This is a genomic window from Pontibacter mangrovi (assembly GCF_006385705.1).
Taxonomy (GTDB): domain Bacteria; phylum Bacteroidota; class Bacteroidia; order Cytophagales; family Hymenobacteraceae; genus Pontibacter; species Pontibacter mangrovi.
Map to the genome: position 1 here is coordinate 1 of NZ_VFRQ01000013.1, position 106,298 is coordinate 106,298.

Annotated in this window: 71 protein-coding genes and 1 pseudogene; 24 read left to right on the plus strand and 48 right to left on the minus strand. The window is 53.8% G+C overall.

Translation table 11 applies throughout. The features are described 5' to 3' along the window. Positions 1-621 precede the first annotated feature (621 nt). The 24 genes from FJM65_RS18210 to FJM65_RS18320 form a co-directional block, all read right to left on the minus strand. On the minus strand, positions 622-822 hold the full coding sequence (locus tag FJM65_RS18210; RefSeq protein ID WP_140623513.1) for a hypothetical protein: 201 nt from the start codon (positions 820-822) through the stop codon (positions 622-624). 38 nt (positions 823-860) lie between these two features. After that, complete coding sequence (locus FJM65_RS18215; protein ID WP_140623368.1) at positions 861-1,775, minus strand: pirin family protein; 915 nt, start codon at positions 1,773-1,775, stop codon at positions 861-863. A gap of 398 nt (positions 1,776-2,173) precedes the next feature. Beyond that, entirely contained in the window at positions 2,174-3,922 is a 1,749-nt protein-coding gene (locus tag FJM65_RS18220; RefSeq protein WP_140623370.1) for an NHL repeat-containing protein, read from the minus strand. 10 nt (positions 3,923-3,932) lie between these two features. Continuing rightward, positions 3,933-6,746 (minus strand): M16 family metallopeptidase, encoded by a 2,814-nt coding sequence (locus FJM65_RS18225; protein ID WP_140623372.1) that lies wholly within the window; start codon positions 6,744-6,746, stop codon positions 3,933-3,935. 7 nt (positions 6,747-6,753) lie between these two features. Further along, a complete protein-coding gene (locus FJM65_RS18230; protein ID WP_140623374.1) occupies positions 6,754-7,218 on the minus strand; it encodes a hypothetical protein in 465 nt (154 codons plus the stop codon). Positions 7,219-7,221: 3 nt separating this feature from the next. Continuing rightward, positions 7,222-8,652 (minus strand): RagB/SusD family nutrient uptake outer membrane protein, encoded by a 1,431-nt coding sequence (locus FJM65_RS18235; protein ID WP_140623376.1) that lies wholly within the window; start codon positions 8,650-8,652, stop codon positions 7,222-7,224. A gap of 4 nt (positions 8,653-8,656) precedes the next feature. After that, complete coding sequence (locus tag FJM65_RS18240) at positions 8,657-11,824, minus strand: SusC/RagA family TonB-linked outer membrane protein (protein WP_181163784.1); 3,168 nt, start codon at positions 11,822-11,824, stop codon at positions 8,657-8,659. A gap of 71 nt (positions 11,825-11,895) precedes the next feature. Further along, the gene (locus FJM65_RS18245) at positions 11,896-12,912 is read right to left on the minus strand and encodes a FecR family protein (RefSeq protein WP_140623380.1); all 1,017 of its coding nucleotides are present in this window, start codon (positions 12,910-12,912) and stop codon (positions 11,896-11,898) included. A gap of 155 nt (positions 12,913-13,067) precedes the next feature. Then, positions 13,068-13,640, minus strand: a complete 573-nt coding sequence (locus tag FJM65_RS18250; RefSeq protein ID WP_140623382.1) for an RNA polymerase sigma-70 factor — start codon at positions 13,638-13,640, stop codon at positions 13,068-13,070. 359 nt (positions 13,641-13,999) lie between these two features. After that, complete coding sequence (locus tag FJM65_RS21385; RefSeq protein WP_181163785.1) at positions 14,000-14,161, minus strand: hypothetical protein; 162 nt, start codon at positions 14,159-14,161, stop codon at positions 14,000-14,002. Between the two features lie 228 nt (positions 14,162-14,389). Then, positions 14,390-16,057 (minus strand): alkaline phosphatase PafA, encoded by a 1,668-nt coding sequence (gene pafA / locus FJM65_RS18255; protein ID WP_140623384.1) that lies wholly within the window; start codon positions 16,055-16,057, stop codon positions 14,390-14,392. A gap of 71 nt (positions 16,058-16,128) precedes the next feature. Further along, the gene (locus FJM65_RS18260) at positions 16,129-17,070 is read right to left on the minus strand and encodes a glycerophosphodiester phosphodiesterase family protein (protein ID WP_239023012.1); all 942 of its coding nucleotides are present in this window, start codon (positions 17,068-17,070) and stop codon (positions 16,129-16,131) included. A 19-nt stretch (positions 17,071-17,089) separates the two neighbouring features. After that, positions 17,090-17,689, minus strand: coding sequence for a histidine phosphatase family protein (locus FJM65_RS18265; protein ID WP_140623386.1), 600 nt, complete (start codon positions 17,687-17,689; stop codon positions 17,090-17,092). Next, the gene (locus FJM65_RS18270; RefSeq protein ID WP_140623390.1) at positions 17,682-19,142 is read right to left on the minus strand and encodes an FGGY-family carbohydrate kinase; all 1,461 of its coding nucleotides are present in this window, start codon (positions 19,140-19,142) and stop codon (positions 17,682-17,684) included. Before FJM65_RS18270 ends, FJM65_RS18265 begins: the two co-directional genes overlap by 8 nt. After that, the gene (locus tag FJM65_RS18275; protein ID WP_140623392.1) at positions 19,139-20,599 is read right to left on the minus strand and encodes an FGGY-family carbohydrate kinase; all 1,461 of its coding nucleotides are present in this window, start codon (positions 20,597-20,599) and stop codon (positions 19,139-19,141) included. The genes FJM65_RS18270 and FJM65_RS18275 overlap by 4 nt, the downstream gene beginning before the upstream one ends. 5 nt (positions 20,600-20,604) lie before the next feature. Beyond that, positions 20,605-21,606: a 2-hydroxyacid dehydrogenase gene (locus FJM65_RS18280; RefSeq protein ID WP_140623394.1), complete on the minus strand. Its 1,002-nt coding sequence runs from the start codon at positions 21,604-21,606 to the stop codon at positions 20,605-20,607. Positions 21,607-21,693: 87 nt separating this feature from the next. After that, positions 21,694-22,989, minus strand: a complete 1,296-nt coding sequence (locus FJM65_RS18285; RefSeq protein ID WP_239023013.1) for an MFS transporter — start codon at positions 22,987-22,989, stop codon at positions 21,694-21,696. Positions 22,990-23,134: 145 nt separating this feature from the next. Further along, on the minus strand, positions 23,135-24,079 hold the full coding sequence (locus FJM65_RS18290) for an endonuclease/exonuclease/phosphatase family protein (RefSeq protein ID WP_140623396.1): 945 nt from the start codon (positions 24,077-24,079) through the stop codon (positions 23,135-23,137). A 14-nt stretch (positions 24,080-24,093) separates the two neighbouring features. Further along, a complete protein-coding gene (locus FJM65_RS18295; protein ID WP_317131348.1) occupies positions 24,094-25,497 on the minus strand; it encodes an FAD-dependent oxidoreductase in 1,404 nt (467 codons plus the stop codon). A gap of 58 nt (positions 25,498-25,555) precedes the next feature. Continuing rightward, entirely contained in the window at positions 25,556-27,322 is a 1,767-nt protein-coding gene (locus FJM65_RS18300; protein ID WP_140623398.1) for a sodium:solute symporter family transporter, read from the minus strand. A gap of 433 nt (positions 27,323-27,755) precedes the next feature. Then, positions 27,756-28,886, minus strand: coding sequence for a metallophosphoesterase (locus tag FJM65_RS18305; RefSeq protein ID WP_140623400.1), 1,131 nt, complete (start codon positions 28,884-28,886; stop codon positions 27,756-27,758). 80 nt (positions 28,887-28,966) lie between these two features. Beyond that, on the minus strand, positions 28,967-29,983 hold the full coding sequence (locus FJM65_RS18310) for a metallophosphoesterase (protein WP_239023014.1): 1,017 nt from the start codon (positions 29,981-29,983) through the stop codon (positions 28,967-28,969). Between the two features lie 110 nt (positions 29,984-30,093). Further along, positions 30,094-31,788, minus strand: coding sequence for a RagB/SusD family nutrient uptake outer membrane protein (locus tag FJM65_RS18315; RefSeq protein WP_140623402.1), 1,695 nt, complete (start codon positions 31,786-31,788; stop codon positions 30,094-30,096). A 10-nt stretch (positions 31,789-31,798) separates the two neighbouring features. Then, complete coding sequence (locus FJM65_RS18320) at positions 31,799-34,852, minus strand: SusC/RagA family TonB-linked outer membrane protein (RefSeq protein ID WP_140623404.1); 3,054 nt, start codon at positions 34,850-34,852, stop codon at positions 31,799-31,801. A gap of 517 nt (positions 34,853-35,369) precedes the next feature. On the opposite strand from FJM65_RS18320, the gene FJM65_RS18325 reads away from it, so the two are divergent. After that, the gene (locus tag FJM65_RS18325) at positions 35,370-36,137 is read left to right on the plus strand and encodes a DeoR/GlpR family DNA-binding transcription regulator (RefSeq protein WP_181163786.1); all 768 of its coding nucleotides are present in this window, start codon (positions 35,370-35,372) and stop codon (positions 36,135-36,137) included. Positions 36,138-36,661: 524 nt separating this feature from the next. After that, positions 36,662-38,488 carry a metallophosphoesterase gene (locus FJM65_RS18330; RefSeq protein ID WP_140623406.1) on the plus strand — a complete coding sequence of 609 codons (1,827 nt, stop codon included), beginning with the start codon at positions 36,662-36,664 and terminating at the stop codon, positions 38,486-38,488. Between the two features lie 454 nt (positions 38,489-38,942). On the opposite strand, the gene FJM65_RS18340 is transcribed toward FJM65_RS18330, so the two are convergent. The 5 genes from FJM65_RS18340 to FJM65_RS18360 form a co-directional block, all read right to left on the minus strand. Further along, entirely contained in the window at positions 38,943-39,476 is a 534-nt protein-coding gene (locus FJM65_RS18340) for a dihydrofolate reductase family protein (protein WP_140623408.1), read from the minus strand. A 71-nt stretch (positions 39,477-39,547) separates the two neighbouring features. Beyond that, positions 39,548-40,282: a helix-turn-helix transcriptional regulator gene (locus tag FJM65_RS18345; protein ID WP_140623410.1), complete on the minus strand. Its 735-nt coding sequence runs from the start codon at positions 40,280-40,282 to the stop codon at positions 39,548-39,550. 211 nt (positions 40,283-40,493) lie between these two features. Next, complete coding sequence (locus FJM65_RS18350) at positions 40,494-41,639, minus strand: porin family protein (RefSeq protein ID WP_140623412.1); 1,146 nt, start codon at positions 41,637-41,639, stop codon at positions 40,494-40,496. 622 nt (positions 41,640-42,261) lie between these two features. Next, positions 42,262-43,785, minus strand: coding sequence for an ArnT family glycosyltransferase (locus FJM65_RS18355; RefSeq protein WP_140623414.1), 1,524 nt, complete (start codon positions 43,783-43,785; stop codon positions 42,262-42,264). Positions 43,786-44,212: 427 nt separating this feature from the next. Continuing rightward, on the minus strand, positions 44,213-45,223 hold the full coding sequence (locus FJM65_RS18360) for a 2-hydroxyacid dehydrogenase (protein WP_140623416.1): 1,011 nt from the start codon (positions 45,221-45,223) through the stop codon (positions 44,213-44,215). A 463-nt stretch (positions 45,224-45,686) separates the two neighbouring features. Here FJM65_RS18360 and FJM65_RS18365 point away from each other — a divergent pair, with 463 nt between their 5' ends. Both FJM65_RS18365 and FJM65_RS18370 read left to right on the plus strand, forming a co-directional pair. Next, positions 45,687-46,763: an RNA-guided endonuclease TnpB family protein gene (locus FJM65_RS18365; protein ID WP_140623418.1), complete on the plus strand. Its 1,077-nt coding sequence runs from the start codon at positions 45,687-45,689 to the stop codon at positions 46,761-46,763. 118 nt (positions 46,764-46,881) lie between these two features. Then, positions 46,882-47,334, plus strand: a complete 453-nt coding sequence (locus FJM65_RS18370; protein ID WP_140623420.1) for a DinB family protein — start codon at positions 46,882-46,884, stop codon at positions 47,332-47,334. A gap of 612 nt (positions 47,335-47,946) precedes the next feature. On the opposite strand, the gene FJM65_RS18375 is transcribed toward FJM65_RS18370, so the two are convergent. The 5 genes from FJM65_RS18375 to FJM65_RS18395 all read right to left on the minus strand — a co-directional run bounded on the left by FJM65_RS18375 (position 47,947) and on the right by FJM65_RS18395 (position 58,238). Further along, entirely contained in the window at positions 47,947-49,137 is a 1,191-nt protein-coding gene (locus tag FJM65_RS18375) for an OmpA family protein (protein WP_140623422.1), read from the minus strand. Between the two features lie 11 nt (positions 49,138-49,148). After that, positions 49,149-50,144: a PorP/SprF family type IX secretion system membrane protein gene (locus FJM65_RS18380; RefSeq protein WP_140623424.1), complete on the minus strand. Its 996-nt coding sequence runs from the start codon at positions 50,142-50,144 to the stop codon at positions 49,149-49,151. Positions 50,145-50,149: 5 nt separating this feature from the next. Next, positions 50,150-56,575, minus strand: a complete 6,426-nt coding sequence (locus FJM65_RS18385) for an Ig-like domain-containing protein (protein ID WP_140623426.1) — start codon at positions 56,573-56,575, stop codon at positions 50,150-50,152. 561 nt (positions 56,576-57,136) lie between these two features. Continuing rightward, complete coding sequence (locus FJM65_RS18390; RefSeq protein WP_140623428.1) at positions 57,137-57,520, minus strand: hypothetical protein; 384 nt, start codon at positions 57,518-57,520, stop codon at positions 57,137-57,139. 292 nt (positions 57,521-57,812) lie between these two features. Then, positions 57,813-58,238 carry a VOC family protein gene (locus FJM65_RS18395; protein WP_140623430.1) on the minus strand — a complete coding sequence of 142 codons (426 nt, stop codon included), beginning with the start codon at positions 58,236-58,238 and terminating at the stop codon, positions 57,813-57,815. Positions 58,239-59,368: 1,130 nt separating this feature from the next. On the opposite strand from FJM65_RS18395, the gene FJM65_RS18400 reads away from it, so the two are divergent. Further along, positions 59,369-62,650 carry an Ig-like domain-containing protein gene (locus tag FJM65_RS18400; RefSeq protein ID WP_181163787.1) on the plus strand — a complete coding sequence of 1,094 codons (3,282 nt, stop codon included), beginning with the start codon at positions 59,369-59,371 and terminating at the stop codon, positions 62,648-62,650. Between the two features lie 440 nt (positions 62,651-63,090). Next, the gene (locus tag FJM65_RS18405; protein ID WP_140623434.1) at positions 63,091-64,368 is read left to right on the plus strand and encodes an exo-beta-N-acetylmuramidase NamZ family protein; all 1,278 of its coding nucleotides are present in this window, start codon (positions 63,091-63,093) and stop codon (positions 64,366-64,368) included. A 92-nt stretch (positions 64,369-64,460) separates the two neighbouring features. Here the strand turns inward: FJM65_RS18405 and FJM65_RS18410 are convergent, their stop codons facing one another. Further along, positions 64,461-65,405 (minus strand): helix-turn-helix domain-containing protein, encoded by a 945-nt coding sequence (locus FJM65_RS18410; protein ID WP_181163788.1) that lies wholly within the window; start codon positions 65,403-65,405, stop codon positions 64,461-64,463. A 180-nt stretch (positions 65,406-65,585) separates the two neighbouring features. On the opposite strand from FJM65_RS18410, the gene FJM65_RS18415 reads away from it, so the two are divergent. From FJM65_RS18415 to FJM65_RS18425, 3 genes are all read left to right on the plus strand, one after another. Further along, positions 65,586-66,953: an alpha/beta fold hydrolase gene (locus tag FJM65_RS18415; protein ID WP_181163789.1), complete on the plus strand. Its 1,368-nt coding sequence runs from the start codon at positions 65,586-65,588 to the stop codon at positions 66,951-66,953. 11 nt (positions 66,954-66,964) lie between these two features. Then, on the plus strand, positions 66,965-68,131 hold the full coding sequence (locus FJM65_RS18420; protein ID WP_140623438.1) for a serine hydrolase domain-containing protein: 1,167 nt from the start codon (positions 66,965-66,967) through the stop codon (positions 68,129-68,131). A 68-nt stretch (positions 68,132-68,199) separates the two neighbouring features. After that, a complete protein-coding gene (locus FJM65_RS18425; RefSeq protein ID WP_140623440.1) occupies positions 68,200-70,614 on the plus strand; it encodes an outer membrane beta-barrel protein in 2,415 nt (804 codons plus the stop codon). Between the two features lie 617 nt (positions 70,615-71,231). Here the strand turns inward: FJM65_RS18425 and FJM65_RS18430 are convergent. Next, positions 71,232-72,386, minus strand: coding sequence for an acyltransferase family protein (locus FJM65_RS18430; RefSeq protein ID WP_140623443.1), 1,155 nt, complete (start codon positions 72,384-72,386; stop codon positions 71,232-71,234). Between the two features lie 16 nt (positions 72,387-72,402). After that, positions 72,403-72,975: an ankyrin repeat domain-containing protein gene (locus tag FJM65_RS18435; protein WP_140623445.1), complete on the minus strand. Its 573-nt coding sequence runs from the start codon at positions 72,973-72,975 to the stop codon at positions 72,403-72,405. Between the two features lie 237 nt (positions 72,976-73,212). Between FJM65_RS18435 and FJM65_RS18440 the strand changes: the two genes are divergently transcribed. From FJM65_RS18440 to FJM65_RS18495, 11 genes are all read left to right on the plus strand, one after another. Beyond that, positions 73,213-75,264, plus strand: a complete 2,052-nt coding sequence (locus tag FJM65_RS18440; RefSeq protein ID WP_140623447.1) for a helix-turn-helix domain-containing protein — start codon at positions 73,213-73,215, stop codon at positions 75,262-75,264. A 94-nt stretch (positions 75,265-75,358) separates the two neighbouring features. Beyond that, on the plus strand, positions 75,359-77,077 hold the full coding sequence (locus tag FJM65_RS18445; RefSeq protein ID WP_140623449.1) for a serine hydrolase domain-containing protein: 1,719 nt from the start codon (positions 75,359-75,361) through the stop codon (positions 77,075-77,077). Further along, positions 77,062-78,063 carry an NAD(P)-dependent alcohol dehydrogenase gene (locus FJM65_RS18450; RefSeq protein WP_239023015.1) on the plus strand — a complete coding sequence of 334 codons (1,002 nt, stop codon included), beginning with the start codon at positions 77,062-77,064 and terminating at the stop codon, positions 78,061-78,063. The genes FJM65_RS18445 and FJM65_RS18450 overlap by 16 nt, the downstream gene beginning before the upstream one ends. Positions 78,064-78,120: 57 nt before the next feature. After that, a complete protein-coding gene (locus FJM65_RS18455) occupies positions 78,121-79,563 on the plus strand; it encodes an amidohydrolase family protein (RefSeq protein ID WP_140623451.1) in 1,443 nt (480 codons plus the stop codon). A gap of 328 nt (positions 79,564-79,891) precedes the next feature. Continuing rightward, a complete protein-coding gene (locus tag FJM65_RS18460; RefSeq protein WP_449421262.1) occupies positions 79,892-80,071 on the plus strand; it encodes an IS66 family transposase in 180 nt (59 codons plus the stop codon). 793 nt (positions 80,072-80,864) lie between these two features. Next, positions 80,865-81,119 (plus strand): DDE-type integrase/transposase/recombinase, encoded by a 255-nt coding sequence (locus FJM65_RS21775; protein WP_140623527.1) that lies wholly within the window; start codon positions 80,865-80,867, stop codon positions 81,117-81,119. Continuing rightward, on the plus strand, positions 81,116-81,244 hold the full coding sequence (locus tag FJM65_RS21665) for a transposase family protein (protein WP_140623473.1): 129 nt from the start codon (positions 81,116-81,118) through the stop codon (positions 81,242-81,244). The genes FJM65_RS21775 and FJM65_RS21665 overlap by 4 nt, the downstream gene beginning before the upstream one ends. A gap of 1,078 nt (positions 81,245-82,322) precedes the next feature. Beyond that, the gene (locus FJM65_RS18480; RefSeq protein WP_140623475.1) at positions 82,323-82,712 is read left to right on the plus strand and encodes a hypothetical protein; all 390 of its coding nucleotides are present in this window, start codon (positions 82,323-82,325) and stop codon (positions 82,710-82,712) included. A gap of 114 nt (positions 82,713-82,826) precedes the next feature. Continuing rightward, entirely contained in the window at positions 82,827-84,149 is a 1,323-nt protein-coding gene (locus FJM65_RS18485) for a TlpA family protein disulfide reductase (protein WP_181163790.1), read from the plus strand. Positions 84,150-84,186: 37 nt separating this feature from the next. After that, on the plus strand, positions 84,187-87,372 hold the full coding sequence (locus FJM65_RS18490; protein WP_140623480.1) for a SusC/RagA family TonB-linked outer membrane protein: 3,186 nt from the start codon (positions 84,187-84,189) through the stop codon (positions 87,370-87,372). A 30-nt stretch (positions 87,373-87,402) separates the two neighbouring features. Then, a complete protein-coding gene (locus FJM65_RS18495) occupies positions 87,403-88,785 on the plus strand; it encodes a RagB/SusD family nutrient uptake outer membrane protein (protein WP_140623482.1) in 1,383 nt (460 codons plus the stop codon). A gap of 61 nt (positions 88,786-88,846) precedes the next feature. Here the strand turns inward: FJM65_RS18495 and FJM65_RS18500 are convergent, their stop codons facing one another. From FJM65_RS18500 to FJM65_RS18510, 3 genes are all read right to left on the minus strand, one after another. Beyond that, on the minus strand, positions 88,847-89,143 hold the full coding sequence (locus FJM65_RS18500; protein ID WP_140623484.1) for a hypothetical protein: 297 nt from the start codon (positions 89,141-89,143) through the stop codon (positions 88,847-88,849). Positions 89,144-89,360: 217 nt separating this feature from the next. Beyond that, complete coding sequence (locus FJM65_RS18505; protein WP_140623486.1) at positions 89,361-89,651, minus strand: MauE/DoxX family redox-associated membrane protein; 291 nt, start codon at positions 89,649-89,651, stop codon at positions 89,361-89,363. A gap of 176 nt (positions 89,652-89,827) precedes the next feature. Next, entirely contained in the window at positions 89,828-90,436 is a 609-nt protein-coding gene (locus tag FJM65_RS18510; RefSeq protein ID WP_140623488.1) for a Crp/Fnr family transcriptional regulator, read from the minus strand. Between the two features lie 333 nt (positions 90,437-90,769). Here FJM65_RS18510 and FJM65_RS18515 point away from each other — a divergent pair, with 333 nt between their 5' ends. Both FJM65_RS18515 and FJM65_RS18520 read left to right on the plus strand, forming a co-directional pair. Then, on the plus strand, positions 90,770-91,837 hold the full coding sequence (locus FJM65_RS18515; RefSeq protein ID WP_140623490.1) for a sensor histidine kinase: 1,068 nt from the start codon (positions 90,770-90,772) through the stop codon (positions 91,835-91,837). Further along, positions 91,834-92,559 (plus strand): LytR/AlgR family response regulator transcription factor, encoded by a 726-nt coding sequence (locus FJM65_RS18520; protein WP_140623493.1) that lies wholly within the window; start codon positions 91,834-91,836, stop codon positions 92,557-92,559. Before FJM65_RS18515 ends, FJM65_RS18520 begins: the two co-directional genes overlap by 4 nt. A 34-nt stretch (positions 92,560-92,593) precedes the next feature. On the opposite strand, the gene FJM65_RS18525 is transcribed toward FJM65_RS18520, so the two are convergent. Continuing rightward, the gene (locus FJM65_RS18525; RefSeq protein ID WP_181163791.1) at positions 92,594-95,665 is read right to left on the minus strand and encodes a lantibiotic dehydratase; all 3,072 of its coding nucleotides are present in this window, start codon (positions 95,663-95,665) and stop codon (positions 92,594-92,596) included. A gap of 634 nt (positions 95,666-96,299) precedes the next feature. Between FJM65_RS18525 and FJM65_RS18530 the strand changes: the two genes are divergently transcribed. Together FJM65_RS18530 and FJM65_RS18535 are read left to right on the plus strand one after the other, a co-directional pair. After that, complete coding sequence (locus FJM65_RS18530; protein WP_140623497.1) at positions 96,300-97,079, plus strand: hypothetical protein; 780 nt, start codon at positions 96,300-96,302, stop codon at positions 97,077-97,079. 187 nt (positions 97,080-97,266) lie between these two features. Then, positions 97,267-97,515: pseudogene (locus FJM65_RS18535) on the plus strand (IS91 family transposase); the annotation flags it as partial. A gap of 319 nt (positions 97,516-97,834) precedes the next feature. Here FJM65_RS18535 and FJM65_RS18540 read toward each other — a convergent pair. The 7 genes from FJM65_RS18540 to FJM65_RS18570 all read right to left on the minus strand — a co-directional run bounded on the left by FJM65_RS18540 (position 97,835) and on the right by FJM65_RS18570 (position 106,116). Continuing rightward, the gene (locus FJM65_RS18540; protein ID WP_140623501.1) at positions 97,835-98,806 is read right to left on the minus strand and encodes a toxin-antitoxin system YwqK family antitoxin; all 972 of its coding nucleotides are present in this window, start codon (positions 98,804-98,806) and stop codon (positions 97,835-97,837) included. A 227-nt stretch (positions 98,807-99,033) separates the two neighbouring features. Then, complete coding sequence (locus FJM65_RS18545; protein WP_140623503.1) at positions 99,034-99,408, minus strand: hypothetical protein; 375 nt, start codon at positions 99,406-99,408, stop codon at positions 99,034-99,036. Between the two features lie 174 nt (positions 99,409-99,582). Beyond that, positions 99,583-100,110 carry a tyrosine-type recombinase/integrase gene (locus FJM65_RS18550; protein ID WP_239023016.1) on the minus strand — a complete coding sequence of 176 codons (528 nt, stop codon included), beginning with the start codon at positions 100,108-100,110 and terminating at the stop codon, positions 99,583-99,585. A 115-nt stretch (positions 100,111-100,225) separates the two neighbouring features. Continuing rightward, the gene (gene ligD / locus FJM65_RS18555; RefSeq protein ID WP_140623507.1) at positions 100,226-102,775 is read right to left on the minus strand and encodes a DNA ligase D; all 2,550 of its coding nucleotides are present in this window, start codon (positions 102,773-102,775) and stop codon (positions 100,226-100,228) included. A 102-nt stretch (positions 102,776-102,877) separates the two neighbouring features. Next, positions 102,878-103,663: a non-homologous end joining protein Ku gene (gene ku / locus FJM65_RS18560; protein ID WP_140623509.1), complete on the minus strand. Its 786-nt coding sequence runs from the start codon at positions 103,661-103,663 to the stop codon at positions 102,878-102,880. A 289-nt stretch (positions 103,664-103,952) separates the two neighbouring features. Beyond that, the gene (locus FJM65_RS18565) at positions 103,953-104,855 is read right to left on the minus strand and encodes a cyanophycinase (protein ID WP_140623511.1); all 903 of its coding nucleotides are present in this window, start codon (positions 104,853-104,855) and stop codon (positions 103,953-103,955) included. Between the two features lie 790 nt (positions 104,856-105,645). Continuing rightward, a complete protein-coding gene (locus tag FJM65_RS18570) occupies positions 105,646-106,116 on the minus strand; it encodes a hypothetical protein (protein ID WP_140623512.1) in 471 nt (156 codons plus the stop codon). Positions 106,117-106,298 lie beyond the last annotated feature (182 nt).

Below are 106,298 nucleotides of genomic sequence, written 5' to 3' on the forward strand. Positions count from 1 at the left end.
CCGCTAGCGTTCATCCTGAGCCAGGATCAAACTCTCCATTGTAAGAATTATTTCCTGTGTTTTAAAAACACAAATGTGTCTGTCCGACCCCGGCTTTCCTAAAATCTCACCCTCTTTGCAGAGGAGTGATTGACGCAGTATAATTCCTGCGTTTGGATTACCTTAAATTTTCTGTCTCAACTAATCTCTCAAAGAACTTACCGAAAGAGCATTTCTCTCCCGCTTGACCGTGTTACCACGAATATTCTTATAATCTAATTTTAAAACCTTTCTGAGGTGTTTCTCTAAGGGGATGCAAAGGTAGGAGTTATATTTCACTATGCAAGGCCAAGCGCAAGTTTTTTCTTTCTCATTCCTCTAGTTCATGGCAACAAGAGCACGATTAACGAGGCTGAAAGTACTGATACTCATATCTTCACAACTATGTAATCGGCTTTTGCCGCTGCCCCATTTTAGGCAAAAAAACTCATTCTAAGCAGCAGGCCTCAAAACTAGTTTAGCTGTTACGACTTATTCAAAGTGGCCTGCCATTGCTTTGCCTGCCCCCGGCATTGTCTGGTTAAACCATTGAATCAACTCGCTTATCTCAACCTCATGTGGGAAGAAGGAGCTGCCTTGAAATCACCTTATCCTTACCAAAGGCGCAAAACACAACCTGCATCGGTTCCTCATGGCTGCCCCTTGCGCCATTTTATCTCTTGTAGCCTCAACGGGATGGTTCATGTCGAAGTTAATGCGGATAGAGGAAACAATATCCTGTCGGCTGAAGAACTCGACTTCAATTTCTGAGGATTTAATAGCCTCTGCTACGGTCATGTTCATCACAGCTTCCGATCGGACTGCCTCAGGCAGACAAAAGGCTAGGAAAGTGCCTGGGGTGCCGGCCCGCCGGCGGGTTTGGAGCGGTCGGCGGGAAGCGGCACGAACTCCAGGTTATCCGTTGGAGGCAACAGGATCCTTCCCTCCTTCCAGTCTGCTTTGGCCTGCTCTATCCGTTCTTTTCTCGATGACACGAAATTCCACCAGATAAACCGCTCCCCCAACGGCTCCCCTCCGAGCAGCATCAGCGTGGCAGGCTCTTTTGCCGTTATCACGGGATCAGCGCCGTTGTTGAACACAAGCATCTGCCCAACAACATATGTTCGGGAGGCGACCTCTATACTTCCTCGTGCCACATATACGCCACGCTCTGCATGCTCTTTGGGCAAGCCGAAGCGGGCGCCTTTTTCCAGCACCACATGCAGGTAAAACAGCGGAGAGAGGGTCTTCACATCACTCCGCAGCCCATAAGCATCTCCGGCAATTAACCGCATCCAAACGCCGGTATCCGTATAAACGGGCAGCCGCTCCGGTTTATAGTTTTCAAAAGAGGGGGCTGTTTCTTCGTCTTTCTCCGGCAGGGCCACCCAGGTCTGTATCATCTCCAGGTTGCCACCGGCCAGGGCAGCCGGGTCCTCGAAACGTTCCGAGTGGGCAATGCCGCTACCGGCCGTCATCCAATTCACCTCGCCGGGACGAATGATCTGCTCTACTCCCAGGCTATCGCGGTGCGTTACCTGGCCACCAAACAAATAACTTACCGTCGATAAGCCGATGTGGGGATGCGGCAGCACATCCAGGGTATGGCTGGGGTCTGGCTTATGGTCTACCGGACCGGCGTGATCCATGAAAATGAAGGGGCCAACCATCCGGCGCAGGCGAAAGGGAAGTATGCGCCGCACGTCCATACCGGGCGCGAGCGCTGCTTTACGGGCTTCAATCACAATGTCCAGCATGTTGGTATATTTTCGGTTTACTTTCTACAACGTATGAGGCAACAGAAAGATAAACTTAGAATTACAAAGCTGCATTTCTGACGCTGCCCCCTGCCCTGGCGAAGTAGTTTGGGAAAGTATGGTACTCGGTACCGAGCGCATCCTCTGAAAACCCTATCATAATGCGAGGAGGAATGTCAGGCCACAAGCATTTTATGTAGCCAAAGAAGAGCGTTTCTTTTTCCTGTCAGCGGCGCAGTAGACTGCAGGTAAACGCAATTTCAGTTCAATAGCTAAGGCTGGGGCAGCCACAGGTGCCACCCCATTCACCTTAACACAAACAACAATTTCACGGTTAGCCTGGCGGCTACTGGTTCAATTGAATGAAGTAAAGCCGGGCTAAACCCGGCTTTACGCAATTAGGGGATATCATACTTCATGACCCTGGTCTGGTCTGAGTCGTCCAAAACGGCGGCTACGTACGGTATGCCCACAGCTGAGATCTGTAAGTCATATTCCCCGACGCCACCACTGATGAGGACCTGACTGGCATTCCAGTTGTTGGTCGCCTCGTTGAAGGTTCTTATATTCAGTCCCGCATCGTCCACGTAGGCAAAAAACAGGCGCCCGTCCGGGTGGACAGCAATGTTAAAGTTGTCGCGCTCGCTGCCTACGTTCACCGGCTCCCCGATCGCGCTCCAGCTCCCGCCGTCATACTTCATTACATAGTTGATGCGCCCGTTGGCGGCATACTCCTGGTAAGCCGCATAGACAGTCCCGTCAGGGGCTACGTCCATGTCTACGCTGATATAGCCATTCTCCCCGTTGGCACTGAACTGCGTTGTCCCTACAGCTGCCCAGGCCCCATTATCCAGTTTGTAAACCGATGGCTTGTTGGCTTCCCCGGTACGCTCCATGATGGCCAGGTACAAGGCTCCGTTCTTGCGCACAAACTTTGTCGCAGAGGTCAGTACGCCGGCAGGCGGATTCGATACCCAGCTTCCGCTGTACCCGTAAATGTTTAGCCCTCTGGAAGGCAGGGTCACCTGTGATCTGTCACTAAAAGCGACATAAGGCGTGTTATCCTCAGCCAGGCCGAGGGAAACATAGTCCGAACGCCCTTCACTGAATTGCGGGCTACCTACTGTCGTCCAGTTACTACCGCTGTAGGCCTGCACCGTCACGGCCTGCTTGCCATCCACATAGTCTTTGTAAGCGACATAGGGCTTGCCGTCCTTGTCGAAGGCCAGGGAAATTTCTTCTGCCTTCTCCTCGGAGAAACCAGTGCTGGCCCCCAGATAGTCCCAGGCAGCGCCGTTAAAAGCCACCACAGCGATTTTTTCATCCTCGCTTGGCACAGACTCCCCGTTGATCGTGCCGTCAATCTGGAAGGCCAGATACGGCAAGTGGGTGGCGGGGTTAATGGCCATCACCAGGCCGTCTGTTCTGGGAACCAGGAAGCCCTCATTGCCGATTACCGACCATACGGGCGCTGTCAGGCGTCCCACCGTTACGGTAAACACATCGGAGTCCTCTCCGTCCACCACCGTATAGGCGACAGGGCTGGTAAAGTCGTTGCTTGCCTCGCCGCTTGTCTGCGCCACGCCATTCACCTGCACCGTAGCGCCTGCAGTGGTTTCATAACGGGCCACCAGCCCGGTGATCTGCGCGTCAGCAGGCACCTCCACGGAAATAGCCGTGCCGTTCACCGTACCCTCGTAATCGTGGAAGAGCACACCCGGGTTATCCGCTGCATAAAACCCATAGGAAATGATGGCTGCCGAACGCACCACCTCGACCGTGTAGTTCTTGGTCGTGTTGTCTTCCGCCGTGATGGTATAGGTAACCGGTGCGGTCAAGTCCACCACGCTTTCGCCACTGACCTGCACTTGGTTGCCAATGGTCACGATGGAACGCTCTGAGCTCGTCTCAAAGGAGGGCACCAATGCCGAAAGTATCGCTGTATTGGGCGCCTTCAGCACGATCTTGTCCCCTGAGATCACGCCTTCCACATCCTCCTCTACACCCTCGTTAAGGCTTGCTGACAGGCTGAAGGAGGCAAATTCCTTCGCCGCATTGGGTTTCACATCCTCTTTGTCTTTACACGAGGAGGCGAGCACTAACAATAGCAGCGCCATCAGGCTGCTTAATTTGAAAAGGTTTTTCATTCGTATTTTTTTAAAGGTTAGATGATTCTTTTGGCATCAGGATCGCTTTGATCTTGGGCTGCTGGACCAGGTATTTTTGCACATCCCGGGCCAGGTCGGCAGCCGTGATTTTGTTGAGCAGCTGCTCATAGTCAGTGAAGTATTCCCAGCCCGCAAGATCATAGTAGAAGTGGCGGCGAAGCTCGCCGCTCCAGAAGGTGTTGCGGTTAATGTCCTTTTTGCGCTCTTCGAGAAGCTGCTTTTTAATCCGCACGAGCTCCTCTTCAAAATAGGCCGGATCCGCGGCGGCCCGGGCGATTTCCTTTTCCACCTGCCCTACGAGAAACTCCACATTCTCCGGGGCGCAGGTGAAGGCTATGCGAACGCGGTAGAGCGGAGCGGGCTTCACAGTCGAGGAGGAGGCCACGCCCACCCCGTATACCCCGCCGTTTTCCTCGCGCAGGTTCACGCGCAGCTTGGCTTTCAGGACTTCCTCAAGCAGCTGCTGGCGCAGCATGTAAGGATAGGTGAACTCAAAGTCATTTCCCTGGTAAAAGATGTTTACCTGGCTTTTTTGGGCCTCGCCGGCATGCTCCACGAGCGAAGCCTCTTCCTGCCTTACCTCCGGGCCCTGGTACACATAATCGGTGCGTACTTCCTTGGCAGGCAAAGAGGCCAGGTACTGCTCGACAAAAGGTTTGATCTGTTCAGGCTTGACATTGCCCAGTATGATAAAGGTAAAGCCCCTGGCTGAGCCAAAGCGCTCCTTGTATACCGCCACCACATCCTCGTAGCGCAGCTGCTGCCGCACCCGCTCCGGCGTGAGCGCAGCTGTCACATAGCTCTCGCCGTTGAGCAGCGTGGTCAGCGCCCGGCCATAGGCATAGGAGGGGCTAAGGAGGGAATTCTCAATCGACTCAATCGCCCGCTGTTTCGTCGTCACAAAGGTGGTGGAATCAGCATTCGGGGCCATCCACTTCAGGTACAGAAGCTGGAACATGGATTCTGTGTCCCGTGTGTCGGCGCTGGCGGCGAGCCCCTCCCGGCTCTGGGCAATCACCATGGTCGCAGAGGCCGTGTTGCCGGCCAGAAAACGGCTCAAGCCACTGCGGCTAAAGGCCCCGGCCCCGCTTAAGCCAATGACAGACTTGGCAAACATGCCTGTTACGTACCTGGCAGAGTCCAGCGCATAGAGCCCCCCTTGCCGGAAACCCGACAAGATGATGCGGTCATGGTCAAAATGAGTTGGTTTAAGCACCACGCGCGCACCATTCGAGAGCTGCCATACCGTTGCGTCTATCGCTTCGATGCGCTGCTCTGCTATGACTTTGCCAGGAGTTGGAAGCGTTGGCAGCAACCGGTCCGGGATGGCCTCGGCGTTTTCCCAGGGCAGCACCCGCTGGGCCCTGGCCTGGCCGATCCAGCTTTTAAGCTCCTGCTCGCCGGGGACCTGGATGCTGTCATTCTTAGGAGCCGTCAGCAGCAGCACCACGTTTTCCTCGCCCTGCAGCGACGCAATGTAGCGCATGACAGCAAGTGAGTCCACCTGGGGCACGGCGGCCCGCGCCAGCGCCAGTTCCGCCTGGCGGCTTACCATGGCATGGCCATCGTAAAAGTTGGACTTGATATCGCTTAAAAAGGTCCCGGCATCGCTTTTATCCTCCCCTTCGGCGGACTGGATCAGCTGCATCATGTAATTTTTACGCACTTTCTCTATTTCGCTGGGTGTAAACCCGTAACGCATGATGCGCTCTTTCTCCACCACATAGCCTTTGATGCCCTCGGCGATCTTTTCCCGGTAAAGGGAAACACCCCCGGCCAGTGCATCGGTGGTGCCCAGCAGGTTGCTGACCGATAGGCTGCCGCTACGGAAGGGCGTATCCCCTTCAGACACTCTTCTGAAGCGCTCAGCGGAAAGACGGTCAAAAAGCACCCGCATTACATAGGCCTGGTAGGTTTGTTCCGTCGTGATGGCCGCCATGCCCTCCATCTTCTTGAAAAAGCTGAACTCCAGGCTGGTCGCCTCTGCATCCGTCACAATGGCCGTTAGGGTATCCCGGTGTCCGGGCACGTCATAATACAGGCGCTTGGGGGCTTGCTTTGGATTCCGGAGCTTTTTAAAGTTCTTGCGGATGAGCTTCTCAACGTTTTTCACATCCACATCCCCCACGACGGCCACCGCCATCAGGTCAGGCCGGTACCAGTCCTGGTAAAAGGAGACGATGCGCTCCCGTGGGAACGTTTTGAGCACCTCCGTCTTGCCGATAGGCAGACGCTCGGCATAGCGGGAGTTATTCAGCAGGACAGGCAGGTATGCCTTTCGCATGCGGTCAGAGGCTCCTTGCCCCTTGCGCCACTCTTCCAGGACAACGCCCCGCTCCTTTTCAATCTCCAGGCTGTCGTTCAACACGCCCCCTGCCCAGTCAGCCATGATGGTCATGGTCTTTTCCAGCACCTGCTCATTTTCCAGCGGTACCTGGAGCTTGTATACCGTTTCGTCAAAGCTGGTGTGGGCGTTCAGGTCAGACCCGAACTTGACGCCCTGTGCCTCAAGAAAAGTAATCAGCTCATTCTTCTCAAAGTGAGTGGTTCCGTTGAAGGCCATGTGCTCAAGGAAGTGCGCCAGCCCCTGCTGGTCCTCTTCTTCCAGAATAGAGCCGGCCTTGAGGTAAAGACGCACAATGGCCTGCTGCTTGGGCTCTGCATGCGGGTAGATATAATAGGTCAAGCCGTTGCGCAGCGTGCCCTTCACCAGGTTGGGATCCTGTGGTAGTTCCTGCGCAGAGGCAATACAGGTCCATAGTACTGCCAGGAGTACTAGTAATTTACTTCGGTATGATGTCATAGGTATGTTATTTCTTCTTGATTAGCACAAGCTGCTGTTGGAGGTGGTCAGGTCCGGGTAAACCGAGGGTATAGCCCTCGGAGTTAGATTCGATCTTGATAGACAGGCTGTTGTCCAGGGCAGGGTCCAGGTCATTTTCCAGCCAGGCCACCTTGACCGGCACCTCAAAAACCCCGGGCCGAAAAAGCAGGGTACTGCCGCTGTTGAGCACCCGGTAGTCCCGCCCCTCCTGCAGCCCGCTGCCCGGGGTGATGGAATAGGTCACCTCTATCGGGTCAAACTGACGCTTGGCACTCAGGTAAATGTGGTAAGACACCGTGTCCCGCCGGTTATAGCGCACCTCCACCGTGTCCTGGTTATCGACATGGATATGAAAGAAAGGGTGATCAAAGGGCTCTACTTCCTCTTTGTTACAGGCCGCTATCAGCAGGGGCAGGAAGGCTACCAGCACGGTCTTCAGCAAATTTCTCATCGGTTAATTGATTACAGGGTTGGGTTGCATGGCCTTGTTGGCATCCAGCTCCAGGGATGGAATCGGTAAAATAAAGCGGACGCTGGGGTATTCCAGAAAACAGACCGCAGCGCCACAGTCCTCGCCTCTGACCAGATCCTCCCGCCGCCTGGTCAGGTCAAAAAGCCTGTGTCCCTCAAAGGCCAGCTCCTTTCGGCGCTCTACCTTAAGGGCCAGGTAGAGCTGCTCGGCTGTCAGCTCCCCCGGCGCGGCGGCCGAAGGCATGGCCCGCTGCCGGATGCGCTGCAGGTCAGCGAGCGCCGCCTCATACTGCCCCAGGTGCCAGGCGGCTTCTGCCCTGTTTAAAAGGACCTCGGAAAGGCGCACCACTTTGGGGTCTACCGGCCACTCATCCTCCTGCAGGTCCTCAGCCTTTCCGTATTTTAAGGAGTAGTGCCTCCCCCCGCTTTCCCCATAGACCGCACGACGCACATCGGTCGTATCATACAAAGCCCACAGCTGGTCTGAGGCATAGGCCCGAAAAGAGGGGGTTGAGTACACCGCTGCAACGGTACTGGCACTGTAGTCTCTGCTATACAACTGCCATATGACCTCGGAAGCCGGCTGCTGCTCCAGGTACATGGCCTTGTAGCCGGCACTGTCCGTAAGGGTGTAGCGGGATGCCTCGATCACCTTGTCTGCGTATACCTGGGCGTTCTGCCAATCTTCCATGTACAGGTAGACGCGTGAAAGCAGGGCCCAGGCACTGTAGTGGGAAGCTTTATACTGGTTTAAAACAGGGCTGCCCTCCAGCAGCGCCGCCCCCTCCTGCAGGTCTTTGATGACCTGCGCGTAGGTATCCTTCATTGTGGCACGCCTGACCTGCACGTCCGGCCCGGGCGTCTTCAACAGGATGGGGACTCCCCAGTGCTGGGCATCGGACGTGAAGGTATAGTGCTGGGCATACACACGGCTGAGGTCATAGTGGCACAGGGCCCGCATGATCAGTGCCTGCCCCTGTATGGACTCGAGTTCCTGCACGTAAGAAGGCTCAAGCGTCTTGAGTTGGGGAATGGCATTGAGCAGGCTGTTCACATTATCCAGGGCCTCAAAGATGTTGAGCCAGATGTGCCCCACGGCCAGCTCATCGTCTTCGGGGTTGCTTTGAAAATTATGTTCGTTAAACAGAATCAGTTGCCCATCGGAGCTGTTGCCCGTCACCTTCAGGCGCACATCATCGCTGGCAATGTCGGGGTACATCAAAAACTCCCGGCTATAATAATAGGCCATTCGGTTGTAGGCTCCGGCCAGGGCGGCCCGGGCACCGTCCATGTCCTGCAGCAGGATCTCTTTGCCGACCCTGCCGATAGGCTCTTTCTCCAGAAATTCTTTGGTGCACCCGGCGCTCAGCAAGAGCAGCAGTCCTGCGCACAGGCTTCTGTATAAGTTCTTCATAAGGTTATATTCCTAAATTGATCCCGACTGATATAACCCGCTCCACAGGGTAAGGCGAGAAGGAGTTTTTATAGGTATTCCGGTCTGACCTGTTCTTATAAGGCGTCCAGAAGCCGGCGTTATCCAGCTGCACAAAGGCACTGGCCTGCTGCATGAAAAACTTCCCGGCAAGGTCCGACGGCAGGCTGTAGGCCAGGCTGATGTTCTGCAGCCGGAGGTTAGTCTTTTCATGGACAAAACGCGTGGAGTTGCGCATCGAGGACTGGCTAACGCCCCAAATGAGTTTTGGGGTAGTGGCCATGTCCCCCGGCCGCTGCCAGCGGTCCAGCTGGTTCTTAGACTGATTGTCATCCATATAGTAGAGCCCATCGGACTCGGCATTGCGCCGCAGGCTGCTGAAAGCATAGCCACCTACCGTGTAATTGAGCAGCACACTGAGCGAAAAATTCTTATAGCTGACCCGGTTGGTAATACCGCCGAAGAAATCCGGGTTGGCAGAGCCCACCGGTACCCGGTTGTTGACATCATACACCCGGGTCAGGTTACCGGCCGCATCGTACCAAAGGGGGGCGCCGTCCCTGGGGTCCACGCCTGCCCAGCGCACCAGGTACAAGGTGCTGGCATCCCGGCCCACCTGGCGGATGCTCGTCCCAAAGGACTTGTCATTCCCGTTGTAGAGCGCCAGGATCTTGTTGCGGTTATGCGCCAGGTTCACATCCGTGGTCCACTGCAGGTCTCTGTAATTGATGTTGACCGTGGAGAGGGTAAACTCCACACCCGCGTTGCGCACCTTTCCAACGTTGCGGTAGATACGGGTCTGCCCTGACGCCCTGGTCACGTCCACCTTGTCAATCAGGTTCTCTGTGACGTTGCTATACACCTCCCCTTCCAGGTATATTCTGTCCCAGAAGCCGATCCGCACGCCGGTATTGAGCATGTAGGTGGTCTCCCAGCTAAAATCAGGATTTTCCCCGGTGGAGATCACAGCCCCCGGGCTGTTGTCATAAGCATAATTGGCTCCAAAGCTATAGAGCCCCTTGGCCGCATAGTTGCCGATGCGCGAATTACCGTTTGTGCCGTAGCTGGCTTTGAGCTTGAGGAAGTTCACCGTTTTGCTTTTCCAGAAGGGCTCATGGTGGAGGTTCCACGAAGCCCCCGCCGAGGCGAAGTTGGCCCAGCGCACGTCATTCCCGAAGCGGGAGTTGCCGTCCCGCCGGAAATTCACCGTCACGTAATACCGGCGGTCCCAGTTGTAGGTCAGGTTGGAGAACATGGAAAGGGCGCTCTCCTCCTCGGCACTGCTGTTGGCCCGCTGCGTCTCATAGGGCGTATAGGTAATTTCCTTGATCTGGTCGTTGGCAAAGTTATAGCCTGAGCCTGACAGGGAGGTGCGCTGGCCGTCCGAGGCCTCCGTGCCCAAGAGTGCATCCACTTGGTGTTTGCCAAAGGACTTGCTGTAGTTGAGCCGGTTAATGCTGATCCACTTCAAAAAAGTCGTCTGCGCCCTGTCGGCGTAGCCCATCGGGTTTCCTTCCAGGTCCCTGCCCGACCAGTTCTTGCGCGAGGCATACTGATCTTCGCGGATACTGTAAAAATCAATCCCGTTACGGGACGTAAAGTCCAGCCCCTCTGCGATGACCAGCACAGCGCCCATGTTGCCGTTCACGGCAAACGTGTGCTGGTTGTGATCGTTCTGGGCCGCCTCAGCCAGCTTGTTAAACAGCTTGTTGCCTGTCACCGCATCACGCAGGGCAAAATCACCGTTGGCCTGATAGGGATTGATATTAGGTCGCGTGGTATAGTAGTAGTCCCCCGGCGTGAACAGCTTGTTCTTGTTATAGGAGCCCCCCATGCGAAAGTTCAGGTTGAGCCGCTTGCCGATCCGCTGGTCCAGGTTAATGCGGGTAGAGAGACGCTGGGTGCTGTTGGCCAGCATCGTTTTATCTTCCTTGTAGTAACCTGAGGAGATAAAGTACTTGGTCCGCTCATTCCCCCCGGTCAGCGAGAGGTTGTAGTCTGAGGTCTGCCCGGTACGGAAAAAGGCATCATACCAGGAAGTGTTCACCGTGTCGACCTCTCCCCCATAGGGATAGGCCGCCGGGTCCAGCCCGCTGTTGGCATAGGCCTCGCGCGCCAGCTCCCGGAACTCATCGCCGGACAGCACCTGAAACTTTGTATCACTGATATGGTTTATGCCCTTGCGCACACGCACACTTAAACGGTCCTCTCCGCTCTTGCCCCGCTTGGTAGTGATCAAGACCACCCCGTTGGCCCCGTTGGCGCCGTAAATGGAGGTGGCCGCGGCGTCTTTCAGCACGGTGACCGACTCAATGTCACTGGGATTCAGGTAAGAAAGGGGGCTCACGCTCGCGCTCACACCGGGAATCAGGTTGGTGCTCCCCCCCGTGTACACCGGCACCCCGTCCACGATCCAAAGCGGCTCGTTGGAGGCGCTAAAGGAGGCTGCCCCCCGAATACGGGTCTGGTAGCGGGGACGGGCACTGCTCGCGTCATCACTCTGGACCTCAAACCGCAGGCCCGGCACCACCCCTTCCAGGAGCTGGTCCACCCGGTCTGCCGGCCGGTATTTAAGCTTCTCGGCTGTCACAAACTCCACGCTGCCCACCAAATCCTCTTTTCGTTGCTGCGTTCCATAGCCGGTCACCACGACGGACTGCAACTGCACCAGATCGTCCCGCAACTGCACATTGATTTCTTTACGGGCCTTTACAGGCACCTGCTGCGGCAGCTTTCCCATGTAGGAGAAGACCAGCACGGCATCCTCTGAGGAGATGGCAAGCCTGTAGCGGCCCTCTTCATCTGTCACCGTTCCCTTACCGGTTCCTTTCACGGCCACGGTCACCCCGATCAGGGGCACGTTGTCCTCCTCGGCGTACACCTGCCCGCTAACCGTTCTTTCTACCTGCTTTTCCTTGGCTGGCTTGGTCAGGATGATGCGGTTCCCTTTTAATTGGTAGGTGATATGGAGCGAGCCGAACAGCTCGTCAAGGATCAGCGCCAGGGGCTGCCCCTGGTATTGCGTGGACACCTGGGTATCAAGCGGCAAAAGGCTTGGGCTATAGGCAAAATCAACCCCATACTGTTCTTCCAGCGCAGCCAGTAGCTCCTCCAGGCTCACGTTGCCCATGTCCAGGTAAATGGGTTGGCTCAAATGGCTTTGTCCCTGCACGGCCGTTACACTCAGGGAACACCCAAGCATCCATGTTAAGAGTAGACGTTTCATCATATGTCTTCATTACATCCGTTACCACTAAGTATATAGCTATCCCCACTTGCCTGCCAGGTCATGCGCAGCGACAGGGCGATCACATCCAGCACATCCGTCAGTTTTTCCTCCTGAAAGGAGGCTGTCAACAGGCATTGGCCGGCTTTGGGGTCCTGCAACACAATTTCCCGCTTATAGTGCTTGCGCAGCACCCGCAGCACCTGGTCTAGCCGCGTCTGCTCAAACACCAGGCGGCCGCTCCAGACGAGCTGATCGTGCGGCATCAGGGCGTTAAGTGTGATTTCTTCAGCTTGTTTTTTAAACGTGATACTGTGCCCGGCCTGCACGATGGCAGGGGCGCCCAGCGGCTCTCCCTCCGGCGAAAGGGGCTGATACTGTACAGTCCCGGTCACGACAGCCAGGCTCTCCTGCCCTTGCCCGGGATAAGCCTGCAGGTCAAAGCTCGTCCCGACCACCTGCGTGACTGCAGCCTTGCTTTCAATCCGAAAAGGAAGCCGCTTGTCGGGGCGGACCTGAAAAAAGCCCTGGCCCTCCAGCGTCACGCTCCGATGCTCCTTGCCAAAGCCTTCCTTATAGGTAAGGGTACTATGCGCGTTGAGCAGCACCTGTGAGCTATCGGGCAACCAAATCGTTTCTTTTCCATCCGCCACCTGCACGCGGTGTACCTTTGGAGCCATCAGCCACCAGCCCACCAGGAGCAGGGCCAACACAGCAGCGGCTGCAAAGGCAGGTACACGCCATGTTATGCGACTGCTTTTTGCCGGCGCTTCCTTTCTTGTCAGTCGCGGAAGGAGCTCTTCCCAGGAGCGGTTGACATCAATCTGCTGCGCCCACACCGGCGGATGCGGCGACAGGGCGCGCTGATACGCTTGAAACAGGCGTTCGTTCGCAGGCGAGGCCTTCCGCCAGGCCTGCAGGGCCGCCAAGGTTTCAGCATCCGCTTCTCCGGAAAACCAGGCTTCCAGGTAAGCAGGCCACCTCTCTTCTTCAGGTATATGAGTGTTTAGGTCCAATGTATAAGGGTTTCACATAATAGACGCGCGCCTACGCAAAGCGGAGTAAAAAAGTTTTGCTTTTTTTTCACCCCCAGGCGTGGGGGAGCTAAATAGACAAAAAAACCAGCTTTCTTAAGAAACCGAGGCGGTTAAGGGGGGAATGTAAACGAAAATTATTTAAGCAACCAGACGAGCAGAAGCAGCTTTTCAACCAGCGGCAAGAGCTCTTCCCGGATCTTCCGGAGCGCGATCACCCGCTGCTTTTTTACTGTCAGGGGAGAAATTTGAAGGTATGCGGCAATGTCCTCCTTGCTGTAGCCCTCCAGGTAACTCATCTCAAAGATCTGGCGGCACTTGGCAGGCAGTTTGGCAGCAGCCTTTTTGACCATCGGGGTTAGCTGCTCGGACAAGGTACGCTCCTCCTCCTCCTGCGCATCGTGCAGCTCGGGTGTGTGCAGCTCCTGCCTGTACTTTCTGATATAGTCCAGTGCCGTGTGACGGACAGTCTGATATAAATAGGCTGAGGGGGCGGTGACATGTAGCAGCGCGTGGCGATTCTCCCAGATTTTGCAAAACGCCTCCTGCACCAACTGCCCGGCCAGGTCTTTGTCCTGCGTGATGCCTTCGCAGAAAATCACCATTTTAACAAAATGCTCCTTGTAAAAGCCTTCAAACCCTTTCAGGTCTTCCCAAGGCAATATTTTCAGCTGCCTTACCTCTTCAGCCCCAGGCATCGCTGTACTCATAGGTATTCTACTCTTAAATGACGTTTGAAGAATTTATAATACAGCAAAAGCCACGCAAATGCAAAGCCACGAGGTAATTAAATCAAAAAAACCTGACCAGGTACATGGCATCACCGTCTGCCATTCATAAAAATAGTTCTATCTACAGCGAAACCCGGCGCCCCTGTTCCCTTGCCCGCTGTTTAAAAGATATAGCGGCTTTCCCCTTAAGCGAGCGTCGCATGTTTACGGCTGCACCCACCACCAAGCAAGGAGGGCTGAACCTAAAGAAGGCGCCGCTGGTACATGCCAGGGCGCCTTCGCAATAGTAGGCTTTCAAAGCATTGGAACCGGGCCGTCCCAACACCATTCTGACTTTATCACGGGTAGTCTTTCGGCGTCTCCACCGCCAGCACACATAAGGTACCGCCGTGCAGGCTGCCAACTTCCAGCACCCTGTCCTGTATGCCGGTCACCGCGTCCTCGGCCGAGGAAAACGTGGTGACGCCGGATATGGCGGTAATTTTGTAGCTCCCGCACATTCTGTGACCGTGTCATGCATGAACTTGGCAGGGGCTCGGCATCTAAACAGTAATCAGGAAGCCTATCCCCCTACAGTGAAATAAGGCGCTGAGGTGAAACCCGAGCACATAGCATCTCTCCGCTGGAGAAGCGCTGTGTTGCCCGAGGCACCGTGCGACTGAGCCGGGATTTGCCCCCAACCTACCGGTACGCTGCTCCCCCTGACGAAAGCTCCATCCCCCATTGTCTCAGGGCAGCACTTCCAGGATCGGCTCCCCGTCAGCTCCGCTGGGCAGCATGATATCGAGCATGAATGAAAGCGTGGGGGCAATGTCGGTGATGCTTTGTTTCCGGGCAGAGGAGCCGGGCTTTATGCGCCACCCGTACCATAGCAGGGGAACATGCGTGTCATAGTTATAGCCCGTGCCGTGGGTAGTGCCTACCTTGCCGCCGTCCAGCCAGCCTGGCTCCAGCACCAGGAAGACATCGCCGGACCTTTTGTAGTGGTACCCCTTCTGCAGCAGGCGAGGGTTTCCCGCAGGGTAGCCCCGCTGCTGCAGCTCCCCGCCTGTGTACACGGCCATCACCCCGTCCATCTCCCGCAGGAAGCCGGCAAGCTTCTGCTGTACCTCGTGTAAATCCAGGCCGTTTTCCCGTACAACAGCACGGTTGAGGTATACCTGCTGGTTCGTTACATATGCCACCAGGCCCTCTACGCCGTAGGCTTTCCGTAGAAAATCCTCCGCAGGCCCCCTCATGCCTTTCTGGCTGAAATAACCTGCCGGCACCTTCCTGTCAGTCAGGTAGCGGGGCACCTCTGCCGCCGCATGGTCAGCCGTCAGGAACACGGCGTAGGCTCCCTGTCCCACCGTGTGGTCCAGGTAGGCGAGCAGGTGCTCCAGGTCGCGGTCCAGCCGCAGGTACATGTCCTGAACCTCCACTGAACGGGGACCGAAGCTATGCCCCAGGATATCAGTGGAGGAGTAGCTCAGCGCCAGGAGGTCCGGCACCTCGTCCTGCCCCATCCCTTCGCCGGCCACGGCGGCCATTGCCAGCTCCGTCACCATGGTGTTGGCGTAGGGAGTGTAGGTCAGCAGGCCATAGCCCCCGTTCGCCTTCCCCAGTTCCCTGAGGTCATAGGGAAAAACAGCGGACTGCTTTCCCTGAAACACCCGCTCATAGGGCGTCTCGTCAGGGCCTTCATAGGCTGTCAGCGGCAACAGCGTATGCCAGGTGCTGTCCATGTACTGCTGGGGCAGCTGGCGCGCATTAAAATGGTTCACCCACTCAGGCAGCGCCTCCATGTAATAGGTGCTGCTGATGAAGCGGCCCTCTTTGCTGTCAAACCAGTAGGCACCGTCTGCCAGATGCCCTGCGGGCATGATGGCGCCGCGGTCTTTGACGGCAACGCCCACCACCTTGCCCTGGCCGTTGGTGGACAGCTTGAGCGCGTCCGAGATATTGGTGGCCAGCAGGTTCCGGGGCGACCTCTTGCCGGCGCCCGTCTCACTTCCCACTGGCTTCACCAGCGTGTCCTCAGCGCAGTACAAGGCCCGGCCCAGCTCCCGGCTGTACCAGGAGTTGGCCACGATGCCGTGCACGGCAGGCGTCGTGCCGGCATACACCGAAGCGTGGCCCGGCCCTGTCACGGTGGGTACGTAGTTGTAGTGGGTGTTGCGGTTGTAATATCCCTTTGTCATCAGCCGCCGGAAGCCTCCCGCGCCGAACTGCGCGTAAAAGCGCTGCAGGTAATCGGGCCGGAACTGGTCAATGATGATCCCTACGACCAGCTTGGGCCTGTCGGTATAGGAAGATTGGTTTTGGGGTGGGGACGGCAGGCCGGCCACTGGCTGCTGTGAACGGCAGGCCGTCAACAGCAATAGCGCCATTCCGGCTGCCTGAAGAGAATTTCTCATGTACTTGTTTGTTAAACGGCCGCTTCTACGGGCACAAAAGCGGCGCTGCAGGCACTATGGTGCCCGCCATATCAATAAAATTTAAAAAACTTATGTTTAGCACTCGTTGCCGGCACGAGCGCCTTGACACTTGCAGCAGCCTCCACTGGTAAATCAGTTTCAAGGATGTCGGCGCCCCCTGTGAAGATTTCCTGATAAGCCTTTCGGCGCTCCACTGGATTGGAAAGCCTATCATAGGTGGAGGCGGCAGAAATCATGCACATGACGCCCCGTGCGTGCAGCAAGTCATACATTTCCTTGTTTTCAGGCTTGTTCTCTGGCCCGATATAAGCAATCATGTGACTCCATGGCACGCCTGCCCGCTCATACTCTTGCAGTGCCTCCTTCGTTTTGACGAAGGCAGAAAACATTAACTCGGGGTTTCGCTGAAAATAGAATTTGGCTTGAGCGGCGTTGTGAACCGTCACCATCACATGTCCCGCTGCCTTGTGTTTCTCAAGAAGGGCCGCTGTCATCTCCAGGGGCACGTCTTTCTTGTCCAGGTTCAGGATAGTCTTTCCCCTGCTCCACGCGATCACCTCCTCTAAGGTGGGGATACGGTGTTCGGTTATATTCCCCTCACGGTCTTTGAGGCGCAGTTGCTGTAATTCAGCCCAGGTATAGTCCGACACCTTCCCGCTGCCTGTCGTTGTACGGTCTAGCGTGGCATCGTGCATCAGCACGATAACGCTGTCTTTTGTTAAACGCGGATCCACTTCAAAAAAGGCAGGTGTATGGCGCAATGTGTTTTTGAAAGTGGCGAGGCTGTTTTCCGGATACCCCTCTGTCCCGCCACGGTGCCCGCTGATCAGAGGCACGCCCTGCCCGGAAAAGTGGAAGAACTCCCGCAGCGCACCACTGCTCTTCACTCGCAGCGTGTTCAGCTGCGGGCTTCTGTCAACTTTAGAAGCAGCGCAGGAAAAAAACGCAAGGCAAATCCCTATCAACAGCCAGGAAGGTCTCAGTTGCATCATCTATCTCCTTTGGGTAGGCCTACAAATAACTATTAAGCCGCTTTAAGGTCAGCTCTCCCAGGCTATCCAAGGTAAAATGCGTCACCGAGGAGTTATCCAGTTCCAGCTTTCTATAGTGCCTTAGCGGCATTCCGAGCTTATGTGCCAGATACAAACGGTTTACGCCATTATGCGCCACTACCAGCACATTCCCATCAGGGTGCCGTTGAACCAGTTCCCTGAAAAACGCATCGACACGGTTTACGACAGCCCAACCGGTTTCACCGCTTCCCCCGGCGCGGCTCTGGCCCGGGTCCTTCATCCACTCGGACCATAGCCGCTCGTTTTCGGCCATAAACGCTTCTTTTGTTTTACCTTCCCAAGTGCCAAAATCCACTTCAATCAAGCGCGCATCTGTCACCACCTCTTTCCCACCGCTGGCCAGGTGCGCCGTTTGGCTGGCTCGCTGCAGCGGGGAGGCATAAACAGCTACAAAAGGGACGGTTTTCAACTGCTGGCTTACGGCTTCTGCCTGGGCCAGGCCTGTGGCTGTCAAGGGTAAATCTGTGCGCCCGCAATACCTGTTGCCATCGGCATTCCAGGCCGTTTGCCCATGGCGCAATAAGTAAACATTAAGCATAATGATTAGCTGTCTTTAAGTATCCTTTTTCCTGCAAAAGCCCCAGAAAGCTTTTGTAACCCGTTTCATAGCGTTCTTTCATTTCCTCGGTAGGGTGTACTTCTTTGTCTACCTGGGTAAGGGCACCGGTAGCCTCCGTAAGGGAAGAGAAATGCGTTTTGGAGGCAGCCAGTATGGCAGCCCCCACAGCGCCGGTGACATGGCGCATCTTATAAATGGGCCTGCCCAGTACATTACAGCGGATTTTTAGCCACACATCACTGTTGCTGGCTCCTCCGGCCGTATACACAGCCTTCACTTTTTCGGAAGATAACCGTTCAATGAGCTCAAAGGCAAGCCGTTCAAGGTAGGCGACACCCTCCAGGTTTGCCGTAAAACGCATCTCCTCGCTCAGCCCCTCCGGCTCAAAGCCCCTGGCTGTTGGTGCCAGAAAGGGAAAACGTTCCCCTGACTGCCGCAGTGGCCAGGAAAGGTGCCCGGACGGTATCAGACCTGCCGCCTTTCGGTTGAGTTCCTCCAGGCGGGAGGAAAACTCAGCCGATACCCAATCGGCACCCGTGTTACTAGCCCCTCCGGGCATCCACCACCCTTCGGGATGGCGGTGGCTGTATAACCGGCCCTCCGGATCTATGACTTCCTCCTTTGTGACGCCTTTCACAACCAAGGTGGTACCGATGGTTGTATTCCAATCACCCAGTTTCACCGCTCCGGAGGCAATTTGCGAGGCGCAGCCGTCGGTCATGCCGGCCACCACCTGCACGTGCTGAGGCAGGCCCAGCTTACGGGCCAGCGCGGGAAGTATAAGGCCAATAGGCGTTCCTGATGGAACTACTTTTTGCAACCACTCCCGTTTCAGCGGCAGCTGCTCGCAAAGGTAGTCCGGCCACTGGTGGTGCTTGACATCATAGCCTGATTTGAGTGCGTTTGTTGCGTCAGTTATATCAAAGCGGCCGCAAAGTTTGCCAATGATGTAGTCAGCCGCATGCACCCATAGCGCCAGCTTTTGTGCCTGCTCAGGATAATGCTGTACGTACCACACCATTTTAGAAAGCCCGCTGGAGGCATTAAAACCAGTATAGCCGTTGGGCATATACTGTAAGGCAAGTTCACGGCAAATCTCTCCCTCCCTGGCAGAGCGCTTGTCACTGTACATGATGGCATTGTGCAGGGGGGCATGGTGGGTGTCGAGCGGAATAACCGTGCCGGAGGTTGAAGTGACCGATACCGCCTTTACGTCTTGTAAGTTTATCGTCTTAGCGGTATGCTCCAGGAGCGCGCGTAAGGAGCGCAAGCAGGAGTCCCACCACATTTGAGGCGATTGCTCCTCTCTGGATTGGCTGCTAAGGGCAAAAGCTTCCTCGCTGCTTCCCAGCATACTACCTTCCACATCCAGAAGCACGACACGGGCCCCCTGCGTCCCGATGTCTATTCCTAAAAAATAAGGTGCTTTCATACCACCTCCTCTTCTAAAACCCCGCGCCTGAAACTACGGCGTGTCTTTCGCCACTCTTCTAGCTGTGGATCATACTCCTGCTGTGCAGGGTATACCGTCTCAGCTACAGCCGTGTGCCCTTCCTTCCTGCCGATGGCCTGGTTGCAGACCAAGGCGCCGCCTACCACAGAGGCCTGCTCAAAGCCTTCGCGCAGCAGCACTTTTTTATTTAACAAGGTGGCCATAAACTGCCGCAGCATCGGACTCTGCATCCCGCCCCCACAGGCCCACACGTAATCCAGTGTATGGTCCGTTACCTGACACAGGGCATCATAGTTGGCTTTGATGCAGCAGGCGATGTCCCAAAGGGCGGCACGCACAAAACAGGCACGTGTCAGCTCATGCGACACGGGAACATTAAAGGAAAACCCGCCACGGATGACCGGCACTTTCTCGTCTGCGATCAATGAACCCAGCGAGGCAACGCATTGGGAAGCAGGTACTGCGGCGAGCTCACGCTCAATCACCTCATAACTCTCGTTGGGGTAAAATATTTCTTTCAGCCGCTGATAGTTCAGTCCGGTTACCCCGGCGTTTGTCTCCAGTATGAAGCGGTCTTTTTCCACATGACGGTTTGTCCAGGTGCGCTCCTGCGCATCCACTCTGTAGGCGGTCATAATTTTGGTGACAGGCGTAGTCGTACCAGAGACGATCACAATGTCATCAACGGAAGGGCGCGTGCTCTTAATGGCCAGCTGTGTGTCTGCCCCCCCGACCACGACGACTGTCTCAGGTGAAATTTGCAGCCTCCGGGCATATGCGGGCAATACTTTACCCAGAATCGTACCCGAAGCGCGCAGCTCGGGCAATATCCGGCTGTCAAGGCCAAAAGCGGTGCAGAGTTCTTCTGACCAGCTCTTACTGGCCACATCATACAACTGGGTCTCTGAGGCCTGTGAGTGCTCATAACTCTTTACGCCGCTCAGCTGGAACTGCGCCCAATCGCTAATGCTCAGCATGGTCTTGCAGGCGTTGAATAATTCCGGCTGCCGCTCCCGAAGGCCCACTACTTTCAGGGCGGAAAAAAGAGAAGAGGGGTAACGGCCCGTCAGCTGATAGATGCGTTCCTTGTCGGTGAGCATGCTTTCCCACTCGCGCCCCCTGTGGTCGTGGTTTGGGAAGCCGATGAGCGCCCCTCCGTCTTCTGCTAATAAAACCACGCCCTCACGCTGGCTGGATGCCGTTATGGCCTTTATAGACCAACCTGGAAGCTGCTGCAACGCGCGTACAGCCAGCGCAAGGATCTGCTCCCACAACATGGCCGGGTCGAACCAAAGTGCATCGGGGTACCGGGTATCTGTCTCGTAGCGAACACTGTCCCGCTCCACACAGAGCACCTTGCCCTGGGGGGTAGCCACCGCCACGCGCACGTTGCCTGTACCGATGTCTAGGATGAGGTATGCTTCTTGTGTTGCCATGTTGCTTAGCTTTGGAGTGTCAGTATAGATCTATTAACTAACTGCCTGAGGTCTTTCTTGCCTTCCACAAACCACTTCTGAAGGGCACCGTTCATGATATCGGCATGGTGATCCTCCACTTCGAAGGTTGCCCCTGCTATGTGCGGTGTGGCCAGCACGTGCGGCATATGAATGATTTTGTAATCCGTCTCATCCGGTGGTTCATGGTCAAACACATCCAGGATGGCGCCCCGGATCCGCTTGTTCTCCAGCGCGTCCAGCAGGTCCTCCCGTTTCACGACGGCCGCGCGCGCCGTATTGACAAAAATGGCTTCCGGCTTCATGCGCGCTATAAGCGAGGCATCTATCATGTGGGTCGTCTGCGCTGTGACAGGCAGGTGAATGGAAACGATATCACTTGTCTCGAAAAGCTCTTCCAAGGTGGTCTTCCTGTAATCCGGATCCGGTGAGTCCAGGTAGGGATCGTAGAATTGGATAGCGCATGGGTAACAGCGCACCATCTCGGCAATGCGCTGCCCGATCGCCCCGAAACCCACCATTCCGATGGTTTTCCCGGCCAGTTCATTCCCTTTGAACTGCAGGTAGGACGTGTGAGCGCCGGCTTCCCAGTTTTCCCCCTCCAGCCATGCACACCCCGCCATGGTATGACGCAAAAAGGTAATCACATTGGCCACGAACATTTCGGCCACGGCCTGTGCGTTACGGGCCGGCGTATTGAAAACGGGAATGTCTAATGCCGTGGCCGTGGCAACCGCTACATTGGAGGGCGTGCCACGGCAGACACCGATAAACTGCAGGTCGGGGTAGGTCGTAATGACCTGTTCTGTGACCTGATCGTGCTCTGTGATGAGTGCCTCGGCTTTGGTTTGCGCCAGCAGGGCCGTGAGCTCCTGCTCATTGTAGGCACGGCCATGCGGCTTCCAGGGTTTATATATAACTTCTCCAAAAGTCTCCTGCAGTTGCTGTAGCGCTTTTTCATGGTAAGGCGCTGTGATTAAAATCCTCATCTTTCTCTTTCGTTAGTAATCTTGTAAAATGCTTTCCTGAAGGTCCCATGCCAGGCACCCATCCTTAAGGCCTGCACTGCATGCCCTTCAATATATTTCTGCCACAGTGCGTATGGACGTGTTCTGAGCAATGGGCTGCGCTGGTTGGGTTTGGGGAAGTGAAATAAAGCGTGTGAGCACAGCACTTAAAAAATACAATCCAGCCAGGACCCATATAAGCCCTTCCCCGCCGATGGTACCGATCAAGAGGCCCACCAGGGCCGGACCTAAAAACACCGGAAGACCCGCCCCCAGGTTCAGGATGGCCATGGCTGCGCCCTTGTCCTTGCTTACAAGCGAAGGTACCAGCGCCGACAGCGGCACATAACCTGCTAGCAAGGCCCCCCACAGCACCCCTGCCGCCAGCACATACCAGTAGTTTCCTCCCCCCCATTGTGGGCTGTAAAAAAAGGCAAGCGTAGCTAAACCACAGCCAACGCCACCAAACCACATGATCGTGTTGCGCCAACCTAGCCGATCCCCCACAAAGCCGAAGATCAGGTTGAACAGGATGTTTGCCGTGAAAATAGTCCCCCATATCTGCAGCCATTCGGTGGTTGAAAAGCCATGGATGGCCATATAAGAGGGAAGAAAAACGGGGAAGGCAAACTGCGCCGTGGTATTGATGACGCGCACGATGCCGCCCAGCAGTACCTTTGGCTCCTGGCCTACGATAGTCAGGCCCTTTACGAGCTCCTTTGCCCTGGCACCGGCACTTTCCCGCACACGCGGCGCAAACTTGTCTTTGTTGAGCCCAAGCGCGAAAAAGGCCCCCACCCCTACCCAAAAAAGGGAGCTCCACATGGTGTTCAGATACCCTAATGTCACAATAGCCCAGCTGGAGTAGTAGGCACCCAGCACGTTTAGCCCGCCGGTAAACACGAACCAGAACCAGCCCACCGCCCTGCCCAATTTCTGTGCTGGGCAGCGATAGGTGATCCATACCAGGAAAGAATAAGCAAACAACGGATAGCCGAAGCCGCGGACAGCATACGTTACTAGCATAACCGGGTAATTTAAACCGGTCATGCCATAACCAATAAAGCCAACCGTACCCACTACATACAGCACCAGGCCTAGGGCCATCGTTCGTTTTGCCCCATACCCCTGCGCCAGCACGCCAGAAAACCAGGAGGAGATGGCGATGGTAACGCCATAGCTGGTAAATAGCAAAGCAGATTGCTGCATCGAAAGCCCGTGCTCCAGTAAGTAAGGACTGAGCCAGCCCTGCTCCAGGCCATCCCCCATCATAAAGATCAGAATACCTACATACCCCCAGCCCAAACGAATAGGGATACCGGCCTTGTCGGCCAACACGTTACACATTTTGAGAAGTCTTGGCATAGCTGATTCCTTTTCTGGTTATGGACCTATGAATGAACATTTGATAGTACTAAACCTGAAGCGGAGCAAGCCTGCAACACGTCCCTTGTGTGCTCCTTTTCATGTAGTCAGCCCAGTGGCTTACCGCTATAGGTAGCGGTCACGACTACTTTTCAGTTTCCAGCATTAAATCCGCTGAAACAAAGTAATGGTCACTGGGATACTGGTCCCCTTTGTGGTCTTTGATGATCTCAGCCGAGCGGGCGGTACCGCCACCACGGAAGAAAATGAAATCTATTTTTTTGCGTTTGTCCTTTTTGGGATGGTTCTCACCCTGAAACGAGTGTACCGTAAAACCGGCTTCTTCCTCCCCATGGACAGCCGCGTACGAGTCTGTCCACCCCTCCTGGCGGATAATCTGGTACACCGGGTTGTCAATCCCCACATTGAAGTCCCCGGCCAGGAGCTGCACATAGCCGGGGCTGTATTGCTTAATCTCTTCCATCACCATCCTGATCTGCATCTCCCGAGCATGCTGGCTCTCATGGTCCAGGTGCAGGTTCACCACCCTGAAGTCGAGGCCGGATCTCCTGTCTTTCAGGCGTACCCAGTTGACATGCCTTGCCCGGGCCGTGTCCCAGGACATGCTGCCGCCGATGTGCGGCGTGTCAGATAACCAGTAATTGCCGGCCGAGACAAGCGCATAACGCTTTTTGGAAAAGAAAATAGGGTTTTTCGCTATACCGTGATAGCCTTCCTGGTGTGCATCCATTTCCGGCCCTTCGAAACCATAGGAAAAGAAGTCAGGAAAAGCCCGCTTTATATCTTCGTTCTGCACCCGGAGGACTTCCTGCAGGCAAATAATGTCGGCCTGCTGCGCGCCAATCACGTGTAAGCATAGTTTTTTGCGCTCACCCCACCCGAAGCCCTTGGCTTCATCGGCAGGCAGCGCCACACGGATGTTACAAGTCAGCACTTTGTGTGCAGCACCCGCCTTTCCTATCGGGGCAGGCGCGTGGGCATAGAGCGCCTGCGGCAGCATGGGAAGAGCGAGCGCCACTCCCATGCTTTTCACAAAGCCTCTTCTCGAGAAAATAGGTTTCGATGACATGGCTCGGCAAGAAGTTATGAAGTCGCGGAGGCTGTCAGCGCCGGGGCATTGAGGTAGGCGCCCGTCTCCAGCAGTTCAGCCCGTAGCTTTTGCACATCCAGTTTGGAAGGGCGCACGCCGTCTCTGACGGCCAGTTTAGCCGCACGGCCCGCTGCCTCGCCCATGGCCATGCAAGGCGCCATAACCCGGATAGCGGACATGGCCTCATGCGTCGTTGAGATGCAGCGCCCTGCCACCAGCAGGTTTTCCACCTGAAGGGGTACCAGGGAGCGGTAAGGGATATCGTAGCAGTCACCGCACCATTCCAGCGTGCAGCCTCCCCCTTCCGGATGGTGCAGATCCAGCGGGTAGCTGGCCACGGCAATGGCGTCTTCAAACCTGCCACAGCCCATGATATCGTCCCGGTTCATCACGTACTGGCCCACAATGCGCCGTGTTTCGCGAATTCCCAGGAAAGGAGCCGTTTTGCTGAAGTACGATTCCTCGAAGCCTGGCACATAATGCATCAAATAACGATGAATTTCCTTGATCTGCTCACGTCCTTTGATCTCGCCGTGAGACAAGCTCTGCGGGTCCACGCCGTTCACGCCCTGTACGCTTGACATGTTCACCCACACTTCCCCCTGTCTGAGCCCGGTGATGACAATGGTGCGTTCCGTGGGAAGCTTATACCCCTCTGCTTTCGCCTGCTGCATCAGGTTGCGCAGTCCCACCACGATAAACTGCTGATTCTGCCCGAAATACTCATTGGGTATAAAGTCTGTCAAGTAGGTTCTTGGCTCCTCGGTGATGCTATGGCGAAGTTTTTCCGTGTCAACGCCACCCAGGCAGAACATCATGGTAGGAGGCTGCATGCCTCCCTTTTCGTTTCCCTGCTCGGTGGGCACGCCGGCGCGATACGCCACGTCGGCATCGCCCGTAGTGTCAATGACAACTTTGGCGAGAATGACCTCCCGGCCGGCTTTGCTCTCAATCACCACGCCACGCAGCGCATCCCCCTCCATGATCACATCTACACAGAAGGCATACAGGAGCACATCCACGCCACTCTCCACCAGTACTTCCAGGGCAACAGCCTTTACGGCCTCCGGCTCTACCAGCGTAATGCTCATATGCAAGGGGCACGGGCGATGCTCACTGGCAGCCTGCTGCGCAGCCAGCCTGTCGATAAACTTCTGCGGAAGGCCTTTTATGATTTGGTTGCCTTTCTGGCCCAGAAACCCGAGTATGGGCAGACCGATGGTCATATTGCCGCCCACAAAGCTCCTGCTCTCAATAAGCGCCACCTTTAGCCCATCTTCCGCCGCCGCCTGTGCCGCCATGATACCCGAAGGTCCACCGCCTACGACCAACACATCCACCTCTTTTCGCACAGACACCTCTCTTGCAGGTATAGAAATCTTATTATTTACCATCATCAATTTTGAGTTAATAAGTCTTTATCAATTATCGTTCTTTTACTTTTCCTTAAACCTATCAGCCGTTGTTGACGAGCTCCCTGTCTTGGGGGGCAGCTACTTGCTTTGCCGCGCTACGCTCCAGTCTTTTCGTCACAAGCAGGATACCTCCCCCGACGATAAGCAGTACCACCGCAAAACCTCCTAAAATCAGGGTGTCCTCCCTGTCAGTGAAGGCCAATAAAAGCATGAGAATGCCTATGATCATGGTGGACCACCCGCACAAACGGGCCGGAAGAGGAGAAGGGCTTACAGGCAAGGCTTTATGGTGCCGGGCACGGCTGGCAAGAATGCGCTCCCAACCAGCATGCGTTTCCTTGATGGTGCCCTCTGCGATGACCAGCAGCAACAGCGGAAAGGCCGTGCCTATCACAATCTCGGTCATGCGTTCATTAAGCTGCGCCAGCTCTGTGACAGAGGCTAAAAAGGGGATCTCCACAAACCACCCCCCTCGCTGCAAGCCTCCCTTCACCAGCAGGCCAACGGCAATGCTCAGCAGGGTCACGGTCCAGGCCGTGCCCAAGCCGATTTTCCGGGAGAAGAGCCCCCAGATCGTGGGCAACACCAACGGGCCGGTCAGAATAGCCACAGAAGCCAGAATATAGCCTGTATAGGTCCCCATGCGCGGGATAATGAGGGCCCCGGCGATCGCAATACCCCCTAACAGCAGCGTAATGACGCGTCCTACCACCACCAATTCTTTCTCATCTGCTTCCGGACGCAACAGTCGCTGGTAAAATTCTGTTGTGAATGCCCCGGCGAACACATTCAGCTGGGTGGTGACCATGCTTGCCGTAGCAGAGCACATCGCCGCGATCATCAGGCCCAGCATGCCGGCTGGCAGCACGACCTGACAGGCCAGAATATAAGCCTGCTCGGGATCGGCAGCAGGATTAATCAGCCGGTAGGCCATGGGCGGCAGCATCCAGATCAGCGGGCTCACCAAATACAGGATGCCGAACAGGTAAGATGATTTACGGGCATCTTTCTGAGAGGGCACGCAAACAAACCGCTGAATATAGGCCCATTCCCCTCCCATTTTGAAGAAGAACACAAGGCTCCACCCGGCCAGAAACCACCAGGTGAATTCTCCGGAAACAAGCGAAAAGAATCCTTCCGGCGCATTGGACACAAAGTCCTCCGGGCCGCCTACCCGCAGCAGGATGAGCGGCACGACCACGAGCACTGAGACGGTGAGAATAATAAACTGAAGCGCATCGGTCATCAATACAGCCCACAGACCGCCACTGGAGGTGATCAAAATAACCAGCACGGAGATCAGCAGGGAGGCGACGGTCACAGAGAAACGGCCCGTCTCAGGATCAGCCAGGAAGTGATCGGCAGGCAATGGAATAAGGGCGGTCACAATAACGGCCAGCGCGTAGATCGCGCCCCCCATGGTGAAGACACCCACGGTACCTTGCAGCCAGGTATAGAACTGCACGATAGAGCGGCCAAAGCGGGCATCCAGGAAAGCAGCAGCGGAGTCATAACCGAAGCTTTTCCAGCGGGCGGCCAGCACCCATCCCACCAGCATAGAGGCAATACCGATCACGGCAAGGATAGACACGCCAACCATGCCATGTTGATAGGCAATCCCCCCCCAAACCACGAAAGTACCCGCAGAGAAGGTGGTCATAAAAGCAGACAGACCGGAAAGCCACCACGGTGACTGCCCGCCGGCAGCAAACATCTCCTGCGTGGTTTTTAGCCGGGAAAAGATACTGCCCATTACCAGCAACCCGGCCAGGTAAATAACTAAAACGACAAGATCGGTACTGTTCATAGCGTGGTAAGCTGTTAATGGTGAATCTACTGAAAGGCTTGCAGGGAAAGACAGCCACTCCTGTTCTCCCCCTGGTGCTGCGCCGCTCTGCTCTACCTACACGCTGCAAAATGAAGAGACGCACGCTTTCGTAGCACTTTTGGCATCCTGCCTTGCCTGCCTTTATTTTACTAATGTAAACAAATTTAAACTTTATTAACAATAACTTAAGCTAAAATTTAATTTAATTAAAGATATTGAAAGCTTTTTAAACTAAATTCGTTCCGATAACACAGAAACCAAATGCTTTTATCACCCATGCCCTCCCTTCAACTGCACCATCAAACGGGAGAGGCCTAAAAGAAGCGTACCAAGGCAGCTGCATACCCTCTTGCTTAAAAGAGGAAGCCTGGCTTTATTACAGAGCCGGACAACCCCCAGGTGAACCTTCGGATTAGTCAAACAGCGGCTCGGTGAATTGGCTATCCCCATCCACCTCTGTCACATGGCTGCCATCTGCGCGTGGGGCGAAGGTGCGAACCTGCAAGGTCTGCTGCGCGGTATTGAATTTCATCACGCGCATCAGGCCATTTCCGCCGTTCCGGTTCGTGCCGTCATAAGGAGGGTTTTCGCGCGACTGGTAATCGGCCAGGTAAGACTTGATGACATGGCCGTTGTAGGTATCACGCCGAAAGGCTTCACCGGATATATGCCCGCTCAACATCAGGAACACATTGCTGTGCAGCTTCATGCGCTCATAGATCACCTCCCCATGATTGGTGAACGCCGGGGTCAGGCTATTATCCCCCTGGCCTGGTTTTACATTACTCGTAGAGCCGCTAGGCCTGTTCAGGATACTGTGACTTACGACAATGGCTTTGCGGTCTGCATAGCTAGTGAGTACCCCGTCTGCCCAGTCCATCACGGCGCTCTCAATCGAGGCACTGTACTCTTCCTGGCCCGGAGAATTAAACTCTATATACAACACAAGGTAGTCCTGGCCGTTTGCCGTAAACAGGTCATAGTGGTTATCACTGTTATTAGACGAGCCATAGGCACCGCCATACCAGGGGAATTGCTGCATGTGGTTTCGGCCAAAGTACACGCCGTAGCCACTGTTGGTGCCGGGTGAGGCTGGATTCCCCAAAGGTGTCTGGTCGTGATTGCCAACAGCCACCCCATACGGTATGGTATCTGTCTCCAGTTTGTACATCTGTGTTTTCGCCCGCTCCCACTCTACCGCATTATCATCATCCCCATGGTCTACTAAGTCACCCAGGTGCACCACATAGGCAATTTTCTCTGTTTCCCTGTTATCGCGTATCCACTGAATCTGCTGTGAAAACATTTCCATCGTGCCGCCGTGCTTCAGGGAAGTGTAGTACTGCGTATCGGGCAGCACGGCAATGGAAAAGAACGCTTCCCCTTCCTGCTCCTGCTCCTCCTGCACTGCCTGCGAATCCGGGGCACCCTCGGTGTCTTTTTTACAGGCTGTCAGGGCAAGGGCGAAACACAGGGGGTAGAACACGATCCTTACACCGGCTTGTATTTTACTTTGGAACGGGAAGCGCGAAAGGTTTTTCATGGTAACATGGTTATAGTAAAAGGAAACTTGCCGCGTGAAACGCAACTGTAACGGGTCTTTGGCTGGAAGCGCCTTGCTGCCTAATCAAATTGAAAGGTAAACGCATCATAGTCGGCGTTCCGCCAGGCTAGGTGCTGTGTGGAGGGGGAGAGGGCAAAGAAAGGGGAAAACGTCTTTACCGCCACTGTCTTTCCATCGGGCAGGAACTCCAGGATGCGCAGCCAGCCGTCGCCGCCGTTGCCATAATGCCCGCCCCCCATCGCCTGTGCGTTAAAGGTCATCTGGTGCACTGTTTTCCCGGCCGCGTTTTTATCGGTGCGGTAGGCGACGTGCTTACGGGCATTGTCCTTCCCCCCAATGTGACCGGATATAACCAACTCGATGTTTTTAGAGCCCTTTACAAGCTTTTCCCACACTGCCTGACCGGGATTAGCATCTTCCAGGTCGTAGGACATGCTTTCGATGTGCTGATTTTTGTAATTCAGGTAAGCATGCGTCAGCAGCACCACGGTATGGCTTTTATAGGCATCCTTTGCCACTACTTCGCCAGCCCAGGACAGGACCGTATCGCGTGGCGCAAATTCCAGCGACAGGAACAGAAACTTCTTCCCGGTGGGGGCCACCCATTCGTAAGCCGCGTTTTCAAGGCTATGCTCACCATACACATTGGTAAACACCTCGCGCAGCAGCTTCTTGTTCTCCCTGTTTTTCTCGGCGTAAAAGTAGTCGGGGAAGTGCGTGGTTTTAGGCTTATGGGTATAACTAAAAATGTTATAGTCATGATTCCCGGTCGCCGTCACGTAGGGCAGCACGCCATCCAGCTTCTGGAAGGCGCCTGACACATACTCCCACTGCTGTCTGCCCGTCTGATCCATCTTTCTGCCGTCCGGGTTGATAATATCGTCATGCTCCACCAAATCACCAGTGCATAGCACCATCCCAATATGGAGGCTGTCCTTGCGTGCCACCACCCAGTTCATCATCACGTCCAATAGGGGCTGATTGCGCTCAAACTTCACATAGTTCTGCAAATCCGGCAAAATAACCATCGTATAGGATGCCTCTGAGGCCAAGGCTGGCTGGCGGAACGCTTCCACTCCCTGGGCAAAGCCTGAAAAAGCGAGAAGCAGGAGCAGGAATGCACTTCCAACTCCCCTCCTCAGGTTCTGACGACACTGATGATAAGTTAGGAGAAAACTGCGCATGCTTAATAGTTCGGGTTCTGCTTTAGGTTCTCATTGATGATAATCTCTTTCGAAGGGATCGGGAACAGGTACTGCCGGTCTTTGTCGAAATTGCGCTCTACCAGCACCTTTACTGTACCCGCACTGTGCAAGGCGGAAAAGTCCGGCAGCCAGTTCTCATCTACTTCAGGGGCCTGTGAATAGAACCAAAGGTCCTGGTCCACTACCCTGTCCTTTAGATCATTCGGATCCAATACCCCGTAAATGGGGCGTGTCAGGGCCTTCTCTGCCAGGCGCCATCGCAGCAGGTCATCAAACCTCCTGTTCTCCCAGGCAAACTCAATCCGCCTTTCATTGCGCAGCTCCTTTCTCAGCTGCTCTGGGCTAGTCGTGGTCAGTGCCGGATAAGCCGCCGTATTGGTCACGTCCACTTCATATGCCCTGGCCCTTACCGCATTGATGGCATCCAGCACAGAGCCATCGATTTCATCAAGCTCAATCTTGGCCTCGGCATACATCAACAGCACATCCGCATAACGCATGATCCTGATATCGAAGTCGGTCTCGTTGTTATCAGACCAGTCTTTGTCCACTCCCTTCTTCAGTGTCAGCCCGTTATAGGAGGCATAGGTATCCACGCTTCTGGTATCTTTGTTTGTCACCTTCTTGCCCGTCTCCACATTCAGCACTTTTGTAGCGTAGGGGTTTGGATCATAGATTACCCCCAGGTGCTCGGTGCCAAACTCCACAATGGTCATGGCACAGCGGGGGTCCCGGTTTTTAAATGGCTCCCGCGGGTCAAACAGCGGCGATTCATCTATCGGCAAGCCATCGGTGCAGGGGTATGCACAGAAAAGATCCCAGGAAGGCTGCGCCACAGAACTACCGCCCGGGGTACGGGTGTAGAAGTTTTTAGCTGTCCAGGAGGAACCCAGCTCAAAGGAGCGCGGCAGCGCGAAGATGGTCTCCGGGGAGTTTCTTGTTTTGGAGAGGAAGTACTCATCGTACTTCGGGTGAAGCGTATACACCTGCAGGTCCATACAGGCCTTGGCAGCATCTCGGGCAACACCCCAGTCCCCCATGTACAGGGCAGCCCTTGCCTTAAAGGCCATGGCCGCTCCTTTGGTGGCACGCTTCAGGTCGCTGCTGCCATAGCTGACCGGCAGACTTTCGATTGCCAGGTCAAAGTCCTGGTAGGCCTGGCGCAAGATCACCTCTTTATCCGTGCGCCCCAGCTTAAAGGCCTCCTCAATGTCAAGGTAACCGGTATAAAACGGTACATCACCATAATAGAAAATCAGGCGGGAGTAAAACACGGCGCGCATAAAGTGGGCTTCCCCTGCCAGCTGTTTTATTTTCGCCTCTGAAACCTTCCCCGCTGCCTTGTCCAGGCTATTGATAATGGTGTTGGCCCTGGTGATCCCCTTGTACGTGCTGAGCCACAGATCCTCTGACCTGGACCACTCACTGTTGATGGATCCCGCCGGGAAAGCGTCGATTGCCTGGCGCTGGGTCCAGTTGTCACTCATACGCTCTGTGGTGTAGTTGGTCTCAAAGTCCCAGAGGTAGGTTCTATACAAGTCATTCAGGGCCAGGGTGATTTCTGTTTCATCCGCATACCAATTCTCTGAAGAGCCTTCGGACAGGGGATTTACGTCCAGTTTTGCACACCCGAGCAGAAGCGGCAGAAGTGCGATCACAGCTATAAGCTTTTTCATCTGATTTTTTTTAGAATTTAACAGATACTCCGAAGTTGAAAGTCTGGCTGATGTAGGTGTTGTAGGACACTTCCGGGTCCCACCCTTTCGGGTAGTCACTGATAGAGAACAGGTCAGAGGCAGAGGCAAATACCCGCACCTGCTCCATTTTCACTCTTGACGTCAGGGCACCAGGAAGCGTATAACCCAGCATGATGTTTTTCAGGCGGAAATATCCCCCGTCAAAAAGCCAATAATCAGACATTTCGTAGTTATTGTTTTCAGCACCGGTATAAGACAGCCTCGGGTAACGGGCCTTCAGGTTCTCCTCATCCGTGTTATAGTGGCTCCAGTAATTGCCATCGATCAAGGCAGGCGGATTGGTCCAGGCCGAGAAGAACGGCTTGACCATCTGCTCAGTCAGCCTGCTCTTCTGCTTTCCCACCCCTTGAAAAGCCACCAACAGGTCAAACCCCTTGTAGTTGGCACTCAGGTTCCCGCCATACAGGTAGCGAGGCAATGAGCCTCCCAGCAGCACCCGGTCGTAGTCTGGCGTTATCTTGCCGTCGGGCTCTCCGTCGGGTCCGCTGATGTCCACATACTTCACATCACCGGGCTTGACAGAGTTATAAAGCTTGGGGGAGTTTCTTACATCTTCCTCCGATTGGTAAAGCCCGTCTGAGAGATAACCATACCACTCTTTGTACTGGCTTCCCTCTCTTGTCACCTGCGAGCCGTCAAACACGATGCCTCCCAGATCCCCCATCGTAGACCTGGCGTCAGACAGGTTAAGCGAGGCAGAGTACCCCAGCTCTCCGATATTATCGCGCCAGGTTAGCTGGGCATCCCAGCCTTTGGTCGTCATAATGCCCGTGTTCTGCTGCGGGTTCTCAAACCCCATGTAGTCTGGAATCTCCAGTTCCAGCAGCATGTCCTTGGTGCGCTTTTCAAAGTAGTCTCCTGTAAGCGTCAGCCTGTTGTTAAAGAAGTAGGCGTCAAATCCGACGTCAACGGTTTCCGTCGTCTCCCAGGTAATATCCTGAATAGCGTAGGCATACTGGGCGGCTGTGGTAGCCGAGACTACCGCATCGCCGCGGTAAAAAAGCGAGTTGGAGTAGCCGATGGAAGCCTGATAAGGGTAGTTACCGATGCGCTCGTTCCCCAGTTGCCCCCATGAGCCTCTGAGCTTCAGGTATGACAGCACAGCGCCTTTGGGCATGAAGGATTCTTCTGTCACGACCCAACCGGCGGAAACAGAAGGGAAAGCCCCCCAGCGGTAGTCCGGGTGCAGGCGGGAAGAGCCGTCGTAGCGAAGGTTAGCCTGTAGCAGGTACTTATCCTTGTAATCATAGAGCATACGGCCAAAATAGGAGCGGTAGGCTGTCTCCCAGGCATTACCCGTGTTTTTCATGTAGTCAAGCGGGCCCAGGTCCAGGTAAGGGAAGTTTGAGAGGGTGTAGTTCTCAGCCTGTGCGTTGAGCACCTCATTGAAGGCGTAAAAGTCCTCGTAACCTGCCAGCAGATTAAAAGAATGGTCACTAAGCTGCTTTTTGTAATTCGCCAGCAACTGCTTTGTGACTGTCTTGCCGTCTTGCCTCCCCTCATACAGGGAAGTAGCGGTATAGCCTGAAATATAGCCCGCCTGCAGCGTCGGGTCCTCGGCGGCATAATACGGAATCTGTTTTCTAAATTCCTTTCCCTTTGTCGCATAGATGGAAGGAGACACCACCCCTGTAAAGATCAGGTTCTCGATCGGCTCATACTCCAGGGAAACCCTGCCATTCATCTTGTTCACCCAGGTATTCTCAAATCCCCCGTGATGCAGGGCCGCATACACGTTGCTCCCGTTCTGCCCTTCTGCGATTCTACCGTCATTCCATTGGGCCGCAAAGACAGCCGGATAACGCTGCGCATCCCAGATGGGGTTGACGACAGGGGCCTTCTTCAGGTTATAGTTGTAGGAAAAATCAATATTTGCCCGAAGCTGATCTGAAAACTCGATGCCGTTGTTGACCCGCGCCATCACCCGCTCAAACGATTTATGATCGTAAAGCGCTTCCACTTTTTCATAGTTTAGCGAGGCCAGTGACTTGATCTTACCGGTGCCTCCCGATAATGTCAGGCTATGGCTGCTACGAGGCGCATAGTCTTTGACAATCATACCCACCCAGTCTGTCACCGGGTATTGGTCCGGGTTGTCCCGGTTATAGGCCAACCAGTTCTCCACATCGTCTTTTGGGTAAAGGCTATACTCTTCCCCCGGCTTGTTGCCGGCATCATTCCAGGTAAACTCATTGATCATTTCCAGGTAGCGCTGAGGCCCCACGGTCTGAGGGAAAGCAGTGGGTCTGTCAAAGCCAAAGGTCGCCCTGTACTCCAGGTTCGTCTTGTTTGACTTGGCCCGCTTGGTGGTAATCAGCACCACACCGGCCGCGGCCCTGGCACCGTAGATGGAGGCGGAAGCGGCATCTTTCAGCACCGAGATATCCTCTATATCGGCGGCATTCACATCATTCATGCTACTCACCGGCACGCCGTCCACAATCACCAAAGGGTCACTATCCCCAATGGTCGTGATCCCCCGCACCCGCACAGTAGCCGAGGCACCCGGTTCACTGTTTGACCTGGTTACCATAACCCCGGGCATGGTCCCCTGAAGCGCCTGGGTAAGCTGCGTTGCATTGCGCTTGGACACCTCCTCCCCATCAAGTGTAGCGATGGCGCCGGTAACATCCTTTTTCTTTGCCACACCGTAGCCGATGGCGACAACCTCCCCCAGGGCAAATGACTCGCTCTCCAGCACCACGTCGATGGAAGCCCTGTTCCCGATCTTTATTTCCTGGTTTTTCATACCCAGATAAGTAAAGACCAGCGTGGCGTCCGAAGGCACCTGCTCGAAGGTGTACACGCCCTGCTCATTGGTGATCGCATGACCTGCGCCCCCTTTTACAACGACAGCAACCCCGGGGAGCGGGTCACCCAAATCATCAACAACCTTTCCAGATAGCTGAATTTGCTGTTGGGCCAAGGCACTGCCTGCTGACAGCAGGCAGATCAGCAACATGATGTAGATCCTCTTTATCATATGGAATAGTATTAATGTTAGCGTATGTTTAATCTTAATTCACCGGAACATTCCCTACATCTTCTCACCCCCTGCCTGGGCTACACCTCTCCTACCGCACAACCCGCTATCCTCGAACCACACAGGCCAAAAGCCGCTTTTCCACCTGCACCCATTGACCTAGCCAACACAGGGGTTATCTATTTAACTTAGCCAGCCCGAGCAACCGGATTTTGGTTGCTTAATCTGAAAGTGAGGAATTACTCTCCACCGCTGTATCAAAGAAAATAACTTTAAATTAAATAAACAAAATAAAAGGTAATTTAAATTATTTTAAATCTTTTGAAACCATAATTCAAGCTTAACAGCACCCATAGAATCATATTTTGTGTGAAACAAGGGTTAAATCATGATTTACTTACCTTTCATACTCTTTACCTCAAAAGTATTAAATGCTTTTTTTAACTTTGCGATAGTTGCTATTAAGAAAATATTAATAGATAGAGAGACTCTTAATCTGAAGATAATCCCGAATAAGATGATAAACATAACGGAAAGACATCAGCTGATACTGCAAAGACTGCAGGAGGAAGGCCGCGTTAGCATTCAGGAATTAAGCGATATGCTGGAGGTATCAGGTGTCACCATCCGAAAGGACCTAAAGTTACTTGAGGATAAGAACCTTTTATTCCGAACAAGGGGAGGCGCCTCTATCCACAACCCTTATACGATTGAGCGCCCTATAAATGAAAAAGAGCTCATCCATGCAGATGAGAAGCAAAAGATCGCAAAGGCTGCCCTCACCTTGATCAGAGACAACGACTCCATTATCATTGGCTCTGGCACAACTGTCTTTCAACTGGCCCGTTGCCTGCACCCCGCTTCGCATCTCACCGTCATTACACCTGCTGTTAAGGTAACACTGGAGCTTTCCACCAGACCCAATGTGGAAGTCCTTCAGCTAGGGGGACTTATCCGGCCCAATTCTTCCTCTGTAGCAGGCTCGCAGGCTGAGCGCACCCTGGAGGGTATATCCTGCGGGATCCTCTTTTTGGGAGTAGACGGCATTGACCTGGACTTTGGCTTATCAATTACGAACCTGGCAGAGGCAAGTCTCAACGAAAAAATGATTGAGTCGGCACAGAAACTGGCGGTGTTGGCAGACAGCACCAAGTTTGGCAGACGAGGCCTTGGAAAGGTCTGCAGCCTGGATCAGGTACATTATATTGTCACAGATAGTGGTGTGCAGCCAAGTGTGGTTGACGCATTGGAAGAACGCGGGATAAAAGTGATTATCGCAAAATAACAGCCTATTATCCCCCTTCCCACCAGCACACCTTGAGGCAAAGGGCCGGTCCGGAAAGCGCATGCCCCAGGCTGGTAGCTTGGCTTCAGTATCCTGTTGTCCTTCCACTTGCCTGGGCATGCGCAAGAGGTAAGCCAACTTCCACGTTACAACAGCCCCACCTTAGTAAGGTACAATCTTTATTACTTGTAAAAGGAAGCTTCATCAATGCATACTTTTATTCATACCTTTCAAGCCAGCTGCTTCTACTTTTGTCTGGAAAGCCCTCATACCCTTTGCCATTAGAATTAACCGTAAGGAGGATAGTTATCAAAACGGTGCTAGTAGGCACTTCCTGGTTAGGTAAGGCAACATACAGTTCAACGTTAAACTCCTGCCTATTGCTAACAGAAGCAGCAGCCTGTGCCCGTTTTTCTGAAGGGGATGCCTGATAGCTTGTAACCGAAGCGCGTATCGCTTATCTTAGGCATGCTATTTACACGAAGAACCAAAGGCAATGCGCTCTACTCCTACCCCCTACCACCATGGCCAGCGATAAGTCCAGCGTGAATATCGGAAAAGTGGCTTTCAGGCGAAAGCCCATGGTGCGCTGGTTCAACCCGCTGCAGCTGCTGGATACGGCGGTTCGGGTAACAGTCTCCTCTGTGTTCAGCACCTATGCCGACAAGCGGGAGTCGTTTGCCACGACTCGCAAGGCGTCTTCCTACGACTACAGCGGCCGCAAGGAACTGTGGCTGGACTACATTGCCGATGTCGGCGACGGCTGGAACCCCACCTACTACACCGCCTACCTGCTGGCGCGGAAAGAGCTGCCCTTCGGTAGCACGGTTACCCGGCGCGGGGACCTGCTGGTAATGGGCGGGGACCAGGTATACCCGACCCCGGCCCGCACAGAGTATCATGACCGGCTGTGGGGACCCTACGAGTGCGCCTTCCCCAAACAGGCCGCGCCGCCAGGCTGCACCGCACCGGAGCCTCACCTTTTTGCCATCCCCGGTAACCACGACTGGTATGACGGGCTCAGCAGTTTCCTCAAGCAGTTCTGCCAGGAGCGTCAGATCGGCGGCTGGTCCACCCGGCAGGAGCGCAGCTACTTTGCCCTGCGATTGACCTCCACCTGTTGGCTGTGGGGGATTGACATCTCCCTTAATGCCGACATCGACAAGCCTCAGCTCGACTACTTTCGGGAGGTGGCCACCGAGCGCATGCAAGAGGGTGACCAGGTCATCCTGTGCACGGCAGAACCCGCCTGGGTACACTGCGAGAAAGCCCTGGCAAAGGAGCGGTACGAGAAACTGGCCTTTTTCAGGAAGCACTGCCTGGAGGATATCATCTACCGGGACCATCATAGGGATACTACCAGGCACCGGTCTCTTAGGCTTGTGCTTGTGCTGGCGGGGGACCTGCACCATTACGCCCGCCATACTCACGTGGCGGAGGGCAAGGCCGATACGCCTTACCTGACGGCCGGGGGAGGCGGCACCTTCCTGCACCCGACCCACCATCTGAAGGACGCGCTGACCTGGCCCGACAAGCACAGCGGCAAAAACGAGCGGTTTGTGCTGGAGGAATGCTTTCCTCCCAGGCAAGTATCCCGGGGCTTACTTTTCCAAAACCTCCTGTTTCCGCTCAAGAATCCGTATTTCTGCCTGTTGCTTGGCCTGTTTTACCTGCTCATGGGCTGGCAGCTTTACAGCGACCATGGCCGCCTCTGGCAAATGGATTGGCCCGGGCTGAAAGATCTGTGGCCCTCGCCCCTGCTTCTGTTGCAGGCACTTGCCGGTAGTCCTTCCACGTTCTTTTTCATCGCGCTCTTAGGCATAGGCTTTGGTCTTTTTGCCGATCGGAAAGCCTCCCGTTACCCCACAGCCTTAGCTATGCTGGGCGGCATGCATGGCCTTCTCCATGCCCTGCTGGCATTGGCGCTCATCTGGCCCGGTGGCTACCTGCTGGCCTCTGTTTCGCCCGGGGGGAACAGCACCTTTACCTTATTGGAATATATGCTCGGCAAGGCAGGAATCGTGTTGCTGCTTCTCGTCGCCGGCACCCTTCTGGGGGGACTCCTCACCGGTATTTACCTGATTTTGATGAACCTGCTTTTAAAGGTGCATGACAGTGAGGCCTTCTCTGCCCTTCGCCACCAGGACCACAAGAACTTCCTGCGCCTGCACATCACCGAGCAGGAAATCACCCTCTATCCTATCGGGGTCAGGAAGGTGCCCCGCAGGTGGAAGAGAACAGCCGGCACGAAGGCCGGGAATTCCTTTTTTGAACCTGCAGCCGCCATGGACGGGCATCAGCCCTTTCTGATAGAGCAGCCGCTGGTTATTCCCTTACAAAAAGGCAAATAATCAAAAACTACGTTTCCCACCTCACCGTGCTGCTGCACCTGCTGGCGCGAAAAGAGTGGAACCAAGTTGAGTCAGGCTTTCTGTAAAAGCCTGGCCGCAGCACTTAGAATGGTCTGAAAAGCCTACATAGGTATTCCCAAAAAGCTTTTTGATTAAACATCCATTAATGAATTAGTCCTGAAACACCACCTATTGGATTATTAGAACTTCTGTTATCTCCTGCGAAATAACCGTTAAGAGATATTCCACCGTCAAAAATTATTTTGCTCATACTCTATTTCTTGATTTGTCAAAGCTGTCGTTTTACACAACGCCCGCTAACGGTCAAGAATAAGTGTAAAGCGGGTTTCGGAGCGACTAGCTTCCAACCTACCACAAAGTTTCTTAGAAGCAAAAGCTCATTTTTTTGCTACTTAGCCGGGGTTACGCTTTTACAAGGCAGGCAGTTCTTTGCTTACTTTTTTCGCTTGTAATGCAGTTGTGTCAATCCCGTATCAAACGTTATTGCTGTAATAAATTCAAGTGTTTGCTCAGGTCTTCCGTCCTTAAAAAGTCTGGTTCCGTTACCTAGTAAAATTGGGATAACCGAAATTATAAACTCATCTACTAAGTCATGTTGCAATAGTTCATTTATAACTTCTGCACCACCATCACAATAAATATTTTTCCCTTTTTTAGACTTTAACCGTTCAACTAGTTGGGTCAGGTCTCCTGTATAGAAATTCGTTCTCCCTACTTGCGGTCTTTCCTTACTTGTTATGACATAAACATCCCGTTGTCCGTTATCGTAATGAGACGGGCCAATTTCTTTCAGCACATAATCATAGGTTTTCCTACCAATAATAATTGTGTCAATTGTGTCTGTAAATTCCGCATAACCATAGTCTTCTCCTTCCTTTTCAACCAATTTTAAGAAACTAAGGTCGTCATTAGGTTTTGCTATGTAGCCGTCTAAACTTGTTGCAATGAAAAGTGATATATCCCGCATTTGCTTTGAGTTTTAGTGTTTCTGCAAAATTACGTTGTACAACCACTTGCACTTTGTAAAAATGCGACAAATTAAAGTAGTGATGGAGAAAGCCCTGTATAACGCTTGATTTCATTGGCAAGATGCGAATGGTCATAATAGCCACATTCAAAGGCTATTTCTAAGAAGCTTTGGTTTTCGCCTGAATTTTTGATGATGCTCAAAGTATTTTGAAAGCGAATAATATTTGAATATTCTTTTGGAGAAATTCCTATGTGCTTTTTAAAGTTTCGCTCAAGTTGTCTTACAGTTATAGAATTTCGTTTTGAAAGTTCGTCAATGCTAATATGCCCTTTTTTTGTATGTATATCATTGATAACAGATTGTAATGAATTGTTTTGGCCTTTTTTTCTGTCGCAAAAAAATTGGTTCAAATAATGGGATGGGTTTTCAAGGATTTTATTAACATTAAATGAATTGGATTTCTCAAATTCGACAGTATGGTTAATCAATTCATTTTGTGAAACATAGTTATAGAAGTTAGCAAAAGTTGCAGGTTTGAGGCAAACCCCTAACAAATGTGTTTTGCTTTCAATAAAACTATCTTTAAATGAAGTCATTGCACCAACCACATAAGTTTTCCCAAATTCTAAAGAAACTGAGCCATTGTCTGTCAAGCAAGTATTGCCCAAATTCATTACGAAGCCTGCACAACCATCAGGAAAAATTCGCTCCCATTGTCTATCAAATTCGTCTCCTTTCAATTCCCAATAGGAATGAATAAAGGAGGATAATTCTTTACACGGTGTTGTTTCTCTATACTTCATTCGTTCTGGGTGTCGCACAAAAGCCACCAACTTTTAAATTAACGCTTTATCATTTTCTATCAACGACACTTTCCTATTTATTGCCCTTATTCTGGAAGTACTTCTTTGCCTGGGCAGCCAGCAACACATGTACCTTCCGCCCCTGCTGGGGCATTTTGGGCCAGGTGATGGGGTGGTAACGGGCAATAAACGCCTAAAGAGGCCTTCTCGCTTAAAAGCTGATGCTGGCCAGCAGCTGACTTGAGATCAGGGTGCCACAGGCGTTCACACCGGTATACAGGGTGGTGTGGTTGTAGCGCCCTTCCAGCTTCAGCTCGCTTTTGTTTGCAAACGGCGAGAGCGCCAGGCCCGCACCGCCGCTCCACCCCACGGCCATTTTGTTGATGTCGGGTAGGTAGTTAAACGCCAGGCTGCTATACTTTCGGTTGCCGCTCTGTGCTAACCGGTAATTAGCATGTGGACCGGCATTTAAAAAGAACTTGCCTTTTCCAGTGGTCGTGTACTTGAACAGGAGCGGTACCCGGACATATTTCATGGCAATACGAATCTCATCAGGGTAAAAGGCGTCCTGCGTAAGAAGCTCCCCCTCGTAGCGGTGGTACTGCAATTCGAGCACAGATGACAGGTGCCTGCCCACGTGGAACTCCCCAAACACCCCGATAGTAGGGTTGATGTATGTTCCGTAGTTGCCCGGTTTGGCTACCAGAACGTCAAGATCCACAGCACTGCTCGCTACACCTGCCGTTACCCCTTTTGTAAAGTATAACTGCGTTTTGTTGCGGTGCTCCACAACAGGCACATCGGGCGTGGCGCAGGTGTTGTAGGCGATAAAGAACCGCGACAGCCCCCTGACGCTGTAGCTATATTGCTTTATGAAGTCAGGGTCGTTGAAGTTGAAGGAAGGGCAACCGGTAAGAGCGACTTTCAGCGCGCCGCTGTACGTTCGTAGCTGCATAGGCTGCAGTTCGCCTCCCTTTTTCTGAAACAGGAAATGAGCCTTGCCAGCCTCATCCGTAAATTTATACAGGCTCACTTCGCTCTCTATCAAATGCTTTAAAAACACCTGCTTGCCCGAAGCTGCCGTTGGCAGGGAGTCTGACACAAAACGTTCATTGCCGTACACCACCACTTTCACATTCTCTGGCCGTAGTTCCTGCCGCACGTCCCCCTGCCGGTCACCTTTGAAATAAAAGAGGTGACTGTTCTTTTTATCGCTGGCCCGCAAAATAGCTGCCTGCACTGTGTCGCCCTGCCATGTGACATAGTAGGAAGGCTTTCTTGACTGCGCCTGAGCAGGAAGAGATGCCGTTAGTAACAGAGTACTTACAGCAATGGCAATGTTGATGTTCATTTTCATGTATTGTGTCTTAAGCTCTAGTGGCAACGATAGGCTGTCCTTCTGCAACAGCAGGTATTTAGCTTTTAAATATAAAAATATATCTTAATAATATTGCACTTGTCCTTTCTTGGGTAGTTGCTCAAATCAGCCCATCCCTTCAGTCACCTATTGAGATATGGAAAGCAAGAAGTGTGGCTGCTAAGACAGCCACAAGGTCAAAGGACCCAGCATCGCAACCGAGAAAGATCTGCGTAAGGAAATAAAAAAGTCATCCGAGCAGGTATCCTGACGCAGCGATGCCCCTGCGACAACATATGCACTAAAAGAGCGGGTTTCCCTTTTGCTGTCTTCCGCCCCCCTCCAGGCCCGCATTAGATCGGCAAGCCGGCCACCAGATAACCCCAGACAGGGGCAAGCCTCTCCCGATTTGAACCCCATACGGTTATTCCCTGTAGGCACTCTGTACCCAGCGAAGCCTCGGCAGTGATTTTATTGCTTGTAAACAGCTACTTCAAAAGCTTTTAATTTTCTAAATCTGTAATGGGGGCCTGCGTATATGAGCAACTTAAAAACCTTTATTGTCGGTTTTATATAGATGCCCTGAATACAACGCTTTCGATTTAGCTTCTCCTAAAGGCGGTCAGCGGTAGTTTTTTGTTTCGTCAATTTCTTCCTGTATTCTTTTATTGATGTTTACTTTAGCCCCTATAAAAGTGTAAATGGAGGTTTGGTATTCCCTTGAGAAGGGGTTCGTGATCGAGTCCGACAGGAATGCAATATGGAAATAGGGACTGGTTTCGTCTAATTCGCTGTCCCTGTCAGAATTGCTTTTGACCCTTATTAGATGATCATACGGTTGGTCGAGTTTAAACCAGTTGACATAGTCGGCATTGAAAGAGACCGCCCTGATCTTCTTCTTGGTATAGTAATTAATGGCCCCGGCCTGGCCGTAGTTATCACAGAGCACCAGTGTTTTGGCTGGGTCAGGAAGAGCCGAATAAATTTTATCCACTTTGTAGGCCAGCTCTTTCCAGCCGAGCATATCGGCGTAGTCTTGTGGCAATGCATGGTCTTTACCGTCTTCCCACCGAAGCATTCCCAGGTCCTTGTACAGCCTTTGATGCTGCAGGATGTATTCCGGGCTTTTGTTAGGAAAAGCAACATTGTACATCGGAATAAAGAACAGAACCGGAATGGCAATGGCCATGGGTTGTAAATATCGCTTCCAACCGGTTTTCAATAGGTCGGCAAGATAAACAGCCCCGAAAGCGATATAAATGGGATAGAGCCCCATGGCGTAATAATCCTTTGCCTTGAAATAAACAAAAACTGCAAGCGTAAAAATGATAGCCCAGAAAAAGGCTCTATACTTACGGAAGGGTTTGTAAAATAACAAGGCATAAAGAGCGGAAATGATGACAAACAAAGCGCCCAAATAAAATAGCAGCTGCGATTTCAAAAATCCCCACCTGTCTACATTTACCAGTTGGGTCTCAGCCAATACCTTTAGATGATGCACAACCGGAAACCCGGTACGGTATTGCCATAAAAGGTTTGGCAGGATGAGCAGCAGCCCCAAGAGCAAGGACAGGTAAAGGTGCTTCTTGGCTAGTACCACCCGTTGTTCTGTCAACAAGATGGCCGGAAAAAGGCCTATCAGCAGGAAGACGATATTATACTTATTCAAAAACCCGATAGCAAATACAATGGCTCCTAGGTAAAGCCACTTTGGCTTTTCTGTACGGATGTACTTTATGACAACGAAGTAAAGCGTTGTCCAGCACAGCACGTCTAAAGAGTTTGGTTGATAGAGGGTATTGAGCCTTAGCATGGCGGAAAACAAAACGCCGGTAGCTCCTAACACCAAAGCGAAAATGTTCCCATTCAGTTCTTCGATTGCTTTCCAAACAACAAAAATGGTTAAGGCTCCAAACAGGGCAGGAAAAAACTTAACCCAGAACAGGCCATTGCCCAGCAGCTTGATGAGGAAGGAGATCCAGGCAGTCATGGGAGGTATAGATAAATAACCCCACGCCAGATGGTTTGCCTGGTCAAGGTGCAGGAATTCATCACGTTGCAAATCATACTCAGGGCTTATCAGAATGTACTGCAAAAGGAATTTCAAGATGATAATCCCTGTTAAGATCATTGCTTTTCTTGCCATTGGATGCGATGCTTTAAAACCCGGCTAACGTTTATTGATCAGGCCGTTACAAAGCCTAATGCTTCAGGCTTAAGATCTAATTTAGCATGTTTTTCTTTATCCGCTGCTCGAGCTTCAGCTTTCTTTTCTCATCGGGGAACAGGTACTGTCAGCTCCCAGAAGACAGCATCGCTTTCATGTAGAGATAGCCCCGTAACGCTGAATTTTGCTTATGAAAAGGAAATCATTTGCCCCCAGCAGTTCACAGTAAATAACCCCTCCAGGGGTACCCACAAGGAACACCCCTAGTAGTGGTGGTAGAAGTGAAGTTAATTTTTTTTATATCCTCTGCTCCGAAACGGTTCTACAACCGGGGAGCCGACACCCTATGCCTCCCGGCTTTTTCATTACCACCGGTATGGAAAAATCCGGCTCTAGCCACTGGCCGTCATCTATATACCTTGCTTTCTGGCAGGATCTCGTTTTGTGAAGTCGTGCCAAGGGCAACGTCATTTAAGTTCTTTATTGTAGTAACCGCTATTTGTTGCAGGGCCTCTTTGGTAAAAAAGCCCTGGTGGGCTGTGATCAACACGTTAGGAAAGGCCATCAGGCGGGCAATCAGGTCGTCTGGCACGATGCGCTCGGACAAGTCTCTGAAAAACAGGTTTTCCTCCTGTTCATAGACATCAATACCGAGATAACCCAGCTTCTCGCTCTTGAGTGCCTGGACTGCATCTCGGGTTTGAATCACGGCGCCCCTGCTGGTATTAATGAGCATGACGCCGTTTTTCATCATATCAAACCCCTCCTTATTAATGAGATGGTGCGTGGCAGGAGTCAAGGGGCAGTGCAATGAAATGATGTCTGATGTACGCAGGAGCTCCTCTAACGGTACATAGGTGACGCCCTGCACCTTTAGCGCAGGTGATGGTAGCGGGTCGTAAGCGATCACGGTGCAGCCGAACCCCAGCATGATGCGGCAAAAAGCGGCACCAATCTGACCTGTTCCGATCACTCCGACAGTTTTGCCATACAGGTTGAAGCCCATCATCCTCTCGAGCGAAAAATTGTGTTCCCGAACCCTGTTGTATGCTTTGTGCGTTTTCCTGTTCAGCGTCAGAATCAGGGCGACAGTATGCTCGGCTACGGCCTGCGGGGAATAAGCAGGAACACGCAGAACTTTTACTCCCCTTTCATGGGCTGCAGCCACGTCTACATTGTTAAAGCCGGCGCAACGGAGCACCACGGCCCTGACCCCATTGGCAGAAATTATGTTAGCCGTTTCCAGGTCAACCCTGTCATTGACAAAAATACAGACCGCTTCAAAGCCCTGTGTCAGACCTGCCGTGTGCTCATCCAGCGCCGCATCGAAATAGGTGAGTTCCAGTTGGGAACCCTCCTTATAACGGTCCAGGTACAGACGGTCATAGGACTGGGTACTGAATATGGCTACTTTCATACGGCATCCTCCTTTCTTTCTTTTACGGCTTAACCTCCTGAATAGCCCGATCAGGACAAAGATACCCTCAACACCGTACCTGGGGTATTAATACTAATACGTCCCTTGCCACTTCCGCTCATCTCCCTGCTTTTGTTCAAGCTGTTCTTTAGAAACATTACAAGGTGCTAAGCCTCATTGCAGCTTCTTTCTTAAGTGATACTCAATCAAAGGCTTGCCGGACCAACCTTTGGCACTTAACCCACCTACTGGTTACCCGCGTAGCCTTCTGACAGGATATACAGAAAAGTAGGTGTTGATTTATGAAAAATAACAGAAAAAAGGCTTAATTTATCGGAATGAGCGAAAAACCTCTTCGCCTTTAGGCAAGGGGATGTAAGCGAACACTACCACGCTCAGGTTACCACAAACTATTTTTAAAAAAAGCATACAGTTTCTATAAAAATAACGTGTCTTTGTGTAGATGCTAAAGGCTTTTAAATATCGTCTCTACCCGACAGAGGAACAGGCAACGCTGCTGAACAAGCACATCGGCAGTTGTAGGTTCGTCTATAACCTCGCTTTGGAGACGAAACAAACAGCCTACGCAGGGTTCAAAACGAACCTGACCTGCTTTGACCTCGTGAAGCAACTCCCTGAGTTGAAGAAAGAGTGTGTGTGGTTGAAGGAAGTCAACAGTCAATCTCTACAACAAGCCATCAACAACCTCGACACCGCCTTCACCAAGTTCTTCAAAGGGCAGGCTGACTTCCCGAACTTCAAGAAACGAACAGCAAGGCAGTCGTTTCAGATTCCGCAGAACGTCAGGGTGGAAGATTGCAAACTCATAATTCCAAAATTCAAGAAGGGTATTGAGGTTAAGCTACACAGACTCCTGAAAGGGACTATTAGGCAAGCCACGATTTCCAAGTCGCCAACAGGGAAGTACTTCGTGTCCATCCTGTGCGAGACAGGAGAAACAAACAAATCAAAACCTGAAATAAAAGAGAAGTCAACGGTTGGTGTGGACTTGGGTATCAAGTCCTTCCTTGTCGCCTCCAACGGAGAGACGTTTTCAAACCCCAAGTACTTGCGTACAGCGATGTCACGCTTGAAGTTCGTGCAGCGCAGGTACAGCAAACACAAAGGTAAAAAGACAAAGCACAGGTTGGCAATACTGCACGAGAAGGTGGCTAACCAACGCAAGGACTTCTTGCATAAGGCTTCGACCAAGCTGATTAGAGAGAACCAATCTATCGCTATCGAAGACCTTAACATCTCAGGTATGGTCAAGAACCATAGCCTTGCACAATCCATTAGTGATGCGGGTTTGGGAATGTTCGTCACGATGCTCGAATACAAGGCTGAGTGGTACGGTGTCAATATCCTCCGCATCGGCAGGTTCGACCCATCATCCAAGACCTGCTCGATTTGTGGCGTGGTCAACAAAGACCTGACCCTGCAAGACAGAGAGTGGACTTGTGCTAACGGGCACACGCTGGACAGGGACGTGAACGCTGCTGAGAACATAAAGACTTTCGCCTTGCGAGATAAAGTTTAACTGTCTGTGGGACGCAGACTGAAAAGTCGGAGCGAACTGCCTACGTTGGTAGGAGTGCTGACCTCCGAAGCCCCTTCGCCTTTAGGCAAGGGGTAGTTCACCCCACACGAAAATCTATATGAAAAACGTATTTGAACCCGGAACGACAGAAGAGCTCCTCTCCCGCCTTGACAAGCTTCGCCCTGACCTAAAACCTGCCTGGGGTAAGATGAGCGCACCCCAGATGCTAGCCCATTGCAATGTGGCTTATGAAATGGTTTATGAGGACAGGCACCCAAAGCCAGGAGCCTTGAAGCGATACATCCTCCGTCTGTTTGTCAAAAACATCGTGGTTGGAGAGAAACCTTATAAGCAGGGCAGCCCCACAACCCCTGCCTTTAAAGTATCCCATGACAAAGATTTTCAAGCAGAAAAAGAGCGCCTCACCCACTACATCAGAAAGACCCAGGCACTGGGCCCTGCACATTTCGAAGGCAGGGATTCCCACTCCTTTGGTCCCCTTACTGCCCAGGAATGGAGCAATATGTTTTATAAGCACCTTGACCATCACCTGCGCCAGTTCAGGGTATGACCCATGCCCTAACTAGACCTCAGCTTAAAAATCGCTGCGACACCTTGGGGCAAAAGGCAGTACTACTAAATAAGTCCTGGATGGAATACAAGTAGTCTCTTGTCTTCACACGCATGACCTTCGCTTAAATAATCGTTGAAAGGCTGTCAGGTATACAGACCACCGACCTTGACAAGCATGCAGTTGTTACCAACCTTGTTGCCCTTTTGGCTGTCCCCGTGTAGGTACTAGCCCTACTGGAAATTACCGATACTTGCCGCTTTTTCCCCAAACCTATCAAGAAATTAAGCACGTGAATGTATGAAGGGTGGTTGGCATCAAAGCTGCCTATAGGATGCTTGCCAGCCTCGTCAGTGCCCCACATAACTTGACTTGTAGCCGTTAGATCCCACCTCTAAGGGCTTTGGCAACAGGTACTGTACCCTAGATTCCCGAATAGTTATCGATGGGCAATGTCCTGGCCGCTTAAACAGGCAAAGCTGCCCTTAGGAAATTCTCCTTAGAGCAGCTTTGCAAAGAAAACATTGCACGATTGGCAGTGACGCTTAAAACAGACTGTCCTGGCTGCCCTGCGACACGGTGCCTTACGGACTACATGCGGCCTGAGGCGGCTTACTCGCCAAGGCGGATTTCCACTTTCCGGTAGGCCGCCCCCTCCTCCTCCACGACTTGGTGGTCGGTGGAAATGGCAAAATGCTTTCCGGGCAGCATCCTTTGAGCATACCAGGCCACAAAGGCGGCCCTTTTGCGGCTCACCTCTCGCCTGGCCTCCTCGGTGCCCCTGGCATCTGAAAAGCCCGTCACATGAAGCCGGGCGCCCTGGGGCTGCCTTTGCAGGAAAGCATGCAGCTCCTTGGCAGCCGCCTTGTCCAGGTACAGGCTGTTAAAGCGGTAGGGCAGCTGCAGGTCTGCCGGCCTGGCAACGGCGGCAGGCAGGGGCATGGGAGTTGGCTGGCCTTCAGCCAGGGGCGCCGGCCGGGCTTCCTCCGCTGCGGCAGGGGCGGGCGCTGTTGCCGCTTCCGCCCCACTGACGTAGGCTGTGCGGGCACCGGTGGCCTCTGCCGTGAACCACAGCTCCCGGGTGCCTTGCCGCTTGTAATAGGCATTGAAGGCCCCTTCCCGGTTCACCTTCCCCGAAAGCCTTGCCGGCACTGCCTCCGCAGGCAGGCCGTCCTGGAGCGGCACGGCGTACACATAGGCCACGTCCCCTTCCTTGCGGGAGAAATACAGGCTGTCCTGCGTCAGGAACGGGGCGAATTCGGCCTGGCGCGAATTTACGGCCTTGCCCAGGTTCCGGGGCTTGCTCCAGCGCCCTCCCTCCCATGTGCTACGGTAAAGGTCATCATAGCCCTGCGTGCGACCCAGCTCGGCTGAGATGAGCAGCGTGTTTTTGTCCGGTGTCAGGAAAAGGCCCAGGTTGCGTGAGTTATTCCGCAACCGCGGAAGCTGCTTCTCGCCTGTCTTGGTGAACCCGCCGCCGCTGTAGGCATAGAAGGCAATTACCTCGTCCCGGCGCCCCCGGCGCTGGTAGACATACACCTCGCCCGTGGCAGGGTTGTGGCCTACCAGCATGTTCACGGTCCCGGCATTGAGCGGTGCCGCTTTCTGGGCAGACCCCGGAGCATCCTGCAGCTCGGTATATAGGAACTGGCCCTCTTTTTCCTTTTTTGTGTAGATCAGGAGACTGTCGTTGATCAGTGCCACGTCCATCAGCTCCTCACGCGTTTCCTTGATAGGAGTTTGCGCCTGCACTGAAAGCCCTCCCATGGTGCAGACCGCTAGGGTATATATTATTTTCTTCATGTCAGTTCAGGTTACCAGATGTTCACGCGCTTGCTATACTTGGGGTGCTTTGCCGGCAGCAGGTTGAAGGTCAGCATGATTTCGTTTGTGCTTTTGCCGATCGCCCGGGCATCACGCGTGGGCGACTCGTACACATACCCGATCTTCACCTGCTCGAGCCTCACGCCCGCGTTCAGCGTGTAGGCCAGGTCCTGCCGGTAGCCGCCTCCTGCCCAAAATGTGTTTTGGTATACACCCTTAGCCTGCAGCTCGGCCGTGCCCTTCACCCTGGTGTCGTACTGATAAATGCCGTTGAGCACCAGGCCCAGCTGCTCGGTGATGGGCGTACGGTAGCCTGCCTGAGCAACGTGTTTGCGCGTGTACAGGCCCTTGAGGAAATCGTCTCCCGCAGTCAGCAGGCCGCCCTCCCCCACGTCCTGCATCGCATAGCCGACATAGTAGCGGTCGTGCGTAAGCATCAGGCCCAGGTTCAGGTCCAGCTTGCTCAGCCGGTTGCGCTGCCCCAGCACATCCTGGTACTGCGGGTCGTTCTCCTCGTCCGGGGTAAGTCTGCTGCCGTCCAGGCGCTGGGCGCCGTAAGTCAGGGCCGTGCCCCAGCGCAGGCTCAGTTTCTCGCTCAGGCGTACGCGCGCGCCATAGCTGAGCAGGAGCTGGCTTTCAGTGAAGGCGCCGAACCGGTCGCTGAGCACAGCCAGCCCGAAGGCATGCCTGGCCCCTGCCTGCCGGTCATAGGTGTCCTCCCCCTTGCCCAGAAGCACATTGTCCTGCTTCCAGGACCTCAGGTCCGCCAGGTCCAGCTCGGCTGAGGCGAAGATCGTCTTGGGGGCGTCTTCAAAGCCCGTCCACTGGTTGCGGTAAAACGTCTTCAGCATCGATCCCTCGTAGCCCGTCAGGGCCGGGTTGTAGTACTGCTGAAACAGCGAGAAATTGGCGATGTGCTTTCTCGTCTGGGCCTGGGCACCCCAGGCTGACAGGAAAGCGGCAATTGCAATGATATACTTTTTCATGTTAATTACTTCTTAAGAATTGTCACGACGCCCTTCTTCACCAGGTTGATGTCGCCCACCTGTACGATAAATAAAAAGGCCCCTTTGCGCACCTGTCCGTTGGCATCCTTTCCGTTCCAGCCCTCTTCGGGGTTGGTGGTGTGGAACAGGCGCACGCCCGAGCGGTCAAACACCTCGATCTCGACCTGGTTATAGAACCGCAGCTCGGGAATAAACCACGTGTCGTTGATGCCGTCGCCGTCCGGCGAGAAGGCGTTTACGATCTTGAGCTCATCCTGCGGCTTGGCGTAAAGCCTCTTGCTGAGCGTAAAGCTCTTTTCGATCGTGTTCTCGTATGGGTCGGTGCTGCGGACCCTGATCGATAGCTGCGTGATACCTGACAGGCCCTTGTTTGACTTCAGGTACAGCTCCTCGCCTCTGAGCTCGAACAACCCGTTGTCCTCGCTGCCTTCACCCTCCACCAGCGCATAGCTGAACGTATCATCATCTGCATCGGTGGTGGTGAAGCTGCCGATCGCCTCCGCCGCGGTCGCCTCGGGCTTAAAGGAAGCAGTGCTGAAGGATAGGGCTGTAGGCACTTTATTCGGCTGTACCTCGACGGTTATTCCCGCCGTGCGGCTGCTCAAGTTGGTGGTCATCGGGGCAAGGACGAGCTCACCGGTCAATGCGTAGGCACCGGCCACCAGGCCGTTATAGTCGCCCTGGCTCCAGGTAACAGGCAGTTCCTCTTTTTCGCCCGTGGCATAGGTTACCGCCACTTTTGCCGGCAGCGGAACGTTGGCATACGTGGTTCTGATCGGAACTTTAACAAGCGCCGGGGCGGTCACGGCCACGATATCGCGCGTGATTTTGACTACCTGTGCCCTTGCGTCTGCGCCCCTGTTACCGGCAGGATCCACCAGGTAGAGCGTAACATTCAGGGTACCGTCGTTCAGGCCGCTCAGGTCGAGCGCCCGCAGCTCAAAGCTCGCCTCGCTAACCTGCGCTGTTCCCGTTACCGGGGTGCCGCCGTTTTCGCTGGAGATGGCATAAGTGTAGCTTGTTCCAACCTCGGCACCTGTTATGCTCAGGTCGGTGGCTGTTACGTTGGTGATATCCACGCGGCTTGTGTGGAAGCTAACCGCATACCCCGCTGGGGCCGTCGCGTCGTAGCGTCTGCGTAGTGCTTCAGAGGCCTGGCTCGGGTTGGTCGCCTCGTCACGGGCCACACCGGCAGCCAGCGCTACCCCTACCTCCCCGTCAGCGGCAGGCGTGACAAGCACTGTATAGGTCTGCCCGTCCACTTTTATAAATTCGGAGGCCGCGCCGTTCGTAACTGTGATATCTCCCAGCTCGAACCCGAGCACTTCCTCGCTGAAGCTGAAAGTAGCCGTGAACGGAGCGTTAGTCGGATCTGCTGCCGTGGTGGCCACCGTTACCGTTGGCTTGGTAGCATCATACAGGCGTGATAAGACAGCGGAAGCCTCATTGCCATTGGCTGCAGCATCAAACGCTGCCCCGGCAGCAACAGCGACTTGCACTGCGCCGTCTTCAGCAGGCGTGATCACAGCCGTGTACTCTTGTCCATTCGCGCTCTCCAAATAGGCAGCCGCACCGTTTGTCACAACGATATCGGCAAGCGTGAATCCTGTTACCGGCTCAGAAAAACCGAAGGTCATGGTAAATGGCGCATTTACATGCTCTGCTGCAATTGCGTGTAGCGCTATGCCTGGTTTGGTAAGGTCATAGACAGCCGTTACCTCATTAGAGGCAGCGTTGCCATTTAAAGCAGGGTCTACCGCTTTATCGGCGGCTATGCTTACTTTCACTACCCCTTCTGCGGCAGGTGAGATGAACGCAGTATAAACCTCGCCGCTCACCTTAGTAAAGGCTGACGCTACTCCGTTCTCAACCCTAATGTCTTCAACTGCAAACCCGTCAACGCCTTCGCTGAAGGTGAAGGTAACGCCAAAGGCAGCATTGGTAGCAGCCGATACCTCGCTAGAGACAGCCACTCTCGGACGGGTAGCGTCGTAAGTGATTTGGCTAGCCAGCAGGGCGATGTTACCGGCAGCGTCTTTGAGCTCGGCCTGCACGGTTTTAGCACCTTCCCCACTGCTCAGCGTCCATGCCTTGGTGGCGGATACCGGCTCCCATGCACCCGGCGTGCCGCCGCTGTTAAAGATGCGCATCTCCGTAACGCCTGTGCCGCCCGCGTCGGCGGCCGTGATCTGCAGGGTTACTGCTAGCGTGTTTGTGAAGCCGCCCCCGTTGTTGATGGCCAGCGCACCGGTTGGGCTGGTCTTGTCTATTTCAAAGGTAACGGTAGTGGTATTGGTGGCCGCATCCCTCACAGTCAAAGTATACGCCCCTTCTTCACGCACCACCGTTCCCTTCGTAAAGGACACACCGTTCAAGGTTGCTGTGCCCTCGTCAAAGCCGATGGTTCTGTCTGTGTTATAGGTTCCCCTGTCCGCTACACCGTTTACTACAGGGTTTGTCCTGTCGATCGTGAAGCTTAGGGTGGTGGCATTGGCGGCGGCATCGGTCACGACCAGCGTGTAAGCGCCCTCTGCGCTTAGCATAGTGCCGCTTGCAAAGGCGCTGCCGTTTAGTTGGGCCGTGCCCTCGTTAAAGCCGATAGTCACCGTGCTGTTGTAGAAGCCCTTGTCCATGACACCGGTCACGAGCGGCTTGTCTTTGTCAACCACGTACTTTTCACTGCCGGTAAACGGAAGGTTCTCCACCTCTAGCGACAGGCCTGCATCGTTATTAAAGCTAAGGCTTAGCTCGCCACTAACCGTGCCCGTGTGAAGTGTTACCAGGTAGGTAGTGCTGTTTACCGGGGTCACGCCCGTTATATTAGCCCCGCTCACGCCGGAAGCGGTCAGCGAGAAGTTGCCGGCGCTCACGCCTGAGACAGGCTGATCAAACACCACGCTGAAGTTCACGGCAGCGGCATTGGTTGGGGAAGCAGCCGTCGGGGTAACCGAAACCACCTTGGTTACAGTAGGCTCCTGGATGGTGACTGTTTGGGTGACGGCGCAATCATTTGCATCCGTAACGGTCACTGAGTAAGTGCCGGCAGTTAAGCCGGAGGCTGTAGCCCCCACACCTCCAGACGGTGACCAGCGGTAGGTATAGGCACCCGTTCCGCCCGTCGCCGTCACCGTGGCCTCCCCGTCACGACCGCCCACAGTGGTCACAGAAGTGGTAGCAACAGAGGCATAAAGCGCGGCCGGCTGGGTAATGGTGACAGAGGCCGTGGCAACACAATTGTTGGCATCTGTAATGGTAACAGTGTAGTTACCGGCCAAAAGGCCGGTTGCCGACGGCGTGCTGGCGCCGTTGCTCCAGCTATACTTGTAGGGGGCGGTGCCGCCTGCAGCCGTAACTGTGGCGGCGCCATTGGTGCCGCCGTTGCAGGCGACGTTCGTCTGCGAGGAAACCGAGGCGTAAAGCGCGGCTGGCTGCGAGATGAGAACCTGCACACTTGCCTCCTGCCCGTTTGCATCGGTTACAGTTGCTGCATAATACCCTGCCGAAAGGCCTGAGGCGGTAGCACCCGCACCGCCAGACGGTGACCAGCTGTAGGTGTATGGACCGGCTCCCCCGGAGGCGCTTACCGTGGCCGACCCGTTAGATCCTCCGTTACAGCTCACGTTTTCGCTAGAGGAAATAATAACCGAGAGCGGAGGGAAAGAACGTGCAATATCCAGCGCATACGTCTTGGTGGTGCCGTCTTGCGCGGTTACAACTATTGGAACATGTTTTGTATTTCCGGCAGTTAACGCAATCGTTTTTGCGCTGCCGCTTGCCACCACGGATCCGTCTACTGTCACGGTAGCCTTTGTATCGGCAAGGGAAGGCGTGATCGCAATAGAAGCGACATCATGGGCAACGGCAACCGTGTAGCCTGCCGTTCCCTGGTCAAAGGCAGGGGCTAAGCTTCCTGCGCTCAGGCTGATACTGGCAAGGTTCGCATTCGAGGATTTGACAACCTGCAGGCTCTGTGTGGCTGTCGTTTCGCGGTATACTTCGGTAACAGGCGCCGTTGCTGTGATAGTTGTTGTTCCATCTCCGTTTAGGGTCACGGTATTGCCTGACACGCTGGCTACCGCCGTATTCGAGCTTGCGTACGTTAAGGCCACTCTGCTGGTGGCGCTTGCCGTCAGCGTAAAGGCCGGGTCTGAGGCCTGCTTTGTGGCAAGCGCAGGGAAGCTCAGGATATGCTCGTCCTTTTCACCTGCCCTGGCATATTCAATCAGGTTGACAAACAGCTTTTTACCGGTTTCGGTCCATTTGTCCGGGGCCTGCCGGAATCCCCAGTAAAAAAGCTCTTTGCCCTCTCTGTAAAGCAGGCTATGGGACTGACCACTGTTAAGACCTAACCAGCTGACAACATTGGCATATTGGCTATCCGTCATCCTGCCCATGTAATAAGCCTCCACAGATTCCGGGTTTTGAAGCACTTGGATGATGTCCGCTGTGATCAGGTTCGGCTGGTTAAAGACGGCGCTGCTCCTAGCCTTGTAGCCTACATCCTGGGTATCTCCCATGCTGCCTCCTGATTTAGTATAGTACCCACCGATGGCGGAAGCATACTTCATGGCACTGTAGGTGACCCCTATGAGCGGCTTGCCTGAAGCTTTCAGCAGCTGGGCCTTCGTCGCATCCAGACCGGCATAAGCCTCATACCCCATTACGGCCACATCAGCGCTGGCCAGGTCGGCAGCAGTAAGGCCAGCCATATTGACCAGCATCACGGCATAACCCATATTATTCAGGTAAGTCTCATAGGCAAGCGCGGGAGCCCCTGAAACGTTATCTGTCAGGTATAAAATATTGCCTATCCCGGCACGTGAGACTGTAACCGTGTAGGTTTTGGTGCTGCCATCCTGTGCGGTGACAAGTGTCGAAATGGTATTGGTCCCTACTTTCAGGGAGATCTCCTGAGATGCATGACCGCTGACAACGGCAGCACCATTCACGGTTACCGTGGCATTCGCATCTGCCATAACCGGCCTAAGCGTCACAGAAGTAGTGGCTGTCGGAACAGCCGCTGTGTAAGAGGTTGTCGCTGCTCCAAAAGCCGGCGAAAGTATCCCCGAGGACAGTGTTAGACCTGACAGGTTGGCGTTGGAAGAAAGAGCTGGCGCTCCGGCGGTTGTTCTTTCGTAGGAATAACCACCTCCGCTCCCCCCCGAAGACCAGGAGAGGAATTTAATTCCAATGTAAATATCTTCTGCGATCAAATGCAGGACAGCGTCCTTGCCTATCATACTTGGCGGTGCCCAACCGTTAAAATCCGTCCAATCCCTATAGGTCAATGTAGCATAATTGTCAAGGGTACCGTATGCCCATTCTGTGTTAGCTGGCGAATTAGCAAAATTATATCCAGGCTCCTGCTTGCTATTGAACAGCCCTTCTACATTTTTACGGGTCAACCAGGTTTGATCCGTCAGCCTGTCCTGGTTGGCAGCCTGGGTGTAATCAGCATTATTTGCTTTTGTAAAAGTAATCTTCGGCCCATTCCAAATGGTAGGTCCTGCTACGTTCGAAGTAGTGAAGGACACCTGGTTCCCATACGCCGTACCGGCTGCGTTAACAGCATAGGCACGCACATAATAAGTGGTCGTCGTGTTTAGGCCCGTGAGTTTAGCGGAAAAGCTTCCTGAGCCACTCCCCGCAACCATCTTCGAATTAACCGTGGTAGGGTTCTGGGAAGTAGACCAAACAATGCCACGTTCTGTAATGGCGCCTCCGCCAGTACCCGTGATACTAGCCGGCACGGTTGCAAAGGTCCCCCCCACACCTGTAGCCGCACTGGTTGTAAGCGAAGCCAAATTGATGGCCGCCGGCCCTACTTTAATATCATCCACGATATAATATAGGAGGGCTTTGAAGTTAAAGGTAACGGATGTCACCCCTACATTTTCAGCATAATTGATGGTGGTGTTCGCATCGTTGACCGTGTAGGTTTTAACCGTCATGCCCTCATCCTGCAGGCTGACCGTGTAGATGGGCGGCACACCGGGATAGGGACTCATGCTTGACTGCTTCAGCCACAGCCCGAAGAACTGGAAACGGCCACCGTCTGTTCGTTTGAGGGTGAAACTGTCACCGCCGGAGCCGTCCTTCCGCAGGGCTGCAGAACTTCCGTTTCCTCCGGAAGCAAGGTTGGTAAAGGAGCCGTTTCCGCCTGAGGTGAGCGTGTAGCTCACGCCCCCTATTTGTACGGTCGCCGTGGTGTTCCAGGGCCAGGAGGAGGACTTTCCGCTTAAAGCGGCCGGAGAGGAAAAGTCATAGGTTTGCTGCGCTTGCAGCTGAAAGGAGAGGAGAACTCCCCACAAAAGGATAAGGCATGCCCATAGCCGCTTCAGGTTTAACCTGCGTGGCGCGCACAGCATGCCCTTTACCTCTCCCCCAGAGGTAAAAGCATCATGGTTCATAAAAGGTTGGGTTGGTAGAAGTTAAACTATATAATTCACTTTTTCCCACAAAAGTAGAGCGAAATTCCTAGTAAACAACAGCTTACACCATGTCATTCAATTATTTATACAAGACACTTAAATTGTTCCATAAAACGATATTAGGACAAGTCATTCTTAAGTTTCACTCAGCTAGGATCTGCAGCTAAGCAACTGTTTCTAAGCTAGCTAGTCAATAGCTCCGCAGGTGAGACGGTGGAAGCGTGCAGGAGAAGAGACAGGGAGTAAGAGAGATGGCCGAAGGGTTAAGCCCCCCCGCTGGCATGGTGCCAGGGCAGGCATACAGGCCTCTTGATGTGAAACAAGTCTAAGCGCAGTTTCCACATGGGTTTTCAGGCAAAGGAACACGAAGAAGATGGTACGTTACCGTAGATGGTATGTTACCACTCATGCCGGTGGCGATGTAGGGCAAGGCCAGTGAGCCTGGAGCTTTGTGAAGGTGAGCATGCCGCCGCACACAGCATGCAGCGCTTATCATTAAAACCAGGGATTGAATGCCTGGTTGGTTTCCCGTTGGCATTTTCAAGCACTGTCGGACGAGTCTACGCTTAAGAGCCAGGACCTGGCATCGTCGTAAAACCGAAACTCACTGAACTCAAAGGGCAGTCCCCCGATATCCAGCTTGCGTTTCATGCTGTCTGAGCTCATTTGGCTGAACACATCCTCTGCCTGGACACGGGCCATCCGTTTGATATCCGCAGAGAAGGTCAAAAACTGAGGGAGCCACTCCCTGGCTGTCCACTCCTGGTCCACCATCCGCACTACTTTAGCCAGCCGGTAATCAGCCAACCAAAGCCTCACGTCATACTGCCGCACGGTGCTCAGGTACTGCGCCAACCCCTTCCGGTAGGCTTTGTTTGGAGCATAAGACAACCATTTCGTCTCCACCAGCTTGCATTCCGGCATCTAATGAATTTCAAGATACTCAGACTCGAAAAGAAGCATAAGTGCAATACGTTTAGCTGCACCTTCGGGGCACATCTATTGTTAAACTAGTTAAGACCTTACTGAACGGAGCAAACCAGCCCTCCTACATAATGCAAAGGAGGCGCGTTGGGTACCGGCCGTTTAAACGCCTCGTCACCCAATGCTCCTATTATAATTGCCCTTCACAATACAGAACTTCAGACCTGCTGCGGCAGCATTGTCTTCCTTACGGGAAAGATTTCTTTCTAGACTGATTTCTCCACAAAACCGGTTACTTTGTTGTCTGCCCGTTAAGCTGCTCGCCGAGTTTTTCATAGGCAAGGTCATTGGGCTCCCAAAGCTCGACCTTATTCCCTTCTAAGTCCAGGATGTGCACAAATTTTCCATAGTCATATGTTTCTATCGGATCGAGCACAGTGACACCGTTATTTGCCAATTCCTCCACGAGCGCCTCCAGGTTCTCCACCCTGTAGTTTATCATAAACTCCTTTGCAGATGGCTCAAAGTATTGGGTACTTTCTCCGAAGGGACTCCAGTTCGTAAATCCTTTTTTGGTATTATCGGCACCCTGGTACCATTCGAACACCGCCCCATAGGGATTGGTGTTAAGGCCAAGGTTAGTCTTGTACCATTCCTTCACGGCATTCGGGTCTTTGCACTTAAAAAAAATGCCTCCTATACCTGTTACTTTCTTCATTGTTAAGTGCGTTTTTATTGCTGAAAATTTTTCTTCGTCATATAGCAGGTGCAGCCCCCTCAGGGTGTGGTCAGTGCGCTTCCTGTTTCAGCTGTGAATCATACTATGTGTGACGCCTTCTGTTGTGAAGCGATTCGCGCTACTATCACAAGCCCCTGGAAGCATGTGATGCCGGCCTCCTTCTCTGATACCTTGCTAAAGGTAATAATTCGTTTTGAAGTGGAACAGCCTGGAGGCTGGGAAAAACTAAAAGAATAAACAGAACCGACCGCAAAGGCTTTCATGGCGAACACGCGCGCAGCTGCCCCACCTTGTTTTCATTTAAACTAACCTGAGTGGCTTTTCATCACCCATCTGGCATGCTGCCTCAGGCATATTAAGTGATTAATGTACAAGTCTGGCAAATAATTATGTAGACCCCATCAGCAGCCATGCAAGCTTCTCAAACCTGCGGGTAGTACATATCAACCCAAAAGGCTGGCACTGGAACAGGTTCCCCACCTTCAACCCAATGCCGTCAACTTAAGAAATATCTCGGGTTGCCTCCAGTATGACAGTCGCCCTTGCTGTGTCTTCTGACCAGCTAGTTGTTGGTGAGAACACGCAACAACGGCAAACTTAAACGCTTAAGTTGACGGCATTGCACCTTCAACCTCCTCTCAACTCTCCCAGGAGCAGCACATTTTACGCTTCACTATTTATATATTTATTTTAAGAATACTAATCCATCTATAACATGGAATGTATTCCCACGCATAGAATAATTCATCCCAAAAATGGAATTAATACATTTTGCTATATAAAATAATGTCATTGTTCTTTTTTTTGGTCAAAAAAATAACATTTAATCTACCACCTTCAATATTAGCAATTTAGAATCAAACTTGGCTCTAGCCTGGCAGTTCATTCCAACGAAAATTCTAAAACTGGCACAATTTTCTCCTATATAGTTCCAATTAAATATTTATTGATGTTGAAACAGCAACATTGAATTGTACTTAAACCGCAATCAATATCCCCTAACCTAACTGCTTATGCACCGACGTTTACCCTTACCATCTGCTGTGTCTTCAGGAGCTCCTGTGACCTTGTATCCGGAGGAGACATTTCGCCCTTCCTTTTACAGTCTCTTGTCCCTGAAGAAAAGTCTCAGGCTGCACACCAAGCTGGCATTAGCCCTCTTTAGCTTCCTGGTATGTTTCATTAGCACGGCAACGGGACAGACACTCCGCAGCGCATGTGCCGGAAAACAAGAAACCTTTACCGCCACCTATACAGGAAGCAGTAACAACACACGCTGGCAGTCCAGCACCAATGGCAACAACTGGTCTAACGTCACAAGCGGCACTTCATTTGGGCCTAACAGGACCATGACCTGCACCGTAACTGCCGCCCCAAACCTGGACGGCAGACGCTATCGAGCCCAGTACCGCTCTGGCCGTAACTGGATCACTATTTCGACCTTCCAGTTAGCGGTTGCCACCGCGCCCCCTGCCGGTCCGCTGGTAAGTGCAGCACCGGCCTGCCCCGGCAGTAGCACGACGCTGCTGGTGACCTCTCCTGACAACAGCTTTACCTACCGCTGGTACACGGCCCCTAACGGGGGAGGTTCGGTGCATACGGGAACATCCTTCACCACGCCAGCCCTGAGCAGCCCGGACACCTATTACGTGGCTGCCGAGAATGCCTGCGGCACCAGCGCCCGCACTGCCGTGCCTGTCACTATCAGCCAGCTTCCTGCCAGTCCGACAGCCAATGACAACGCCCGCACCGGGCCAGGCCCTGTCACGCTCAGAGCCGCCGGCGCCCCTGCAGGCGGAAGTTACCGCTGGTTCCTTTCCGACGGGACGCTTATCAACGGGGCTACCGGCGACAGCTATACTACGCCCACCCTTTCTTCGACGACCACTTACTATGTCGCCTCCCTCAATGCCCAGGGCTGTGAAAGCTCCCGGGTTGCCGTCACTGCGACCGTGCTGCCGGCCAGCCCGCCCAATACCTACTGCGCCGGGGAAAGCGTTCCCTTGGCTGTGCCCCAGCCTACTATATTTGAAGAACAGCGTAATTTGCAGTGGCAGGTTAGTACCGATGGGGAAAGCTGGGAAGACATCAAAGGTGCCACGCTCAACGACTACACCGTCATCGCCAGCCAGGCTAATAACGGGTACAGCTACAGGGCACAATATGAATATAGGTACTGGTTTTTTGGTTGGTCTAGCTGGACTACGGAGACTAGCCCCGTGACTCAGGTCCTGGTCAGCCCTACCCCCGCACCGCCCACAACGAGCGGCGCGTCCCACTGCGGCGAGGGAATGGTCACCCTGACGGCCAGCGGCTCTACCGGGAGCTACAGGTGGTATGAGGCCATGGCCGGGGGGGCGCCAGTCGCCTCCGGCGCCGAATTCCAAACTATGATCACCACGAACACCACCTTCTACGTAGCTGCCGTCAACGCCAACGGGTGTGAAAGCATCCGGCGGGCCGTCACGGCTTCCGTAGGCCCCACGACGCGCGGAGGCTCGCGGACAGACGCCGGCCCGGTGGAGTTGTTCGCAGCTGGCGCCCCGGCAGGCGGGAGCTATCGCTGGTATACCCAGCCGTCGGGCGGCTCCCCGATCAGCGACGTAAGCGGTGGCCTGTATACCCCGGTTGTCAGCACCACCACCACGTACTATGTCTCGATCCTTACCACGGACTGCGAGAGCACCAGAACCCCGGTAACGGCCACCATCACCCCGGCTTCGTTTACCGGCAACCTGGGGTCTAACGTGATACTGTTTCACGAAAATTTTAGCGGTTACTCAGGCAATGCGCCTGGCATGGGCGCAGGAGGCGGGCAGTGGGATCTCAAGCCCGTACTGGATGCACCTGGAAATAGTACCGCGGCACAGGCATCCGGCAGGCACTATATCAGAACCAGTGCCTCCTCCGGCGCCTCCACCAGGTCTCTTACCCTCGATGACGCCCTCTCGACGAAAGGCTATGAGCAGATTGGCGTCATCTGGTCCCACCGCAGCACCTTTGAAGACCAGCCTGACCGGAGGCCAAGCCTTTCGTTCAGCACCGACAACGGCAGTACCTGGCGCAGGGTCTCGGGTTGGACCAACAACCTGAGCACCTCCTGGACATGGGCCAATAACGGCAACTACATCACGCTCCCGGCAGAAGCCTCGGACGCCGCCAGCCTTATGCTGCGTTGGGAGGTGGCCAACCACCCGGTCGGGGCGGCATATTACGCAGTGGATGACATCACCGTCATCGGCACCCCCACAAGCGGCTTGAATACCTTTAGTTGGAGCAGCCGCCCGGAGGGAGAAGACCCCTTCGTCATATCGGAACAATACCCGGAAGAGTACACCGTGGACGGGGTGGCGCTCACCTGGTCGATTGAAACGCTGAATACGGCCCCCTCGGTCAGGAAAGTGACCAGCAGCCAGTACCAGTCCACGCCAGTTCTGGCCATCGTGCAGACAGGCGCTAATGACCAGGACAACAAGACCGTTATTTCCCTGGACTTGAGCAGCCCGGTCCAGGACCTGACCTTTTCCATTCTGGACGTAGACAGGCAGCAGGGACAGTTCCGGGACGATCTCGAGATCCTGGGCTATAATGCCGGCGCCCCGGTTTCCCTGGATAAAAAGAACGTCATCCATACCTCCCACCAGGACTTCACAGGAGGCAGGATAACAAGCCTGACGGATTACAATGATGTGGCCTCTGACTCGGGCGAAGGAAATGTGACGGTTACTTTCCGGCAAGCGGTTGACCGGGTGGTGATCAACTACCGGAACGCCGAGGCCAGCGGCAACCAGGGCATCGGGATACACGACCTGAAATGGGGCACCCCGATCATTACCCCGCTTCCCGTAGAGCTTGCCTCCTTTAGCGCCAAAGCCCAGCAGAACCAGGTAGTACTCAACTGGCGCACCGCCTCGGAGCTCAACAACGACCGCTTTGAAGTGGAGCGCAGCCAGGATGGACGGAGCTTTTCCAGGATTGGCAGTGTACAGGGCAAGGGAACGACCATTCAGCCCAACGCCTACCTTTTCCGGGACCGCAACCCCGGCACGGGCGTTAATTATTACCGTTTGCGCCAGGTGGACCATGACGGCACCTATGAATACAGCAAGACAGTGTTCGTCCATATCAAGTCCACGGCCGTTTCGGTTAAGGCATTCCCGAATCCATTCACTGATTTTGTCCGCCTGGAGCTGACAAGCGAAGAAACCGGGCCGGCCCTGGCGCTGGTGCTGGACGGGCAGGGACGCGTGATCCTGGAGCAACAGTTTCAGGTTGCAGAAAGGTACACCACTTTAGAGCTGCCGACACGCGACCTGGCTGCAGGCCTCTACTTTTTAAAAGTAAAGGGCGCTGGCATCGACGCAACCACCAAGCTAATCAAGCAGCGCTAAGCATTGGTTCTAAGACAAAGGCCGGAGTAACATTGTTTGACTCCGGCCTTTGCTTTTTACCTTCCGGTCATAAACCTATTTCCTGCCTCATTTTTTCCATTACATTTCACAAGCCTGACATCCGGATCGACACCACCCGGCGCAGATGCCAACCCTCTCCTTTGAAAATGACCTTTACTTGCGTCAAGGACTAAAGAGGTTCCTGACATGATAGCCTTTTAATGGTGAAGTACTTTCTATGGCCCAGGTTGTAACCCTAACGCCGGGGGTTACCTCACTTTCTCTGACTTACGGTCACCAGGCACACCCACCGCAGCGCTATTGGCCACGTTTTCCCCTACCTACCGCCCTGCGCGACAGCACCAAGCAACATTAACATAAGTACTTATTTGTTAGAATTTTACCCTATATTTACTTTTGCATATCTTTTTCAACCTCCTATGACTGCACCAATGTCCAAAATGCTTCTTTCCTGCCTTACCTGTGGCCTGCTGTTGTTCTTGCTGGCGAGCTCCTCGTGTACAGAGACAACAAGTGCCTCCGCTGAAAATAAGGGCTACACCCAGCAGCACGCTACCCAGAGAAATCAGGAGCTGGTGACCGGCGCAGACCAGGTAGAAAAGTACCTGCCCTTGCTAAAGGGCAAGCGTGTGGCGCTTGTCGTGAACCCCACCTCCATCATCGGCAATACACCCAGCGTGGATAGCCTCCTGGCCCTGGGAGTGAACGTGGTGAAGATCTTCGGCCCGGAACACGGGTTTCGGGGCAACGCCAGCAACGGGGCCAAGGTAGCCGACGAAGTGGACGCCCAGACGGGCCTGCCCATTATCTCCCTGTATGGCGCCAAGCGCAAGCCCAGCAAAGCGGACCTGGCCGATGTGGACCTCCTCCTCTATGACATCCAGGACGTGGGGGTTCGCTTCTACACCAACATCAACACGCTGCGTGATGTGATGGAGGCCGCAGCCGAGCACCAGGTGGCGTTTCTTCTGCTCGACCGGCCCAACCCGCACGGGTACCTGATCGACGGCCCGGTGCTGGACATGCAGTACAAATCAGGCATTGGCCAGTTCCCCATTCCCATTGCCCATGGCATGACCGTGGGCGAGTTCGCACGCATGATCAACGGGGAGGGCTGGATGGCCGACGGCCTCAGGCTGGACACGGTTCCCATCATCCCGGTGGCCAATTACCGCCACGACATGCCCTATGAGCTGCCCGTCAAGCCCTCGCCGAACCTGAATACAGCCCAAAGCGTGATGCTTTATCCCAGTACCTGCCTGTTTGAAGGCACTATCCTGAACCATGGCCGTGGGACACAGTTCCCCTTTACAATTCTGGGTGCCCCGGCCCTGAAAGGCACCTACGACTTTTCCTTTACGCCGGTGAGCATTCCGGGCATGAGCGAGACACCACTGCACATGGGCCAGGTTTGCTACGGATTGGATCTGCGTTCATACGATGTGGAGCAACTCCGAAAGAGGCGCCAGCTCAACCTGTCCTGGCTCCTGGAGCTCTACCAGGCCTATCCCGACAAAGCGCGTTTTTTTGATTCCTCCTACAGCAATCAGATGGGGGTGATTGAACGCCTGGTGGGCGTAGGGGACTTCAGGAAGCAGGTGGCCCAGGGCTGGACAGAAGCCCAGATCAGGGAGACCTGGCAGCCGGGGCTCGCCGCCTTCAAAGAGATGCGCCAGAAGTACCTGCTTTATCCATGAGCGGCGCCCCGGACGCCGCTCATTTACGTAGATGAGCTATTGCCGGTGGTTTTTTATTTTTAACCAAGCGTCATTGCCCAGCCGCTGCCTTTTTATTGAAATAATTCCGGGGCTTTAGAAGGCGGAACCCCTTTAATTTTCTTAAAGCAGTTGCTAAAAGCGGCCAGGTCGGTAAAGTTCAGCAGCGTGGCGATGTCAGCCCAGGTATGGCCTTTCTGTTTTAGCTGCACACTGTAGTCTACCCGCCTGCCAAGCAGGTAATGGTAAGGGCTCTCGCCGAAGCACTGCCTGAAGAGCCGGAAAAAACGGGATTCCGACAGGCAGCACTCCTTGGCCACCTGCTGCATGCTTATATCTGCCTCCAGGTTAGAATCCAGCACTTCTTTGCCCTTTAGCAGCCGGCGGTATAATTCCTGGCGGGTGGAACGCTTGGCCGTCTGCAAGTTGTAGTAAGACTGGATATACCCTTGGTTCTCCCTGACCAGCAGCGCCGCGATTTCATAAAGGAGCTCTACCCCCGGCTGCGCGCCTACTTGCCCCCTTGAGGACAGCATCACCCGATGAAGCCCCTGCTGCAGGGGCATGCTCGCAGGGGCGCCGTGCACCAGCAAATCCGACGTGAACAGAAAGCGGCTGCAGTGGTCACCGTCATCCAGTTCATCGGGCCGCAGCAACTCCCGCAACTGCTCATTGACCAGCGTTACATCCATATCAATGCACACGCTATGGGTTGGCGTATCACCTATCTGTACGTCAAAGGAGCCGACCGTGTCGTTAACCAACAGAAAATGACCTTTCCTCAGGCTGTGTCGCTTTCCCTGTACCCAATAGGTCTCCTGTCCCTCCGCCACGTACTTGAGCCCCAGGCCCCGGGGCTTGATGACGTCTTCCAGCGAGGAAAGGCGCGCAGTCATGATCCGGTTTTCGGATTTGCGGCCTTTGTAGCTGCGGTAGGTGCTGTTGTTTACGTGCACCACCTCGCAGCTGCAGGCATAGGCGCCGGCAGATGCGGCGCTGTTGGCTGGCGTGGGATTCATAGAGTGCTTCATGAGGCTTTAATTTATGTAAAATTTAGCAGAGGAATGCCATGCCTATGTCCGCTGACACAAGAATTGGCAGGATTTTACAACCCCCTCCTGCCCAACATTTATTTACTTGCCAGCCAAACGCTATCTTTCCCACAAATGAAAATAAATGCTTTACGCCGTATGGTGTGTATGATGCTGCTTCTGTCAGGCGTTGCCATGGCCCGCGAGGCTGGCGCGCAGGAGCTCAAGCGCCGCGCAGACCTGGGCCTGCGGGTAAGTTCCCTGCCTGACTCCCTGGCCAGGGAGCACCGCCTCCGCAGCGGCCTGCTGGCCACCGGCACGCTGCCCGCTTCCACTGCCGATGCCCTGGGCATACGGCAAGGCGATATCCTCCTGTCGATTAACAAAAAGCAACTTACCGCACCTGTTGAGCTATATGAGCTGAACCAGTCCATGCAGCTGGGGCAGGACCTGGACGTGCGGCTGCTGCGCAAGGGCAAAAAGATAAGGCTGCAGGGCAAGATGCAGCCAAGGCCCCTGGAGCATTCTTCCAACGCACAGGTGCGCTATGGCCAGGTAGCCTTCCGCGGCGGTTTGCTCCGCACCATTACCTATAGCCCCCGCCAAGCGGGCAGGCATCCGGCCATTCTCTTTATTCCGGGCTTTCCCTGTCAGTCCATTGATGACTACGGCGCCTCAGCCTACGGCCAGCTGATCAGGGGCTGGAGTGAACGGGGCTATGTGGTGATGCTGGTGGAAAAGCCCGGTCTGGGCGACAACGTCAACACGCCCGACTGTATGGAAATAGACCTGCGCACCGAGATCGAGGCCTTCGAGCAGGGTCTTGTGCAGCTAAAGGGGTACGAGCAGGTAGACCCGGAAAAAGTGTTTCTCTTCGGCCATTCGATGGGGGGCATTATCGCCCCCATGCTCAGCCAGAAGCACCGGCTCCGGGGGGTCATGGTCTACGGAAGTCCTTACCGGCCCTGGTTTGAGTTTGCGACTGAAATGTTCCGTTTCCAGGCCCCCATAGCCGGCACCGATTACGTAGCGCACGAAGCAACCATGCGCACCCTCTACCATGTCATGTACCGCTTCTTTGTGCTGGCCCAGCACCCTGACACCATTGCCGCCGCCGACCCTGCCTATCGGAAGATCCTGCAGGAGGCGTTCCAGCACCAGGGAGGCGACCAGTTCTGGTCCCGGGATTACCGGTATTGGCAGCAAATTGACGAACTCAACCTGACCAGGGCCTGGGCTGAGACCGAAGCGCACGTGCTCTCGATCTGGGGAGAGTATGACTTTGAGATCGTCAACGACGAAGACCATAAGCGCATTGTTGAAGTAGTCAACCACTACCACCCGGGTCACGGAACCTTCCTGGCGATGCCCGGGACAAACCACTCCCTGATCAAGGTAGATGGCATGGCCCAAGGCGTAGCCCAGATGAAAAAACGCGACCCGGATTATAACCGCAGCCATTTCAACACCGCCCTGATCACCGAAACGGACGCCTGGATCAAGCGCGTGCTGCAGCAGACCCCTCCCTCACATTAAAAGAAAAAACGATGAATAAGTACTTAGCCGCTTTCCTTCTGGTGTTCCTCAGCAGCCTCTGCCTGCCCGCCCTGGCACAATCGGCAGCCCCAACAACACAGCTCCAAGAGCGCTTGCAGGCCCACCTCGATTCGCTCTGGCAAGCAAACGGTTTTCCCGGGGCTACCTTTAGCGTCGTCCTGCCGGATGGCCGGCAGCTTAGCCTGGCCACCGGCACAGCTGACTCTGCCAGCCGCCAGCCCATGCGCCCTGACAGCAGGATGTTTTCGGGCAGTAACGGCAAAACCCTGTTTGTCGCCGCCGCCATGGCGCTGCAGGCGCAGGGCGCCTTTCACCTGGATGACAGCATCAAAACCTACATTGGGCAGGAGCAATGGTTCAACCGCATCCCCAACGCACGGGCGATCACCATGCGCATGCTCCTCAACCACACCTCAGGCATCATGGAATACTATGAGCTCGGGGACTTTATGCAACAACTCAAAGAGAACCCCGCCCGTACCTGGACACCGGTAGAGCTTCTGGCCTACGTGTTTGACCGGGAGCCCCTGTTTGCAGCGGGGCAGGGTTTCAGTTACGCCGATACCAACTTTATCCTGTTTGGCTACATCCTGGAGAAGATCACCGGCCGGAACATGTATGAGCTGGCGCGGCAGTACGTGCTCAGCCCTTACCGCCTCACGGCCACTGTGCCATCGGTCCATCGGGCCTATCCTCTCCTGGCCGTTGGCTACGCCCGGGCAGGCGGGCCTTTCCCGGTAGAAGGTGCCTTTGTCAAGGACGGCCGGACGGTCTTTAGTCCGCAGTTTGAGTGGACCGGCGGGGGTTTTGTGTCCAGTGTGGCCGACCTAGCCTCGTGGGCAAAGACCTACTACCTCCTGCCCGGCGTTCCGGCAGAAGCCAGGGAGCAGATGCGCCAGGGGGTGCCCGCCAACACCGGCAAAGACCACCGGTATGGGCTGGGCATGCAACTCAGGCCCGGCGGGACGGCAGGCATGGGCTACGGGCACAGCGGCTGGTTTCCCGGTTACCTGACTGATGCCGAGTACTTCCCTGACCTGGACCTGGCCCTGGCCATACAGTTCAACACCGATGACTTCCGCCTGCTCAAGCGCACGCCCCATGCCTACCTGCTGGACATGGCCAGGATCGTGACCCAAACCCTATCCCAGCCTTAAAGTAACCGTTATGCCCGACACCCTCTGCCTAGCGCGGGGGGCCTTTGCTGACCTAAACTCCTGAAACTATGAAATTGTTGTTTGCCACAGGCCTGTGCTGCCTGCTGGCCTGCCGGGCCTTTGCCCAACTCACCGGTTCGCTGCAGGACCAGGGCGGAAACGCCCTGTCTTACGCCTCCGTGAACCTTCTGCAACTTCCGGATTCAACCGGAGTCTCGGGTACCCTGACTGCCCAAGACGGCTCATTTTCCATCCCGCCCCCTGCCTCCGGCACCTATACCCTGCGCGTCAGCATGGTCGGCTATGGGATCCAGCACACCGGCTCCTTTACAGTCGGCAGTGGTGCCTTCTGCAAAGACTTCGGCACCCTTACCCTGCAGGCGCATGCCCACGCGCTGCAAGAGGTGTCGGTCACGGCCCTGCAGGCGGCCATGACCTTGGAGGCAGACAAGCTCGTGGTGCGCGTCGCGCAGACACCCCTGGCAGCCGGCGGCACGGCCTATGAAGTGCTGGGAAAAGTGCCCGGGGTGCTGGTTGACCCTAACGGAAACATCCAGCTTCACGGGAGAACCGGCGTAGACGTGCTACTGGACGGCAGGCGCACCTACCTGTCAGGCAAGGAGCTGCAGCACTTGCTTGAGGCCGTGTCCGCAGAAAACGTACAGACGATTGAAGTGATGGCAAACCCCTCGGCCCGCTACGATGCCGCAGGCAGCGCCGGCCTTATTAACATCACGCTGAAACAAAATACACAGCGGGGCATGAGCGGCAGCCTGCACGCCGGCTACCAGTACAACGGGGCATCAGGTTACAACTCCGGCCTGAACTTGAACTATAAAAAAGGGCGCTGGAGTTCTTTTCTGGCGGCAGACATGGCCCGACGGCCACGCCTGCGCGAAGGGGTCATGGTACGGGAATTTCATGCGGGCGGAGCCGATGCCACCTTCCGCCAAGGGCGCGACGAGACGCTGACCATGCTTAGCCCCGCCCTTCGCTTGGGCACGGAAAGGGAACTGACCCCGCACCACCGGCTGGGCACGGTCCTGCACCTGGGCCGGAATTCGATGGACCGCGCCTTTTACTCAGGCACGGACCTGCAAGACCGCAAGCGCGGGACGCATACGTTCATAGAGGCGGGAAACTTTAACGATAACCGGCAACAGAACGCCTCAGTTAACCTGTACTACGAGGGCAGGCTCGACACGGCAGGCAGCACGCTTTCGGCGAGTCTGGATTATGTGCAGCTCGACAACGAGGCCCGGGCGCTTTATGACAACCTACGCCATAACCGGGAGAGCGGCACGTCCCTGCGCGAGCTGCTGCGCAGCGACAACCCCGGCTCCTACCATATCTACGCGGCCAAGGCAGATTATAGCCAGCCGCTTTCCCCAAAGGCCACTCTGGAGGCAGGGGTGAAGGCCAGCCATGTCGTATCGGGCAATGCACTCCGGTTTTATGTAGTGGAAGAGGGACGGGAGGTCCGCGATACCCGGCGCAGTAACGACTACCGCTACACCGAGCGGATCCTGGCAGGCTATGTTAGCTTCCGTGCCGCACTGGGCAAGGCCTGGAACCTCCAGGCAGGCTTACGCGCTGAGGGTACTGCCGGAAAAGGCCAAACACAGGGCCGTCAGCCGCTCTCCCGCCGAAAGTATACGGATCTGTTCCCCACCTTTTCCCTGAGCCAGCAGGTGAGCGAAAACTATCGCATCAGCTATAGCTACAACCGCCGCATCGACCGGCCAAACTATCGCTCCCTTAACCCCTTTATTTTTTACCAGGACCCTTACAGCTGGGCAGAAGGCAACCCGGACCTGCGCCCGCAGTACACCAGCTCCTTCCAGGTGGCGCAGACCCTGCACCAAAGCTATCATGTGCTGCTGGGTTACTCCCGCACCAGGGACTTTTTTGCCGAAGTGCCCGAGCAGCGTGCGGCAGACAACACCACCGTGTACCAGGAGCGTAACGTGGACATGGCAGAGCACTACAGCGCTACCTTCCTTGTACCTGTTCGGGTGGCAGCAGGCTGGGAGGTGAGCCACCACCTGGAGGCAGGCTACGGACGGAACAGGATGTTGCTGCAGGACAGGCTCCTGGAAAACAGGCAGTTTTTCGGGTCCCTGCAGGCTGTTCACCAGGTCTTACTGCCGGGAGGCCTACAGCTCCAGGCAACGGCCGCCTATCAATCCCCCTCTACCTACGGCATGTATACTTTCAGGCAGCAGTGGTGGCTGGATGCTGGCCTGGAAAAGTCCCTGCTGCGGGACAAACTGGACCTGAGCCTGGGAGCTACGGATATCTTCCGGACAAGGAAAATGCGGGGCGACGCCAGCTACAACGGCGACGGCTTCCGGTTTGAGAACTACTTTATGGCACGGAGCCTGAAGCTGCAGCTGCGCTACAGCTTCCAACGGGGCCAGGGGTTTAAGGCACAAAGTCCCCGTCATAAGCTAGAAGAACTTAACCGGGCAGGTGGCCAGTAGCCTCACCGGGCACTTTGGCTTCCAGCTGTAACTTTCCCAGCATGATAGTGGCTGCAAAAAATGTGGATTTGTGGTTAGTTCAGGTGCGTTATCCCCAAATCCACAACTTCCATCCTTAACGCTTATTGGCTTGGCTTTATAGCATTACCTGTAGCGAATCTGTTGAGCCTTTACAGGTGACCTAAACACCCGGCCTACACTCCTGTTTTTGCGGCGCTTGTCTATAGTCTATAGATGCGCCGCTCCGTTTCATGGCTTTCGCACTGTATGGCGTAACTGCCGTTTGAGTTCCATTCATGAATAGAACAGCCCTTTCATAGACAATAGCCGTTCATGAACTGGCCTGACTGGTCAAAGTGCTTGCGCAGGTTATCGGCGACCGGCCGCGGCTCGACATTGCTCTTTGCAAGAACTCCGTGCGTCCTCTTTGCACCCAGTGCTCGAGTGCATTCATCAGTATCAAATTTCAAAGCCTGGCTTTGCTCACTGCACACGTTCAGCCAACGTTCGGCTTATCGAAGCGCCTGATTATTTCAGAACTTACAGGCCTCACAAAATCGTCTAGAAGAGCTTGCCCCTCAGGAATAGAATAGAATAGTAAGCTACTTGTTAATGATTCATGGATGCATACCTGCAGAATTTAATCCGCCTTTTTGCGAATCATCACACAAGCTCTTCAGCACCATGTCTTCTGCGGCAACTTTGGCCTTTGCTTTTTTCTTGTATGTCCATTTCAACCCAAACAAGGGGCCTAGGAAACTTACCCTCCTGATAACGAATTCATACAACAGGTAGCAGCCTGCAGCGGTAAAGGCTACAATCGTTACGAATTTCAGGACTACTGGCAGCTCTAAGGGCAAAATGAGGGTCGCTCCCGCATACAGTACGAACATGTGAATGATATATACCGGGTAGGCTGCCTGGCTTAGGTAGCTCAACGCAGCGCCCGGCTTGTTGAGATGTTTGTAACCAAATCCGAAAACCGCCAGTATCCAGCAGTTTGACTCTACAGCCATGAGGTAGCCAGGCGCGTTCAAATTGAGAACCAGAAACCGGATGGCATAAAGGGAGACAGCTAAAGCCAGGTAAAGCCACCGCCATTTTAGGACAGTTTGCCAGAATGGCTTTCCGCTGTATACGAAAAGGAAACCGAAGAAGAAGGCCAAAAGCCCCAGGAAAAAGCCGTGCCATGTTTGCACATACATCTCGAAAATAGCAGGTTTTAGGAGCAGGGCCTCCAGCACAAAAAACACCGTTATCAGCAGCGGGCCAAAGGGGTTGCCCAGCACTGCCGACAAGCTCTTCATGAATCGCCCTCCCGCTTCTTTCTTTAGATAGAAGAAGAGGGGTGACAGCAACAGCACATAGACAAAAATATTCCCTAGAAACCACAGATGCGAGGGATGTGCCATATACTGCAGCGGCATGTGGTAATAGCGCTGAAAAAGGAAGATGTGCAAGGGGCTTATGGCCACCATTCCGAAAAGGAATGGCACCAGTATTCGTTTGGCTCGCTCGAGCAGTAAGGCCCGCCAGTTCCGCTTTCGGGTGGCAAAATAAACGCCCATACCCGAAACAAAGAACAGCAGCGGAATGCGCCACACATTCAGCATGGTCATCGGGGTCCATAAATCCGGCATTAGCTCATCACTCTTCACAAAGCCAATGAACATGGCCCAAGGCTGGAAGACAATGGCTATGTGATAGATCAACAGTAGGCCAATCGCAATCACGCGCAGCCAATCAATATCATATCTTCTTTCTGGCATCATCGGATTATTGTTTAAGTTACTGTAACATCATGGCAATGACCGGACGCGTTTTTTCCAGCTCCTCCATATCCAGTTGCAGGCCCAGTGGCCCTAGCTGTTCCTGCATCATCCCGTACACCGGCTTCATCTGAGAAAAATCGCCCGTAACTGATTCTCTTGCTGTAGCGCCAAAGTTGTTGCGCAGGGTCTTGTCAGCGTTTGCATCAAGCAGCATTTGCACAAGCTCTACCCGGCAGAAGAAAGCCGCAACATGCAATGCTGTTGAGCCGTCATTATTTTTAATGGAAAGATCCGCACCCGCATCGATCAGAGCTTTCGCAATATCGGTTTTCCCGAACGTGATCGCGGTGATCAAAGGAGTGGAACCACTCATCGGCTCTGTTTTATCTATATCAGTTCCTGCTTCGATGTGCTGTTTTACCACATCCAGGTTGCCGGCTATTACAGCGGCCTGCATATCTATTTCCGGCACTTCTGCTCCTGTGTCGGCTGCTGTGTTCTGATCCGATTGCGCGCAGGCGGGCAGGAAAATAAGCACGAATAATATATAATATAAACTCTTTCTAATGTTTACTTTTTGCGTTTCCATGATCCTTGATTTTTAGTTTTTAGTTTATTAATTTATGTCCTCACAAAGATCGGGAGTCTTTCAAAACCAGGCTTATGAGCTATGCAGCAAAAGACATTAAGTTTTCGGAAGGCATAAAAACTATGGCGCAAGAGTATAAACTATGACGCATTATGCGATTCTTACTGCTTTAAAGCCCTTTTTCCGATAGTGCGGCTTGCCGTTATATTTAGTAGTCTCAACCTTTCATAAAACATCATGGCCGATGCATCAACTAGAGGGGAAGAATTTCTGGAAGAGGTAGAAGCCGTTATTCTGGATAATGTCTCCAGCGAGCAGTTTGGTGTCTCTGAACTGGCGGAGGCGATGAGCATGAGCCGCTCTAACCTGCTCCGGAAAATAAAGAAACACACGAACCTTTCTGCCAGCCAGTTTATTCGGCAGGTGCGCCTGAAAAAAGGCATGGAGTTGTTAGAGCAAACCTCCCTGACGGTTTCTGAAGTTTCCTACCAAGTAGGTTTTGGGAGTACCTCCTACTTCATCAAATGCTATCGGGAACGTTTTGGCAATGCCCCGGGTGAAGCACGAAAGGGAACTGCTGAAACCAGCGTGAATGTCCATAGCCTGAAGCCATACCGATGGTCGGCGATAATAGCCGTATCGACAGTATTGCTCATCGCCTCGTATTTGTTCTTCAAGAAACTATCTTCTTCCGGTGTCGAACCTGAAAAATCAGTAGCTGTTTTGCCTTTCAAAAATGAGAGCAGCGATTCTTCCAACCTCTATTTTGTCAATGGCCTAATGGAAGCTGCATTAAGCAACCTGCAGAAGATCAAAGATCTGAGGGTTGTAAGCCGAACCTCTGTAGAACAGTTCAGAGACACAAACACGCCTATTCCCGAAATTGCAGAGACACTGCATGTTAGCTACATCGTGGAAGGCAGCGGCCAGCGGGTGGGCGACCGGGTTTTACTCAACATTCAATTGATTGACGCATCGAGGGATCAGCCTATTTGGGCGAAGCAATACAGCCGTAAAGTGGTTGATGTTTTTGCTTTGCAAAACGAAGTTGCCAGGGAAATTGCAGATGCGATTAAAGTGATCGTGACACCTGCGGAACTCGAGCGAATTGAAAGGAAGCCCACGGAAAACATGGTGGCATATGATTACTACCTCCAGGCACTCGACCCTTTCTTAACCAGAACCCATGAAGGGTTAGAAAGAGCCATTCCGCTGTTTGAGAAGGCCATCGAGCATGATCCTGAGTTCGCCCTTGCCTATGCCGGTCTTGCCATTTCTTATTACTTTCTCGACATCTACCAGGTGAACAAGCAGTATACCGGGCAAATCAGCAACTATGCGGACAAGGCACTGCTGTATGATGCCAAATCTGCCGAAAGCCTCACTGCTAAGGCCTTTTATTACATGCACCGCAAGGAGTTCCGCTTAGCCTTGCCTTACCTTGAGAAAGCCCTGGAGTATAACCCCAACTCCTCGTTTGTGGTGCAGATGCTCTCTGACTTTTACGCCCGCATCACTCCGAATACCGCCAAGTACCTGGAGTACGCCCTGAAGGGGATTCAGCTGGATGCCGGGGGCAGTGATTCCACTACCAAAAGCTATACTTACCTGCACCTGAGCAACGCCCTCATACAGGCCGGTTTTGTAGATGAATCGATCAAATACATTGACCTGTCACTCGACTACAACCCGCAAAACGAATATGCGCCCTATGTAAAGCCCCTGATCCTGTATGCAAAGCACAAGGACATCGCGCGTACCCAGCGGGCCCTGGAGAAGGTCTGGCAAAAAGATACCACCCGCCTGGACATTCTGCAGGAAGTGGCAAAGACGTTTTACTTTCAGGAAAAGTACGACAGTGCCTTCTACTACTATCAGAAGTTCGTGAAGGCCAGGGAATCCAGAGGGCTGGATATTTACGCGCACGACGATGTGAAGATAGGCATGGTTTATAAACAAATGGGCTATACGGCGCAAGCCGCCGATTTTTTCAGGGCTTACGCCAATTATTGCGACAACGACGAGTCCATTTACAAAAGCGCCAGTATGGCTGTAAAATATGCATATGAGGGGAAACCCGACCTGGCTATTGAGCAGCTTAACCTATTTGCGGCACAAGATAACTACCAATACTGGATCTTGCTTTTTCTTGAGCTGGACCCGATCATTCAGCCATTGAAAAGCCATCCGGGGTTTAAAAAGGTAATGGAAAAGATCAATGCCCATTTTTGGGTAGATCACGCCAAGCTGAAAGAATCGCTGGAAGTGAAGGGGTTGCTTACGACTTAACCGCTGTGATTTTTTTCACGAGGCTGTAACAGAAAGGAGCCTTAAAGTTATAGCTTATAATAAACGTGTTTGTTCTCCATAATTTTACTTTGTTTTGAAAAAGGTCGCAAAATATTTATTACTGGTTTTCCTGGTTTATTCCTGCCAGAGCAGGCCATCGCAATGGAACGGCCCGGTCCTGGGGCAACCCCGCAACCACCTGACAGTTGCAGAACTAGTGGAAGGCGAAACGCAACCGCTGATAGACATGAGCTACTTTGCCAAACCCAACTGGGGAACGCAGGCAACAACTCCCTTCTCCGGCACTTTGCTCCTGCAGGACACCGAACTGAGTTTCCCGAAGGAAAAGGATTATTACCCTGGCGAAAACATTTTCCCGAAACTAGAACTGGATTTCATTTCACACCGTGGCGAACTGATCCCGCTGCTGAAAGAGAGAATCTCCACCAGGCACCAGAGCAAGAGCTACTGGGATGTGGTAGTTGGGACAGGGAAAGTATGGCATGAAAAAGAAGACGGAGCATGGAGCCGTGCCTCTTTTCCTCTCACCTTAACAGACAGGTGGGTAGGGCAAGCCAGGAATTGCGTAGCCACCTTCGTTTATAAAACTGATGCTGTCAGCAATGTTTGCCTGCAGTGCAGCCAGGAAACAGCCGATATAGATGACAAGCAGTTGGGCAACATCAGTGGACTGTTGCCGGCTACCTATCAGGCGAAACAGTTTGCTGATGCAGATCAAATAGTTGAACAGCAGGACCTGGAAGAAGCACGAAGGCTTCCCACACGCCCTCTGCGTGAGATTGATGCAAACAAAGAAGTAGCCGGCTACTTTGATAAAATGATCCACACAAATGCTCCCACAAGCCTGGGGGCTGTCTGGATGAATGGCAAGCTTTACGTACATCCGCCCAAAACCCGCCACGGCCTCTATCCTTATCCCGATAACATGCGCCACGGTTTATACTCTGTGACTAAAAGTATGGCCGGAGCTTTGGCGTTGATGTATTTAGAGGAACGGTACAAGGGCAGTGTATTCGAAGCAAAAATAACAGACTATGTACCAGCCTTAGCCGATCACAAGGGCTGGCAGGGAGTCAACTTCTCCCAAACGCTCAACATGGTGACGGGAAACGTAGGAGGCGAAAGTCCGGATCTTCTTTTCAGCACCCTGGTAAGTGCCGAGTCGGCTGAGGAAGCCATCAACAGGATCGCCCGCCTAGGGGATGCCCCGGAAGCGCCGGGTGAAAAATTCAATTACGCTTCTACCAATCTTTTTGTGCTGTCCTATGCCCTGCAGCAGTATGTGGAAGAGAAAGAAGGCAAAAACGTGCATTACTGGGACCTGGTGCGGGAGCACGTGCTGGTGCCGATTGGAGCAGGGCATTTCACTTTGCTGCATACGATCGAAACGGATGAGGCCCAAGCCATACCCATCCTGGCCTACGGGGCCTTGCCGACCATAGACGAAGCAGCCAAGATAGCCTTGCTGTTTGCCAACGAAGGAAGCTATGAGGGGCATCAGATCTTAAACAGAGAGAGGGTGAAAGAAGCCTTTGGAGAATCGAAATGGAAAGGCTACAGTACGGGCAACGACTATAGAGGGAGTAACTATCAACACTCCTTTTGGTCTAAAGAGATAGACACGAGGAAGTGTAAAACAAAGGCAACCTACATGCTGGGTTTTGGAGAGAACTATGTGGTGTTTCTGCCAAGCAAAGTCATTATTTTCAGGTTTTTAGATGAGCATGATCTGGACATTGATGAATTAATAAAGCGTGTAGAAAACCTTAAATCCTCATGCCGGGAAGAATAATAAAAGTTGGAGAAAATGCTGGAATGATGAAAGCCGCCATACGCAGGACTTATGGTTCACCGCAACAGATTCAGATAGAGAATATAGCTACGCCAAGCCTAGGGAATGATGAAGTTTTGGTTCGGGTCCATGCCACAACCGTTAACAGAACGGACTGCGCGAACCTTACAGCGCAGCCATTTATTATGCGGTTTGTCCTCGGGTTCTTCAGGCCGAGGAAAGTTATTTTGGGAACTGACTTTGCCGGGGAAGTAGTGGCAACCGGAAAAGATGTCAATCTTTTTAACGTAAAAGACAGGGTTTTTGGCTTTACCGATACAGGATTAGCATCACAGGCTGAATACATGGCCCTAAAGCCAAAGGGAAATGTTTTAGCTATACCGGAGGGTATCGATTACAAATGCGCTGCCGCAAGTCTGGAAGGCGCGCATTACGCATATTCCTTCCTCCATAAAGTAACCATGCAGCCTCAGCAAAATGTTTTGGTGAATGGCGCTACCGGCGGAATCGGGTCCGCGCTCTTACAGTTTCTTAAGCAGTTTAAGGTTCATATAACGGCTACCTGCCGTACAAAAGATATAGCGTTGATCAAGTCCTTAGGTGCTGACAAAGTGTATGACTACACAAAGGAAGACTTCACAAAGGGCAATGAAACATATGACTTCATTTTTGATACTGTAGGCAAAAGTACTTTTGGCAAATGCAAGCCCCTGCTAAAGAGAGGCGGCGTTTATATATCCTCAGAGCTAGGCCCTTACGCACAAAACGTGTTCCTGGCGATGTTTACTTCTGCTCGAAGCAGCAAGAGGGTGGTCTTCCCTATACCTTATGGAGTTCAGAAAACGCTGCCCTACATCCACGATCTTCTGGAAAAGGGCACATTCCATCCGCTTATTGACCGGGAGTATGCACTGGATAACATATCCGATGCCTACGAATATGTTATCTCTGGAGAGAAAACAGGAAATGTGATCATCAATGTGTAGAAGCTGTTGAGGCATTCGGTCGGAATTCCTTTAAACTTGTATCTAACCGTTAGCTCCATGAAATTACTGCGACGAATAATCAAGATTGCCCTCATTTTCACCGGGTTGCTTCTTGTAAGCCTCCTTGCCATACTGGGAGTTGATGGGCTAAAAACAGGATATCTGAACATTATGGACAACGAGCTGGCGATGGATGACTCCTATCTTTTCACCCATGTGAATGTGGTGCCGATGACAGAAGACACGGTTTTAAGGGACAAGGCGGTGTACATCAAGAACGGTATCATTCATGCGATTGCCGACAGCATGGAGGTTCAGGGTGTGGAAGTGATTGACGGAAGGAATAAGTATTTACTGCCCGGGCTCATTGACATGCACGTTCACCTTTGGGATAAGTATGAACTAGGGCTTTATTTATCCAATGGCGTCACGGCTGTCCGAAACGTATGGGGTATGCCCATGCATTTGAGACTAAAAAAGGAAATCAACAACGACAAGATTTTGTCGCCCTTGCTTTACACCACCGGCCCCAAACTTACCGGCCCGGAGTTTATCGGCGATGATAACCTGCAGCTGTTCAGCCCGCAAGAAGCCAGAGACAAGGTGCGTTCTTATAAAGCACGCGGGTACGATTTTATAAAAACATACTACGGTTTGCCTAAGGATATTTTTGATGCCGTGATAGTGCAGGCAAAGCTTTCCGGGATGGACATTGTCGCACACCCCTCCCAAAAAGTACCTTATGCCTATCATTTCAATCCGCAGATTGCCTCTATCGAGCATGCTGAGGACATCGTGCAGCAGCCGCTGCACTACGAGCTCGACTCGTTAAAGCTGGCACAGGTGGTGAAGGAATTTTCAGAGTCGCCACACACTTCCTTCTGCCCCACCTTAATGGCTTTCTACAACATATGTCGTATGCTTGCAGATGATAACATACTGTCTTCGGAGCCGGTCCGGTTCATGAACCCGGCTATAAGGAAGTTGGATAGCAAAGCCCAATTTGACCGTTGGCGTGCAGCAAAGAAAGAAAACCCCGCCGTTGTAGACCGAACAAAAAAGCAGCATGACTTTCACCTCTATGCCATAAAAAAACTGAACGATGCAGGCGTGAACATTATCTGTGGCACAGATGCCGGCATCGGCGTCACGGTTCCCGGCTTTTCGATCCATCAGGAGTTAAGCTTGTACAAAGAAGCCGGCCTTTCTAACTATGAAGCCCTGAAAACAGCCACGGTAAACGCCTCAAAAACTCATCAGATCATGCACCATATGGGGACGATCGAAACCGGTAAGACAGCCAACCTACTCCTTGTAAACGATAATCCCTTGGTAGATCTTGCCATCCTAAGGAAGCCCCAGACGGTGTTTATAAAGGGCAGAAGGTTAGACAGGCCTGCCTTGGATACGTTTGAAGAAAAAGCAAATAACCGTAGCAACTTGATGGCTACGGTGGTGAGATACGTAGAGAACACGGTGTATGCAATAAGCAATAGATAAAAAAATATTGAGAAGATTGCGAATCAAGCAATAAAACAAATAACTGGAATTGCAATATTTTATCGGAGGTATTTTCTGGCAGCCATGCTTGCTGTATTGCCAACTGCTTGAAAGTGCAAAGCAGTGTCTAGCACTGAAAGTAGTGCATAGCATGAAACGGCCGTGGCTGTTGCACAACTCATTCTCACTATTGCTATCTCTTATTCTTTGCACCAGAAAAAATACTCCCGCTATGGCCTTATTAGTTGCAGTTGAATGTGAGCATAAACAAAGAGCCTGAAAAAGCATAGATGTGTTCCCTTTCCAGTGCCATAGCCATGCTGACTAGCTGGGAAGCTGGATCTTCCAGGAGATCAAGAGCACTTTGCTCAAGAGCCAGATCGGCAAGGCCATGGCCTACGCCTACGCCCGCTGGGACGCCCTCTCGGCCTACCTTTACGACGGCAGCCTCTGCATCGACAACAACGTGGTGGAGAACGCCATCCGCCCGTGTCTTGTACAGAAATAGTTTTACATTACAAGCAACAGGATGAAAGAAAAAAAGGCGCCCTCTCCGGGTAAAGTGCAGAAAAGCGGCCGCTCCTACGACGCGTAGGTGAAGCGTAAAATTGTTAAGGAAGTAAATTCCGGCTTGCTCAGCCACAGTGCGGCGGCAAAAAAATATGGCCTGAACCGGAAAACGATTGATGCCTGGGTAACCGAGCTGTGTTACCTTAACTTGCAGCCCCTACAAATAGCGAAAGAAGTCAGGGCCAACGGCAAACAAGGGGCCAGCACCAAAATGCTGGCCAAACAGGCACAGACCTGACCCGGGAACTGGAAAAAGCAAAGCTCAAGATCTCCTCCCTGGAGACGTTGATTGAGGTAAGTGAGGAGGAGTTAAAGATCAAGATCCGAAAAAAGCCTGGTACCAAACAGTCAAGAGGATGAGGCAGCAGTCCCGGCAGAGTCTGTGCACTGTTTGGTTTAACCCGCCTGGGCCTTCTATGAAGCGGCAGAACAGGAGCGCGCGACCTCCATTGCTCACATGATCGTGCTCAGCTTAGTCAGCGAAGCGAGGGGCAGCATGCCCCTGCTGGGGGGCAGGAAGCTGCTACACCTGCTCTCACCTGCTTTCCAGGCGCATGGCATCAAGATGGGCAGGGACCAGCTTTTTGACCTGCTGCGTTTTCACGGGCTGTTGATAAGGAGGAGAAAGTGCCTGCAGCGCACCACCGACTCCAACCACTGGTTCAGGCGCTACCCCAACCTGATCAAAGGCTTGCTGATCACAGGACCCGAGCAGCTGGGGGGGGGCGGATATCACCTATATCCGTACCATACCGGGCTTCAGTTATCTGAGCCTGATCACCGACGCCTACTCCCGCAAAATCGTGGGCTTCGCCCTGCATCCCACCCTGGAGGCAGATGGCTGTGTGGCCGCCCTCAGGATGGCACTGGCCTTAAGAAGGAAAGAGATGCCCTTCGACCTGATCCACCACTCTGACAGGGGCGTGCTTACTGCTGCACAGAATATACGGACCTGCTACGGGAGGAGGGGGTTTCCATCAGCATGACCCAGCGCGGCAGCCCCTATGACCATGCCCTGGCCGAGCGGGTAAACGGCATCATCAAGAACGAGTTCTGCCCCGACAAGCGCTACCGTACCAGGAGGCCAAAAAGCACATTACCCAAAGCGTAGCCACCTGTAAGCAGCAGCGGCCGCATGTAAGCATTGAGTCTATGACGCCCGACCAGGCCCATCAGTGGCAGGGCGCGATCCAGAAAAGGTGGAAGCATTACAGAAGAAGCAGAAAGGCCGTAGCAGTCGAAGAGCCGGCCCAGTAAGGCTGTGGAAATATGGAAAACTCCCACGAGTTTACCACATTCCCACAGCCGCGATAGTGGTAGTAGTTATGATTGATTTTTTTGATATCCTTGCAGGACAAGTCGCCTTTAAAGTTTATTCAGGACTAACAGCAAAAGACTGTAAAGCACAAACAGGGCTAACACTCAAATCTGTCAGGTTTTTTCTGTACGAGACACAGGTGGATCAGCCTCCTTCAGGCTGCTGTCTCCTTAGGAATATACCACAAATAACACCTAATAAATACCATTTTATAAAATTGTATTTAACAACTTCATAATTGTTATATACAAGAATACCACATTTTATACAAGTACCCATTCCTGCATCTTCGTGTTAGAATCAAGCTGTACCCGATGCTAATATACAGCTTTCAAACATCATACTTCCGTTCTATAGGCTGTTTCCCTGGCAAGCAAAGGGAAGCAGCCTATAGTCAGCAGACAAATGAAGTTTGCCGAAAGTGAAGTGACGCTACGAATGATTTTCATGAAAAAGAATACGCATACTTCTTCCTGGCTGCCATATCTTTTCCGGGTATATCTCCCATTTTGCATTCAATTGTGCCCTTCCCTGGCTCAGCCAGTTGGCCTTTGCTGTCCTACATGCTTCTTTCCCAGCAAACACACCACTGCCTATGAAAACACAAAGCAACAGATCTTAACCTTACTTACAACCGACCTAGGCCCAAAGCCCCCGCTCCTTTGCCCGATACCAAAGCACCAAAGCAACAGCTGCCCACGGTTAAACAGGTTATGGATGCTCCTCATTGCACCTGTTGGGTAAATATCCTGCACTTCCCCTACCGCCCCTAACAATAGTCGTACTGACTTTCACCCTATCAACCTTATCTCCTGTTTGCCTCTAGTCAGGCATTCAGAAGATCTATTTCGCTAACCTTAAAACTAATCTAATGGAAACACCTACTTCATCGCCCACGCGTTCGCTTCCGGAACCGATATCCGGGCTCAGGGCATTCCGCCAGGCTTATACCAAGGAAGAGGCCCAGCAAGAACTCTGCCGCTGGTTTGTCTGCTCGCTGCAGCAAAACTACGATGGTCTCTCCTCTGACCGTACCATTAACTTGATTACCTTCTATGAAAACCTTAAAGAACTTATTTCGGCTGTATATCAATTTCATGACCTACGCGGAAAAGGAGCGCAGGAAGCGCTAAGGCAGCAAGCATCGACAATGCTTCATCCCGATTCAGCAGCTCACGCAGGCGCTATCTCCCAGGCCCTGGATACGCTCCACCATCGCATGCCCCAGTCTTGGACTTTGCTAATCAGCCCCCCGGAATAAGGCCAGTAAATGTGGCTTTCACGCCTTTTAACTTGCCCCTAACACCGGGTAAATTAATGTTTAATCCTAATGCATACCATAATGAGACCATTTATATGGCTTCACAGCCTCTTAATGCCTTTACTTTTCCTCCTGCTCGTCCTGCTGCTGCAGCTTTTGCCCGGCTTTCTGGTTGCTACTACCCGCGCACAGGCACAGGCAAAGGTACCAGAACCGGTGCAGGCCTTACATATCGGGGATACGGTACCGGATGTAGTACTGGGGCAGGTGCTGCATGCCACTTCTCCCGCCGCCCGCTTGTCTGACTTTAAGGGCAAACTCCTGCTCCTGGACTTTTATGCTACCTGGTGCGGCACCTGTCTGGGTAGCATGCCCAAGCTGCAGGAACTGCAGGCTGCCTTCGGCGAAGAGCTGCAGGTCCTGCTGGTCAGCTCTCCCCGCAATAAGGACAACGCCCAAAAAGTGCAGGCCTTTTACAAGCGCTGGATGAAACCCGGCGACCCTTACCTGCTCCCCAGTGTGGTGGGCGACACCACCCTGGTTCAATTTTTCCCCCACCGCCTGGTGCCCCACTTTGCCTGGATCAGTCCAGACGGCCGGGTCGGGGCCATTACTTCCCACAAGGAAGTCACCGCCGAGAACATCCGCCTTGCCCTGAAAGGCACCATGCCCGCCCATCTGAAAAAGGACGTGGACCTGCAGCGCCCGCTCTTCTCCAGTCCCGAGCTGCCCACCGATCAACTACGGCATTATTCCATCCTGCTGCAGGGCCGCATTGAGGGCCTGTCCAGCGGGGGACGCCTGCGCCCGGAGGAGGACCGCATCACCGGGCGTGTAGCCATCAACAAGCCCCTCTTGGACCTGTATGAGATGGTGGCCCTGCAGCGCCTGCCTGACTACAACCGCACGCGCCTGGTTCTGGAAGTGCGGGACCGGGGCTCCCTGCTGCCCGAAGCTTCCGCCCTCTCTTCAGATGAATGGAAGCGCCGTCACTTGTATAGTTACGACCAGGCAGGTCCTCCCGTTCCCCCTTCCGAGTTCTATGAGCGCATGCTCGCAGAGCTGAACCACTTTTCTCCCTTTACCGGCAGCATTGAAAAGCGCCGCATGACCTGCCTGGTGCTTCGTCTCACCGGGCGCCCCAACAAGCTGCAGAGCCAGGGTGGCAAAACCGAAAGCACCCTCTCCCGGCCGGGTACCAAGCGGCTGCGCCACAAACCGCTGCTCGTCCTGGTCAAGCACTTGCTTAGCCAGCCGGCCATTCCCTACCCGGTGCTCGACGAGACCGGCTACGACGGACCGGTGGACCTGGACATCAATGCAGCGCTCGATGACTTGCCTGCCCTGCGACGCGAGCTGCGCCGTTACCGGCTGGAGCTGGTAGCGGCCGAGCGCGAGATAGAGGTGCTCGTGATACGTGACAAACCCGGCAATTGAACCTGAAACCTATCCTTTTACCAATCAACTATAAATCATGAAAAAGCTTTTACTTTTCCTCACCCTCTTCTGTCTGGCCTGGCCGGCAGCAGCCCAGCATACGGTACGCGGCACCGTGGTATCCGTCACCGACAACACGCCCCTACCGGGTGCAACCGTGCGGGTAAAAGACACAGCCATGGCCGTGCGCACCGACGAAGAGGGCGCTTTTGAACTGCCCGTGCCGGAAGGGGCGATGCTTGTCGTGTCCTACCTGGGCTTCATGCCGCAGGAGGTGCCCCTGCAGCTCCCCCTCAACCGACCACTCCGCATTGCGCTGGCAGAAGACAGCCAGCACCTGCAGGAAGTGGAGATTTCAACCGGCTATCAACGCCTCCCCCGCGAACGGGCCACCGGCTCCTTTAGCTACGTGGATGCGCAAACCCTGCAGGAGCAGGCTGGGACAGACGTGCTCAGCCGCCTGGAGGCTGTGGCCAGTGGCGTTACAGTAGACCAAAGCACCGGGCTGACAGGCCGCCTCATGATCCGGGGCCTCAGCACCATTCAGGGTCCCCGCGAACCGCTGATCGTGGTAGACAACTTCCCCTACGAAGGCGACATTGCCAACATCAACCCCAATGACGTAGAAAGCATCACCATTTTGAAAGACGCCGCCGCAGCCTCCATCTGGGGGACCCGGGCCGGCAACGGAGTCGTGGTGATCACCACCAAAAAAGGCAGGTACAACCAGCCTCTCTCGGCCGATCTGACAGCCAACCTCACCCTAACCGGGAAGCCCAACCTGGACTACTTACAGTTCATGGCAGCTTCTGATTTTATTGACGTGGAACTGTTTCTATACGAGAAGGGCTACTATGCCAGTAAGCTGCGCCCTACAAGCCGTACGGTCGTTTCGCCTGTGGTGGAGCTGCTGGACCGAAGGGACAAGGGGCAGCTGACTGCCGCGGAGGCCGAAGCACAATTAAATGCCCTGCGCCAGGTGGATATACGGGACGAATATGCCCGCCGATTTTACCAGCGTGGCACCCGCCAGCAGTATGCCCTCCAACTGAAAAGCGGCTCTGAAGTGCTGGCCTGGAACCTATCGGCCGGATACGACCGCAACCTCGACCCATTGGCTGCGGGCTACAACCGCCTGAACCTGCGCCTGCACAACAGCCTGCGCCCCACCCGCCAACTCACCCTCACCACTTCCGCCCTTTATACCGAAAGCAGGAGTACCGGCGGGCGGCCCAGCTTTGGCACTACGGGTAAAAGTGGCAAGTATGTGCTGCCCTATACCCGTCTGGCTGATGCAGCAGGAAACCCCCTGTCCGTCGTGAACGACTACCGGCAGGCTTATCTGGATACGGTGGGCGGCGGCAAGCTACTGGACTGGAACTATTACCCCCTGACCGATGACAGGCATACCAAGCGCAGCAGCGGGGTGCAGGACCTGACAGCTAACCTGGGGCTCACCTATGCGCTGCCCCAGGGGCTGAGCGCCGACCTGCGCTATCAGTACGAGCGGCAGCAGACAAACGGCGAGCTGCTGTACGGGAAGGATAGTTACTTTGCGCGTAACCTGATCAACACCTTTTCCCAGCTGGACCCGTCCACCGGTAGCCTCACCCGCCCGATTCCGACGGGCGGGATACAGGACTTTGCCAGTATCCTGCTAACCTCTCACAATGTCCGCGGCCAGCTCAACTTCGATAAGGCCTGGGGGGGGCATAGCCTGACAGCCATGGCCGGCGGGGAACTGCGCCATGCCCGGAACACAGACTTCCGGCAGCGCCGCTTTGGCTTTGACCCGGACATTCTCACATTCGGGCAAGTGGACCTTACCACACCTTACCCGAACCTGATCACGAACCGGGCGGCCTATATTCCGGACAACAGTGGTGTCAGCGAAGGCCTTTCCCGCTTTGCCTCCCACTATGCCAACGCCGCGTACACCTATCGCCAGCGCTACACCCTCTCGGCGAGTGCACGGCGGGACGCCTCCAACCTCTTTGGCCTGCGCACCAACGACCTGTGGAATCCGTTGTGGTCCGTGGGCCTGAGCTGGGAGCTGTCCGGGGAAAACTTTTACACGCTGGCCTTCCTCCCCTATCTGAAGCTGCGCTCGACCTATGGTTACAGCGGCAACACCAATCCCGCCATGACGGCGGTCACCACGATGGATTATGTGTTCACGTCGCCCTATACGCAAAGCCCTTATGCCCGCTTTTCCACCTATGCCAATTCCGAACTGCGCTGGGAGACGGTGGGCATGTGGAACCTGGGCCTCGACTTTGCCTCCAAGGGCGATCGCCTTCGTGGTAGCCTGGAGTATTACCAGAAGCGGGGCCATGACCTGTTTGGCACTGCCCCGATGGACTATACGGCAGGCGTGGGCGAGCAGGTGATTAAGAACGTGGCCGCCATGCGCGGGCGCGGCCTGGACCTGGTGCTTCGCACCCGCAACCTGGCAGGTGCCTTCAGTTGGACAACAGACCTTAACGCGAGTCATTACCGGGACGAGATAAGCGATTATTTCCTCTCCTCCCGCCAGGGAAGTCGCTTTGTTACATCAAACCTGCGGGTGTCCGGGATAACTGGCAAGCCTGTCTACGCCGTGTACTCCTACCGCTGGGCGGGACTGGATCCGGCTACGGGGGATCCCAGAGGCTATGTGGACGGGGAGCCAAGTTCCGACTACACGGCCCTCACAGGCCCCGAAACCCAGGTAGAAGACCTGGCCTACCATGGCTCGGCCCTCCCCACCTTTTTCGGCTCATTGGGCAATACTTTTTCCTGGAAAGGCTTCTCGCTCACAGCCCGCCTCTCCTGGAAACTGGGATACTACTTCCGGGCCACTTCCCTAAACTATAGTACGTTGTTTTCCAACTGGGGAGGACATGCAGACTTTGCCAAACGCTGGCAGCAGCCGGGTGACGAGGCCCACACGCAGGTGCCCTCGCTTGTCTACCCTAATAACTCGCGTCGCGACACCTTTTACAGTGGCTCTGAGGTGCTCGTCGAGAAAGGCGATCACGTGCGCGTGCAGTACCTCAACCTGGCTTACCAACTGCCGGCCCGGCCACAGGGGAGGCTTAAGAGCCTGCAGCTGCAGCTAAACCTCAGCAACCCGGGCCTGCTCTGGCGCGCCAATGACCGGGGCCTGGACCCGGATGCTTACGGCCTTAATGCCTTGCCAACGCCTCCCGCCCTATCGCTGGGCCTCAAAGCCAGCCTGTAATTCTCTTTCCACTTTTTAACAGTTAAGAAAATGCGCTACTTTAAAGCAAGAATATACCTTTTCAGCCTCCTTTTGCTAATTGGCCTGCCTCTGTTGACAGCCTGCGAGAGCTTTTTAGATGAAAAACCGGATAAACAGCTGGTGATCCCGTCCACGCTGGCCGACCTGCAGGCCCTACTGGACAACTACATCACCATGAACCAACTTAGTCCGGTGGGTGCGGCCGAGACCAGTGCCGACAACTATTACCTGACATATGAGGACTGGGCGGCACTGAGCAACGAGAGTGAGCAACGCAAGTATATCTGGGCGCCTGACAACCTCTTTCATATCGACTACTATCCCAATGATTGGAACAACCTGTTCAACCGGGTATATCCTGCTAATGTTGTGCTAGAGTACATCGAGGGCATCCCTCGTAACACCTCCAACGCCGCGGAATGGGACCGTGTGAAGGGGCAGGCCCATTTTCACCGGGGACAGGCCTTCCTGAACGGCGCCTTTACCTGGACGTTGGCGTATGAGGCCGGCTCGGCCCCTGACACCCCGGGCATGCCCTTGCGCCTGGGCATAGACTTTAACCTTCCTTCCGTACGTGCCAGCCTGGAAGAGACCTATACCCAGATTATTTCCGATCTGCAGCAGGCAGCCCGGCTCTTGCCCACTACGCCCGTGCATGTGATGCGTCCCTCCCGCCCTGCCGCCTACGCAATGCTGGCCCGCACTTTTCTTTCCATGGGACGCTACGCCGAGGCGGGTGCTTATGCGGATAGCAGCCTGGCGCTCTACGACCGCCTGCTGGATTACAACACGCTTGACCCGGCGGCGGCCTACCCCTTCGAACGCTTTAACGTGGAAGTGCTGCACGAGAGTGCGGTAAGCACCCCGCAACCCCTCCAGCACAACGTGTCCCGAATCGATACTGCGCTCTTCCGACAGTACGCAGAGGATGACCTGCGCAAAACCCTCTTTTTTCAGCAGAACCCTGACGGTTCGCATAGCTTTCGCGGCAACTACGAGGGCAGCGCTGCCCTGTTCGGCGGGATTGCCACAGATGAGGTATACCTAATGCAGGCCGAAAGCCGCGCCCGTGCCGGAAATACGGAAGGGGCCATGGAAAGCCTTAACCGCTTGCTGGTGACCCGCTGGCGCACCGGTACCTTTTCCCCTTACACCGCCGCTACCGCCGACGAGGCCCTAAACCTGGTACTGCAGGAGCGGCGCAAGGAACTGCTTATGCGCTCGCTGCGCTGGATGGACATCAAGCGCCTCAACCGGGAGGGGGCCGCTATAACCCTGACCCGTGTACTGGGCGACCAGGTATACACCCTTCCCCCTGGCGACCTGCGCTTTGCCCTGCCCCTGCCCGAAGACGTAATTGAGCTGTCCGGCATGCAGCAAAACCCCCGGTAGCCGCAAGCAAAAAGGGAGAAGCTTCTGGCCTCTCCCTTTCCTTTTTAAACTACGTCAAGTATCAGTCCCGGTGGCCGGTGGCCTCGTTCATAATCTGGCCGCTCGTCTTGCTGTCCAGGTAATCCTGCAGTTCCTGCTCATCCTGTGCTTCCACGCGGATGCTGCAAGGCAGGTTCGCGTTAGCATCACAGCCGGTCGGCAGCGGCTCGGAAAGGCTGTAAAAAGAAGCATCCAGGATTTGTGATTGGCTGTCCCCGGTAAATACCCATTCCTGGTTCACCGGCGCGGCAAAGGCCATGGTACCGGCTGCCACCACCACGGCGGCTAGTGCGAGAAAATTAACTTTAAGTCTTTTCATGCTTGGAAAAATTTAAAATGAAAAAATGTTTATGTGCGCCCATTTTGGCAGGGCACCTCACCTGAAGCAGGGGCTCTCCCGAACCTTCCGCCTCACGTTGTTTTCTTAAAGAGACATAAGCCATAAGCTACCAGCAAGGTGAAAAGCAGGTTAAACACCAGGTGCTCCCCCCAGCCCAGCTGGCGTAACCCCCTCCGCAGGCACAGGGCATCTTTTCCTAGGTACCCAGCACCGCCTGCCCAACGCACCCTGAAAACAGCAGCAGGAGCCCGAAAGAAAGCCAGCGCCCTACCCACTTACTCCGCCGGAAAATCAGCAGGCCTGCCGCCGCCAGCTCGCCGGCTGGCAGGGCCCATACCAGCGGCTTGCTAAACCAGGGGGCCAAGGGCTGACTGCGTAATTGCGCGGCAAACACTGTGGTGTCCTGCAGCTTGCTCACAGCAGCGTATACCCCCAGCGTGATCAAGGCCAGCCTGCTTCCCAGCAGATAGCGATTGGTTTGTTGCATGTGCTTTCCTCCTTGTCGTGATGCTTTCCTTCCTGGGCACAGCCGCTAAACTGTCTTTTCAACATGCTGCCTGCCATCTGAAAGCCAAGATAAAGTTAGCGGGTTGGGCACAGAAAGTTGATTACCCTATGTGAGGAAAGGGATTATGAAAAGATAGGAAATGAGATAACTAAGGATCAGGGGTGACCGTTTTCGCGGAGGAGCCTGCTCAGCGACTGGGGCGTCACGCCCAGGTAAGAGGCGATTACCTCCTTGGATACTTTCTGCTCAATATGGGGATGGGTCTGCAGCAGGTCCAGGTAGCGCTCCCAGGCTGAGCGCGTGAGCAGGTCCTTTGTGCGTTTTTTGTGAAAGGCACAGTAGCGCAGGAGCAGCCCCCTGAGCAGTGTCTCGGCGGCAGGCAGACATTCTACCAGCTCATTTACCTGTCCACGGGAAAGGGACAGCAGTACGCTTTCGGGCATCACTTCCAGGTAGATATCCGAAGGTTGCCTGTGAAAGAACCCCTGCAGTGGCACGGCCCAGGAGACTTCATCCCACAAAAAGAGGGTAACCGGGCGACCGGAGGCATCATCGTAAAAATAGCCCCGTATCAAGCCCTTCTCCACGTAGTACAGGTAGTCGGGCAGCTGCCCGGCACTAAGCAGCAACTGCCGGTGGGGAAAGGGACTGCGAGCCAGCCGCACTGCCAGAAAGTCTTCCAGCTGCTCGCGTGCCTGGCCATCTTGCAGAGCATAGGGTGCAGGCCCCTGGATCAGGGCCTGCACCAGGTCTTTGACATCCATTGCTTTGCACCTTAATTCCAATCCCGCTTGCCCACAGCTCCCAACCCCGTGGGTGCCGACGTGGTCAGGGTCACCAAGGTCGTCGTAGGGTCCGTGGACGAGAAGTTTTCACTAGGGCGCTGTTGCCTGAAGACAAACAGCGGGCGGGTCCTGACGCTAAGTTTGTTGTCTTTTTTCTTCATAACGGTCGGTATAGTTGGTTTAAGGCAAACCTATAAGCCTCTGTGCTAAAGCCGAAAAAATTTAGATAAACAAGGGTTTTCTATAGATTAAAATATTATTATATTGAGTTTTAAACGCGGACATCCCTGATCCACGCTAAGAGACACCACTATGGCACATTTCCCTTACCACCGGGTTGGAAGGCATGCGCTGGCCTGGGCAGCCTTTATCACCTATGAGATTTCCATTCTCTTTATCACCGCCGCCCCGCAGCGTGTGTTCTGGTGGGAATACCTGGGCTTTTACCTACTCAACATCCTGCTCTTCTATTTCAACGCCTCCCTTGTGTCTGCCGACAGCATCCGGCTCCACAGGCCCCTGTGGCTGTGGCTGCTGTGGCTACTCCCCCTGGAACTGGGTCTGTACATCGTGTTGCAATACGGGCTCGAGCTGCTTTACAACCTGTTCCGCCCGACGCCCAAGCTTCTCTCCTTTCAATACAAGTTCATCCTTAGCTATGTGTGGCGCGGTCTCTACTTTATTGGGCTCAGTGGCGCCTACTCCGCCGCGCGTCACGCGATAGCCAACGCCAAGACGATCAGCCAGCTGCAGGTACAGCAGCTTCAGAGCCAGAAGGAGAAAGCAGAGCTGGAAAAAAACCTGGTCAAGTCCCAGAACGCCTACCTACAGGCCCAAATCAACCCGCACTTCCTTTTCAACACCCTAAACTTTCTCTACAACCAGGTAATCGATATTTCCCCTAAGGCTTCGGAAGGCATTTTCCTTCTTTCCGAGGTCATGCGCCATGCCCTGGCACAGCTGCATGAGGATGGCAAGGCAGAGGCCTCCCGGGAACTGGACCACATCCGGAACTACATTGCCCTGAACCAGCTCCGCTTTCAGTACCCGCTCCAACTCTCCCTGCAGGCAGAGGGGGCACTCAAGGACCTGCGCCTTCCTCCCCTGCTCCTGCTCACCCTGGTGGAGAACATGTTCCGCCATGGTGACCTAACGGACCCGGCCTTCCCGGCCAGCGTCCGACTCTGGCTCGAGGAGGGCACCCTCTCCTTCCAAACCAGGAATAAGAAAAGGACATCCTGCGTCCCGGGAGGACACCGGCTGGGCCTGCAAAATGCGAGAACCCGGCTGCTCAATGCCTACGGCCCTGACCGCCAATGCCTGAACATTCAGCAAGATGAGCATTACTACACGGTACACCTTCAAATCCAAGCCATATGATCACTGCTTACATTATCGACGACGAGGCTCATGCCATCCAGGTCCTGGCGCGCTATGTGGAACAAACGCCCGGGCTAACCCTACTGGGATCACAGGAAAACCCTTTGCTTGCCCTCCAGGCAATCAGCACCGGACAGGTAAGCCCCCACCTGGTATTTGCGGACGTGGATATGCCCCAGCTCTCGGGCATAGAGCTGGCGGGACTTCTGCCCCCTTTAACGAAGGTGGTGTTTACCACCGCCTATGAGGCCTACGCCCTGCAGGCTTTTGACAAGAACGCAGTGGACTACCTCCTCAAGCCTATTACCTATGAGCGCTTCTTAAAGTCAGTGCAACGCTTACAGCCTTCGGCCCCAGCCGGTCCTGACCTGAGCGCGGAAGATTATTTCTTTATTAAAAGCGGCATCAAGGGCAAATTTCCCCGGATAGACCTGCAGGAAGTGCGCTACATTGAGGCCGCACAGAACTACATCAGCATCCATACCCTGCGGGGCGAGCATATTACCTACCTGACCCTGAAAGAAATGGAACGGTACCTGCCCGCGCAGCGCTTTCTTCGGGTGCACCGATCCTTCATTGTCCATATCTCCTTTATTCAGGAGGTGGAGGGCAACCAGATCATCCTGACAAACCAGGAGACTCTCCCCTTGGGAGCCAATTACCGGGATGGGGTGCTGGCCCGGGTGCATGCGCGGCTGTGGAAAAGCCGCCGCCTGCCCTGACCGGCAGGGCTTGGTGGCAGGCAGCCTGTGCCCGTCACCGAGCCCTGCCAGGCTGTGGGCACTTGCCTGCCTGTTTCTGGCGGGCCCGCACAGCGCGGTAATGCTTCCAGAGACAATAATACAGCACCAGTTCCTGCTCGCGGGGACGGTCGGTGAACAGCCGGTTCAGGTGCATGTGCATCAGGTCTGCTATAAGCTGCTTTTCCCTGGCCGGGGAAAGAAAGGCGGCCCGCTGTGCCACCTGCGCCAGCGCCTCCTCGAAACGGCGCCGGAGTTTGTCGGGCTGTCCGGCTGTTGTGCCTACAGCGAAAAGCCTGCTAAACTCCCTGAATTTTTGTGCGAGTTGCACCTCTAGTCGCTTGGTCCCGCCGAACTCCCTGTAAAACGACGCATACAGCTCACCTACCAAGGCTTCTTTGCCTGCCACGTCCAGGCCAAAGGCACTGCCAATGGCATCCAGTCCGCTGAAGCCCGGGGCATAGTAGCCCTCATCCTCCTCCGTGCAGGGCGAATGCCTTAGGAAAGCGGCAAGAAGCGCACTGCTAGCGCAGAACACCTCTTCCACGGCTTCGATCAGGGCAGGGTGGTACCGCTCAAGCTCCCGCTCGTAGACAGCCACCTGCCAATCCCGGATAGTGCCCCTACGCACAGCTCCTGCCAGCCGCTCGCTCACGCATTCCAGAAGGTGCCCCGCCCCGCTCTCTGTTGGCAGGCACAGCCGTAGGCGCAGGTGGTAGTCCGGGTCACGGTAACGCACAAAGAACCACTGGGTGAGCTGCCCCTCCTGCTCAAGGCGGGTGAGCCAGGGCTGTAGCGTCTGTGCTAAAAGTGCATTGGCAGCGGAAGGGTGGCAATAAAGTTTTACGTAAAGCCAGCCCTCCCCGGGAGATAGCAAGCGCTCTTTCAGCGGCGTTTGGGCCGTGCAAAGAGAAGGGAAAGGCTGCGGACTGTAAACCGCCTGTCCGTTTAGCACGGCTCCCAGGAACTCGTGCACATAGGGCTGTTGCGCACTGTCCCGCACCATAGCGGCCTGCTGTGCCGTGAAGGGAAACTCCCGGAGCTCCACCGCCTCCTTTCCCCGCAGGCTCTCCAGGAGGAGCCGGCAATCGTCCTCCCGCTCCAGATCAAACACAACCTGCTGGTCGTGCCGCGTCAGCGCTATCCAGCGCGGCCACCTCATTTCCCTTGCCAGTTGCCTTAGACACGCTTGCTGCACCGCCCCCTTTCCCTGCGCCAGCTTCTTGAGCTGCTCCTGCCCCAGGTGCCAGCTCGCCAGTTGCAGGACAGCACCTTGGTAGACTACCCGGGGATAATAGGGCAGCCTTGGGAAAAAATGCCGCAGGTCCAAACAAAGGTTGCTTTGCAGCCCCTGGTACTGCAGCTCGCACAGGAAACGGAACACGGCCAGGTCATCCCGTACAAAGTTGAAGGCAGAACTTAACCGCGGCACGACTACTTGTTGCAGGCGTTCTGACCAAAGCACAATCGTTCCGTTTTTTACCTGCACCCACAGCTCAGAGAGGTGAATCTGCTGCTCGGCAGGAAGCGCTGACTGCACGAGCACCGGAATCTCATAGGACCGAACCGCAGCACGCCTGTCGATATTGGCAGTGTGTGACTCGCAGACATGGGCAATCTCGGCAAACACCACCCCCGGGTTAGCACTTTCCTCCGCCTGTGCTATCGCTCTTGCCATGGCCAGCACCTCCGGATGGTGAGGCGTAAACCGCCCCAGCAGGGCCGTGGCACTGGCCCCACCTGCCTGCTCCATGAACACCTCCTCCCCCACTACCCTGAAAAGTACCGCAATACTGGGTGGCAAGGCTTTATTTATATCTACTTCGGGTAGACGCGCCACCTCCTGCTCGGTCAAATGCACGGCCGCTGGAAAAGGACCGGCAGCATGCCATTTTTCCAACAGCAGGGCATGAACCGGCGACCACGCCGCCATTTGTTCCCCCGCCTCTACCCTATCCCATACCATTCCCTCCAACAACTTCGCCCCCCTGGGGGGAATGGCTAACTTACCGTACCCCACCCCCAGCTCCGGATCAAGGGCTCGCAGCAAAGGCACAGCGCGCCCCTCAAATTTTTTCTGGAAGTCTCGGGCAAATTTCTGCAGTCCCGCAGAATCAGGCTGTGGCACCAGGCGCTGCAGGCAGGTTAACGCCGCCAGCAGTGCCTCCTGGTAAAAGGAACGCAGCTTTTTTTGGTGCATTCCCTTTTCCAGGTTGGCGTAAACCCCTTGGCTACCCAGCTCCTGCATGCATGAAGCTAGACGAAGCTTGTCAAGCAGGTCCGCTCCTGGCTTTTTTTCAGCCTTCAGCCCGGCCAGCAGTTGCTGCAGGCCTCGCGTCCGGGACGTGCTGACACCCTGCGCGCCGCACAGCTCGAGCAGGCCCGGCAGGTAGTCTTCCCCGGTGATATTCGCCTCCAAATCGGAGACCAGCACCTGCCTGGCCACCAGCTGCTCTACATAGTCCCGGCTCTCCTCAGCCTCCACAGCCGCCTGTGTCCTGATATAAGCGACAATATCCTGCCGCAAGCACCCTTCCCGGCAATAGGTCAATACAGCCTCGAGCAACGGGTCTGTTTGCAGGTCGGTCAGAAAGAATTCCCGCCGCTTGCGCTGCCTGTCTTCTTCAAAGCGGATGTAGCGATAGCCTCCGTGCACCTTGTAAAGCGAGTGGTTTGGCCTGTAGCGCTGGTAGCCCGCCAGCTCCTCTGCCAGGAGCTGGCGGGCCAAATGCAGGGTATTGCCAAATGTCAAGGCCAGGTGCACCTGTGATGCCTGCTCCCTTAACTGCAGGGGCGGCTCTTCCACCGCTCCCCACAAGGCAAGGGAGAAACCGGAAAAGAGTCCAAAAGGCGTGGGCCGAAAGCACATCCTGTTCAGGTATCGCTGAAGACTGGCTTTGGCTTTGGGGCCTATGGCCTCATAGTCAAATGCCGATGTTTCCAGGGTCTTGAAGAGCGAAGGACTTGCCAGCTGCAAGGCAGCCTGAAAAGAGGGGTCTCTTATTAATGCATGCAGGTCAGTGGTGCTGTAAGCTGTGTGAGGGAAGGCAGGCGTACGCAGGAGTAGCCCGGGGTAAAGTTTGTACATAGTCATCACAGTGTGGTAAAATGGAGCAGGTTTAATATAGCAATATTTATATACTAAACCTATTCTGGAAACAGGAAGAATATGCTGCTCCTCGCAACACGTTTATCAAATATTCAGGTCACAGGCTATTTTTAACTAGCTGAATTACAATAGTTTAAAAAAACAACTATTTCCCCGGGGACTGGTTCATCTAAAATTTCTAACCTCCGGTCCTCGATTCCATACCTCTTTTGGAAGGCCAAGGCAGGCTTGGAGACAGACTTTCTCCGGCCAAGGTGCCGGTACCCCGAGCCACATACCACCTTATATGAAAAAGCAAGCGGATCGACTTTTACAGGGACTGGCACAGCAGCAGGTGCTGCATGGGAGCGAATGCGCCCCCGCCCAGACCAGTTCTCGCAGAATGCCAAGCACTACGCGCAGGGTCGGGTTCGCCAAGGCATTCGGGGAGTGTACAGAGACAAAAGCTGCCCGGCGCCCAGTCTACTCCCAGACCAAACACAAGAGATGGAGGACACTTCGTGTGACCTGGATCCCGCCGCCTGGCGCTGCCAGTTAGGTGTTATCCCGGTCTCTGCCTTAGAAAGCAGGCCTTTGGGCATTTAGTCGAACATTAACAATAAATAATAAAACCATGAACACAGAAAATTTTGATTACCTGAAAAACGAGCTGAAGTACACCGGATTCGGTGAGCAGCTTTACGGCGATTTAGAACAGCAGCTCCAGCGGAATGAGCAGCAGTTTCAGCTCCACTTACCGCTCTCCTACCTGGATGGAACAGTCCACTACACTCTGCATTTCCGTCGGTCAGACCAGACAGACCGGTACTATTTTAACAAGTACGAGGCAACTCTCACTTCCCCGGAATTGAAGGAGGACAGAAGGCAGACCTTTTACATCAATCGGCAGGGAAGCATTACCACCAAGGAAGCCTATAACCTGCTGCAAGGCCGTGCTGTGTATAAGGAACTGCTCAATGCACAGAACCAGCTCTATAAAGCCTGGCTGCAACTGGACCTGAAAATGCCAGAACCTTCTGGAAACTACAAAATCAACCAGTACCACGAAAACTATGGCTATGACCTGGAGAAAACGCTGCAAGCGTTTCAGATAAAGGAACTGCAGGATGCCCAGCAAAAAGAGCTGCTGCTCTATGCTCTTCGCAAAGGCAACCAGCCAGCAGTCATAGCGCTGGAAAACGGCACTGAGGCCAAATGCTATATTGAGGCATGTCCTCGGTATAAAACCATCAATGTGTTCAACGAGCAGCGCCAAGCCATGATGCGCGAGACCATTCAGCGACAGGACCAGACTGTTGAGTTGGAAAAGCAACAACAGGCAACCCTGCCCGCTGAAAGTCTTAAGGAAAAGGTGCAAAAGAGAAAGGCTGGCAAAAAAAAGATGGTGCTCTAGTTAAAGCTTAATGCAACAGAAATGAGTTATCCTGGCATCTAGGGCTGGGATGAAAAAGGAAACCTCCTGTTTTAGAGATATAGTCAATGTATCCCTAAAGACAGGAGGTTTTTGTATGCACTACTTCCAAAGCGCAGCTTCACAAAGCCAGGTACTCTCGCAAGTGCGATTTTCTCCCGTTGCCTGGCCTAGGGGCTTTGTCCTCCACTACGTCATACCCAGCGCCACCAGCAAGGCGGTGGCCATACCCGCGATCCGCCAGCAGCTGCCGGAGGGGAAAAGGCGAAAAGTAGAGGTGCGCCAGCTCGAAGAGTACAATCCTTTGTTGCTCTGCCCTTGCTGCAAAAAGGAGACGATGGTCACCCTGCAGGTGCTGGCCAAGCGGGGGCCGCCGCAGGGGCTGAGGACACAGCGCCGCTACCAGGAGTTCGAGTAAGGATATAAAAAAAGCCACCTGAGAAGGTGGCCTGGCGCAGCTATGCCCATTAGGCAGATAATGCCTTGAAAAGAGCGGGAATTCTCCACCGGAAACAGCAGAAAGTATCTACTATTACCCTTTCAGGCTCACCTCCAATGGGCCAGTCAGCTACCTGAAAGCCCAAACAAGTAATTCAGGGGCAAGCCTCTTCCGACTTAAAACCCATAACGCGTCGCACGGTTAGTGCAACCACGGCTTCATTGTGGGCACTCCGTACCCAACGAAGCCTTAGTTATTGGGCATTGCATTTTTTAAGTTCTTAAGTTAGAATGCGCTATTATGTTGCCTCTACTGAAATACTATTTATGATCTCCTGTATGCTACTTTTATGCTCTGCCAATTTAGAGGCTGGCACAAAGAAGTAGACGTTGATTAAAGCGTCATTTACTTTAAAAAAGAACAGGTTCAGGTACTCATTTGAAGCATTGTCTAACAGCACAACAGACTGCGCCTTCACGCCATCGATCACCATTTCTTCCGTGGTAACTTCTTTTAGATCGCTTGCTGATGTTGACTCTTTTACCTGCTTTTTCACTTCATCACGCAGCGGCTGCGAACTTACATTTGCCCCTACCATCAAACTTATACCTTCCTTCTTGTTCTTGAATGAAGCAAAGGTACTAGAGCTAATCGAGTCAAGCTTAAAGCTTGAAGGAATGGTTATTTCGAAGCCTGCGGGGAAACTGATATACTCTTGCTGTCCGTTGGTGTACCTTATCAATGCGTATCGAGCGCCTGAGTCATAGAATCCCCTTGCCGCTACTTGCCCCCTGTTGCTGTAGGAGATAACCTCTCCCTCCAACTGGTCATTTAAGTACGAACCCTCTTCTTTTTTCTTCCCGTTCCCGAAGTAATAGGCATAGCTGCCGTGCTTGCTCCCATCTTTGATGGAGAAAGCTGATTCCACGTCACCGTCACTATAGAAAGTCAGAAGCGTGTCCTGCTGGACACCATTTTCGAAATAGGTTTTCTTGCGCATTGATCCATTCTTGCGGAAGAACTGTGACCATCCGTGTTGCTTTCCATCCTTGAAATCAACAAGGGATGAAATGCTCCCATCTTCGAAGTACTCTGTCAGCCTACCATCTGCCTCCTCCTCTCTATTGGCATAGTACTCCTGTTTTATACTTCCTGACGAGTAGTATTCAACCCTTTTGTCCTTCTCATATATCTTACTAAGCAAGAATACGCCCCCTGCTGCAATGAATATTATAGGAATGTATCTTCCGTAGCTCCTTTCTTTCCTCATTAACTTAAATGCTCATTAACAGCACCTTCTATGACTTCTGAACGTTGCAGAATGGTTACGCATCTATTTATTTTCTGTACTTAATGTGTTGCCCAACGTCCCGGCTATCAAAAGTGGCGTGTAGGGAAGAAATCACTTTCAGTCGAACCGGCAGTTTGTTATGTGAATAAATGTAGGGAAATAGTTCTCAAAAAAGCCATTTTTGGATAGCCTTTGTTGGCAATAGTTTATTGATGAATAAAGTAAAAATCTGTTTCTTCACCCTCATCAATCATTTTTACCCGGACTTTGAATAATTTATCAAAAGCCGAATCCTTTTCTTGATCCGTAAGACCAGGGACCTGTATTTCGCTAATCGGTTTTTTTAGTCGGTCAATATCCAGCAAGTTCTCTTCAAAAATATGATCTATTAAAATCTGCGTTTTATCATCTGGAGATTTTGACTCGGTCATTTGCCATTTAAAATCCTGCAGTTCCTCAGGATCAGTTTTATCGTAAATGGCAGTTCCCGCTACTATTTTGTCTGTAATTTCAGTCCATTTTATTTCCTCTGCCCCAAGGGCGCCTAAGAACGAGGATAAAAATTGTTGTCTTTTATTCACTTTTGGTAGGTATGCTTTAAATTATTGCCAACTACTGGCTATGCGTAAACATACGCTTATCTGCACTATGGCCGTAGTTGCTGCGGCGTGCTTTCGCTCTTGTTTGCTGCCTAAACTTGGTTCCTGTAGTTGAAGTGCGCATGTGTGTCTATATAATAAAGCCAATATAGCTGGTTACTCAAGATTATCCAACGGACTGACAATTTTATCCAGCGCATGGGAGGTGATATGAGTATAGATCTCCGTGGTCTTGCTGGACCGATGGCCCAGCAGCACCTGGATGTAACGCAGATCCGTGCCTTGCTCCAGCAAGTGGGTGGCAAAGGAGTGGCGCAGCGTGTGCGGCGTGGCAGGTGCTTTCACCCCCGCCTTCTCCTTGCTGGACCGAAACACACTGCGGATGCTTTCCACCGTGTACTGCCCGCCCGCCTGCCCCTCGAACAGCCACACCTTGGGTCTGTACTGCCTGTAATACGCCCTGAGGCTCTCCAGCAGCTTTTGCGAGAGCAGCGTAGTGCAGTCCTGCTTGCCCTTGCCTCCTCTGATAAACAAGAGGTTACGGTCCGACTGCACGTCCGTCAGCTTTAGGTTGATCACTTCGCCAATACGCAGCCCACCCGCATACAGCAGCTGGAGCATGTAGCGGTGCTTCAGGTTATCCGTGGCAGAAAGGATTTTCCCTAGGTTCTGCTTGCTCAGCACCTGGGCAGCCGGTTTTAGCCCTATACAGGAGGGTGCTTATCACGTCCCTAAGGAGCCATTGGCTTGCCACAGCGCTTGGCGCGGGAGCTGACAAACAGCCAGTGACACGGCTGGATTAGTGCGCTTCACCCAAACTGTCCAGGCACTGCAGGAGGTCTACCCCTTTGCCCAGGACGCCCTTAAAAAGATCGCCTTTTTGGGCTATACGCGCTGGCACGTTTTTGATGGTGAAGGCTTCCGGCGACAGCCCCGGCTTTACCTCACGCCAATCCAGCGGCGTGGAGACGGTGGCACCGGGCTTGGGACGTGCCGAATACGCGGATGCGATGGTTTGCCCGATGGCGTTCTGCAGGAAGTCCAGGTATACTTTCTCCTGCCTTTCCTTTGGGTTGCGGGCAAGGCTGGTAAGCTTGGGAAGCTTTTTATGCACCAGCTGCGCCACAATGTGCGCAAACTGCCTTGCCTGATCGAAGCTGTACTTAGCTGCCAGCGGCACAAAAATGTGCATGCCCGTGGCCCCGGATGTCTTCACGTAAGCGGTGGCCCCGGCCCTGTCGAGCACCTCTTTTGCCGCCAGCGCCACTTCTACCACCTCATCGTAGGTATTCTCCCCCGGGTCCAGGTCCAGCACCATGTAGTCTGGCTTCTCCAGGCTGGCGATGCGCGAGTTCCAGGGGTTGAGCTGAATGCAGCCCAGGTTGTTCATGTAGGCCAGCGTGGCTTTGTTATCCACCACCAGGTACGCTACCTCCTCGCCCGTAGATTCTGCTTTTAGCTTGACCGTGCGCACCCACTCCGGGGTGTGTGGGATATCCTTCTGCACAAAGCCGGGCTTGGTGATGCCATTGGGGTAGCGGAAAAGTGACTGCGGCCTGTCCTGCAGGTAAGGGATCAGCACATCGGCTATGCTTTGGTAATAGTCGATCAGGTCGCCTTTGGTGATGTGCTCGTCTGGCCAGTATAGTTTATCCAGGCTGCTGAGCGATACCTCCTGCCCTTCTATTTTTCGTTCGGTTCTGTTCTTGTCGCTGCTCTTTTTTTCTGCCTTCGAAGCCTTTTTTGCCTTCGGCGCATCTTCCGCCTCGTGCACGGCTTCATCCGTGTGCAGGGCTGTTTCACGTACCACCTCTTTGGCTTTCTTATCTTCCCGTAGTCCCTCGTAAATTGCCTGTCGCATCAGCCCGTCGGAAGTCCATTCGGCAAAGGTGATCTCGGCCACGAGCTCCGGCTTCACCCAAGTGGCGGGCGCGTTGGGTTTTACCTTCCCTGCAAACGGAGACTTCTCCTGTTCCAGCGGCTCCAGCTTTGCTTTTAGCGCTTCTAAGGATTTGGTGTTGAAGCCGCTGCCGCTCTGCCCCACATAGGTGAGCTTTCCGTTTTCATACACGCCCAGCACCAGCGCCCCGATGTGCTTGCGCTTGCCTTTGGGTTCGGTGAAACCGCCGATCACCGCCTCCTGGCGCAGGTGCGTTTTGATCTTGAGCCACTCGCTGCTGCGCTTGCCGGTGCGGTAGGGGCTGTCGGCTTTCTTGGCCATGATGCCCTCTATCTGCTTGCGCTGCGCCTCTCGGAAAAATTCCTTGCCACGCGCCACCACATGATCGGAATAACGTACCGCCGGTAGTTCCTCGGAGAGCAGCTCCTGTAGCCGCTGTTTCCGCTCCAGCAAAGGCAGGTCGCGCAGGTCCTCGCCGTTGAGGTATAGCAAATCGAACACGTAAAAGTATAGATGCTCCGAAGGGGTGTTCTGATAGTTCTGCAGCTGCTGAAAAGTGGCGTAGCCCTCGTCGTTCAGCACCACGATCTCCCCGTCCAGCACCGCCTCCTGGCCCAGCTGCTGCAGTCCTTCAATGATGGGTTTATACTTGTCTTTGTAGGATTTTCCGCTGCGCGAGTACAGCTCCACCTGCCCGCCCTTTACCTCGGCTATGGCCCGGTAGCCGTCCCACTTTATCTCAAACAGCCAGTCTTCGCCATCAAAAGGACCGTCGGTGAGTTTGGCCATCATGGGCTTGATGTGGTGCGGCATGTTAGCCTCTTTTGCAGCGGCCTTTTTACTTGCTTTGGCTTTTTCTGCGGCGGATGTGGTTTTGCTGGCCGGCTTTTTTGGTGTTTTCTGCTCTATCCCCTCCAGGTGCTCCTCACTGTCATAATGATCCTCCACCGCATCCTCATCCATCTTTTTGATCAGCAGCCAGGCATCCTTCTGCCGGCCCTTCATCTTCACCAGCGTAAACTCTCCCTGCAGTTTTCCTCCTTCCAGCACAAACTTTATACTTCCTTCCTCCAGGCCCTGCAAGAGCAGTTGCTCTCCTTCCTCCGGGTCATCGGTTTCTGCGGCATGGTAGGTGCCCTCGTCCCAAATATCAACATGGCCGGCACCGTAGTGGCCTTCAGGTATATCGCCCTCAAAAGAGCCATAGGAGATCGGGTGATCCTCCACCTCCACGGCCAGGCGTTTATCCGCCGGATTCATACTTGGGCCCTTGGGTACGGCCCAGCTCTTGAGCACCCCGTCCATCTCCAGCCTGAAATCATAGTGCAGCTTAGAAGCTAAATGCCGCTGCACCACAAAGCGAAGCTTGCTGCCATGCTTGGCCACTTTGCCGGCAGGTTCAGGTGTCTGGCTGAAGTCGCGCTTTTGGTTATATTCTTCTAGTCCCATGGTTTGTTTTCGTTAGGTGAGGTCGTTGTGTGGTGCTCTACAAAGTATGAAGGCTGCCATACGCTTTGATTTCGTAGAACAGAACACCATCTATCAACGATCTTAAGATGCCCGCATGCGGGGTTGGCCGGAGCTGAGGCTGGCCTTAAGCTGCGCCATCAGGTCTTTGGTTTTGGTCGGCACGACTTCCATCTTCTTCGGAGCAGGTTTCTTCTTGCCTTTCGCCTTGGCCTCTATCGTTTTTAAAAGCTTTTCGGTGTAGGTGTCTTTATAGTCGCGGATGTCGAACTCGGTCGAGAACTGGTTGATCAGTTCCACTGCCATGTCCAGCTGCTGGCCGCCAATATCTACCTTATGCGGCAGCGCCAATTCGTCCACATCCTTCACCTCCTCACCAAAGCGCAGCTTCTGCAGCACCAGCGCATCCCCCACCGGCCGGATTACGGCCAGGTCCTCCTTGCTGCGCATCACGATGGTGGCAATGCCCACTTTGCCCGTTTTGCGCATGGCGTCGCGCAGCAGACCGTAGCCGGTTTTGTTTCCTTTTTCCGGTGCCAGGTAGTAGGGCTTTTTAAAGTATAGCTCGTCTATCTCTTCCTCATCCACAAAGGAGTTGAGCTGGATGATCTGGTTCTTTTCCTCCTCGGCTTTCTCAAAATCCTCTTCCGTCACTTCCACATACTTGCCGTTATACTTGTAGGCTTTGATGATCTCTTTGTAGGGCACCTCCTCGACGGTTTTCTCGTTTACACGCTTGTTGCGCACGCGGGCATGGTTGCGCCTGTCCAACAAATCAAAGTCAAGGCGGCGCTGCTTGGTGGCACTGTACATTTTGATGGGAATATTCACCAGGCCAAAGCCCAGGGATCCCTTCCATATCGTTCTCATCGTTTTACTTTTAGGTCTTGCGTTAGTCCTTAAAACGGATGGTACTTTTATTCGTTTCTGACCGCGCTGCGTGCAAGCCGTCGCGAAGACAGGATGAAGCGCATCATTCTCTTCAACGACTGCCCCACCAGGCATTAGCGGTGCCGCCCGTGGCAAGGCCGATGGAGCGATTAATTTCCTCCTTGCTGGCTCCTTCGGTAGGCTTTCCCGTTTTAGGCTTCCAGAGCAGGATTAGCAACGCTTCTGCCGGGGCATTTTAGTTCAGGCGAAGCCACAGCTTTGTTTGGCTTTAGATGTGCAGATGATCATAAAAAGGCAGCGTATACTTCTGCCCGTCGGCCAGCAGGTGAATGCGCAGGTCGCGGACAGAGAAGGGGTGACCGGTGCCTATCTCGTAGATGTCCGTGCAGCTGATTTTCCTGCCGTCTACCACCGTAATCAGGCCGCTCCCGAACACTTCCATTTCCCGCCCTTTGGTAATGTAAACGGCCGTGTCCTCTTCCAGCCCTATGCCGACGCAGCCGGGGTTGGTCACAATGCACTGGGCCATCCGCACCATCCGCCCCCGCTGAATAAAGTGCGTGTCGAAGGCTACGTTCTTGATAAACTCCAGGCCGGTGGTGATGCGCACATCGCCCTTCACAAATCCCCCCTGGGTCATCACCTCGTAGATCATGGGCGTGGAGAGTGCCACAGCCCCGGCACTGGTGCCGGCAACCAAAATATCATCGTAGGTGTAGCGTTCCTTCATGAGTTGCAGCAAGCGGGTGCCGCCCAAAATAGAGGTCAGGCGTAACTGGTCGCCCCCGGTGAAAAAGATCCCGTCTGCGCTTTCTATTGCTTTAAAGTACTCATCCCCCACCGCGTCCCCTCTGTCACGAATGTCAAGTACCTCCAGCTTTTTGACACCTAACTCCCTAAACACCTTTTGGTATTCCTTGATCATCTGGTCCGGCACAGTAGAGGCGGTAGGGATCAGCGCCACGGAAGGGCTATTTCCCTTCAGCTTGGATACAAAGAACTTCAGGATCTGCTCGTCTTCAAACTCTACGTTTCGCTTTTGGTCTTCTGTTTTATCAGCTTCCCCCGTGCTCTTGCTCTCATGACCTCCGATGGCCAGTAAGCACCCTTTCGGCTCAGGAGCATGCTTGTGGTGCTTGGGTTTATCTGAAACGATATGCTGTTTTGCCATGCCTCGTCTACCTTTATTGTTGATATATAATTACGCTGGGCTTTTGCTAGCTAGCAACCCTTGCTATCAGGTCGTAGGCTATTTCTTAAGCCTGCCCACCACCCCTCCCGCTTCAACTGCTTAGGGGCAAAGGACCTCTACAATTCTGCGCAAGTTGTCAATGCACACAACATCCCTTATTGAAACTATACTTCGCTAAAAAGAGCATGGGCTAAAAGTTGTACTCTTTTTACAGGAGTCTATTTACGGCAAAGCCCGCAGAAGGCTGCAACTCCCCTGCCAAATGCGTAAAAGCACGGGATGCCACACGCATTTGTCGCAGCAACGAAACCTATCCGCTCAGCCGCTTCCAATACGCGATCTTAACGCCTACAGCTTGTTGTGGCTCAAACATCTCTTGACGGATTTCCTTAGAGAAAACCTTCTGTGGAAAAGCGGATGCAGGACTAAGTTATTGGTGCTCAATTAAAGAGCCCGTGCTAAAAGAAGGCGCTTTCCCCACTGCTTGCAGTGCCTGGCAGCACCGGGGGAAGGCATTACTTGAAGAAAATGGATTGCATGGGTAGCGCTGATTCAACGCGGATGAAATTTCAGGCCGTAGTTAACATGCGCAAACGCACCGTAAATCATCCGGCCTAACTCCTGGCCCCTCAGCGGCTACCTCACTTTGCTCCTGGCGTATCGTTGTAATCAAGGGCCGATGTTTCCTGCTTCATGCGGAGGCAGGATGCGCTTAATGCGCCTTGCTGAACCGGGTAGCGGAAATCTTCAGGCTAACAGCATTTATACGTTACACCTCCCTTTCGTGACCCAGCTCGCCGTCCGTGGTCAAAGCGTTTGTTGCTGTGGAGGCCGCCGCCCCCTCCTGTAGCCAGCTGTGCGCATCTGTCATGCTGTCGAAGCACTGCATGCGTAGGCTGCCCCCATGCAGCTTGTGAAGTTTCTCCCGCATCCACTCGGCAACCACTCCGTAAAACACGTCATTGGACTTGACCAGCGCTAGTTTCCTGAGCCGGGCTCTTTTTCCTGTTAGCAGTTTCCCGATCCTGCCCACAACCCACTCCTGGTCATCGCGCCCGGGGGTATTGCAACACGAGGCATCCAGCAGCCACAGCTCCACCTGCCTTTCCGCCATCAGGCGAAGTACCAGCTCGGCCCCTTTTTTGAGCTCGCCACTGCTTACCGGCCGTAGCCACCTGTTGTAAAGCATGCGGTGCTTCTCTATCAGTATGTACATCAGGTAATCTTCGAAAATCTTCATTCCTTCGTTCTTAAAGTGAACACTCGTTACTCCTGTAGCTGGCAGTGTCTGCACCGAGCGTATGCCTGAGAACTTGACACTCCCACGTTTAAAGACTGTGGGATTCTTGGGCTACCCGACCATTGCCGTTGTATTGGACACCATCGGTGTCTGACTCCCAAGCTGACAGCGTATGCCCTACG

Bases quoted from the DNA above. Each gene is read 5' to 3' on its own strand.
- FJM65_RS18395 (WP_140623430.1), bottom strand. From the start codon at position 58,238: ATGAAGAAAGTAACAGGTATAGGAGGCATTTTTTTTAAGTGCAAAGAC.
- FJM65_RS18370 (WP_140623420.1), top strand. From the start codon at position 46,882: ATGAAAAACGTATTTGAACCCGGAACGACAGAAGAGCTCCTCTCCCGC.
- FJM65_RS18440 (WP_140623447.1), top strand. From the start codon at position 73,213: ATGGCCGATGCATCAACTAGAGGGGAAGAATTTCTGGAAGAGGTAGAA.
- FJM65_RS18480 (WP_140623475.1), top strand. From the start codon at position 82,323: ATGGAAACACCTACTTCATCGCCCACGCGTTCGCTTCCGGAACCGATA.
- FJM65_RS18230 (WP_140623374.1), bottom strand. From the start codon at position 7,218: ATGAGAAATTTGCTGAAGACCGTGCTGGTAGCCTTCCTGCCCCTGCTG.
- FJM65_RS18290 (WP_140623396.1), bottom strand. From the start codon at position 24,079: ATGTCATCGAAACCTATTTTCTCGAGAAGAGGCTTTGTGAAAAGCATG.
- FJM65_RS18410 (WP_181163788.1), bottom strand. From the start codon at position 65,405: ATGAATCCCACGCCAGCCAACAGCGCCGCATCTGCCGGCGCCTATGCC.
- FJM65_RS18540 (WP_140623501.1), bottom strand. From the start codon at position 98,806: ATGAGGAAAGAAAGGAGCTACGGAAGATACATTCCTATAATATTCATT.
- FJM65_RS18405 (WP_140623434.1), top strand. From the start codon at position 63,091: ATGACTGCACCAATGTCCAAAATGCTTCTTTCCTGCCTTACCTGTGGC.
- FJM65_RS18505 (WP_140623486.1), bottom strand. From the start codon at position 89,651: ATGCAACAAACCAATCGCTATCTGCTGGGAAGCAGGCTGGCCTTGATC.
- FJM65_RS18390 (WP_140623428.1), bottom strand. From the start codon at position 57,520: ATGCCGGAATGCAAGCTGGTGGAGACGAAATGGTTGTCTTATGCTCCA.
- ku (WP_140623509.1), bottom strand. From the start codon at position 103,663: ATGAGAACGATATGGAAGGGATCCCTGGGCTTTGGCCTGGTGAATATT.
- FJM65_RS18270 (WP_140623390.1), bottom strand. From the start codon at position 19,142: ATGAAAGCACCTTATTTTTTAGGAATAGACATCGGGACGCAGGGGGCC.
- FJM65_RS18330 (WP_140623406.1), top strand. From the start codon at position 36,662: ATGGCCAGCGATAAGTCCAGCGTGAATATCGGAAAAGTGGCTTTCAGG.
- FJM65_RS18385 (WP_140623426.1), bottom strand. From the start codon at position 56,575: ATGAACCATGATGCTTTTACCTCTGGGGGAGAGGTAAAGGGCATGCTG.
- FJM65_RS18485 (WP_181163790.1), top strand. From the start codon at position 82,827: ATGCCTTTACTTTTCCTCCTGCTCGTCCTGCTGCTGCAGCTTTTGCCC.
- FJM65_RS18220 (WP_140623370.1), bottom strand. From the start codon at position 3,922: ATGAAAAACCTTTTCAAATTAAGCAGCCTGATGGCGCTGCTATTGTTA.
- FJM65_RS18420 (WP_140623438.1), top strand. From the start codon at position 66,965: ATGAATAAGTACTTAGCCGCTTTCCTTCTGGTGTTCCTCAGCAGCCTC.
- FJM65_RS18490 (WP_140623480.1), top strand. From the start codon at position 84,187: ATGAAAAAGCTTTTACTTTTCCTCACCCTCTTCTGTCTGGCCTGGCCG.
- FJM65_RS21385 (WP_181163785.1), bottom strand. From the start codon at position 14,161: ATGTGCGGGAGCTACAAAATTACCGCCATATCCGGCGTCACCACGTTT.
- FJM65_RS18265 (WP_140623386.1), bottom strand. From the start codon at position 17,689: ATGCTTAATGTTTACTTATTGCGCCATGGGCAAACGGCCTGGAATGCC.
- FJM65_RS18260 (WP_239023012.1), bottom strand. From the start codon at position 17,070: ATGATGCAACTGAGACCTTCCTGGCTGTTGATAGGGATTTGCCTTGCG.
- pafA (WP_140623384.1), bottom strand. From the start codon at position 16,057: ATGAGAAATTCTCTTCAGGCAGCCGGAATGGCGCTATTGCTGTTGACG.
- FJM65_RS18285 (WP_239023013.1), bottom strand. From the start codon at position 22,989: ATGCCAAGACTTCTCAAAATGTGTAACGTGTTGGCCGACAAGGCCGGT.
- FJM65_RS18365 (WP_140623418.1), top strand. From the start codon at position 45,687: ATGCTAAAGGCTTTTAAATATCGTCTCTACCCGACAGAGGAACAGGCA.
- FJM65_RS18360 (WP_140623416.1), bottom strand. From the start codon at position 45,223: ATGAAAGTAGCCATATTCAGTACCCAGTCCTATGACCGTCTGTACCTG.
- FJM65_RS18425 (WP_140623440.1), top strand. From the start codon at position 68,200: ATGAAATTGTTGTTTGCCACAGGCCTGTGCTGCCTGCTGGCCTGCCGG.
- FJM65_RS18455 (WP_140623451.1), top strand. From the start codon at position 78,121: ATGAAATTACTGCGACGAATAATCAAGATTGCCCTCATTTTCACCGGG.
- FJM65_RS18500 (WP_140623484.1), bottom strand. From the start codon at position 89,143: ATGAAAAGACTTAAAGTTAATTTTCTCGCACTAGCCGCCGTGGTGGTG.
- FJM65_RS18345 (WP_140623410.1), bottom strand. From the start codon at position 40,282: ATGAAGTATAGAGAAACAACACCGTGTAAAGAATTATCCTCCTTTATT.
- FJM65_RS18355 (WP_140623414.1), bottom strand. From the start codon at position 43,785: ATGGCAAGAAAAGCAATGATCTTAACAGGGATTATCATCTTGAAATTC.
- FJM65_RS18210 (WP_140623513.1), bottom strand. From the start codon at position 822: ATGAACATGACCGTAGCAGAGGCTATTAAATCCTCAGAAATTGAAGTC.
- FJM65_RS18320 (WP_140623404.1), bottom strand. From the start codon at position 34,852: ATGATAAAGAGGATCTACATCATGTTGCTGATCTGCCTGCTGTCAGCA.
- FJM65_RS18520 (WP_140623493.1), top strand. From the start codon at position 91,834: ATGATCACTGCTTACATTATCGACGACGAGGCTCATGCCATCCAGGTC.
- FJM65_RS18275 (WP_140623392.1), bottom strand. From the start codon at position 20,599: ATGGCAACACAAGAAGCATACCTCATCCTAGACATCGGTACAGGCAAC.
- FJM65_RS18510 (WP_140623488.1), bottom strand. From the start codon at position 90,436: ATGGATGTCAAAGACCTGGTGCAGGCCCTGATCCAGGGGCCTGCACCC.
- FJM65_RS18495 (WP_140623482.1), top strand. From the start codon at position 87,403: ATGCGCTACTTTAAAGCAAGAATATACCTTTTCAGCCTCCTTTTGCTA.
- FJM65_RS18295 (WP_317131348.1), bottom strand. From the start codon at position 25,497: ATGATGGTAAATAATAAGATTTCTATACCTGCAAGAGAGGTGTCTGTG.
- FJM65_RS18225 (WP_140623372.1), bottom strand. From the start codon at position 6,746: ATGACATCATACCGAAGTAAATTACTAGTACTCCTGGCAGTACTATGG.
- FJM65_RS18300 (WP_140623398.1), bottom strand. From the start codon at position 27,322: ATGAACAGTACCGATCTTGTCGTTTTAGTTATTTACCTGGCCGGGTTG.
- FJM65_RS18430 (WP_140623443.1), bottom strand. From the start codon at position 72,386: ATGATGCCAGAAAGAAGATATGATATTGATTGGCTGCGCGTGATTGCG.
- FJM65_RS18250 (WP_140623382.1), bottom strand. From the start codon at position 13,640: ATGAGTACAGCGATGCCTGGGGCTGAAGAGGTAAGGCAGCTGAAAATA.
- ligD (WP_140623507.1), bottom strand. From the start codon at position 102,775: ATGGGACTAGAAGAATATAACCAAAAGCGCGACTTCAGCCAGACACCT.
- FJM65_RS18340 (WP_140623408.1), bottom strand. From the start codon at position 39,476: ATGCGGGATATATCACTTTTCATTGCAACAAGTTTAGACGGCTACATA.
- FJM65_RS21665 (WP_140623473.1), top strand. From the start codon at position 81,116: ATGACCCAGCGCGGCAGCCCCTATGACCATGCCCTGGCCGAGCGGGTA.
- FJM65_RS18435 (WP_140623445.1), bottom strand. From the start codon at position 72,975: ATGGAAACGCAAAAAGTAAACATTAGAAAGAGTTTATATTATATATTA.
- FJM65_RS18325 (WP_181163786.1), top strand. From the start codon at position 35,370: ATGATAAACATAACGGAAAGACATCAGCTGATACTGCAAAGACTGCAG.
- FJM65_RS18305 (WP_140623400.1), bottom strand. From the start codon at position 28,886: ATGAAAAACCTTTCGCGCTTCCCGTTCCAAAGTAAAATACAAGCCGGT.
- FJM65_RS18525 (WP_181163791.1), bottom strand. From the start codon at position 95,665: ATGTACAAACTTTACCCCGGGCTACTCCTGCGTACGCCTGCCTTCCCT.
- FJM65_RS18415 (WP_181163789.1), top strand. From the start codon at position 65,586: ATGATGCTGCTTCTGTCAGGCGTTGCCATGGCCCGCGAGGCTGGCGCG.
- FJM65_RS18530 (WP_140623497.1), top strand. From the start codon at position 96,300: ATGAACACAGAAAATTTTGATTACCTGAAAAACGAGCTGAAGTACACC.
- FJM65_RS18375 (WP_140623422.1), bottom strand. From the start codon at position 49,137: ATGAAGAAAATAATATATACCCTAGCGGTCTGCACCATGGGAGGGCTT.
- FJM65_RS18570 (WP_140623512.1), bottom strand. From the start codon at position 106,116: ATGAAGATTTTCGAAGATTACCTGATGTACATACTGATAGAGAAGCAC.
- FJM65_RS18215 (WP_140623368.1), bottom strand. From the start codon at position 1,775: ATGCTGGACATTGTGATTGAAGCCCGTAAAGCAGCGCTCGCGCCCGGT.
- FJM65_RS18565 (WP_140623511.1), bottom strand. From the start codon at position 104,855: ATGGCAAAACAGCATATCGTTTCAGATAAACCCAAGCACCACAAGCAT.
- FJM65_RS18280 (WP_140623394.1), bottom strand. From the start codon at position 21,606: ATGAGGATTTTAATCACAGCGCCTTACCATGAAAAAGCGCTACAGCAA.
- FJM65_RS18315 (WP_140623402.1), bottom strand. From the start codon at position 31,788: ATGAAAAAGCTTATAGCTGTGATCGCACTTCTGCCGCTTCTGCTCGGG.
- FJM65_RS18235 (WP_140623376.1), bottom strand. From the start codon at position 8,652: ATGAAGAACTTATACAGAAGCCTGTGCGCAGGACTGCTGCTCTTGCTG.
- FJM65_RS18515 (WP_140623490.1), top strand. From the start codon at position 90,770: ATGGCACATTTCCCTTACCACCGGGTTGGAAGGCATGCGCTGGCCTGG.
- FJM65_RS18350 (WP_140623412.1), bottom strand. From the start codon at position 41,639: ATGAAAATGAACATCAACATTGCCATTGCTGTAAGTACTCTGTTACTA.
- FJM65_RS18380 (WP_140623424.1), bottom strand. From the start codon at position 50,144: ATGAAAAAGTATATCATTGCAATTGCCGCTTTCCTGTCAGCCTGGGGT.
- FJM65_RS18450 (WP_239023015.1), top strand. From the start codon at position 77,062: ATGCCGGGAAGAATAATAAAAGTTGGAGAAAATGCTGGAATGATGAAA.